The organism is Mycolicibacterium wolinskyi (assembly GCF_002101965.1).
Classification (GTDB): domain Bacteria; phylum Actinomycetota; class Actinomycetes; order Mycobacteriales; family Mycobacteriaceae; genus Mycobacterium; species Mycobacterium wolinskyi.
The window spans coordinates 167,904-278,089 of record NZ_LQQA01000031.1 but is presented as its reverse complement, the minus strand read 5'-3'; the positions used below and the strand labels follow the sequence as shown (position 1 = coordinate 278,089).

Genomic DNA, 110,186 nt, shown 5'->3' with positions numbered 1-110,186 from the left:
TTGCAGCCGGGCACGCATCTGGTGGAAACCGACCTGTCCGAGGCGTTGCAGATCAGCCGAGGCACATTGCGTGAGGCGATGCGCCAGCTGCAGCAGGAAGGCCTCATCTCGGCGGGGGCGCGCGGGCGGCTTTCGGTGCGCCATCTCGACACCAAGGAGATCAAGGACATCTTCGACGTGCGGGCGGCGCTGGAATCGTTGGCCGCAAGCGCGCTGGCCCGGCGCGAGGATCGCGCCGCGGCCGTCGCGGAGTTGCGCGTGGCGGTCGCCGACATGGAGCGCTGGGCCGCCTCCAACCTCGAGGACCGCATCGAGGCCGACCTCAAGTTCCACCGCACGATGTGTCATCTGTCGGGCAACGAGACGCTGCTGCACTCGTGGTCGTCGCTGGAGGGCAGTATCCGGATGTCGATCATGTACGCCGGGGTCGAGCGCGCCCTGAAGAACATGGACGCCAAACGTCACCTGGAGATCGTCGAGGCCATCGAGTCCGGTGACGAGGCGGCGGCGGCCGCGACCGTACGCGAGCACATGTGCACGGCCGCATCGGTTCTGGTGGACGGGCAGGACTGATTCAGCGCAGGGCGCGCACGCCGTAGATCGCCGCGCCCACCGCGACCACCGCCAGCCCCGTCAGCACCGACGACAGCGGCAGGGTGAACGCCAGCACCAGGCAGCCCACCAACCCGAGCGCGGGGATCACCCGGCGGCCGAGGGTCCAGGCCGAGGCGTTGGCGATCGCGTAGTACATCAGTACCGCGAACGACGAAAACCCGATGGCGCCACGCAGATCCGCGAACGCCGCGAGCACCGCCACCGCGACACCGACGACGATCTCGGCCCGGTGTGGGCTGCCGAACCGCGGATGCACGGCGGCCAACCGGTGCGGCAGGTGATGGTCGCGGGCCATCGCAAGCGTCGTACGGGACACCCCGAGGATCAACGCCAGCAGCGATCCCAGCGCGGCGACCGCGGCCCCGACCCGCACCACGGGCTGCCATTGCCCGGCACCCGCCGCGGCGACGGCGTCAGCCAAAGGTGCCGGTGCGGACGCCAGTTCGGCACTGCCGAGCACCGCGAGCGCCGCAACGGCGACGACGGCGTACACGACCAACGCGATGCCCAGCGCGATGGGGATGGCGCGGGGGATCGTGCGCGCCGGGTCGCGCACCTCCTCACCGAGGGTCGCGATACGCGCGTAGCCGGCGAACGCGAAGAACAACAGACCGGCCGCCTGCAGCACGCCGCCGGCCGTGACATCGCCTGCCAGTTCCAGCCGAGTGGTGTCGGCCGCGCCCGATCCGAGGACGATGACCACGACCGCCGCGAGGACCGCGAGCACGACGGCGACGATGATCCTGGTGAGCAGTGCTGATTTCTGGACGCCGGCGTAGTTGACCACCGTGAGCGCCACGACCGCTGCCACCGCGACGGCGTGCGCCTGATCCGGCCACACATAGAGGCCCACGGTCAACGCCATCGCCGCGCACGACGCGGTCTTGCCGACGATGAAACTCCAACCCGCGGTGTAGCCCCAGAATTCGCCGAGCCGTTCCCGGCCGTACACGTAGGTACCGCCTGACTGCGGATAGCGGGCCGCCAGCCGCGCCGACGATGTGGCGTTGCAGTACGCGACCACCGCCGCCACCGCAAGTCCGATGAGAAGGCCGGTTCCGGCGGCCGCCGCTGCAGGGGCCAGCGCGGCGAATATGCCCGCGCCGATCATCGAGCCCAAGCCGATGGTCACTGCGTCGACGGTGCCGAGCCTGCGCTGCAGACCCTCTGGCGTGGTCACGCCAGCGATACTAGATCAGTGCGTGTCGCGGTTCGGCATGAGCGATTCGTGAGCCGACGTCGTCGCGGCCCGAAACAACACGGCGAGCAGGGCGAGGCCACCGATCACCACGACCGGGATGGTCCACAGCCGGCGCGTCAGCAATGCGGAACCGCACTTGTCGACGTACTCACCGCCGGCCGCGGCGGCTTGGTCCAGGTGAGCCGAAAAACCCGTGCCGCAAGGAATCTGCATACCATACTGGTCGAAATCGTCCAGGTAGACCGACATGCTCATCAGATAGAGGCCGATGGCGACGATGATGGCACCGGCGATCCCGATGTAGACAGCGCGATAACTCATGCCTCCCTCTCAGGTCATACAGACGTCGGTGAACAACAGCACCGGCCACGACACGATCGAGCCGAGGAACGACACTGTCGCGGCCAGCGGCGCCATCTGCTCGAGATGGTCGGTGTGGGTGCTCGACCAGATCGCGCCGATCAGCAGGTAAGGCGCTCCGAGAATGATGCCGGCCACGAGTAGTTCGCCGACCGCGATACGGTACGCCAGCAATCGCCGCAATCTGACAAGCACATGACCCCCGTCCGGCCTCAACCCCGATTATGTTAATTGCCATTCTGCGTGGCGCTACCATTTTGACCGGATCGGTAGGTCCGTTTATCGTGTCGACATGGCGCGCACCACGCCCGGCCCGAGCGACAGTGGCGCATCTGGTGTGCGACGCCGTCCCAAGGACCGTAAAGCCCAGATCGCGCGGGCTTCCGCCGAGGCATTCAGTTCCCTCGGTTACCACGGCGTCAGCATGGAGTCCATCGCCTCGCGCGTCGGGATCTCGGCGGCCGCGTTGTACCGGCACTATTCGAGCAAGTACGAGTTGTTTCGCGATGCGGTACTCAATCTCGGTCAGCAACTGGTCGACAACACCGCGTTCGCGGACGGGGACTCCGCAGTCGGCACTGTCGACCCGCGCGAGCAGCTCCGCCGTCTCGTCTCCGCGCTGACCGACACCTCCCTCGCCAACCGCGAATCCGGTGGCCTGTACCGCTGGGAGGCGCGGTTTCTGACCGGAGACGATCAGACCACGCTCGACGCCCAGGTCCGCACGGTGCATCAGCGCATTCACCGGCCCCTGCAGGAGCTGCGGCCGGACCTCGATTCGCACGAGCGCTGGACGCTGTCCACCGCGGTGTTGAGCGTCGTCGGCAGCATCGTCGATCATCGGGCGAAGCTGCCCGCCGGCCAGATCCGCGAAGTGCTGGCCGAGATCGCCGAAACCGTGCTCGCCGCCGAACTGCCGGAGCTTCCCGATCCCGACGACGCCGAACCGGCCCCGGCGCCGCCCGGTGTGGGCGCAACCAAATACGAAGCGCTGCTGACCGAATCGATGCGGCTGTTCAACCAGAACGGCTACCGCGACACCACCATGGAGCACATCGCCGCGGCTGTCGGCATGCCGGCCTCCGGTATCTACCGGTACTTCTCGGGCAAGACCGACATCCTGGCCGCGGGATTCCGCCGCGCGGCCGATCGGCTCTCGGCGGACATGGCCGAATTGCTCAGCTCCATCGAGGATCCCGAGCAGGCACTCGTGGCGTTGATCGACAAGTACGTGGCCCGCTCGTTCGAGCGTCCGGAACTCGATTACGTCTACTACACCGAACGCCTCAACATGGCCCCGGCCGACCAGAAGATCCTGCGCGACCTGCAACGGTCGGCCGTCGAGTCGTGGGTCGACTTGGTGACGCCGGTGCGTCCGCAGTGGTCTGCCGGTCAGGCGCGGTTCGCGGTTCATGCTGCGATGGCTTTGGTGATCGACCTGGGCCGGCTGATGGAATACCAGAATTCGGTGCAGGCCCGGGCCGTTGTCGCGGCCATGGTCGATCTGACGTTGTTGGGCCGCTACCGGTTACGGACGGCGTTGCCGGCCAGGTAGGCGAGGTAGCCGAGGGTTCCGACTGCGGCCAGCTTGCGGGTCTTGGGCAGCAGGAGACCCAGTCCGATCGCGGTTTCGATCCCGCCGTTGGTGTAGATGTGCTTTTGAGTGTCCTTGGGGAACGCCGACTTGGTGATCGACTCGAACAGCTGCGGCTTCACGAAGTGCGAAACACCGGTGCCCGCGACACCGAGGCCGACGAGCTTGACCAGCTTGGAATTGTTGCCCTCTGCCATGTGTGATCCTCTCTGATCAGGCAAACGTGTAGTCACTCAACGGAAATCGTGACGCTTCCGCGACGGCCCGGCGGGTCGTCATCGGTCTGAGCAGCGTTGCCTCGCCACTCGGATTGAAATAGTACGACCGTGCCGATGCGCAATTTCCGAGGGTGAACAAGGAGTCGCCGAGCGCCTCGGTCATCCGGTCCAGGTATCGGCTGTTCGCCTCCTCGGTGACCTCGAATGTGGTGGCGCCGCGGCGCTTCACCTCGGCGAACAACCGGTCCATGAGCCGCATCTGGTACTCCATGGTGTTGAAGAAGTTGAGCCCGAGGAACGCGTACGGGCTGGCCAGGCTCAGGTAGTTCGGGAAGTACGGCATCGAGACGCCTTGGTAGGCCTGGAATCGCGTTTCCCGCCACCACTTTCCGAGGTTGCGGCCGTCCCGGCCGATCACTTCGATCGCCGGGAAGTTGGCCTCCCACAGGTCGAATCCCGTCGCGAGCACCAATGTGTCGATCGTGGTCTTGGTGCCGTCGGCGTTGACGATGCCGTCGGATTCGATGCGCTCGATGCCGTCGGCCTGCAGGTGTACGTGCGGCTTGGTGAACGCACGGTAGTAGCCGTTGGAGAATGTCGGGCGCTTGCAACCGAAGTCGTAGTCCGGGGTCAGTTTCCGGCGCAATTCGGGGTCGCGGATCGACGCGAACCGGTGCAGCTTCGCGAGGTCGGCCGCCGCGATGTTGAGCCGCCGGAAATACCGGTGCTTGAGCACCGCGGTGTCGACCATGAACGCGTACAGGCTGTCGGTGACGGCGCGAACGACCCGCTGCGTCAGCGGCACACGCGCGAACAGCGCTTTGGCGCGCGGCGAGAACCTCAGGTCGACCTTCGGCACCACCCAGATGGGTGTGCGCTGGTAGACGGTCAGATCGGCGACCCGCTTGGCGAGTTCGGGGATGAGCTGGACCGCCGTCGCGCCGGTACCGATGATCGCGACCCGCCTGCCGTTGAGGTCGTAGCCGTCTTCCCAGTCGGTTGTGTGGATGACCTTGCCCGCGAAGTCGTTGATGCCGGGGATGTCGGGGGTGTGGGGCTGGGACAGGAATCCGGTTGCGGTGAACAGGAATCGCGTGTTCAGCGTCTCGCCACCCGCGACAGCGACCCGCCAGAGACCCGATTCCTCATCCCAGCGAGCGCCCTCGACCGTGGTGTTGAAGCGCATGTGGCGGCGCATGCCGTACTTGTCGGCCACGTCGTCGGCATACTTCTTGATCTCGGCACCGGTGGAGAACAGACGCGACCAGTTGGGGTTCGGTTCGAAGAAGTACGAGTACGTGGTGGTGGGCACGTCGACGGCCAGGCCGGGATAGTGGTTGACGTACCAGGTTCCGCCGAGATCGTCCTCGCGATCGACGATGACGAAATTGTCGATACCCATCCGCTTGAGCTGGATGCCGGCGCCGAGCCCGGCGAAACCCGCCCCGACGATGACCGCGTCGTACCTACCCGGACTCATGCGGCAAACAGTACCGCAGGTACCGGGTACTTTGTCGAGAGGTCGATCAGTACAGCTTGGCGAGGATCTCGCCGGCCTCGGCGTCCTCGACTGCGGGCGTGATCTCCATCGTCAAGAACTCGCCCCACTCCGCCGCGGATTCGAACATGGCCTTGGCGTCATCGGTCTCCACAATGGCGAAGCCCTGACCGTTCATGCCCCACCAGCGGCCGAGCATCGTGACGCCGTCAGGCACCTGCGCGCCGGTCTTCTTGAACTTGTCGACCGCCTCGCGGTAATTGGCCTGGGTCTGCGTCCAGTGCACGATGAACTTCATGGTGACCTCCTCCTGGTGGTGGCTCACATCGATGAGTCGAGTGTGTCCCCGGGCAGGTCACCTGCTTAGAGTATGGCGTTACCCTATTTCCCCGATGCGGCGGTTTTCGCTGGCAGGCCCTACGTGACAAGGTGGCTGGTCGATTGCCGCGAGCCACGGGTTCACGTCGACTCGACCGTGTAATGGATGGTCTGTGCGACGATCCAGCCATCCTCGATCAGAAACGAGTCCGCCCCGTCGCGTACGCCCGCATGGTCGGCTTCGGCGGTCCATTCCAGAAACGCCACTCGTCCGTCGACCAGTCGGTTCGTGTACGTGTACGGCGCGTCGGGAAGCTCCTGCGCCAACAGTTCAGCGAGCCGCCGCACACCGTCGCGGCCACGGAAGATGCCGCGACGCTCGAGCACGACGCACTCGGGCGAGACGTTGCGCTCGATATCGTCGTCGAAGCGATGTTCGCCAGCGAGTCGCAGGTGGTCATCGAAAACCTCCTGGGTCGACCGCTTGCGCAGATCGTCAGTCATCGTCTTGGTCCCAGCGTCGTGGATCGTCCTCCAGACTCGCCCGATCCCAGCCGGCGAGGTCGGCCGCGGCGGCGTAGGTCGTCTGCAGAAACTCCAACAGGGCACGGTCAGGGTCGGCGGATGTCCGAACCGCCTCGTACGGCAACAGGAATTGCCTGAAGTCGGAACTGTAGAAGGCGGCGTCGGGGCCTACTCGAAAGTCGGCGAAGCCCTTCGGCTCCGGGTAGGCGTAGGCGTAGAACGCGCCCTCCTCGCCGCCACCCGGCCAGAACCCGCAGCTGCTCAACTCGTGCGAATACCCTTCCACCATCACCCAATCCGCGCAGTTGGGAGCTCCGCCGGGGTGCTCGGGCGCCGGGCGGCCCGAGAACCGCGTGCAGGCCATGTCGAACGAGCCCCAGAAGAAATGCACCGGGCTGACCTTGCCGACGAAATGCGAACGGAATTCGTTGATCACCCGGTGTGCCTGCACGAGTTGGCGCCAGAACAGATGTGCAGCCTGCGGGTCGTAGGACGCGTGTTCGTGATCTTCGGCGAACGGGATGGCCGGTTCGACTTCGTTGGGCCGAGCCGAGATTCGCGCTTCGATGCCCAATTGGTCCAGGGCAGCGAGTGTTTCGGCATAGAACTCGGCAACCGATTTCGGCGCCAACGCGACGGTGCGTGACTCGCCGTCGCTCGTGCGGATCAGCAGCACGTGGTCGATGAAGTCGAACTCCATGTCGAACAAACGGTTTCGGTACGGAATCGACGATGTGGTCAGGCCACGCGGACTCACGTACAACGTGACCTGCCACCAGTGGTTGAGCAGTGGCGAATGCGTGAGCCGGATCTTGCCGACGATCTGTGTCCACATGTGCAGCGTGTCGCGGGTCGGCCCCCAATCCGCGACACGCAGCGCCGGCCAGCCGTTATCGGCAGAAGTCATATGTCGAAGCCTAGCCGCGCGCCGATCCGCGCACCCGTCGAAGGACGGGATCGCCTGCTAGCCGAGCTTTCCGGTACGTGGGCTCTCGGTGGTGGCGATGCAGGTGACCACCCGGTCGCCGCGTTGCCAGGAGTCCGCGGTCGGGTAGAGCACGAACAGTTTGATCGCGGAATCCTCCGCCGTCGCCGGCGAGTACTCCGCAAGCGCCGGGGCGCACTTGTCGGTGTACTTGATCACCTCTGCCTCACCGGGGAAGTCGCCATCGGGCATCGGCAACACCGCAAAGACCTCACCTTTGTGCGGCTGATCGCACGGCACGGTCTGCACGTAGAGCACGCGGCTGCTGTCGGGAATCTCGGCAAGGCAGTCGCCGCTCTTCACCTCGGATGCCTCGGTCGAGTCGCGTTGGGTGAAGACATAGAGCGCCACGCCGGCGGCGACGACCAGTGCGATCACGGCAACCACTGCGATCAGCACCCACTGGAGTGCCGAGGACTTCTTGGGCGGTACCGGGAACTGGCCGGACTCCGACGAGTACGGCTGCGGCGGGGGCGGCGGATAGCCGTGGCCAGGCGGCGGACCGTACGGCGGAGGGCCGGGGGGAGTGCTCATGATCCGACGATATCGAGCCGCCGCAACGCCGCGTCGACCGCAAGGGCCGGGACGTCGAGGGTCTTGGACCCCAGATCGTGCCGCGCGCCGGTGATCGCGACCACCTCGGCGGGGCCGGTGATCAACGCCGCGGCCGCATCGATCTCGTCGAGCGTGCCGAATGGGTCGGCACTGCCGTGCGTGAACACGGTCGGCACCGTGATGCGGGGCAGGTGCTCGGTGCGGGCCTGCTCGGGCTTGCCGGGTGGATGCAGCGGATACGAGAAGAGGGTCAAGACGTCGACGACGACGCCTTCGTCGGCGACCGCCATCGACGTCTGCCTGCCCCCGTACGAGTGCCCGCCCGCGAGCACCGGACCGTCACCGAGGCTGCGCGCCAACGTGACTGCCTCCGCGATCCCTTCGCGGTCGCCGGCCGCCGAACCCGACGGCGGTCCCTTGGGCCTGCGCCGCCGGTAGGGCAGGTTGTAGCGGATCGCCAGCCAGCCGCGGGAAGCCCATTCGTCACAGATCCTGATCAGCAGCGGCGACTCGCGACTGCCGCCTGCGCCGTGGGTGAGCACGACTGTTCCTTTCGGGCTGCCCGGGGGCCGGTGCTCGATGCCTGCGATGTCGTCGAGGCTCATGATTGCAGGCGGAACAGTGCGTTCACCGGGCCGTGGCCGTGCCCCAGCGGATAGGCCGCACGGATGCATTCGGTCACCCAGGCCTTGCCGAACTCGACCGCGTCGGGAACCGAATAGCCATGGGCCAGAGCGCATGCCGTGGCCGCGGCCAGCGTGTCACCCGCGCCGTGGTCATGGCCGGTGTCCACGCGCGGCGCGTCGAACTCGTAGAAGTCACTGCCGTTGAACAGGATGTCGGGGCTTGCCGCCGACGAACGCAGATGCCCGCCCTTGACCAAGGCCCACTGCGGTCCCAGCGCGTGCAGCGCGCGGGCCGCCTCCTTCTGCGAGGCCGGATCGACCACCTCGATGTCGACGAGCAGGCGTACCTCGTCGAGGTTGGGCGTCACCAGCGTCGCCAGCGGGAACAGGTCAGTGCGCAGCGCGTCCAGGGCGCTGGGATGCAGCAGCGGATCGCCGTGCATCGACGCGCACACCGGGTCGACCACAAGCGGCACCTGCCCGGCGAGCCCCTCGCCGCGCCACGTCTCGGCGATCGTGGAGATGATGTCCGAGGACGCGAGCATGCCGGTCTTGGCGGCCTGGATGCCGATGTCAGAGGTCACCGCCGAGATCTGCCCCGCGACGACGTCGAGCGGGATCTCGTGGAAACCCTTGACGCCCACGGAGTTCTGCACCGTCACCGCGGTCAGCGCGACGCAACCGTGCAGCCCCAGCATCGCGAAGGTCCGCATGTCGGCCTGGATGCCGGCACCGCCGCCGGAATCGGACCCGGCGATGGTCATCACCCGCAGCGGTGTGTGGCCGGCGGGGGGCAAGGACAAGTAGTTCACTTCGACGATTCTGCCAAGGGCAAATACACGCGGTTACCATGTTCGGCGAACTCCACCGACTTGTCTTGCATGGCGTCGCGAATGTCCTGCGTGATGCGCATCGAACAGAACTTCGGGCCGCACATCGAGCAGAAGTGTGCGGTTTTGGCCGGTTCGGCGGGCAGCGTCTCGTCGTGGAACTCGCGTGCGGTGTCCGGGTCCAGCGACAGCGCGAACTGGTCGTGCCACCGGAACTCGAAGCGGGCCTTGGACAGCGCATCGTCGCGCTCCTGGGCGCGGGGATGACCCTTGGCCAGGTCGGCGGCGTGCGCGGCGATCTTGTATGCGATCACGCCGTCCTTGACGTCCTTGCGGTCGGGCAGGCCCAGGTGTTCCTTCGGGGTGACGTAGCACAGCATCGCCGTGCCGGCCTGGGCGATGATCGCCGCGCCGATCGCCGAGGTGATGTGGTCGTAGGCGGGTGCGATGTCGGTGGCGAGTGGCCCGAGCGTGTAGAACGGAGCCTCCTCGCAGAGCTCTTCTTCGAGCTTGACGTTCTCGACGATCTTGTGCATCGGCACGTGACCGGGCCCTTCGATCATCACTTGCACGCCATGGGATTTGGCGATCTTCGTCAGTTCGCCCAGGGTGCGCAACTCGGCGAACTGTGCCTCGTCGTTGGCGTCGGCGATCGAGCCCGGCCGCAGACCGTCGCCCAGCGAGAACGTCACGTCGTAGCGGGCCAGGATCTCGCAGAGTTCCTCGAAGTTGGTGTAGAGGAACGACTCCGTGTGATGTGCCAGGCACCAGGCGGCCATGATCGAGCCGCCACGGGACACGATCCCGGTGACCCGGTTGACCGTCAGCGGGATGTAGCGCAGCAGCACCCCGGCATGCACCGTCATGTAGTCGACGCCCTGCTCGCACTGCTCGATCACGGTGTCGCGGTAGATCTCCCACGTCAGCTTGGTGGGATCGCCGTTGACCTTCTCCAGCGCCTGGTACATCGGCACGGTGCCGACCGGGACGGGGGAGTTGCGCAGGATCCATTCACGGGTGAGGTGGATGTCGCGGCCGGTGGACAGGTCCATGATGGTGTCCGCACCCCAGCGGGTGGCCCACACCATCTTGTCGACCTCTTCGCCGATCGACGACGTGACGGCCGAATTGCCGATATTGGCATTGACTTTCACCGCGAACGCCTTGCCGATGATCATCGGCTCGCTCTCGGGGTGGTTGTGGTTGGCCGGGATGACCGCCCGCCCACGTGCGACCTCGTCGCGCACCAGCTCGGCCGAAACACCTTCGCGCGCAGCGATGAACGCCATCTCGGCGGTGATCTCGCCGGCTCTGGCGCGCTGCAGCTGCGTGCCCCGGTCGCGCACCACGCCCGGGCGGGGCGGCAACCCGGCATTCAGATCGATCGCGGCCTCGGGGTCGGTGTACGGGCCCGAGGTGTCGTACAGGTCGAGATGATCGCCGTCGGTCAACAGCACCCGACGGAACGGCACACGCATGGCGGCCCCATCATGGCCGACGTCACGGTAGGACTTGACGCTTCCGGTGATCGGACCGATCGTGACCGACGGGTCGACCGTGCCGTTGACAAAGACATCACTCATGAAAGATCTCCCTACGCCGGCATTACCCGGTCAGGTTCGTACGGTCGACGGGCCTACCCGTCCTCTCAGCGCGCTCGGTGCGCGCTCCCGCGTGGATTTGGTTGTGCGTGTCCCAACGTAGCGCAGTCGGTCGGCGATGGGGAACCGGGGCGCGACGGATTGCCCCTCGATGGTTTGTATAGCTAATATATGTGTTTTGAATGTATGGGCCGCCGCTGTCCCTGGATTGCGATACGTAAAGCGAAGACGGAATGACGACTGAGACGACGAAAGCTGCCGGGAGCGTTGACGCGGCCCAGGCCGTGACCGCGACCCGACGCATGCGCATGGACCGCGATCACCCCTTCTACAAGTGGATCGTGCTGTCCAACACCACACTGGGCACCCTTCTTGCGACCATCAACGCCTCCATCGTGTTGATCTCGCTGCCCGCGATCTTCCGCGGGATCGGGCTGAACCCGCTCGCTCCGGCCAACGTCAGCTATCTGCTGTGGATGCTGATGGGCTACCTCGTGGTGACGGCCGTGCTGGTGGTGCTGTTCGGCCGGCTCGGCGACATGTACGGCCGGGTCCGCATCTACAACCTCGGCTTCGTGGTGTTCACGGTCGCCGCGGTCGCACTGTCGGTGGACCCGTTCGACTTCGGGGGCGGCGCGGTGTGGCTGATCGCGTGGCGCGTGGTGCAGGGTGTCGGCGGGGCAATGCTGATGGCCTCGTCGTCGGCGATCCTCACCGACGCGTTCCCCGCCAACCAGCGCGGTATGGCGCTCGGCGTCAACATGGTGTCTGCGGTCGCCGGATCGTTCCTCGGCCTGTTGATCGGTGGCGTGCTCTCCGAATGGGACTGGCGTGCCATTTTCTGGGTGGGCGTGCCCGTCGGGGTCCTGGGCACCATCTGGAGTTACCGCTCGCTCAAGGAACTCGGCGTGCGCACCCCGGGACGGCTCGACTGGGCCGGAACCCTCACCTTCGGCGTCGGGTTGACCGTGCTGCTCACCGGCATCACCTATGGCATCCAGCCCTACGGTGATTCCACGACCGGTTGGACCAACCCGTGGGTGTTCGGGTCGATCGCGGCGGGGCTGGGCCTGCTGGTGCTGTTCTGTGCCATCGAACTTCGCGTGCCGAACCCGATGATGAACATCCGGCTGTTCCGGTCGACCGCGTTCGGCATGGGAAACCTCGCCGGGCTGATGTCCTCGGTGGGCCGCGGCGGATTGCAGTTCATGTTGATCATCTGGCTTCAGGGCATCTGGCTTCCGTTGCATGGCTACAGCTTTGAGTCCACACCGCTGTGGGCCGGGATCTACATGCTGCCCATGACGGTCGGGTTCCTGGTGTCGGGTCCGCTTGCCGGCACCCTGTCGGACCGGTACGGCGCACGGCCGTTCACCGTCGGCGGCATGCTGTTGATGGCGGTTACCTTCGTTGCGCTGGTGATGATCCCGGTCAACTTCGACTACTGGCTGTTCGCACTGCTGGTGTTCCTCAACGGCCTGGGTGGCGGCATCTTCACCGCACCCAACACTGCGTCGATCATGTCGGCGGTGCCGGCGGCCGAACGCGGGTCGGCCTCCGGCGTGCGGGCGACGTTCTTCAACGCCGGCTCGTCGCTTTCCATCGGCATCTTCTTCTCGCTGATGATCGTCGGGCTCGCCGGAAGCCTGCCCACCGCGATGAGTTCCGGCCTTGAACAACAGGGTGTTTCGTCCGCGGTCGCCCACGACGTGGCGAATATGCCACCCGTGGGCAGCCTGTTCGCGGCCTTCCTGGGCTACAACCCGATCGCCGAACTGCTGGCCCCGTCACACGCCCTTCAGCAGCCCGGCGTCAACGCCGAGGTGCTGACCGGTCAGCAGTTCTTCCCGCAGCTCATCACCGAGCCGTTCCATGCCGGGCTGACGGTGGTGTTCGTCGCGGCCGCGGTGATGATGGTGATCGGCGCGGTGGCGTCGTTGTTCAACGCGGGCCGCTATGGGACGGAGGCAGGAGCCGACAATCAGGCCTGAGAGGCAGGAGCCGACAATCAGGCCTGAGAGGCGGGAGCCGACAATCAGGCCTAGCTCGCCCCACCGATCGTGACGGCGCGCAGCAGGAATCCGTCGAGCCGGCGTCCGATCACCGACTCCGCCGGGAAATGCGCGGCGATCTCCAAGTTTTCGTCCGTGACGGCCTCGGCCCATTCGACCGGCCAACCGCCGTCGGACAGGCTGGTCTGAAAGGCGAGCACGACGTCGTCGCGCGTCCTCTCGGACTCCGTGACGAGCGCCGTCGTGGTGGCCCGGTGTGAGGCGGCACCCGCGAATGCGCGGCCGCAGCCACAGGACCCGCGAGCATCGTCGCGGTCGCGCGTACATGGTTCCTGTACCCACACGAGCTCGCCTTCCACGCAGTAGTGATAGTCGTCGGGCTCCATGCCTTGGGTGAACTCGGTTGCCACCAGAATCTTCACGGGTACCTCCACGGTCGGGATGGGGTGCACGCTACGGGGGTGCACCGACATCGAGCCGTGTCCGGGTTTGCAAGCGTCACCTACCATTTGCATGGTGCCGACGGGTGGCGGCACCGGGGTGCGACGGAGGTGCAGCGATGAGTACGTCCCCGCCGCCAGACCCGTGGCGGCCCGAGCCGATGTGGGATCAACTCTTCGAACTCGACGAGGCCCGGCGGGCCTCGGTACTGCCGCGGGGGCTGAAACGCAGGCGGTGGCTTAAGCCCGCGCTCATCGCGTCGGCGGCGTTGGTGGTCGTGGTCGCCGTGTTGGCACTCGTGGTGTGGCTGCTGCGTCCGGAACCGCCGAGTGAAACCACTTCTGGGGCAACCGAATCCACCGGGACGACCGATCCGCAAGCGCAGCGCCGCTTGGCGCAACTGCTGCCTGCCGGCTACTCGCCGGACGCGTGCACCCCCGCGGCGCCGTCCGCGCCGGATGCAATCGCGACGGTGACGTGTGGCGAGAACACCGACCCGAGCGGCCCACCGCGGGCGACGTACACGTTGTTGAGCGACAAGGCCGCTCTCAGTGACGCTTTCGATCAGGTCGTCGCATCATCGACCACCGTCGTGTGCCCGGGCCGCATCCAATCGCCTGGCCCGTGGCGTCGCAACGCGACACCCGATCAGGTCAGCGGCATCCTGTTCTGCGGTACGCAGCAGGGGCGCCCGATGGTGGCCTGGACCGATGAGGCCAGCATGGTGCTGAGCCAGGTCCACGCGGACGAGGCCGGCCCGACCTTCCCCGAGTTGTATGCGTGGTGGTCGTCGCACTCGTAGACGCATGAATGCCGGCGGCGCAGCGGCGCCACCGGCATTCAGCTCACATCGTCAGGGGGCCGGTGTGCCTTGAACTGCCGCAGGCACGAGCGTCGGGATTCCACCGGCCGTCAGCGGCGGTGCCTCGGTGCCGGCGGGAACCGGCGTCGTCGGCGCGGGAGCGCCAGGTGCCGGTGGTGCGGCTGGAGCGGGCGCGGGAGCCGGAGCGGCGGGTGCGCCCGGGGCAGGTGCGGCCGGAGCGGGCGCCGCTGGTGCGGGCGCCGCTGGTGCGGGTGCCGCCGGAGCGGGGGCGACCTGGACGCCTGCCGGCAACGGGGTGCCCTGGCTGCCTTCGGGTGCCGGCGCATCGGCGGGCAGCGGCGTGCCCGGTGCGTCTGCCGGCAGCGGTGTGCCCTGGCTGCCTTCCGGCAGCGGTGAGTCCACGGTGCTGCCCGGCAGGTCGGTCGCCCGGGTTCCGGCGCCCGGCGCCGTGGCGGCCGGCGCCGGAGTGTTCGCCGCGGGCACCGGAGCCGGGGCGGCCGGCGCGGGAGTCGAGGCGACGGGTGCGGCAGGTGCGGTCGCAACCGGTGCGGAGCGGATCGGAACCGATCGGGACCCGGACGGTGCCGGTGCCGACGGGGCAGGTGCCGTCCAGGTCGCGAGATCCTGGCCACCTGCGTTGTAGACGACGCTCGTCGGCTTGTCGCCGGTGACGTCGAAATAGACCTTGCCCGTGGTCTTTTGACCCTGGGCCAGGGTCGCCGGGTTGACGCCCTGCGGCGTGGCGACCTGGAACAGCACGCGGTAGTTCTCACCGTCTGCGGCCCGCGCGTTCAGGTTGGAGACGATCGGCGTCACGGAGCCCTGGATCGCCTCGTCGGTGGCGGTGGCCTCCCACAGCGTGCCGCGCACCGCGTAGGGAATCGTGTCGCTGCTCGGCTTGAGGTCGCTGATCGTCCAGGCCTGCACCACGGCACCGTTTTCCAACTTGGCCTGGCTGCCGAGCTGGCTGCTGGCTGTTGCGGCGGCGTCGGCGAATGCGGTTGCCATACCCGCGGTGCCTGCCGCTCCGGCTGTGGCCAGCGCTGCGGCGACGGCCGCGGTCAACGTCGAGATTTTCATGTTGCGGTCACTCCCTGAGTCGTCGGTTGACGGCTTCCCCCGAACTGGGCGGTCACCTGCCAGCGAAGCTAGCAGTCGAATTAATGGTACGAAACCTTTAACGCCGTATCGGACGCCAATTCCGGGCGGCGAATCGCCGGGCCGCGCGACGGCAAGATCACCGGGACCAAGGTTGCGGAAGTCCTTTTTCTCCAGATGGAAGGGGTACTGCGGCGTTGCCTGCTCTTCACGTCGACGCTCGTGAACAAGAGCTGCGGCAACGATGAACGAAAAGAATTCGATTGCGAACTATTGGCGAAACCTTCGCTTACTTTCTGTTTCGTTCGCGCGTCAGTTCAGGTCCACCAGAACGGGCGCATGATCACTGGGGGATTTGCCTTTACGTTCCTCGCGCACGATTTCGGCGTGCGTCACTCGTTGCGCCAATGCGGGCGACCCCAGGATGAAGTCGATCCGCATGCCCTGACGTTTCGGAAACCGCAGTTGGGTGTAGTCCCAATATGTGTAGACGCCCGGACCCGGCGTGAAAGGCCGCACCACGTCGGCGTATTGCGCCTCGACGATCGCGGTGAACGCCGACCGCTCCAACGCCGTGACATGGGTCGAGTGTTTGAAGACCTCGATGTCCCACACGTCCTCGTCGGTGGGCGCGATGTTCCAGTCGCCCACGAGCGCGATCTGTGCCTGCGGATCGTCGGCCAACCACTTCTGTGCGTTGTCGCGAAGTGCGGCAAGCCATTCCAGCTTGTACGCGTAGTGCGGGGAGCCGACGGTGCGGCCGTTGGGGATGTAGAGGCTCCACACCCGAACGCCGGCGCAGGTCGCGGCCAGTGCCCGGGCCTCGGCGGCGGCTTCCCACGCGGGTTGGCTGTCGAAGCCCAGTTGCACGTCCTCCAGGCCGACGCGGGACGCGATCGCGACACCGTTCCACTGGTTGTGCCCGTGGTGGACCACGTCGTAACCGAGCGCGGCGAACGGCATGGTGGGGAACTGGTCGTCGGCGCACTTGGTCTCTTGCATCGCCAGCACGTCCACGTCGGCGCGCGCCAACCAGTCGGTGACCCGGTCGACGCGGGCACGGATCGAGTTGACGTTCCAGGTGGCCAGCCGCATGGCCTTAGAGCGTACGGGCGGCGACCTGTCGCAGGAATGCGCGGGCGGGCGGGCCGGCGGTGGCCGGCGCCGCAAGCGCAAGGGTGCGGGTCGTGGCGGGCACCAGTGGGCGGGTGACGATTCCGGGCGCCGGGCCCGGCAGCTCAGGAAGGATGCTCAGCCCGAGACCCGAGCGCACCATGTCGATGACGGCGGTCATCTCGTGCGCTTCGAAGTCGGCACCGAGTGCGACGCCCACCTTCTCGGCGACCGGAGTGAACACCGCCGAGCAGCCGCCCGTCGACCGGATGAAGGGTTCGCCCGCGAGGTCGGCATAGGTGATCGCGTCGAGCCCGGCGAGCCGGTGGCCCGCCGGCAGGACCGCCACCATCTCGTTCACGCCGAGCAGCGCGGTCTCGAACTCGGGTGCCGGCAGACTCACGACGCCGACGTCGGCAGCGCCGCGATCCAGCCAGCTGCGGATCTCGGGTTCACTGCCTTCCAACAGGTGCACGGTGACTCGGGGGTGGGCATCGCGGAACACACGCAGCCACGGCGCGACCGCCGTCCCGGTCGCAAACGGCAGGCTGGCCACCCGCAGTGTGCCGGTGAGTTCACCGGCCAGGGCCGCGACCTCGAGGCGCATCGCCTCCATGTGCTGCACGGCGTGGCGGGCGTGGACCACGGCGCGATCACCCGCGGCGGTGAGCGACACGCCATCGCGATGGCGCCGCAGCAGCGGCAGACCCAGTTCGTTCTCGAGGCTTGCGACGGCCCGGCTGACCGCAGGTTGAGACAGGTTGAGCCGACGGCCGGCCGCGGTGAATCCACCGTCGTCGACGACCGCGAGGAACGCCTTGAGCTGAAGCAGGGTCGGCACAACAACCTCCGGTATGCGCAATCTACATGCAGCTATACCAGATATGACATGGAAGAAGCCGGGATGCAGAACGTTTACGTAATACGCATTGACCACATCGAAGGGAATGGGCATGACAGCACGACGAGTTCTGATCACCGGGGCATCGAAAGGCATCGGCCGAGCGGTGGCCGACCGGCTCGCAGCGGCCGGCCATGAACCGGTCGGATTTGCCCGATCGGCCTCGCCGGGCTTTCCCGGCAAGCTGATCGAGGTCGACCTGGGCGACCGTGCGGGCACCGACGTCGCGTTGGCCACCGTCATTGCCGACGGACCGGTCGACGCGGTGGTCAACAATGTCGGTCTGGCTACATTCGCCCGCATCGGCAGCATCGACCTCGACGACCTGTCCCTCAACTACGACGTGAACGTGCGGACCGCGGTGCAGGTTGTCCAGGCCGTGCTTCCGGGGATGCTGGCCAAAGGCTGGGGGCGCATCGTCAACGTGACGAGTCTGACCACGCTCGGCACAGCCGAGCGCACCCCGTACGCCGCATCGAAGGCCGCGCTCGAAGCGGCCACCCGCATATGGGCCGGCGAACTCGCGACCAAAGGCATCACCGTCAACGCCGTGGCGCCCGGGCCGACCGAGACCGAGATGTACCGGCAGCGCAGCCCCGAGGGATCCGAACGCGAGCAGCGTTTTCTGAACACGATCCCGATGCGCCGCGTCGGCAAACCCCGCGAGATCGCCCATGCCATCTGCGCCCTGCTCGACGAGGACGCGGGCTATCTCACCGGCCAGATCATCCGGGTCGACGGCGGCGGCAGCATCACTGCGGCGTGATCACGTCCTCGGCGGCCACGTAGCTGGTGTGGTGGTGCAGCCGGAAACCCAATGCGGTGTAGAGCGTGATGGCCGGCGCGTTGTCGGTTTCGACCTGGACATAGGCATGCTGAGCGCCGAGCTCGGCGCCCCAGTCCAGGAGCGTCGTGCACACCGCGCGGGCGTGCCCCTGTCGGCGGTAGTCCGGTGCGACCCGCACCGACGAAATGCCAAGCCACTTCGTGCCATCCGGTGCAGCCGTCACCGCGCCGCGCCCCACCGCGCGGTCGGCGGCCGAGGCGAACGTCAGCGTGCCGTCGACCACGGCGGTCAACACCTCGACGGGTACGTCGCGTTCGTAGATTCGCAGCCACTGCTCGTCCGGTTGCCACGCCAGCGTGACATTCGGCGTCAAGGGTTGCGCTGGCGTGACAGTGGCGGGGATGTCGCGCACCATCACGCGGGTCGGTTTGATGCCTACGGCCCGGATCGGCAGCAGCCGCTCCGGCAGCGCCAGCCAGGCCGGCAGATCGCGGGCGCGATACCAGTCGACGATCGCAGGCACATCGGCGATCTGTGCCGAAAGATCGAGTGGGACAGCAGAATTCGCACGGCTGGTGGCGCCGAGGCCCGCGCGCAGGAGCCAGCCGCGGTGCCACCGGTGTTCGGTACCCGGCCAGGCCAGTGCGGCCGCGTGTTCGAGGGCGCGGATCTCCGACGCGCGCACCGGGGCGTGGGAGAGCTCGCGCACGCTGAGGATGTCGGCGGGTGCGACGTCGACGAGTTCGCCGGACTTCGTGCGCACGCGCACCGTCGGTTCGGTTTGTTCGATGTGCCCGATGACGTCGGTGAGCGGTTTGGCCGAGCCGGCCGGTAGGCGATAACGCAGGCTCACCCGGCTGCCGACGGCAGGAAGGGCGGGCATCAGTGACCGAACGGGTCGGGATCCTCGCCTGGCATCCAGGACAGGCCGGGTACGCCCCAGCCGTTGCGCTTCACGGCCTTTTTCGCCGCGCGCGCATGTCGGCCGACGAGCCGGTCGATGTAGAGAAAACCGTCGAGGTGCCCGGTCTCGTGCTGAAGCATGCGGGCAAACAGATCGGTGCCCTCGAGCGTGATCTCCGAACCGTCGGCGTCGAGACCCGTCACGCGCGCCCAGTCGGCCCGGCCGGTCGGGAAGTTCTCGCCCGGCACCGACAGGCAGCCTTCCTCGTCGTCATCGGGATCGGGCATCGTCTCGGGAACTTCCGAGGTCTCCAGCACCGGGTTGATGATCACGCCGCGCTTGCGCGCCCGGCTGCCCCGGGTTTCGGCGCAGTCGTAGACGAACAACCGCTTGGCGACACCGATCTGGTTGGCGGCCAAGCCAACCCCGTTGGCGGCGTCCATGGTGTCGAACATCGTCTGGATGAGCTCGGGCAGGTCCGGCGGCAGCGAACCGTCCGCCCCGACCGGAACCGGCTCGGTCGGGGTGTGCAGAACGGGATCTCCGACAATGCGAATCGGTACGACGGGCACGGGGGAAGCTTAGGCGGAAATCCTTCACGTCCGACTCGCGGGCTCAGGTGTCACCTCAAGCCAGCAAGCCGTGGTTGAATACTGCCCGAACCACAGCGATGTAATTTTTCGAGTGTCGGAAGGGTCCAGGGAGCAATATGGACGGCGCCATGGCGCGGACTGAGCAATCCGGGGACGACTCTGATCTGACCGATGGGCTCACCCGGCGCGAACACGATATTTTGGCGTTCGAACGCCAATGGTGGAAGTACGCAGGTAGCAAGGAAGACGCGATCAAAGAGCTGTTTTCCATGTCGGCCACGCGCTACTACCAGGTGCTCAATGCACTCGTCGACCGGCCAGAGGCGTTGGCCGCCGATCCCATGCTGGTCAAGCGTCTGCGCCGGATGCGGGCCACGCGGCAGAAGGCGCGGGCCGCGCGGCGGCTCGGCTTCGATATCAACACCTGACGGTCGCTCCCGCACGCGAGGAGGACAGATGGCCGGTGTGACGGTTCGGGCCATGCGCTCGATACAGTGGACGCAATGAATCAGCGAGAGTCGTCCGGGCTACCCCTGCGCGCCATGGTGATGGTGCTGTTGTTCCTCGGGGTGGTGTTTCTCTTGGTCGGGTTCCAGGCGATCGGATCCGACGACGACTCCTCGGATCAGCAGTCGACCGTCGCGACCGCGACGACGACCACACCGCCGAAATCCTCGCCGAAAGCCGAGCCCGAACCCGCGGCCAAGGCCGAAGTGCGCGTCTACAACATCTCCGACGTCGCAGGCGCGGCCGAAGGCACCGCCACCCGGTTGCGCGACGCCCAGTGGAACGTCACCGAGACCGGCAACCTGACGATGGAGGGTGTCGCGGGTACGACCGTGTTCTTCGGCGAGGCGCCGGGTGAGCAGGCATCGGCCGAAGAAGTGGGCAAGCTGCTCGATGCTCCGGTCGAACCGCGGCGTCCCGAACTTGCCGAGCAACCACCGGGCGTCATCGTGGTGGTCACCGGTTAGGCTTTGGCCATGCTGAAGTCCGTCGGTGTCGCCGTCCTGTTCGCCGCCCCCGTTGTTGCGTTGAGTGCATGCGCCCCCAACGAACCGGTGGCCACCCAGCCCGGTACCACTCCTGCGATCTGGACCGGATCCCCCTCGCCCACGGCCCCGGCCGGGGAGCACGGCGGTGAGCACGGCTCGGGTGCGACGAGTGGTGGCGAGACGCTGACGGCCGACATCAAGACCGCTGACGGCACGTCCGTCGCAACCGCCGACTTCCAGTTCGCCGACGGCTTCGCCACCGTGACGGTCGAGACCACCGCGCCCGGTCTGCTGGCTCCCGGATTCCACGGTCTGCACATCCACTCGGTGGGCAAGTGTGAGGCCAACTCGGTGGCCCCGACCGGCGGTGCGCCTGCCGACTTCAACTCCGCAGGCGGGCATTTCCAGGTCCCCGGACACACCGCGCACCCGGCCAGTGGCGATCTCAGCTCGCTGCAGATCCGTCAGGACGGTTCGGGCAAGCTCGTGACCACCACCGACGCCTTCACCGCCGAGGATCTGCAGGCCGGCACCAAGACCGCGATCATCATCCACGAGAAGTCCGACAACTTCGCCAACATCCCGCCGGAGCGCTACCAGCAGGTCAACGGCACCCCGGGTCCCGATCAGACGACTATGGCCACCGGCGACGCCGGAAGTCGGGTGGCGTGCGGTGTTATCGGCGCCGGCTGACAGCCGCATCGATTTCGCCGGGTCGCCCCGGCCAACCGTCGGCGTCGAATGGGAGTTCGCTCTCGTCGACGCCGACACCCGTGAACTGAGCAATGAGGCCGCGGCGGTGATCGCCGAGATCGGCGAGAACCCGCACGTCCACAAAGAGCTGCTGCGCAACACCGTTGAGATCGTCACCGGGATCTGTGAGAACACCGGCGAGGCGATGGACGACCTGCGCGGCACGCTCGGCACCGTGCGCAATATCGTGCGCGGTCGCGGGATGGAATTGTTCTGCGCCGGAACGCATCCGTTCGCGAAATGGTCGGCACAACAGCTCACCGACGCGCCGCGCTATGCCGAGCTGATCAAGCGCACGCAGTGGTGGGGCCGGCAGATGCTGATCTGGGGTGTGCACGTGCACGTCGGCATTTCGTCGGCGCACAAGGTGATGCCGATCATCTCCTCACTGCTCAACCAGTACCCGCATCTGCTGGCGCTCTCGGCATCGTCGCCGTTCTGGGAGGGCGAAGACACCGGCTACGCCAGCAACCGGGCGATGATGTTCCAGCAACTGCCGACGGCGGGGTTGCCGTTCCAGTTCCAGACGTGGCCGGAGTTCGAGGGGTTCGTCCACGATCAGAAGAAGACCGGCATCATCGACCACCTCAACGAAATCCGTTGGGACATCCGGCCGTCCCCGCATCTGGGCACGGTCGAGGTGCGGATCTTCGACGGCGTGTCCAACGTCCGCGAACTGGGGGCGCTCGTGGCGCTGACCCACTGCCTGATCGTCGACTTGGACCGCAGGCTCGACGCCGGGGCGCAACTGCCGACCATGCCGCCGTGGCATGTGCAGGAAAACAAGTGGCGCGCCGCGCGTTACGGGTTGGACGCCGTGATCATCCTCGACGCCGAGAGCAACGAGCGGCTCGTCACCGAAGACCTCGACGAGCTGTTGAACCGCCTCGAGCCGGTGGCGGCGTCGCTGCACTGCAGCGACGAACTGGCGGCGGTGGCCGACATCTACCACTCCGGGGCCTCGTATCAACGGCAACGCCGCGTGGCCGAGGAAAACGATGGAGACCTCCGTGAAGTCGTTGACGCCTTGATCGGGGAACTTGAGCTATAGGGTGGGCGCATGCAGCGTTTGATGGTGGCCGGGCTCGCCGCCGCGGCGATCGGCCTGGCGGGCTGTAGCAACGTCACGGCCGGCACGCCGATGGCCGATCCCGATCAGACCGGCATATCCACGACGACCACAACGAAGCGAACCCCGACCCGCACCGCGTCGCCGTCGACACCGTTGTTGCCGCCACCATCGCCCGGCGGCGGCGGCCCGAGCGGGGCCAGCACACCGCCGCCGAACGGAATGTCGACCACCTGCACCGAATACGCGTCGCTCGACGAGGCGACCCAACGCGGCATGGTCGACCTCCTCAGCGAGAACGGCTACCCGGGAATGAAGAAGAACCCCTTCATCTGGGTCAGCTTCATCGGCGCGATGTGCGCACTCTCGGACCGCGACGCGACCGTGGTCGAAGCGATCAACAAGAAGGTTCCGGGCTGAGCTGTGCTTGTCACACCCATGTTCCCGCTCGAGGTGGCGATGCTGCCCGGTGAGGAACTGCCGCTGCGGATATTCGAACCCCGGTACGTGGCGATGGTCGGCGACTGCATGGCCATGCCGGAACCGGCTTTCGGGGTGGTGTTGATCGCCGCCGGCCGCGAGGTGGGCGGTGGCGATCAACGGTGCGACGTGGGGGCACTCGCCCGGATCGTGGACTGCCAGAACCTGGGAGCGGAGCGGTTTCGGCTCGCCTGCGTGATGGGTGAGCGAATTCGGGTCCTGCGCTGGCTCGACGACGACCCATACCCGCGGGCCGAATTCGAGCTCTGGCCCGACGAACCCGGCGACCCGGTCGATGCTGCGCAGATCGCGGGGATCGAGGACCGGATGGTCGCTCTGTTCGACCGGATCGGGGAGGCCAAGGGGATGAGCGTGCACAGCCGCGAGATCGTGGCCGCTGCCCGGCTCGACCCGGCGAATCACTTGTACGCCTTGGCTGCTCGCCTACCCATGGGGCAGGCCGACCGTTACTCCGTGCTGTCCGCGCCGACCGAGGCCGCGCGGCTGGCAGCCTTGAGCGAAGCGGTGGACACCGTCACCGCGATGGTGGAGTTCCAGCTTTCGGAATAGCTCGCGGTGGCGTGCCCGAGATCGACGCTGTGGTCGATCCTCGTCGCGGACATCGACCAAAGCGTCGGCCTGGGTGCAGAACGGTCAGTCCCGCCCCTCGAACTCCGCCATCTCGTCGCGGGTCAGCAGATCGTCGCGGATGTTCTGCTCGCGGTATGCCAATTGGCCGACGCGATTGGCGATCACGGGAGCGGTGATGAGGGTGAACAGTCCGGTCAGGATCACCATGCCGACGTCGGCGTGGCCGCGCAGCCGGATCGCGGCACCCGCCAACACCAGCAGCAGGCCGAGCACCTGGGGCTTGGTCGCGGCGTGCATGCGCGAAAGGGTGTCGGGGAACCGGACGATACCGATCGCGGCGGTGAGCGCGAGCGTCGAGCCGCTGAGAATCAGGATCGCGGTGATGATGTCGAGAACGTTCACAGCAGCCTCCGTTTCGGCCGCGGATTGTCGGTGTCCGGCACGCGGAAACGGGCCACGCTGACCGAACCGACGAAGCTGATCAAGGCCAGTGCGGTCAGGCTGTAGGTGACCGTGGTGTCCAGGCTGAACGCGGCCCATGTGCCGATCGCACACAACGTGACCGCGACGAGGGTGTCGAGGGCGACCAGTCGGTCGAGCGTGCTCGGGCCGGCCAACAACCGGAACATCGTGACGGCCGCGGCCGCGGTGAGCATGATCCCCGCGATGATCCATACCCAGCTCATGAGGCGTCGACCTCCTTGTCGGACGATGGCTGCCAATCGGATTCGCGTTCGAACGCCGCGACGAGCAGCCGCTGGAATTGATCGACCTGGCGGTAGAACCGGTTCACCGAGCGTTCGGAACCGACATCGAGAACGTGGACGTACAGCATCCGCCTGGACTGGTCGATCTCCAGGACGATGTTGCCCGGCGTCAGATTCATGATGTTGACCGCAAGCGCCAGCACCAGATCCGACTTGAGCGGCATGTGCGCGCGCAGCACCGCGGTGAGCGGCGGCGGGCCCGGCCGCACCGCCAACCACGCCACCTGAATCGACGACAGCACCAGGTAATAACCGACCAAGGCGACCAGTTTGGCCAGCGACAGCGGATGCAGCTTGCCTTCCACCGGCACCGCGGGCAGCGGCAGCAACACCGTGATCAACAGCGCGACGGCCAGCCCGCTGATCAGATTCGCTGCAGAGACGTTGCCCCACAACAACGTCCACACCATGATCAGGAAGCACAGCACCCAGGCGCGCAGCACGAGTCTTCTCATCGAGACTCTCCCAACACCGCCGTGACGTACTGCCCGCGATCGATCACCTCGGCGGCCGAGCGCTCGCTGTAGGCGAAGATCGGGCCTGCCGCCACCGTCAGCACGAGCCCGACCGCGATCAGGGCGCCGGTGGGCACCAGCATGCCGACGGGCATGCGTCCCACGTTGTCGCGGTCGGCGAATTCGATGTCCTCGGAGTCGTCGAGCAGCACCGCGGGCGCCGCCGCGGCCAGATGTCCTTCCGGAGCGTCGGCCCGGGCCCGCCAGAACGCCTTCGTCCAGACCCGGGCCACCACGTACAGCGTCAACAAGCTCGTGACGACGCCGCCTGCCACCAACGTCCAGGCCAATGCCGAGCCGTTCTCGGCACCGGCCTCCAGCAGCGCGACCTTGCCGATGAATCCCGAGAACGGGGGAATCCCACCGAGATTGAGGGCCGGAACCACGAACACGAATGCCAGGACCGGGCTGGCCGCGGCGAGCCCGCCCAGCCGCTGCAGCGTCGACGCACCCGCCTGGCGTTCGATCAGCCCGACCACAAGGAACAGTGTCGTCTGCACCACGATGTGGTGCGCGACGTAGTAGATTGCGCCCGACATCCCGAGCTCATTGGCCAGCGCGATGCCGAACACCATGTAGCCGATGTGGCTGACGAGCGTGAACGACAACAGTCGCTTGATATCACTTTGCGCGATGGCGCCGAGGATGCCGATCACCATCGTCAGCAGCCCGGCCACCAGCAGGACAGCGTCGAGCCCGCCGCCGGGGAACAGCAGCGAATGGGCGCGGATGATCGCGTACACACCGACTTTCGTCAGCAGACCGGCGAACACCGCGGTGACGGGGGCAGGCGCGGTGGGGTAGGAGTCGGGCAGCCACGTCGACAGCGGGAACACGGCGGCCTTGATGCCGAATGCCACGAGCAGCACCGCGAACAACGCCGAACGCGTGCCCTCGGGCACATCGTCGAGACGCACGGCGAGCTCGGCCATGTTCAACGTGCCGGTGGCCGCATAGACCAGTGCGATGCCGATCAGGAAGATCAGCGACGACACCATCGACACCATCACGTAGGCGATGCCGGCCCGCACGCGTTCCTCGCTGGCCCCGATCGTCAACAGGACGAAGCTCGCGGCGAGCAGCACCTCGAACCCCACGAAGAGGTTGAACAGGTCACCGGCGAGGAACGCCGTGCACACGCCCGCGGAGAGCACGAGGTAGGTGGGCAGGAAGATCGACACGGGCTGGCGTTCGTCTCCGTCGCGGATACCCTGGCCGATCGCGTAGACGACCACGGCCAGCAGCACGATCGACGACACCACCAGCATCAGTGCGGTGAGGCGGTCGACGACGAGGGTGATGCCGAGCGGACCCATGCCAGGAACGCTCTGACTCCAGCCGCCGACATGCAGCGCCAGGGTCCCGTCGCGGTCGGCGAGGTACAGCAGCGCCGCGCACACGCCGACCACCGCCGTCAGCGCCACCTGAGTGATGATGCGCTGCAGGTGCGGCCGCCGCCCGGCGACGAGCGTGATCGCGGCGGCGATCGCGGGGATCAGCACCGGCAGCGGAATGAGCGTCTGTGCGGTCACTTCGAGCCCTCGAATCCGGGCAGCGCGTCGAGTTCGTCCGGCGCGTCGGTGTCGCGGCTCGCGTCGGGCAGCGGAATGACGTCCTCCTCGGCAGCCGACAGCTGCGAAACTCGGGTGTCCTCGGGGTCGTTGGTGACCTCCTCGGCGGTGGTCAACCGGTAGGACCGGTACGCGAGCGCGAGCACGAACGCCGCGATGCCCATGCTGATGACGATCGCGGTGAGGATCATGCCCTGGGCCAGCGGATCGGCGGTGGTGGTGGCGCCGTTGCTGCCGCGGTCACGGATCGGCGGATTGCCGCCAGGGCCGCCGGCCGTCAGGATCAGCAGATTCACCGCGTTGCCGATCAACAACAGCCCCAACAGCATTCGCGTGAGGTTGCGTTCGAGCAACAGATACACCCCGGCGCTGGTGAGGCCGCCGATGAGGATCAGGGGAACCAGAAACGTCGTCATCGTGCCACCGCCTTCGCCGGTGCGGGCGTCTCCGCCAGGTCCAAGTCCACCCGCGCGCCGAGGCTGCGCAGCACGTCGAGTACGAGCCCGACCACGATCAGATAGACCCCGAGGTCGAAGAACAGGGCGGTCACGAACTTGACCGAACCCAGCACCGGCAGTTCGAACTGCACCAGCGCCGACGACAGGGCAGGCGCGCCGACCAGCAGTGAGGCGACCGCGGTTCCGGCCGACAACGCGAGCCCGGTCCCGAGGATCTTGCCGGCGTCCAGCGGCAGCGTCTCACCCAGCTCGTAGCGGCCACCGGCCAGGTAGCGCAGCACGAGTGCCAGGCCCGCGGTGAGGCCGCCGGCGAAGCCGCCGCCCGGGGTGTTGTGCCCGGCGAAGAAGAAGTACGCCGACAGCACCATGATGAGCGGGAAGATGACGCGCGTCGCGACCTCCAGCACAAGTGAGCGGTGCCGCGGGTCGCGCAGCTCGCTGCCGCGCAGCCACGTGACGTCACCGACCGCGGGGCTGTACGCGCCGACCGGGCCGATGTCGGGCTGGCCGACGGCCGTGCTGACGCGCGGTGCCGAGCCGAACCTGCGGTGCCGGAACACAAGTGAGGCGACGCCGGTCGCCGCGACGAGCAGCACCATGACCTCGCCCATGGTGTCCCAGGCGCGGATGTCGACCAGCAGCACGTTGACGGTGTTGGCGCCGTGCCCGCGGTAATAGGCGGCGTCCGGCAGCAATTCGGCGATGCCCGCCCCGGTGCGCGCGGCCATCGCGTACACCGCGAGCGATGTGACGGCCGCACCGACGGCAAGCGCCAGCAACGCGCGCGGGAGGCGGTTCTTGTTGATCTTGGTCGCGTCGGCCTCGGCGGGCAGCGTCCGCAGCACCAGGACGAAAATCACCAAAACCAGTGTCTCGACGAGGAATTGGGTCAACGCCAGGTCCGGTGCGCCGTGGAAGGCGAAGATCGCGCCGCAGCCGTAGCCGGTGACCCCGACCAGCAGCACCGCGGCCAGGCGGTTGCGCATCACCGCGGCACCCAGCGCCGCGGCCAGCATGAGTAAGCCGACCACCACCTGCAGCGGCGAATCCCACAGCGCGAAGTCGGGATGGTTGCGGGCACCGCCGAGCACGAGCGTCACGACGGGCAGGAAGACCAGGGTCAGCAGGATCACCGACTGCGTCTGCGGTAGCGAGCCGCGCTGTGTCTGCGCGGTGAGCCGCACCGACACGACGTCGAGGCCGCGGATCACGGCGTCGTAGATGCGGTCGGCGTTGCCCAGCGGCTGGTAGGCCCAGCGGGTGCGGGGAAGCCGGCGCCGGCCCACGAACAGCGCGGTGCCGACCGCGAGCACCACAACCGACAGCAGCAACGGCAGACCGAAACCGTGCCACAACGCCAGGTGGTAGCCCGATCCGCCCGGGACGGTGTCGGCGTATTCGTCGAGCACTGCGTCCAATCCGGCCGGCCACAGCCCGAACAGCAGGCCGGCCGCCGACAGGACGGCCGGTGGGGCCAGGAAAGTGATTGGGGGCCGGTGCATCTCGGCGACGCGAACGCTCGGCTTCGGTGATCCTTTGCCGGCGAACGCACCCCAGAGGAACCGCAGGCTGTACACCGTGGTGAAGACCGAGCCGAGCACGATGCCGGTGAGCACGTACGGCGCGGCCGTGCCGAGCGCCGCGCTGTGCAGCACCGTCTCCAGATCGGCTTCCTTGGCGACGAAGCCGAAGAACGGCGGGAGCGCGGCCATGCTGGCGGTGGCGCCGCACGCGATGATCAGCAGTGGGCGGTTCTGCCTGCCCAGACCGGCCAGCCTGCGGATGTCGCGCGTGCCGGTGGCGTGGTCGATGACGCCGACGACCATGAACAGCGAGGCTTTGAACATCGCGTGCGCGCACAGCATGGCCAGGCCGGCCAGCATCATGTCCGAGCCGCCCGCGCCGACCATCACCGTGATCAGGCCCAACTGGCTGACCGTGCCGAACGCCAGGATCAGCTTCAAGTCGTATTCGCGGACCGCGCGCCAGCCGGCCAGCAACATGGTGAGCAGGCCGAGCCCGATCACCATCGGCCGCCAGAGCGGGGTGTCGGCAAACCCGGGCGTCATGCGGGCCACCAGGTACACACCGGCCTTCACCATGGCGGCGGCGTGCAGGTAGGCGCTGACCGGGGTCGGTGCGGCCATCGCGCCGGGCAGCCAGAAGTGCATCGGCACGATCGCCGATTTCGACAGTGCGCCGATCAGGATGAGCGCGATGCCGATGGACGCCGCGACGCCGGTGGGCGGTGCCGCGATGAGTTCCGACAGCAGGTAGGTGCCGGCGAGGTTGCCGAGCACGATGATGCCGACCAGCATGGCCAGCCCGCCGAACGTCGTGACGAGCAGGGCCTGGGTGGCCGCACGGCGGCTCGTTGCGCGTTCGGCGTAGTGGCCGACCAGCAGGAACGACAGCACGGTCGTGGTTTCCCAGAACACGTACAGCACGAGCATGTTGTCGCTGATCACCAGGCCGAACATCGCCCCGGAGAACGCGACGAGCTCGGCGGCGAAGCTGGGCAGGCGTTTCTCGACTTTCCCGCCGTGGTGGTGGAAGTACTCGGCGCAGTAGAACAACACGAGTGCCCCGATGGCGAGCACCAGCACGCTCATGATGGCGGCGAGCGAGTCGAAGCGCAGCGTGATGTCCATCGACAGCTCGGGCACCCACGGCAGGTGCAGCGTCGGGACCCGGTCGTGGCTCGGCCAGTTCAGACCGACCCACACGAGCGAGCCGAGCGGCACGAGCGCAAGCGGATAGAACGCCAGCCGACCCCATTTGGCCACGAGAAGCGGCGCCACCGCGGTGGCGACCGCGTGGGCGAGAAGGACGGCGAGCATGGCACTCCGATCGGGTTGGGGTCGGGGTGTCGGCTACCGATGAGCGCTTGCGCGAAGAGCATCGGCATGAGTGGCTAATGACTTTTGTCCATTCTACGTGCGCAGTTGTGGCTAGCATCAGCGTGCAGAGCCGTCGCGCGGCGAAGGGGTGAATTCTCTTGGCAATTAACGAGGTTCTTGTGGTCGGGGCCGGGCCCACCGGTTTGATGCTGGCGTGCGAGCTCGCGCTGGGCGGCGCGAAGGTGACGGTGCTGGAGGAACGCACGTCGGCGCCCAACATCACGCGGGCTTTCGCCGTGCACGCGCGGACCCTCGAACTCCTCGACGGGCGCGGGCTGGCCGACGAACTGCTCAGCCGCGGGCTCCCGGTACGCGAGGTCGCCCCGCCGGGTGGGGCGACGCTGAACCTGAGCGAGTTGCCGACGCGGTTCGGGATGGTGCTGATCGTTCCGCAGAGCGGTACCGAGCATCTGCTGGAGGAGCGCGCCATCGAACTCGGCGTCGAGGTGCGGCGCGGGGCGGAAGTGGTGGGCCTGCGCCAGGACGCCGACTCGGTGACGGTCGACCTGGCCGGCGGGCAGAGCCTCGACGCCGCGTACGTGGTGGGTTGCGACGGCGCCCACAGCAAAGTGCGGCAGGCGGTGGGGATCGACTTCGTTGGCAAACAGTATGAGACGCACATCCTGCTCGCCGACGTCCGGTTGTCGTCCCCGCCGGAGGAGACGTTGTTCGCCCGCACCGACACGGAAGGTGTCGTGCTGTTCGTCCCGTTCGGCGACGGCTGGTTCCGTGCCATCGCGTGGGACCGGCTGCGCGAGCAGGCGCCGTTGAGCGAACCGGTGACGCTCGACGAGATACGCGATGCGTTTCAGCGCATCGCAGGCCAGGACTTCGGCATGAGCGAGATGCGATGGAGCTCGCGGTTCCTCAGCGAACGAAAGCAGGCTCGCCACTATCGATCGGGCCGGGTGTTTTTGGCCGGCGATGCGGCGCACGTGCACTCCCCGCTCGGCGGGCAGGGCATGAACACCGGGCTCGGCGACGCTATCAACCTGGGCTGGAAACTCGCGGCAGCGGTACGCGGGCAGGCGCCGCCGTGGCTGCTCGACAGTTACGAACGCGAGCGTCATCCGGTCGGGGCTGCAGTGTTGCGGCTCACCGATGCGTTCAATCAGGTGGTCTTGAGCTCGGCGGCCACGCGTCGGCTGCGGGTGCTGGTGCTCGGCACGGTGTTGCGCATCCCGCGGACGCGACACTTGCTGGCCGAGCGGCTCAGCGGTATCGGCATCGCGTACCCGCGGTCGAAGGACGAGGACTGGCTGGTGGGTCGCCGCATGGCCGACGTGGACTGTGGTGGCACGCGGCTCTACGAATTGCTGCGGGCGGGCAAGTTCGTGCTCGTCACCGCGGAGCCCGTCGATATCGGCGATGACGACGTCATCCACGCGATCGACAACCGGCCCGAACTGCCCGACGCGGTGCTGGTGCGGCCGGACGGCTATGTGGCGTGGGCCAGTGAACGGTTGCCGCACGTCGATGAGGTCCGTGCGGCGATCGCGCATTGGACTCAGAAGTAGCGCAGCCACACGTACCCCCACGCCAAGGCCGTGCTGAGCAGCGTCACGACGATGCCGTAGCGGGTGAACCGCCAGAAGCTGATCGGGTGGCCGGCGCGTTTCGCGATGCCGATGGCCACGACGTTCGCGCTCGCCGCGATCGCGGTCCCGTTTCCGGAGAAGCAGGCCCCCAATGCGAACGCCCACCACAGGGCCTGGCCGGTTCCGGCGTCGGGAGCCTGCGCGACCATCCCTTCCACCACGGGCGTCATCGTCGCGGTGTAGGGGATGTTGTCGACGAACGCGCCGAACACCGCCGAACCGAACAACAGTGCCGTCGCCGCGCCGAACCAGTTGTCCCCGAACCCGGACTCCGCGACCGAGCCCAGCGCACCGATCACGCCCGTATGCACAAGCCCGGCGACCATCACGAACAGACCCATGAAGAACACCAACGTCGGCCACTCGACCTCGGGCAGGATCTCGGCGACGTCGACATCGGTGACCAGCAGCATCGCGCCCGCACCCAGCAACGCCACGATCGACGGCGCCACATGCAGCACCGAATGCAGCGCGAACCCGATGATCACGACGTTGAGCACCACCAGGGACCGGACCAGCAGGCGGGTGTCCTTGATCGCCCGGCGCTCCTGCAGTGCCATCACGTCATCGATGTGGACGTCGTCGCCGCGCAGATCCTTGCGGAACAGCACCCGGGTGAACACCACGAACAACGCGAAGATGATGACGACCGCGGGGGCCATGTGGACGAGGAAGTCGTTGAAGGTCAGGCCCGCGCGGCTACCGATGATGATGTTGGGCGGATCACCGATGAGCGTGGCCGCGCCGCCGATGTTGGAGGCCAGCACCTCGGCGATCAGGTAGGGCTGCGGCGCGATCCGCAGCCGGTCGCAGATCACGAGCGTGACCGGCGCGATAAGCAGGATGATGGTGACGTTGTCGAGCACCGGCGAGGCGATCGCGGTGATCAGCATCAGCATGACCATGAGCCGGAACGGTTTGCCGCGCGAGCGTTTGGCCGCCCAGATGGCGAGAAAGTCGAACAGTCCGGTCTGTTTGATGACGCCGACGATGACCATCATCCCGAGCAGCAGGAAGATGACGTTCCAGTCGATGCCCTCGTGTTCGGAGTAGAACACCTTTTCGCCGGGAATGAGGCCGAGCAACGCCATCAGGCCGGCGGCGATGAGGACGGTTTTGACCTTGTCGGCCCGCTCGGTCGCGATGAACCAGAAGGCGACGACGAAGATCGTCAGCGCCAGTACCGGTGCGAGCACGGGCGGAGGCGATCAGTCGCTGGGGCCGGCCACCGCGAGACTGGTGAGCAGTCGTTCCAGCGTGACGGCTCCGGTGAGCCGGCCACTGCGGTCGACGACTGCGATGAGCGGGCTGCGTTTGTTGGCCATCACCGTCGCGACCTCCAGCAGCGTCGCGTCGGGAGCCACGGTCGCCGGTTTGGCGACCGGGGTGGGCAGGCAGTCACCGACGGTGAGCTTGCCGGGCCCGTGCCAGAAGAGGTCGGCGTGGATCTCGTCCACCGTGCGAACCAATGCCGGGTCGTCTCGGTAGGACTCGGGAATCGTCAGCCGGAGCACCTGCGTTCCCGGCAGCACCGCGACGGGCCGGTCGTCGTCGTCGACCACGACCAGACCGGGCAACCGGTTGACGACCATCAACTGCACGGCTTTGGACACGGGGTCGTCGATACGCACGGTCGGCGGGTGGACGGCGATCTCGTGAGCTTGCATGTCCTGGTTCCCTTGGGCAGGGGCGGTGATTGTCATCGTCCTCGTTCTCCGATCAGTTCGGGACGGCTGTGCAGAATCTCGGCAGCGCGCCGGTCGATGCGCATCGCGGCTACCTCCAAAACAGGTGCAGCCAGTGTGTGAGCCAGACAGGTCAGGGACCATCGGGGCTGACACCCATTCCGCGGGGGCTGTTGCCTGTATGGACAAACGCTGTCGTCGCAGGCCACGCTGGTGTGGTGAAACCGGCGCGCACCCCGGCGGCCGCGCTGTTCCGGCGGGTGTTCCTGATCAACGGCCTGATTTTCACGCTGGGCACATTGATCTTGGCGCTCTCACCGGCGAGCGTGAGTTCACGGATAAAACTCACCGAAATCCCAGTTTTGGTCGTGGGTTTGGCGATTATCTTGACGGCGAACGCGTTGCTTCTGCGATCGAGTCTTGCCCCACTGGATCGGCTCGCCGCTTCCATGCGGCGAGTCGATCCGCCCAAGCGCAGCGACCGGGTCGACGACCGCGGCACGGGCGACCTGCACCACCTCATCGCGTCGTTCAACACCATGCTGGACCGGCTCGAGACCGAGCGCACCACCGCGAGCGCGTCGGCACTGGCCGCGCAGGAGAACGAACGCCAGCGCATCGCGCGGGAACTGCACGACGAGATCGGCCAGACGTTGACCGTCGCATTGCTGACCCTCAAGCGTGCCGTCGACCGGGCGCCGGAGTCGATCCGCGGCGAGTTGGCCGACGCCCAGGAAATCGTGCGTGCGAGCCTCGACGAGGTGCGCGGCATCGCCCGCCGGTTGCGGCCCGATGCTCTGGAGGATCTCGGCCTGCACAGTGCGCTCAACGCGCTCTGCACCGACTTCGCGCAAGCCTCCGGCATCGCCGTGGTGAAACACATTGCACCGCAACTAGATCGGCTGAAGCCGGATATCGAGTTGGTGTGCTACCGGATCGCGCAGGAGAGCCTGACGAACGTCGCACGGCACGCCGGTGCCCGCAAGGTGTGGTTGGACCTGCACACGTCGGCGAACGAACTCACGCTGCGGATCGCCGACGACGGTCGTGGCGGCGTCGCGGTGGAAGGGGCAGGCATCAACGGCATGCGGGAACGGGCGCTGCTCGTGAACGCCGAGCTCGCGATCACCTCACCCGAGGGCGGCGGCACCGAGGTGCGCCTCGTGATCCCGCTGCGGGGTGGCTGAATGTCGGCAAAGATCCTGCTCGCGGATGACCACGCGCTCGTGCGCGCCGGGCTGCGGATGATCATCGACGCCGAACCCGATCTGCACGTCGTCGCCGAGGCGGCCGACGGGTATGAGGCATTGTCGGCGCTGGACCGGACGCCCGCAGACCTGGCGATCCTCGACATCGCGATGCCGAGGATGACCGGTCTGCAGGCCGCACGTGAGATCAACCGGTCGCATCCGCACGTGCGCATCCTCATCCTGTCGATGTACGACAACGAGCAGTACTTCTTCGAGGCACTCAAAGCGGGCGCCTCGGGTTACGTGTTGAAATCAGTGGCGGACCGGGACCTGCTGGAGGCGTGCCGGGCGACGCTGCGCGGTGAACCGTTCCTGTATGCGGGCGCCATCACGGCGCTGATCCGCGACTACCTGCACCGGGCGCGGCAGGGCGGGGAGATGCCCGACAACATCCTGACGCCACGCGAGGAAGAGGTGCTCAAGCTCATCGCCGAGGGTTATTCGACGCGCGAGATCGCCGCGACGCTGACCATCAGCGCGAAAACCGTCGACCGGCACCGCACCAACATCCTGTCGAAGTTGGGTCTGCGGGACCGATTGGCGTTGACCCGCTACGCGATTCGGGCGGGTTTGATCGAGCCGTGAGTCCAGATCGGAATGGCATGGGAGGCAACACCGATGCCCCAGCCCATGATCGGCCAGACCGGCCAGAAGTACCAGCCGCCACCGCCGAGGCCGACGGCGAGCCAGATGCCGATCATCAGCACCGAGACCGCGAGATAGATGCCGGCGTGGATGCGGACGCTCAGGCGCGCGGCTCGGAGTTGGGCTTCGCGGCGGCGCGGGTCGTTGCGGCGCAATTGCGCGACGGGCAGATCGGCCAGGAGCTGCTGTAGTTCGCCGCTGGTCTGAGCGTGGAAGGCGGCGTCCAGTCGGACCTCGTACTCGGCCATCGTCAGGTACCCCTGCGTGAGCGCTTGACCCAGTGCGTTGGCGGTCTTCTCACGTTCGGGATCGCCGACGCGAGTGGTCTCAACGGTGGCAGGCATCTCGACTCCCTTTAACTAGGCAGTGACAAGTTCACTATCGCACCCGAACTTGTCACCGTCAAGATCCGATTGTCGCGGCCTCGTGTTCCGCGAGTTCACGCAGCGTGAGCAGCTGTTTGCGCATCATCACCAGATCGCCGACGGCAAGTGCCCAGCCGATCGGTCGGGGACCGTCGAACAGCACGCGAACGTGCAGGCGGCTTCCGGCGTCGACCGCGCGCACCGCATATGTGACGGCGACCCGGCCTGCTCGCAGGGTGATGTGCTGATCGACGGCGAACGTGTGCAGCTCGAATGTGCCCATGAACCGCTGGCCGGCCGCGAGTCGGGTCAGTTCCGGATCGCGTGTGCGCGGACTGCGCCGACCGAAGTTGTCGAGCAGGTCGTAGCTGTAGGGCGCGGCCCTTAGTTGGCACAGCCAGGCGAACACGATGGATGTAGGTGCGTGAACGGTGATCGCCCGGTCCGCGCGGGTGCGCGCGGTGGGGGCGAGCGCGTCGCACGGCAGGGGGGCGGCCCGCTCGTCCGCTGTCGCGCCCCAGTTCATGATCACGCCATCACCTCCGGACGTGGACGCAGCTGTCCCGCAATGCGTTTGAGTGTCCAGTGCACCGCCACACGATGGCCGCCCGAGCTGATCACCAGCGCGCGGTAGACCTTGCCGTGCAAACCCGGGAATGCCGCCCAGGTCTGCGAGCGCACGCGGGTGCGGTGCGGGCCGAGGGCGTCGAGTTCGAACACCCACTTGTAGACCGAGAACGGATGGCGCCCCCTCAGTGCGAGACGCTCGCGCGGGCGGCATTCGCCGATCGCGAAGCCGTACGGGGGACGGGGATCGGCCGGGTCATCGCACAACGTGCGGAGGACGGCGGCCCATGTCGTGGCGACGTCGGCCTCGACGGTTATGGCATGCTCATCGATATAGGGTAAACGCTCCATATAGAAGGACCGTACTAGATCGTGGCACCTCCGCGGAAGCATGAAACCGATGTGATCCTCGACGCGGCGCGCGCGCTGGTACTCGCCGACGGCCCGCGCGCCGCGAGCGTCGCGGCGATCGCCAAGGTCAGCGGCGCCCCGGCGGGGACGCTGTACCACCGATTCGGCAATCGCAACGGAATCCTGACGGCCGCCTGGCTGCGGTCGCTCGAGCGGTTCCAGTCGCGGGCCATGGCAGGCGCATCGGAGCCTGCGCTGGAATCGGCGGTGTCTATGGCGGTCGCCGCCGTGCGGTTCGCCCGCGACGTGCCCGACGATGCGCGGCTGCTGCTCACCATCCGGCCCGCCGATCTGCTCGACGGCGAACCCGACGCCGACTTCCAGGCCAGGCTCGCGGCGATGAACGCGCCACTCATCGAGCGGTTACGCGAGCTGGCCCGGGGCATATACGGCGACGACGGGCCGCGGACCATGGACGCCATGGCGCGCGCGGTCGTCGACCTGCCGTATGCCGTCGTACGCAGGCACGCTCACGACGCCGAACTGCCGGCCTGGTTGGAAGAGGATCTGGCCGACGCGGTCCGTAAGCTCTTGAGCGTGAACACAATCGTCACCGCAAGCCGTGAGATCGCCGCCCCCGCCGGCGCCATCTTCGAGTTGATCGCCGATCCGGCGCAGCAGCCGCGCTGGGACGGCAACGACAACCTGGCCGATGCGCCGGCCGGGCAGCGCGTACATGCGGTCGGTGACGTCTTCACCATGAACATCACGCAGGGCAGCGCGAGAGAGAACCATGTCGTGGAATTCGAGGAGGGCCGCCGGATCGCCTGGCGCCCATCCGAACCGGGCGCTGAGCCGCCGGGGCATCTGTGGCGGTGGGAGCTCGCGCCGCTCGACGCCGGGCGCACCTTGGTCACCCACACCTACGACTGGTCGCAGCTGACCGATGAGAAGCGCCTGGTGCGGGCTCGCGCCACCACGGCTGAGAAATTGCAGAGCTCGATCGACCGGCTGGCCGCGATAGCAGAGGGACGTTGACTGTCGCGCGGGTGAAAACCGCGTCGAAGCCGACGAAATGGTCGATTCACCAACGATTTCTCGACCCATTCGTCGGTTTGGGCGGAAGAACCTAGCGCCCGGCCGCGAACTCCCGCAGTGAATCCACCTGTACGGGATCCAGCGACGGGCGGACGGTTTCGCGGGCCTTCGCGACATCGGCCGCGGTGACGTCGGCCGCGTCGATCGAGCGGCGCATGGCCGTCAAGGCCGCTTCGCGCAACAGTGCCACGCAATCGGCGGCGCTGTAGCCGTCCAATTCGCCGGCCAAGCTGTCGAGGTCGACGTCGTCGGCCAGGGGTATGGATTTGCCTGCCGTGCGCAGGATCTCGCGACGAGCCTCGGCGTCGGGCGGTTCGACGAACACCAGGCGTTCCAGCCGGCCGGGCCGCAGCAGTGCCGGATCGATGAGGTCGGGCCGGTTGGTGGCGCCGAGGACGACGACGTCGCGCAGCGGTTCGATGCCGTCGAGCTCGGTCAGCAGCGCGGCCACCACGCGATCGGTCGCCCCGGAGTCGAAACTCTGCCCGCGCCGGGGCGCCAGCGCGTCGATCTCGTCGAGGAACACCAGCGACGGCGCCGAATCCCGGGCCCGCCCAAACAGTTCACGGACGGCCTTCTCCGACGAGCCGACCCATTTGTCCATCAGCTCAGCGCCTTTGACCGCATGCACCGAGAGCCGGCCCGAACTGGCCAAGGCCCGCACCACAAAGGTCTTGCCGCAGCCGGGCGGGCCGTACAACAGCACGCCGCGGGGCGGCTGTATGCCCAGCCGGGCGAACGTGTCGGGGTGCTGCAGCGGCCAGAGCACGGCCTCGGTGAGCGCCTGCTTGGTCTCCACCATGTCACCGACATCGTCGAGCGTCACCGAACCGACCGAGACCTCTTCGGACGCCGAACGCGACAGCGGCCGGATGACTGTGAGGGCTCCGGTCAGATCCTCCTGACGCAGCACCGGCTCGGCACCGTCGGCGCTGGCCCGCGCGGCGGCCCGAAGCGCGCCTTCGCGAACCACCGCACACAGGTCGGCCACCACGAATCCGGGTGTGCGGTCGGCGATTTCGTCGAGATTCAGATCGGTGGTCGGAACGTCGCGCAGCAGCACCTCCAGCAGCGCCTTGCGCGTCGCGCCGTCGGGCAGGCTCAACCCGAGTTCGCGGTCGCACAGGTCGGGGTTGCGCAGCCGGGGGTCGACCCCCTCCGGCACCGCGGAGGTCGCGATGAACGCGACGCCGGGAGTCGCGACCGCATCACGCAGCTCGGCGAGGATCAGCGTCGCGACCGGATCGGGCTGGCGATCGCCGGCACCGGCAGGCAGCAACGCGTCGACATCGGTGATCAGCAGAACGCCGCCACCGTTCTTGACGGTCTGCACGGCGGCCGACACCTTGCCGAGGCGGTCCTCGACATGCAGTGCGCCGACTTCGGGGCCGTCGAGCTCGACGAGGCGGCGCGACGCGCACACCGCGCGCACCATGGTGGCCTTGCCGACTCCGGCCGGGCCGGAGACCAGGACGCCGAGACTGGCGGTCGCACCGAGGGTTCTGAGCAGTTCAGGTTCATCGAGGGAGAGCTTGAGCCATTCGGTGAGCTTGCCCGCCTGGGTGTGCATGCCCTTGAGGTCGTCGAAGCTCACGGCGGGTTCGTCGCGTGTGGCGCTGACCGTGTGCTGGGTGCCCGGCACCGGTTCGGCCGGTTCGACGCCCGAGCCCCACGACACCACCGAATTGGGTTGCACGCTCACCGGCCCGGCGGGATCGACCCCGGTCACGGTCAGCAACTCCGACGTCCACGTGATGCCCACCGACGACGCCAGTGCACTGGTCGCAGCGGAGGTCGACGTTCCCGGGCCGAGATCGCGCGGCAGCAGCGATACGGTGTCGCCGACCGTCATGACCTTGCCGAGCAGCGCCTGGCGCAGGGTGGCCGACGAGATCGAATCGGTGGCCAGTCTCGACCCCGACACGGTGACGGCGCGGGCGCCGTACACCGTCACCGGTGCGACGATCACCGTGGCGTTCTCGCGCAATCCCGCGTTGGACAACGTGACATCGTCGAGCAGGGCCGTACCGGCCGGTGTGCCGGCGGGTGCGATGCCGACGACGGCCGCGGTGGTGCGCGAGCCGGTCAGCGACACCGCGTCCCATTCCCGGATGCCCAGCGCGGCAAGGACTTCGGGGTGCAGCCGGACGACGCCACGGCGCGAGTCGAGCGCGGAGGTGTTGAGCCGTGCGGTCAGTCGCAGGTGGCTCAGGGCCACGTCGCCACCCGCGTCTTCCATCTGCGTCACGTCAGCGACCCGGCTTGCGCAGTCCAAGGCGGGCTACCGAACGCCGGTGCGGTTGCGCGCGGCGGATCGCGCGGCGCGCGGCGCGGCGCTGGCGCGGCTGCTCATCCCAGGATTCCGGATGGTTGGCCACCCAGTGCTTCGTGCGGACCGCGAACGGTATGTGGATCACGTAGGCCACGATGATCACCATGATCACGATGTAGCCGTAGAACACCGAGGCCGCGACGCCGATGGCCACCAGGACCAGCAGCGGAGCGACCATGTTCGGCGGCACCGCGAACGTATGGATCTTGCGCATCGGGATTCGGCTGACCACCAAGAGCGATACGCCGATCATCCAGAGCGAGACCGCCCATTCCGAGGTCCACCAGCCGTCGCCGAACTGCATCTTGGCCGCCAGCGGTCCGATCGCCCCGATCGCACCGGCCGGTGCCGGCATGCCGACGAAGTACTCCTTCTCGTACGCGGGCTGATCCACGTCGAGCAGCGCGTTGAATCGGGCCAACCGCAACACGATGCACACCGCGTAGAGCAGCACCACGATCCAGCCGACCCGCGATTGCGACAGCAAAGTCCCGTAGATGATGAATGCCGGTGCCACACCGAAATTCACCGCGTCGGCCAGCGAGTCGATCTCCTCGCCCATCTTGGACGTGGCCTTGAGCATGCGGGCCACGCGGCCGTCGAGCGCATCGAGGATCGCCGCGATGGCGAGGAACGCCATGGCTTCCGTCGGCCGGTCGTCGAGCGCCATCTTCACCGCGGTGAGTCCGAGGCAGATGGCGGCGACCGTCATCGCGCTCGGCAGCATCCGCACCGTGAAGGACGGGGGCCGGATCCGCGCTTTGATCATGACAACCCCGCGCTCACGCCAACTCCGCCAGCACGGTTTCGCCGGCGAGCGCCCGCTGGCCCCGCGAGACCATCAGCCGCGAACCGGCGGGCAGGTAAGTGTCGAGGCGCGAGCCGTACCGGATGAGTCCGTAGGTCTGGCCGATGTCGAGCTTGTCGCCGACGTGCGCGTCGCACACGATGCGGCGCGCGACGAGCCCGGCGATCTGCACCGCGATCACGTGCACGCCTTCCGGGGTGCGGATGACGACGCTGTTGCGCTCGTTGTCCTCGCTGGCCGCCTCCAACTCGGCCGAGTGGAACCGGCCGGGCCGATGCTGGACGGCGACCACCTCACCGCCGATCGGCGCACGCTGCACGTGCGCGTCGAGCACCGACAGGAAGATGCTGACCCGCTGCATGGGCGTGTCGGGCAGCCCCAGTTCGGCGGGCGGGACGGCGTCCTGGATGAGGCACACCAGGCCGTCGGCCGGCGCCACCACCACACCCGGGCGGGTCGGTGGCACGCGCGGCGGGTGCCGGAAGAACGCGGCGTTGGCGCCCGCGGCGAGCAGTCCCGCGCGTCGCACCCAGCGGCGGTTACGGCCGAGGGCGGCGACGGCGAGGCTCGCGCCGACGAAGGGCAGGCCCGCGGAGTGCATCGGCGGAATGCTGGAGCGCACCAGCGCCGCGAGGCGTTCTGGACCGGATTGGAGGTCGGGGCGTCTGGCCATCGGCTGGATTCTACGTGCGTGCCGGGTCGGATTCGCTAGCTCAGGTCCCACACCGCGACGGGCGACCCGGCCGCCAGTTCGGTGACGTCCTCGTCAATCTCCAGCAGACAGTTCGCCGACGCCAACCACCGCAGATGATGTGAGGCAGGTGGGCCGTAGCTGGTCACGGTGTCGCCGGACAGCACACCGCGGCGGAACTGCCGTTTACCGCGCGGCGAGGTCAGGTTCTCGGTCAGCACCGCGGTACGCCGCGGCCGGCCCGGCCCCCGGTGTCCCATCGCGGCCCGCAACGGTTCCCGGACGAACACCTCGAAGGACACGAGCGCACTCACCGGGTTGCCGGGCAACGTCACGATCGGGACGCCGTCGACCGTGCCCGACCCTTGCGGCATGCCGGGCTGCATCGCGACCTTGACGAACTCGACCTGATCGGCCAGTGAATCCTTGACCACCTCATAGGCGCCCGCACTCACACCGCCGGTGGTGATGATCAGATCGGCGTCGCGGGCATGCTCGGCCAGGATGGCGCGGAACGTGTCCACGTCGTCACCCGACATCGGGGCGGCCAGCACCTCCGCCCCGGCGTCGCGGATCGCCGCTGACAGCATCACCGCATTCGACTCGTAGATCTGCCCCGGCTGCAGCGGCGAACCGGGCGCCACCAGCTCGGTGCCGGTCGACATCACGAGCACGCGTTGGCGCGGAAGCACGGTCAGCTCCGCCAGCCCGAGTGCGGCGGCCAGTCCCAGCGCGGCCGGGGTGACGACCTGGCCGGTGTGCAGCACGGCGGTGCCCGCGGTGACGTCCTCGCCGGCCCGCCGGATGTGCTGGCCGGGCTTGGCCGCCGCGCGGATGGCCACGGTGTCGGTGGCTGCGTCGGTGGCCTCGACCGGCACCACCGCGGTGGCGCCCGTCGGTAGTGGCGCGCCCGTCATGATGCGGTGCGCGGTACCGGGTTTCAGCGTCAACGGGTCCGTGCGTCCGGCCGGGATGTCCTCGGCGACCGGCAATCGCACCGGGGCGTCTGCGGTCGCACCTGCCACATCCTCGGCGACGACGGCATAGCCGTCCATCGCGGAGTTGTCGAAGCCGGGTAGCGACAACGGCGCGACGACATCGGCGGCCAACACGAGGCCCAGGGTGTCGGATAGTGGCAACTGTTGTGGCGCACGGGATTTGATCAGCCCGGCCACGACGGTCTGGTGTTCTTCGACGGTCCGCATGGCTACACCGGGTAAGTGACGCCGGTCAGTTCCTCCGACACCGACCACAGCCGCCGCTGGAGGTCCGAATCATGGGACTGACTACTGGAATTCACGAGTTTGGGATAGCCGCGCAATTCGCGGAAGCCATCCGGGCCGTAGTACTGGCCGCCCCGCACGCCGGGCTCGGTCGCCGCCCGCAGTGTGGCGAGTGCACCCATCGCGGGGCTGTTGGTCACCAGGCCCGCCAGCTGGTTGAACCCGGGCAGTGTCGAACCGGGGATGTGGCGCATCAGTTCGGTGTTCGAGATGCCCGGGTGGGCGGCCACCGCGATCGTCGGTTTGCCGGCCGCGGCGAGGCGGCGCTGCAACTCGTAGGTGAACAGCAGGTTGGACAGTTTGGACTGCCCGTAGGCGGCGACGCGGTTATAACCGCGTTCCCACTGCAGATCGTCGAAGTGGATCTTGGCCTGGATGCGGTGGGCGATGCTGGCGACCGCCACGACGCGTGACCCCTCGACCGGCAGCAGATGATCGAGGAGCAGCCCGGTGAGCGTGAACGGTCCGAGGTGATTGGTGCCGAACTGGAGCTCGAAGCCGTCGACCGTGGTCTGCTTGGGCGGGTACATCACGCCGGCGTTGTTGATCAGCAGGTCGATGCGCGGGTAGGCGCTCCGCAGTTCATCGGCCGCGGTGCGGACCGAATCCAGCGAGCCCACGTCGAGCGCCTGCAATTTCAGGTCGGCCTTCGGTGCGGCGACACGCATGCGATCGACGGCTTCGCGGCCTTTGTCCAGGTTGCGCACCGCGATGACCACGTGTGCACCCTTGGCGGCCAGTGCCCGGGCCGTCTCATAACCCAGCCCGGTGTTGGATCCGGTGACGATGGCGATCCGGCCGGTTTGATCGGGGACGTCGGCCTCGGTCCATTTCGTGTCGGCGCTCATGGTTCGAACTCTACGGTTCGTCGGGCATGCTCGAATCATGGACGGCGGACGTGAGGAGCTTTCAGGTGGCACCGCTTCGGGATTGACCCTTCTCGATCCCGCGCATCCACCGAGCCGTAAGGCGCCGTTGGTGTGGGCGCTAGGCGCGGCCATCCCATGGGCGCTGCTGGTGCTCGCACAACTCGTGTGGGTCGTCGTCGACCGGCGGATGCTGTGGCTGCACGCACTCGCCGCGGCCGTCACGGTGCTGGGCATCGTGCTGTTCGTCGTGGTGGTCCCGATGTGGCGGTACCGCGTGCACCGGTGGGATATCAGCGTCGGCAGCGCGACACCTGCGGTGTACACCCGCACCGGCTGGCTCGTGCAGGAGCGGCGCATCGCCCCGATCTCACGCGTGCAGACCGTCGACACCTATCGCGGTCCGCTGGACCGGCTGTTCGGTCTGGCCAACGTGACGGTGACGACGGCATCGTCGGCCGGTGCGGTCCGCATCGTCGCGCTGGATGCCGACGTCGCCGACCGCGTGGTGGCACAGCTGACCGACATCGCCGCGATCGGTGAACAGGACGCGACGTGACCGAGGTGCCTGCTGTTTCGCCGCAATGGCAGCGGCTGAGCCCGCGCATGCTGTTCGTGCACCCGGTCCACGAGGTGCTGCAACAGATCCCGCTGCTGGTCGGGTCGGTGGTGCTCGGCTCGGCGACCGGCAATCCGTTGTGGACGGTCGCCGCGATCGCATTGACCGTCGCGTTCGGGTTGGCGCGGTGGTTCACCACCACGTACCGCATCGAGCCCACCGAGGTTCAGCTACGCACCGGGGTGTTGCAACGCAAGGTTCTGTCGGTGCCGCGCAACCGGATTCGATCGGTGTCGACCGATGCGCGGTTGCTGCACCGGGCGCTCGGGTTGACGGTGTTGCGGATCAGCACCGGCCAGGAAGCCAAGGGGGATGCCGAATTCGCACTCGACGCGGTCCAGGCCGAGCAGGTGCCGCGATTGCGGGCGATTCTGCTGGCCGACGCGGTGCCGGTCGCGGACACCCCGCCCGGCCGGGTGCTGGCGCGCTGGCAGCCGGCCTGGTTGCGCTACAGCCCGCTGAGTTTCACCGGGCTCGCGATGATCGCCGCCGCCGTCGGCTTGGTGTACCAAGCCGGAGCCGGTGCGCTGCTGGGCAATTCGCAGCTCGCCCGGTCCGGGCTGGCCTTCGCCGAGCGGATGGGCGTGTTCGTCAGCGTGACGTTCATCGTGCTCGCCGTGCTGGTCCTGTCCGTCGTGCTGTCGGTGCTGCGGTCGCTGGTCACGTACGGAAACCTGGTCCTACGAAGAGATTCCGACGTGCTCCATCTGCAGCACGGGCTCCTTCGGGTTCGCGAACACACCTACGACATGCGGCGGCTGCGGGGCGGCTCCCTGCGTGAGCCGCTGCTCGTACGGTTGTTCGGCGGGGCCCGGCTGGACGCGGTGATGACCGGGGTCGGCGGCGAGGGCGAGGCGTCACTGCTGCTTCCGCCATGTCCGTCCGCCACCGCAACGACGGTGCTCGCCGACCTCATTGAGCAGCCCGACGCCGTGACCGGCCCGCTCCGCACGCACGGGCCCGCGGCCACACGGCGGCGGTGGACCAGGGCGCTCATGTGGCCTGCGTTCGCGCTCGTGCCGCTCGCGGTGGTGAGAGCGCCCGTGTGGGCGTGGGTGCTGTGGGCCGTGGTCGCGCTTGCGGCCGCACTGCTGGCCGCGGACCGGGCCCGGTCGCTGGGGCACCGCGTCGACGCCGGCTGGCTCGTGGCCCGCAACGGCAGCCTCGAACGCCGCCGCGACTGCCTGCAAACCGCGGGCATCATCGGCTGGACGGTGCGCCAGACGCTGCTACAGCGGCGCGCCGGCGTGGCCACGCTCATCGCGGCGACCGCGGCGGGGGACAAGCACTACCAGGTGATCGACGTGCCTGCCGCCCAGGCCTGGTCGATCGTCGCTGCCGCGTCCCCGTGGGTCGCCGACAACCAGTGGGCCGATGGGGTGGGGTCCGAGTTGCGCTGAACCTTCAGGCGTTTACTGTCGCTGCATGGCTATCGGTGGGGTGCTGTTCGACATCGATGGTGTGCTGGTGACCTCCTGGCAGCCCATCGACGGTGCGGCTGAAACGCTGCGAGTGCTGGAAGACAACCAGATTGCCCGGTCCTACCTGACCAACACGACGACTCGCACGCGCGCACAGATCGCCGAGTTGCTCACGGCGGCGGGTATGGCGGTGGCGGCCGATGAGGTCATCACCGCCGCGGTGCTCACGGCCGAATATGTGCGCGACCGCTATCCGGATGCGCGGTGCTTCCTCGTCAACAGCGGGCAGATCGGCGAGGACATGCCCGGCGTCGACGTCGTGTATTCGAGCGATTTCACCGGACCGCGAGCCCCGGACACACCCGACGTCGTGCTGCTCGGCGGGGCCGGACCCGAGTACAGCCACCTCACATTGAGTTGGGTGTACGACTGGATGGCACAAGGTGTCCCGGTGGTGGCGATGCACCGCAGTACGGCGTGGAACACCACCGACGGGCTTCGGGTCGACACCGGCATGTACCTCATCGGCATGGAGGAAACCTCGGGTCGCAAGGCGACCGCCGTCGGCAAACCGGCGCCCGAAGGCTTCGTCGCGGCCGCCAACCGTCTCGGCGTCGACCCGGACGAGATGTACATGATCGGCGACGATCTCAACAACGACGTGCTCGCCGCTCAGGTGGTCGGCATGACCGGTGTGCTGGTGCGGACCGGCAAGTTCCGTCAGAGCACGCTGGACCGTTGGGCCGCAGATGAATTCGCGATGCAGCCCAACTTCGTCATCGACTCGGTCGCCGATCTTCCCGAGCTGTTGGGCCTTTAGGCCTGCAGGGTCCGGACCGCTTGGATGCGGTCCTTGAGTTGGTCGGTCGTCGCCGCAGCCACCGGCGGGCCGCCGCAGATACGCCGCAACTCGTTGTGGATCCAGCCGTGCGGCTTGCCCGTGCGGTGGTGGGCGATGGTCACCAAAGCGTTGAGCTCGCGGCGCAGTTCGCGCAGCTGCCCGTGCGTCGTGCGCGGCGGCGGCGGGCCACCCGAGGCCGCCGCTTCGGCCGAGCGCTTGGTGAGTTGCTCATCTTGCCTGCGGCGCAACAGGTCTCGCATCTGCTCGGCATCGAGCAGGCCCGGGATGCCGAGGTAGTCGGCCTCCTCGTCGCTGCCTGCCGGGGTTGCGGTGCCGAACGAGGCGCCGTCGAAGATGACCTGGTCGAGTTCGGCGTCCGCGCCGAGGTACTCGAAACCGTTCTCGAGTTCGCTCTTCTCGTCCTTGCGCTTCTCGGCGGCTTCGAGCGCCTCGTCGTCGAGTCCGTTGGATTCGCGGTGCGGCTTGCCGAGCACGTGGTTGCGCTGCGCCTCCATCTCACTGGCGAGCAGCAGCAGGTTGGGCACCGACGGCAGGAAGATGCTGGCGGTCTCGCCGGGGCGGCGCGAGCGCACGAACCGGCCGATGGCCTGCGCGAAAAACAGCGGCGTCGAAGCACTCGTCGCGTACACCCCGACCGAGAGCCGAGGGACGTCGACGCCCTCGGACACCATGCGCACCGCGACCAGCCACCGGCTCGTCGACGCCGAGTACTGGCTGATGCGGTCCGATGCGCTCGGATCGTCGGAGAGCACCACGGTGGGCACCTCGCCGGTGATCTTGGTGAGCAGATCGGCGTAGGCCCGCGCGGTGGTCTGGTTGGTCGCGATGATCATGCCGCCGGCGTCGGGCACGTGCTGGCGCTTCTGCTGCAACCGCTTGTCGGCGGCCGCGATCACCGCGGGCATCCACTCGCCTGCCGGGTTGAGCGCGGTGCGCCACGCGCGGGCGGTCTGCTCGGCCGTCAGTGGTTCGCCGAGCCGCGCCGCGTGCTCCTCGCCGGCGCTGTCGCGCCAGCGGGCCTCGCCGGAGTAGGCCAGGAACACCACGGGCCGGACCACGCCGTCGGCCAGCGCATCGGAGTAGCCGTACACGTGATCGGCCTGCGAACGCTGGAATCCGCTCTCGTCGGGCTCGTACTTGACGAACGGGATCGGGCTGTCGTCGCTGCGGAACGGCGTACCCGTCAGGGCGAGGCGCCGCGTCGCGTCGTCGTACGCCTCGCGCATCGCCTCGCCCCAGCTCTTCGAGTCACCGCCGTGGTGGATCTCGTCGAAGATCACGAGGGTCCTGCGGTTCTCCGTGCGCACCCGGTGCCGGGTGGGGTGGCTGGCCACCTGGGCGTAGGTGACGACGACGCCGTGGTACTCCGACGACGTCTGGGAATCGGAGTTGCTGAACTTCGGGTCGAGCGCGATACCGTTGCGCGCCGCCGATTGCGCCCACTGGATCTTGAGGTGCTCGGTGGGCACCACCACGGTGATCGCGTCGACCGTACGGTCGGCCAGCAGCTCTGCGGCGATGCGCAGCGCAAACGTCGTCTTACCCGCGCCAGGGGTAGCGACCAGCAGATAATCACGAGGCTTGGTGGTCAAATACTTCACCAGCGCCTTGCGCTGCCAGCCCCGCAATGCCTGGGTGCTGGGCGCTGCGTCAGCCCGCACCCGAGGACTCCTCTCAGTCGAGATGCAGTCTAGGCCAGCGCGTTACGTCGGCGCATCTTCCCGCGAGTGGGCCGGGCGTGTCGCTCGGGTGCGTTCGGTCCGACGTTCATCGACGGCACAACGGGCCGCGTGTGTCAACTTCCGGATGGCGGGTGTCTTCGTGATCCTCGGCAAACACGCGGCGGTCGGTCCGCCGCTGTGAAATTGCTGCGGTTCACCGCCGAACCGGCTGATTAGGCTCGGACGATGAGCTGGAACGCCACGAGCAGATCCAACGGGTTACGGGTGTTGCTCATCGTGTTTGGCGCCATGCTCGCGGCCGGCGTCGTGCTCATCGCAACAGGGTTCGTCGTCTTCAAGTACGCGCTGGATCGCGCTTTCGACAGCGACGATCTCGGCCTGCACCCCATCGACGAAACGGCAGCGGCCGCGGCGATGCGGGACCGCGGGATCGCGATACCCGACGGCTTCGACTTCATCGAGATGACCGAGCTGAATCAGTTCGTCGGCGCCGACGACTACGCGGGCAGGTATTCGATCGACGTGCCGTTCGCGGATGCCGTGAAGCTGCTCGCCGAAGCGAATCCCGACTTTCCGAAGTTGCGTACCGCGGCGTGCACCGATGAGATCGTGCGTGCGGATTTCCTTGAGGCGCCTGTCTTCACGTGCGGTGCGGGCACCGAACTCGCAGTGACCACCCGGACACTCGACGGTGTCGACGTGTTGGCCGACCACTACCACGGGACGCCGCCGGACACCGAGACCGTCCTGGTGGTGCAAAGCGGCGGGCAGGTCGAGTTGTTCGTGTTGTCCCGCGGGCACTAGGCCGTCACACGAAGTAGTTGTCGTGCTTGATGAACCACTCGGCGCGTTCTTCGTCGGTGAGATCGGCGAGCTGGGCGAAACCCTCGAAGTAGGCCTCGCGCGGGGCGCCCGGAGCAAACAGCATCAACAGCGACGTCGGCGCGTCGGCCTCGTTGCGGAACCCGTGGATGCCGCCGGGCGGGACATAGAGGAAATCGCCTTGGTTGCCGTCCATCCAGTCATTGCCGTCGTATAGCTTCACCGTGCCGGACAGCACGAAGAACGCCTCCGACATGGCCCGGTGGAAATGGGGCCCGGGGCCGCCGCCCTGCGGGCTGATGTCGACGCGGTACAAGCCGTAATCGCCATCGGTCTGCTGTTGGTTGGCCAGGTAGTGGTACTTCACGAGGCCGAACGAGTCGTAGTCGGCGGGCTCGTCGGCGCGCCGCAACCGGGCGCTGACCTCCGGCTCGTCTTTGGTGTAGCGAGCGGGGGGATAGGGCGGCACATTCCTGGGGTCCCAGAGTGACACGCCGCCCAGCCTATCCCGCTGTTCTCGACACCAGGGTCAAGCAGTCGCGCCCTGCAGCACCGGGAACGTGACGCCGGTCAGCTCCTCGGACACCGTCCACAGCCGCCGCTGCATGTCGAGGTCATAGGACCGCTGGTTGGACAGCACGAGCTTGGGGTAGCCGCGCTGCTCGGCGAATCCGTCGGGCCCGTAGTACTGACCGCCGAGCGCGCCCGGGTCGGTCGCCGCGCGCAGTGTCGGCAGGGCGCCCATGGCCGCGTCCTGGAACAGCACGCGCGCTGCGGGCAACGCGACCTGGAAGGCGCGCGGCAGGTGCCGCGCCAGTTCGGTGTCGGATCCGCCGGGATGTGCGGCCAGCGCGGTGGTCTGGTGCCCGGTCAGGCGGCGCTGCAGCTCATAGGTGAACAGCAGGTTAGCGAGCTTGGACTGGCCGTAAGCCTGCAGCCGGTTGTAGCTGCGTTCCCACTGCAGATCGTCGAAGCGGATGCCGGGGGCGAAGCGGTGCCCGGTGCTGCTGACGGTCACGATGCGCGAGCCCGTCACCGGGAGCAGGCGGTCGAGCAGCAGGCCCGTGAGAGCGAAGTGGCCGAGATGGTTGGTGCCGAACTGCAGCTCGAAGCCGTCGGCGGTGGTCTGCTTGGGCGGGGTCATGACGCCGGCGTTGTTGATCAGCAGATCGATGCGGTCGTGCTTGTCCTTGATCTCAGCCGCGGCGGTGCGCACCGACTCGAGCGAGCCCAGGTCGAGCTGCTGCAACTCGAGATCGGATTCGCTGACGGTCCTGGCGATCCAGTCGATGGCGGCCTTGCCCTTGTCGAGGTTGCGCACGGCGAGTACGACGTGTGCGCCCTTGGCGGCGAGGGCCTTCGCGGTCTCCAGCCCGAGCCCGGTGTTGGCTCCGGTGACGACGGCGATGCGGCCGGTTTGGTCGGGAATGCTGGCGGTGGTCCATTTCGTCATGAGAGACTCCTGGTGAGGGTTAAACGGAGTGTGCGCTCCGGTTGCTTCCGAATATACGGAACGCGCGCCCCGTTTTGTCAATCCCCGATTTGTGAGGTGGTGTCGATGCGCGCGGATGCGGCCCGCAACCGTGCCCGGGTGCTGGAGGTTGCCTACGAAACGTTCGCGGCCGAGGGGCTCGCGGTGCCGATCGATGAGATCGCGCGTCGGGCCGGGGTGGGTGCCGGAACCGTGTACCGGCATTTCCCGGCCAAGGAAGACCTGTTTCGTGCGGTGATCGCCGATCGCATCAACGCGATCGTCGACGAGGGCCGCACGCTGTTGGCCGAAGCGGATCCGGCCGACGCGCTGTTCGAGTTCCTGCGGTCGATGGTGCGGTGGAGTGCAGAAGACCGCGGCCTGGTCGACGCGTTCGCCGGCGCCGGGATCGACATCAAAACCGTGGTGCCCGAGGCCGAGGATGAGTACATGGCGGTGCTTGGCGAATTGCTGCGGGTCGGGCAGGAAGCGGGCGCGGTACGAGGCGACATCGACGCTGCGGGCGTCAAAGCGCTCATGGTCGGCTGCCAGGCCATGCAGAGCTACAACGCCGACCTGGCCGGCCACACGACCGACGTCGTCTTCGACGGGTTGCGCGCGCCGGGGGTAGCGTCAGCTGGGTGAAGTTCGGGATCTCGACGTTCGTCGACGACGACACCATTGACCCGGCAACGCTGGCGCGCGCGATCGAGGAACGTGGCTTCGTCTCGCTCGTCGTCGCCGAGCACAGCCACATCCCGGTGAGCCGGGAATCCCCGTATCCCAGCGGTGGCGATCTGCCGTCGTACTACTACAACACCCTCGATCCCTTCGTGACCCTCGCCGCGGCGGCCGCGGTGACGTCCGAGATCGAACTCTTCACCGGCGTCACCCTGCTCATCCAGCGCGATCCCATCCACACGGCCAAGGAAGCCGCCAGCATCGACCTGATCTCCGGCGGCCGGTTCGTGTTCGGTGTAGGCGCGGGCTGGAACCTCGAGGAGATGCGCGACCACGGCACCGACCCGAAAACCCGCGGCGCACGGTTGGACGAGAGCATCGAGGCGATCAAGGCGCTGTGGACCGCCGAACCCGCCGAGTACCACGGCAAGCACGTCGACTTCGAACTGTCTTACTGCCGCCCCAAGCCGGTCCAGAAACCGCATCCGCCCATCTATATCGGCGGCAACTCGGATGCCACGGTCAAGCGCGTGATCCGCCACGGCGCCGGCTGGATCTCCAATCCGCTGCCGCGGGACGTGCTGGCTCAACGCGTCGGGCAGATGCGTGACGGCGCAGGCCACGATGTACCGCTCGCGATGTTCGGGACGCCCATCGACGCCGACTACTGGCGGGCCGCCGAGGATCTCGGCTTCGGTCAGCTCGGCTTGTTCCTGCCGTCGGTCGGCACGGATGAGTCACTGCGGCTGCTCGACGAATTCGCCGCGCGCGTCGAGCAGTACCAATCCGGTGCGTAACAACCTTGCACTCGCCCTGGTCGAGTGCTAAGAATGCAGTTGGCACTCTCGATTCGTGAGTGCTAGGTCGGGACGGTGAGACCGGGGCCGCACCTGCGGGAGCACACCCTGGTCGTCCGTCGCGGGCACTGAACCCGGCCAACGAACGTGCGATCCCCTATCCGGAGGAATCACTTCGCAATGGCTAAGACAATTGCGTATGACGAAGAGGCCCGTCGCGGCCTTGAGCGGGGCCTGAACAGCCTCGCCGACGCGGTAAAGGTGACGCTGGGCCCCAAGGGTCGCAACGTCGTCCTGGAGAAGAAGTGGGGCGCCCCCACGATCACCAACGATGGTGTGTCCATCGCCAAGGAGATCGAGCTGGAGGACCCGTACGAGAAGATCGGCGCTGAGCTGGTCAAAGAGGTCGCCAAGAAGACCGACGACGTCGCCGGCGACGGCACCACCACCGCCACCGTTTTGGCCCAGGCTCTGGTTCGCGAAGGTCTGCGCAACGTCGCGGCCGGCGCCAACCCGCTCGGCCTGAAGCGCGGCATCGAGAAGGCCGTCGAGAAGGTCACCGAGACGCTGCTGAAGAGCGCCAAGGAGGTGGAGACCAAGGAGCAGATCGCTGCCACCGCCGGTATCTCCGCCGGTGACCAGTCCATCGGCGACCTGATCGCCGAGGCCATGGACAAGGTCGGCAACGAGGGTGTCATCACCGTCGAGGAGAGCAACACCTTCGGCCTGCAGCTGGAGCTCACCGAGGGTATGCGCTTCGACAAGGGCTACATCTCGGGTTACTTCGTGACCGACGCCGAGCGTCAGGAAGCCGTCCTCGAGGATCCCTACATCCTGCTGGTCAGCTCGAAGGTCTCGACCGTCAAGGACCTGCTGCCGCTGCTGGAGAAGGTCATCCAGTCCGGCAAGCCGCTGCTGATCATCGCCGAGGACGTCGAGGGCGAGGCCCTGTCGACCCTGGTGGTCAACAAGATCCGTGGCACCTTCAAGTCCGTCGCCGTCAAGGCCCCTGGCTTCGGTGACCGCCGCAAGGCGATGCTGCAGGACATGGCGATCCTCACCGGTGGCCAGGTCATCAGCGAAGAGGTCGGCCTGTCCCTCGAGACCGCCGACGTCGCGCTGCTGGGCAAGGCCCGCAAGGTCGTCGTGACCAAGGACGAGACCACCATCGTCGAGGGTGCAGGCGACAGCGACGCCATCTCCGGCCGGGTGGCTCAGATCCGCGCCGAGATCGAGAACAGCGACTCCGACTACGACCGCGAGAAGCTGCAGGAGCGCCTGGCCAAGCTGGCCGGCGGTGTTGCGGTCATCAAGGCCGGCGCTGCCACCGAGGTGGAGCTCAAGGAGCGCAAGCACCGCATCGAGGACGCCGTCCGCAACGCGAAGGCTGCCGTCGAAGAGGGCATCGTCGCCGGTGGCGGCGTGGCCCTGCTGCAGTCGGCTCCGGCTCTCGACGAGCTGAAGCTCACCGGCGATGAGGCCACTGGCGCCAACATCGTCAAGGTCGCGCTGTCGGCTCCGCTGAAGCAGATCGCCTTCAACGGTGGTCTGGAGCCCGGCGTCGTCGCCGAGAAGGTCACCAACTCGCCCGCCGGCACCGGCCTCAACGCCGCCACCGGTGAGTACGAGGACCTGCTCAAGGCCGGCGTTGCCGACCCGGTGAAGGTCACCCGCTCGGCGCTGCAGAACGCAGCCTCGATCGCGGCGCTGTTCCTCACCACCGAGGCCGTCGTCGCCGACAAGCCGGAGAAGGCCGCCGCACCCGCCGGCGACCCGACCGGTGGCATGGGCGGTATGGACTTCTAAGTCCCGCTTTCGAAAAAGCAGCCCTGGTGCGCTCCGCGCGCCAGGGCTGTTTTTCGTTTATCCCCAACGTGGGCTTTATGCACAGGATTCGGTGGATTGCCGTGCACAGGGCCCACTTTCGTCGGTGGCTTCGCCGAACGTGCCGGGCATGGAACCTTTTCTCGGAAGTGCCGCTATTCAACGCGGAGAGTTCACCCGACGCTCGCTGGCCCGCGGGCATCGAGCGATCTACCGCGATGTATATGTCCGGCGCGATGTCGAACTGACTGCTCGAATCCGGGCACAGGCGGCGTGGCTGAGCACGGGCGCCACGCTCGCCGGGATGTCGGCCGCGGCGGTGCATGGCACGAAGTGGTTGAACCCGGCGATGCCTGCCGAGATCATTCGTGCCGACCGGCACGCGTCGACCGGGATAGTGGTGCGCTCTTGGACCCTCGACCCAGGGGAGACATGCCGTGTCGCCGGCACAGAAGCTACGAGTGCCTCCCGCACAGCGTTTGATCTCGGCCGGCTCCACCGGTTCGACGACGCAGTCCCCATGGTGGATGCGCTGCTCAATGCCACAAGAATCAAGCCGGCCGATGTGCTTGCGGTGGCTGACGCCCATCCCGGTGCACGTGGTGTCGCACAGCTGCGCTTGCTGTTGCCCATGATCGACGCCGGTGCCGAGTCTCCGCAGGAAAGCAGGTTGAGACTGCTCATCGTCCGGGGAGGGTTACCTGCTCCAGAGACGCAGATCGAGTTCCGCGAACTGCGCATTCGCGTCGATATGGGATGGCGGGAATGGAAGGTCGCAGTGGAATATGACGGCGTTCAGCACTGGACTGATCGGCGGCAGCGAGCGTGGGATATCGATCGCATCGCGCTGCTTGAGGAGGCTGACTGGGTGGTCGTGCGCGTCAGCGCGGAGATGATGTCGCGACCGCAAGTCATCGTCGAACGCGTGCGGGCCAAATTGCGCGCCGCCGGCTGCCCGGTCTGATACCGAGCGTGGGCATTGCGTACGGTTTTCGCCGCAATCGCGTGCACAAACCCCACACTCGACGGGCACTCAGTTCTCGGAAAGCACCACACAGTCGTTGGTGCCGGGGTTCGCTGAGTGCCTCGACCGTTTGCGGTGCAGGACCGCGCGGCTCGGCACGATCTGCTGGGTGTCGTCGTCGGTGGCGGCGGGTTGACCGCGGCCGTCGACGATCAGCGAGAAACCGCCGGGCTGGCGTGGTGGCCAGATGAGGGTCACGCCGTCGTGGGAGGCCAGGTTTCTGCGGGTGTGCCCGCCGACCGGGCCCACGTCGATGACGCCGTCGACGAGTTGGGGTTCGACCGCCACGGTGTGTGCGTGGTAGTTGTCGTCGACGGTGACGAGATAGGCGAACGTGTAGTCCGTCAGCTTGGCGGCCAGCTGGTTGAGATCCACTTTCACGCTCATGACGCGAGGATAGTGCGGTTTGCCCGCCGTCGGGCCGGACCGGTCAGACCGGTGCAGATTGGCGGCCGCGGACCAGCCGGCCGGGCCGCGCGGAGGTCGGCGCGCCGTGCTCGGCGATGACCTCACCCGACACGACGGTCGCGACGTAACCGTCGGCGGTCTGGTCGAGCCGCCGCCCGCCGGCAGGCAGGTCGTAGGTGATGACGGGCTTGTGCAGCCGCAGCGCGGAATGGTCGATGACGTTGAGGTCGGCCTTGTAGCCGACGGCGATGCGCCCGCGGTCCGAGAGGCCGGCCACCCGTGCCGGCACCGACGTCAGCTCACGCACGGCTTGTGCCACCGACAGTCTGCCGGTCGCGCGGTCACGCGCCCAATACGCCAGCAGATACGTGGGAAAGCTTGAATCACAGATCATTCCGTAATGCGCGCCGCCGTCGCCGAGGCCGAGGACGACGTCTTCGCGACGGATCAGATCGCCGACCGTGTCCAGTGAGTTGTTCTCGAAGTTGGCCATCGCGCCGAGCAGGATCGCGTGGCCGTCGTCGTCGAGCAGCCGGTCGTAGGCCTCCGCCATGGGGCTGACGCCGCGGGCCTTCGCCCTGGCCGCGATGCTCTGGGACCGGTCGGGTTCGTAGTTCGCGTCCTCGCCGAGCGGGAAGATCCAATCCCAGGCCTGGGCCAGGTACACCAGCGGATTGGCCGGCGCACCGCCCGGCTTGTCGGACAGGATGCGCTCCCGCACTTCCGGTTTGCGCATCTGTGCGACCCGCTCGGCCAGCGGCAGCCCCGCGATCTCCTGGTAGCTGGGATACAGCACGAAGGGGTTGGCCGTCAGTTCCAGGCCGATCATCAACCCGATCGGCCGCGGGAACACCTGCGCGGTGATCATCGGGACACCGGCTGCGCTTTCCCGGTTGGCCTTCTCCACCATCGTCATGGCCTCGACCCACAGCGGGTCGCCCGCGTTGAGCACGAGCAGCGTGAACGTGACCGGCAGGCCGGTGTCGGTCGCCGCGTCGAAAACCTGTTGCAGCACCGGCTGATAGCCGCCGGCCGGGATGTCGGGCACGAACTGGATCAGGCCGCCGCCGCCATCGGCGACGCCACGCGCGATCTCCAGGATCTCCTCGTCGCCGGCTTCGAAGCTGGGGATCTGCTGCCCACCCTCGGTGCGGTGGGTGGCCAGTCGCGAGGACGCGAAACCGAGCGCGCCTGCCTCGATCGCCTCCTTGGCCAATGCCCGCATCCGGGCCAGATCCTCGGCCGTCGCCGGTTCGCGGTCGGCGCCTCGTTGCCCCATGACATACACACGCAGCGGTGAGTGCGGTAGGTATGCGGCCACGTCGATGTCGAGGCGGCGCGCCGCCAACGCGTCGAGGTACTCGGGAAACGTCTCCCAGTGCCACGGCAGACCGTCGACCATCACGACTCCGGGAATGTCCTCCACGCCCGCCATCACGTCGAGGAGCACGTCATGATCGGCGGGCCGGCACGGCGCGAAACCCACTCCGCAGTTGCCCATCACGGCGGTTGTGACGCCGTGCGCCGAAGAAGGATTGAGCCGATCGGACCAGATCGCCTGCCCGTCGTAATGGGTGTGCAGATCGACGAAACCCGGCGTCACCAACAGTCCGGTCGCGTCGATCTCGCGGGCACCGCGCTGCGGCACCGATCCGACCGCGACGATGACACCGTCGCGCACGGCGACGTCACCGGCATATGGTTCGCCGCCCAACCCGTCGACGATCAGACCGCCACGAATGACAAGATCGAACGTCGTCGTTGCCGCGCTTTCGGGGTCGTGGGTCATCTGACAAACGTACGACGAAGTGTCGGTGCGACGTGCCAGGATCGAGCGCGTGATCGATCATTTCGGAATCAACTGCGCAGACTTCGCCAAAGCGAAGGAGTTTTACGACGCGGTCCTGGGCGTCCTGGGCTACACGCGTCAGATGGACTTCGGCGTGGCCATCGGCTACGGCAAGGACGGGCATCCCGCCTTCTGGATCGCCGATGCCAGTGCCGGTGACGCTGCCGGGCCCAACCGCGAGATCCATGTGGCGTTCCACGCGTCCGGCGTCGACGCGGTCACCGAGTTCTACGAGACCGCACTGAAGCTGGGTGTCGAGTCGCTGCATGCACCTCGCCTGTGGCCGGAGTATCACCCGGGGTATTTCGGCGCGTTCGTCCGCGACCCCGACGGCAACAACGTCGAGGCCGTGTTTCACGGAGCCCCGCCGCAGTAGCGCTCACAACGTGTTGATCGCGGTGATCAGCCACGCACCGTTGATCTGCGCGAGCTCGACCCGGATGGCGAGCTGCGCCTCCGTCCGGGTCTTGTTGCCCGTCGATTCGACGATCTGGTCGACGAACGTGAGCACCTGAGCCTTGTCGGCCGACAACGTCTCGATGGCGGCGTTCCGTACGTTCGAGGTCTGCGTGACGCCGTTGGACCTCGCGATGGCCGTCTTGGAGCGCATCTGTTCGCGGTAGTTGTTGACGGCTTCGCCGGTCAACAGCGCAGCGAGGTTGTCGACGTCGTCGTCGTCGGTCCTCGGCGTGTAGCTCAGCAGCTTTTCGAGGTTCGCCGTCGTCAGCTCAACCACCTCGTCGCGGGCGGCGGTCTGGTCGGCCACCAGGGCCGGTGCGGGTCGGTTCTTCTCGGTCATCTGCCACGTGCCGAGCCCGAGCGCGACCGCTGTGCCCACGACGAGTCCGACAACCAGAACCACCCACCCCGTCCTTCGCATCAGTCCACGAACTCCATCTTCGAGGCCTTGTACTCGTCACCGACCTTGACCATGGTGATCGCGAGCCGCTGAACCGCGTCCTCCCGCGGGGCGTTGGTGTTGTACGTAGTTTTCGTGGTGACACTGACCAACACCACGGCCTCATCGGAGGTGAACGACTCGACACCGGCGCCGGTCACGTCGGCCTCGGTCTCCTTGCCCTCGTCGACCGTGCCCTGCTTCATCTTCGCCGAACCACTGCGCAGCCGGTCCTGGAATTCGCCGGTCGTCGCGTCGATCACCCGCTCGATGTCGGCATCGACGGTGTCGGCATTCACGGTGACGAGATCAACCGCGAGAGTCTTCGCCGCGTCGACGTAGGGCTGCCATTGCGGGGTAGTGCTCGTCGTCGGAGCGCTGCGCATGAACTGGGTTGCCGCGAAACCGATCGCACACACCAGCAGCACCGCGAGCGTGGCGGGAACAAGAACGCGTGCGGCACTGCGCTTCTGGCGTGGACGGGGTTGCAATACGGGTGGTGTGAACGACCAGGCCGCCGGCGGGGGCGGCGTGCTGATCGACGGGCTGCTGATGTGCAGTGCGGGCGGTTGCGGTTGCGGCGCAGGTTTTGGCGGCGGTGGTGGCGATACGACCGGCCGGGTCACGGTGGGCGGACGCGGCGCGGGCTTGGGGGCCGCGCTCCCGAGTGCATTGGCGAAATCACTGCACTGGGCGTAGCGCGCGGCGGGGTCCTTGGCGAGACCTTTGGCCATCACGTCGTCGAGATGGGCGAGTTCGGGACGAGATGCGCTCAGGCGCGGTGGCGGTTCGCTGAGATGCTTGCTGATGACGACGGCCGCATTCGAGTGATGGAACGGTGAGCGCCCGGTGAGCAGATGAAATGCGCTGGCGGCCAGAGCATATTGATCGGCCCGTCCGTCCATGTCCTGTCCCAGCAGCTGTTCGGGCGCGGAATAGGCCATCGAACCGACGGCCATGTTCGTGGCGGTCAGCCCGCTGATGTCGTCGACACGGCGCGCAACGCCGAAGTCCGCGAGGAGGATTCGCCGTTTCGTGCGCACCCGGGGAGCCGGATCGGCAACATCTCCGGATCCGGTCAGCAATATGTTGGCCGGCTTGACATCCCGGTGCAGCAGGTTGCGGGTGTGCGCGTAATCGAGCGCGTCGGCGATCGCCGTGACGATCTCGATCGCATCGGCCAGCGGCATGCCCTTCGGATGGTGTTCGCGGACGAACCGGGACGCGTCGGTGCCGTCGACGTAATCCATGGCGATCCACAGCTGGCCGTCGCTCTCGCCGCGATCATGCAGACCGACGATATGGGGATGCCACAACAGGGCGGCGATGTCGGCTTCCCGATTGAACCGCTGCCGGTACTGCGTGTCGCCGGTCAGCGAGATCGGCAGGATCTTCAGCGCGTCCTGACGGGGCAGCCGCGGATGCTGCGCCAGGTAGACCTCGCCCATGCCGCCGGAGCCGAGCAAACGTTGAATCGTGTACCCGGCGAACACGTCACCGGTGTTCAGCGGCATGGCCGTGATAGTAGCGGTGACCGGCGACCTTTCCACCGCGAGTAGCGTCGGGATCATGACCGCCGCCGATTCCGAAGCCGTCCGGGAACTGTTGCGTGACGCGTTCACCCGGCTGATCGAGCATGTCGACGACCTCACCGAGGGCCTGACCGAGGAAGTCTCCAGTTATCGGCCGACTCCGCAGGCCAACAGCATCGCCTGGTTGATCTGGCACAGCGCGCGGTGTCAGGACCTGCAGCTGTGCGACATCGCGGGTGTCGAGCAGGTGTGGACCCGCGATGGCTGGGTGGACCGGTTCGGCCTCGACTTGCCGCGCAACGACATCGGATACGGCCACCGGCCCGACGACGTCGCCAAGGTGCAGGCGCCCGCTGACCTGCTCGCGGGTTACTACCGAGCGGTCCACAAGGTCACGCTCGAGTACATCGCCACGGTCACGGCGGACGAGTTGGCGCGAGTCGTCGACACCAACTGGGACCCGCCCGTGACAGCGAGCGCGCGGCTGGTCAGCATCGTCGACGACTGCGCACAGCATCTCGGCCAGGCGGCCTACCTGCGAGGAATCATCGGGAAATGACGCGCTGGTGGCCACCGGTCGCGATGGCCGCCATGTTGGTGCTCGGCTTGGCGGTACGCCACGGGCCGACCCCCGTCGACAGTTGGTTTCAAGCGCTCGGCCGCGAGCTGGGTCCATATCGCCGGATGTTCCTGTTGTTCACCGACTGGCGATGGCTGACACCGGTGCTTCTGGTCGCGATCGTTGTGGTGCTGTGGCGCAGACAGTGGTGGCTGGCCGCCGCGATGGCGGTGAGCCCGCCACTCGCAATTGCCGTCGCGCGGCTGTGCAAACACCTCTTCGGCCGGGAAAAGGGCGGTGCGCTGGCCTATCCCAGCGGCCACGCGACTTTCGTCGTCGTGGTGATGGGGATGGTGTTGATCGCGGCGGGCTTCGCCGCATGGGCCGTCGTCGTGGCGGTCACCATCAGCGTCCTGGGCATGTTCGGGCAGGCGATCACCCACCACTACTTCACCGACACGGTCGGCGCGGCGCTGCTGGCGACGTCGGTGGTGTGTGTGGCGTACGTCCTGACTCGTCCCACATTTGACAGGTGTCAACCCCGGTGCGACGTGGGTCACAAACGGTGGTTAACATAGGCCCATGACAGCGACGCCTGAAGTTGAACTGCCGGAGACCGGCACTATTCACAACCCTGCGACCGGCGCCGTCGCCGGCCAGGTGCGTTGGACCGATCCCGCCGACGTGCCGCGGATCGCGGCAGGTCTGCGCACGGCGCAGAAGGAATGGGAGGCCCGCGGCGCGAAGGGCCGGGCCAAGGTGCTGGCCCGCTACGCCGTGTGGCTCGGCGATCACCGCGACGAGATCGAGAAACTGCTGATCGCCGAGACCGGCAAGTCGGCAGTGGACGCGGCCCAGGAGGTCCCGCTGCTGCTGATGATCTTGTCGTACTACATCAAGACCGTCGAGAAGGCGATGGAGCCGGAGACCCGGCCCGCTCCGCTGCCGTTCCTGTCGATCAAGAAGATCGCCGTGCACTACCGTCCGCGTGCGGTCGTCGGCATCATCGCCCCGTGGAACTACCCCGTCGCCAACGCGATGATGGACGCCATCGGCGCGCTCGCGGCAGGGTGCTCGGTGCTGCTCAAGCCGTCCGAGCGGACCCCGCTGACGGCCGAGGTGCTGCTGCGCGGCTGGTTGGATTCCGGCGCTCCAGAGGTGTTCGCGCTCGCGCAGGGTGCCCGTGAAGTCTCCGAGGCCGTCATCGACAACTCGGACTACATCCAGTTCACCGGGTCCTGCGCGACCGGCGCCAAGGTGATGGAGCGCGCCGCGCGCCGGCTCACCCCCGTCAGCCTCGAGCTCGGCGGCAAGGATCCGATGATCGTGCTCGAGGACGCCGACGTCGAGCTCGCCGCGAACGCCGCGGTGTGGGGCGCGATGTTCAACGCCGGGCAGACGTGTGTGTCGGTCGAGCGGGTCTACGTCCTCGAGCCCGTGTACGACCAATTCGTCTCGGCTGTCGTGAAAGCCGTGAACAACCTCAAGATGGGTGCGGGCGAGGGCTACGACTTCGGCGCACAGATCGACGAGAACCAGGTGGCGATCACCGAGCGGCACGTCAAGGAGGCGATCGCGGCTGGGGCCAAGGCGTTGACGGGCGGCAAGCGCCCCGAGGGCCCGGGCAGCTTCTATCCGCCCACGGTTCTCGTCGACGTCGACCACTCGATGACCTGCATGACCGAAGAGACGTTCGGGCCGACCTTGCCGATCATGAAGGTGTCCTCGGTCGAGGAGGCCGTGCGGCTGGCCAACGACAGCCAATACGGCTTGAGCGCGTCGGTGTTCTCGAAGGACGTCGATCGGGCGAAAGCCGTTGCCTTGCAACTCGATTGCGGTGCGGTCAACGTCAACGACGTGATCTCGAACCTCATGTGCACCACCGCACCCATGGGCGGCTGGAAGACCTCGGGCATCGGCGCGCGGTTCGGCGGCATCGACGGTGTGCGCAAGTTCTGCAAGCAGGAGACCGTCGTGGTGCCACGCACCAATGTCGGTGCCGGCGGCAACTACTACAACAACTCCCACAAAGCGTTGGCGCGGATGAACAAGCTCATGACCAAGATGGCATTGGCCCGGCCGCGGCGGAAGGCCAAGTAGGGGTTCGCCACCGGCCGTTCACTGCGGCGTCACCTTGGATTTTGCCGGGGCCGATACCTTCGGCCGGTGACTCTGGACTCCACTGGCTACGCCGTCCGCGACGACGATGACGACGACCCTGAGCTGCTGCTTCTCCCGAGCGGCGACGTCGTCGACACTTGGCGTGAGGGCTATCCGTACGACGAGCGGATGAAGCGCAACGACTACGAGGAGCAGAAGCGACTGCTCCAGATCGAGTTGCTGAAGCTGCAGAAGTGGAGTCAGGCGAACGGCCACCGGCACGTCATCGTGTTCGAGGGCCGCGACGCCGCGGGCAAGGGCGGCACCATCAAGCGGTTCATGGAGCACCTCAACCCGCGCGGTGCGCGCGTCGTCGCGCTGGAGAAACCCACCGAGAAGGAACGCACTCAGTGGTACTTCCAGCGCTACGTCGGCCATCTGCCCGCCGCCGGCGAGATCGTGTTGTTCGACCGGTCCTGGTACAACCGCGCCGGTGTCGAGCGCGTGATGGGCTACTGCACGCCCAAGCAGCACGCCGAGTTCATCCGCCAGGCCCCGCTGTTCGAGCAGATGCTGGTCAACGACGGCATCAGCCTCACCAAGCTGTGGTTTTCGGTGACGCAGTCCGAGCAGCGCACACGCTTCACGATCCGCCAGGTTGATCCCGTGCGGCAGTGGAAACTGTCGCCCACCGACCTTGCGTCGCTGGACAAATGGGACGACTACACCGCGGCCAAGGAAGACATGTTCGCCTGGACCGACACCGAGATCGCGCCGTGGACTGTGGTGAAGAGCAACGACAAGAAACGCGCCCGTATCAACGCCATGCGCTACGTGCTCGGTAAGTTCGACTACGACAACAAAGACCATGAGGTGGTCGGCCATGCCGATCCACTGATCGTGGGGCGTGCGCTGTCGGATTGATCTCCGGTGCCGTCCCGGCTAGGAGGACGGCGTGCGGTTTGTGACGACGCTGTTCCTGTGGGTGCTGACAACGGCTCTGCTCGCGATCGCGGTACCGAGCGCATGGGCGCAGAAGAACGTCATCGACCGAAACGGTTACTCGGCGTTCGCCGCCACGGCCGCCAAAGACCCACAGCTTCAGCAGGCGGTCGCGGGTGAGCTCACCACGCAGGTGACCGCGCTCGCCGCGCAGCGCGGCGCCGACGTCAACGCCGGCATGGTGCGCGGGGTGGCCAACGCCTACACCGCGGGGGAGGCGTTTCCCGGACAGTTCGCCAGGGCCAACGAGATCGCCCACACCTGGATGTTCACCGACCGGGTGGCCCGCGACGCGGACGGCGGCTGGGTGATCGATCTGGCCCCGATGCTGTCTGACACGTCGTTTCAGCAGACCTTGGCGAATTTCGATGTCGAAGTGCCGCAGACGCTTACGGTGCCGATCACGGCATCGCCACCGGCGGGTCTGGAACCGGGGAAACTACGCTTGCTGGCGGTGTGGGGGCCGTGGGTCAGTGTGGCGGCGGCCGTCCTCACCGGAGTCTTTGCCCTGCTGACGCTGGCCGCTGCCCGCTCGCGCGGTAAAACCCTTGCCGCGTTGGGTGTTTCGGCACTTCTCGTCGGCGCGGCCGGGTGGGCCGGGCTGGAGGCAGCGCGTCGGTACATCAACGATGCGCTCAATCACACCAGCGGTGACATCCGCCAGATCGCCGACTCGATGGTCGGCCACGCCATCGGCAGCTTGCACCAGTGGCTCAATCTCACGCTCGCGGCCGGTGGCGTGTTGGTGGTGTTCGGCGTGATCGTGGCGATGTTGGGTGGGCTGCGCCGGCGGGACTAGATGTGCGCCGCTGCGCTACCGCCAGGCTCGGCGCGACGACCGCCTCCTACTGTTTCTGGCGTCAGGCAGGAGTCACGAATCGCAGCCACGCCGACTGACAGGATTTTCTGGTCCGGTCCAGTTCATGCGCCGAGATCCTGGAGGCCTGGTAGAAGCTGCGTTCGACCATCCAACACAGCACGCGTGCCAGCGCACGAGCATCGTCGGGCCCGTCACCGAGCGGTACCCCACCTCGGACCAGCAGTGCGGTAACAGCTTCCGAGATCGCATACGCGGTGTCGGTCCACAAGCGGTCCACCTCGGGGATGGTGGACGCGAAGTCGACAGCCGCGCGCATCACCACACCGTGCTCGCGCCACTGTCGGGCAGTATGTTCCAGCGCGGCCTCGATCACCTCGTGGATGGGCGCGGCGCGGCTGAGTGCTGACACTGAATCCTGTTGCAGCGCAGAGACGGTCCGAGCCACCAGGGCGATCAAGATGTCCTGCTTGGAGGCGAAATAGAAGTACAACGTGCTGCGGGTTATACCGGCCGCCTCCGCGATGTCGCCGACCGTCATGTGTACGTAGCCGCGGGTCGTGAGCAGGGTTTCGGCAGCATCGAGTATCTGCTGCTCGCGGAGGTCCCCCTTGCGCACCGTGGGTGGTGTTCCCCGGCGGGAAGGCCACGACTTGCTCATCGCCACCACGTCTGGCTCTCGCAGGTGCTAGTCGGATGCAAGCTGCGCTCCGTCGGCGAAATCGGTGCTGCGGGAAAGGCTCTCCCACCGCCGGATGTCGTCGGCCACCGCGCTGCGGGCAGCGGCGATCAATCGGAGAGCGTCGGAGCCCAACACCAGGTGTGCGGGTGGTTTGTCGGTATCAAGGATCGACAGCACCGCCTGAGCGGCTTTCGCCGGGTTGCCCAACTGGTTACCGCTCGCGTTGACGCGGGCAGTTCGGATCGGATCGAACAACGCGTCGTAGTCGGCGATGGAACGTTCGGCGCGCGTCATCGAGCGGCCGGCCCAATCGGTGCGGAAGGAACCCGGCTCGATCGCGGTGACGTGAATGCCGAATCCCGCGACCTCCTTGCGCAAACTCTCCAGCAGACCTTCCACCGCGAACTTGCTTGCGCAGTACGCAGACATCCCGGGGACCGCCATCAGGCCACCCATGGAGGTGACTGCCATCAGGTGGCCGGCGCGGCGTCGCCGCATGTAGGGGAGTGCCGCCTGCAACGTCGCGGCGACTCCGAACACGTTGGTGGCGAACTGGGCGCGGACCGCCGACAGAGGCGTCTCCTCGAAGATGCCCTCCAGGCCATACCCCGCATTGGCGATGACGACATCGATGGGGCCGATCTCCGATTCGATGTCGGCCACTGTGCGGAACACCGCCGCATCGTCCGTCACGTCCAGTAAGCGGGCATGTGCGCGTCCCGGCGCCAGTGCCTCGAAAGCCGCGACCTCGGCCGGTTTTCGCAGAGTGCCGACCACCCGGTCACCGGATTGCAGGGCGGCTGTCGCGAAGGCGCGCCCCAAGCCGGTACTCACTCCGGTGATGAAGATGGTTCGCACTGCGCCTCCCCGCCGATCGAGAAATTTGTTTCGAACTACTCGACATAGTGTCAAGTATAAATCGACGTATCGTCAACTCGGACTGCTCGGCGTTTTCTGTCACCGACCCGAGTGATCGCTCGTAATCCGCTGAAAGACAGGCTATTAAACGATTGATATGCGTGGCAGAAGTCGGCTTCGGTCACGACAAGATGTCACCATTTGCACGCCTACCTACCAATAGGTAGTCTCAGGGTATGGCTGCTGCCTCATCGACTTCGGAAGCGATTCTCCGTTGCGCACGCGCGTCCATCGTCGCCGGCGGCTACAACGGCTTCAGTTACGCCGATATCGCCGCGGTTGTCGGCATCCGCAAGGCGAGCATCCACCATCACTTCCCAACCAAGGTCGATCTGGTGCGGACGCTGGTGAGGCAGTACCGCGCGGAAGCCGAAGCGGGTATCGCCGAGATCGAGCGGCACGTCCCGGATCCGCTCGACCAGCTCCGTAGTTATGCCGGGTATTGGGAGTCCTGCATCGGCGATCCCGAAACCAGTTACTGCCTATGCGCATTGCTGGCCACGCAGATTCCGATGCTGCCCGATGAGATTGTCTTGGAGCTGCGGGCGTATTTCCGGACCTTGTCGGCCTGGCTGACATCTGTACTGGAGCGCGGCGTGCGCCTGGGCAGTATCACCTTGACCGATGAGGCCCATTCCGAAGCCGAGACGCTGATGGCCGCCGTCCACGGCGCGATGTTGTCCGCGCGGGCCTACGGCGATCCGCAGGCCTTCGCTGCCATTACTCGACCGGTGATCGACCGACTCCGATCACGTACTTCACCGGACGAAAGCGGCACCTGAAACGACCATCCCGCAGGTAACAAGCTTTCGAGCCCGGAGCCGTGGTGGCCCGTGCCCTCATTAGAAACGACAGGAACAGATATGACGACGACGCGCGAACTTCGAGATACCACTGTCGGGGGCGACACGTGGCTCAAACGGTATTACTTCACCCGAGCGGCCTTCTCCGTTGCGTGGGTCGGTGCCGCCTTCGGCTTCGGCGACGGCCCGACGGCCGTTGTCGCTGCGCTGTTGCTGATCTATCCGGCGTGGGACGCCGTCGCCAATCTTGTTGATGCGCAGCGCAACGGCGGGCTGCGGCGTAATCGCACCCAGGCTTTCAACACCGCCGTGAGCCTCCTGACAACGGTCGCGGTGGCCATCGCCCTGACCCAGAGCATGAACGCGGTACTGGGTGTGTTCGGAGTGTGGGCCGCCCTGTCGGGCATCCTGCAGCTTGCGACCGGTGTGCGGCGCTGGAAGAGCGTCGGTGCGCAGTGGCCCATGATTCTCAGCGGTGCCCAATCCACCTGCGCGGGAGTGATGTTCCTCATCACGTCGAATGCGCCAGAGCCACCGCACATCACCGCCATCGCCCCTTATGCCGCCTTCGGCGCGTTCTATTTCCTGATCTCGGCGGTGTGGTTGGCCGTCAGCGATGCTCGTCGTCGCCGTGTGTCGCGGTGAAATGCACGACCGCGCCGGAGCGGTCGAGCCGTTCGACGCGTAACCCCGCGTCCGTGAGCCAGCCCCGCAGGTCATCGGCCGTGCCGCCGGGCCCGAACGCCCCGGCGCGTTGGAAAGCGGCGATCAGCAGATCTTGGCGGATGCCGGCGCCGCGAACCACGGCGTCACCGACGATCTGGCCACCGGGTTTCAGGCAGCGGGCCATCTCACGCACGGCTGCCGCGGGATTGGGTAGGCAGTGCAACCCGTTGAAGCTCAGGCATCGGTCGAACTCGCCGTCGGCGAAGGGGAGATGCTCGATGTCGGCTTCGGCGAACTCGATGTCGGAACGTCCCAATGCGGTTGCCCTGACGCGGGCCCGGGCCAGCATGTCCGGTGAGATGTCGGCCGCGACATAGCGCAGCCGCTGATCCGGGCGCAGCCCGCGTAGTGCCAAACCACCCCCACACGGGATATCCAAAACCGCTGTGCCGTCGGGCAGTTCGCCAAGCGTGGCGATGCTTTCGAACAGCAGCCGAGTGTCGGTGCCCCACAGCGCAAGCCCGGCCGGCCGGGCCAGCCACTCCCGCTCGACGCCGCTGTCGTACACCGCTCCGCCGAACCTGCCGATGGGGCCCGCCCAGTTCTTGGCCAGATCAGCCATGACTCCACCTTCCCGCCGTCCGGGGTGGGCCGTCAAGGGGGCAGGCCGGTACATCAACGCGTCGCCGGGGCTGATGTCGCGGAGCACAGATGCCGGTTACGGCTCGATGATGTGCGACGGGTCCGGCCTGCGCTCCGGCGGGGCCTGGCTGTAGTCGCCCCACGGTCCGTCGCGGCGCTCGATCGCCGCGCGCACACCCTGGTGGGCGGCGGTGTCGATGAAACTCAGCGCGTCGGGCGTGTTGCGCATCAAGCCGTCGAGGATGCCGCCGAGCGTCTGGGTCGATGCCAGACCCATGTTCTCGTAGGCCTGATTGACGATGAGCTTCTGGGCCTGCAACTGCGACAACGGGATTCGCGCCAGCTTGCCGGCGATCTCGGCAACGCGGGCCTCAAGGTGCTCGAACGGAACGGACTCGTTGATGAGTTCGACTGCGGCGGCTTCTTTTCCGGTGAGCGGCTCACCGGTCAGCGAATGCCACTTCACCTTCGCCAGGCTCAGGCGGTACAGCCACATGCCGGTGAGGTAGGCACCCCACATGCGCGCATACGGGGTCCCGATGACCGCGTCGTCACTGGCGATCACGATGTCGGCGCACAGCGCATAGTCACTCGCACCGCCCACGCACCAGCCGTGCACCTGCGCGATCACGGGCTTGGATGCGCGCCAGATGGCCATGAACTTCTGGGTCGGCCCGGTTTCGCGGGCACTGACCATCGCGAAGTCCTTACCGGGATCCCAGCGGCCGTCGGTGTTCATCGCTTCGCCCCAGTGCTGGAAGCCGCCGCCGAAGTCGTATCCGCCGGAAAACGAGCGGCCGGCGCCTCGCAGGACGATCACTTTGATCTCCGGGTCGCGTTCCGCCCGGCCGATGGCCTTCTCGATTTCGTCGGGCATGGGCGGCACGATCGTGTTGAGCTGATCGGGCCGGTTCAGCGTGATGGTCGCGACCGGCGCGGCGGTGCGGTAGAGCAGGGTTTCGAACTCGTGGGCCATGGCAGCAGTCGAGTCACTTCGGACCGCGAAGTCAAGAGTCGTCGTGGCGCCGGCGAAAGTTCTGGAACGCGACCGCGAGGCGGACATCGGTCGGTGTGCGGTCCTCTTTGAGGCTCGATTCGGTGACGGCCAAGGCGATGAGGACGTCTGCCGCGGTGATGAACAAGCCGAACCAGTACATCCATTTGAGGCCCGGTTCCGGTTGGACGGCGAAGTACACCACGAGGAAGATCGGCCCTACGATGCCGAATATCAGGGTCATTCCCTGGATCGCGAGATAACGCCGGAATGCGTGCATCGGCGTCAGCATAACGTCGACGGCATGTCGCGGCGTCTTGTTCGGCGCCGGTTATCCGCCGAGCATCCGCCACAGGAACTCGTAGGTCAGCGCTGCCTTGAACGCGGCCTGCTTGTTGTCTGCGGCGCCGCCGTGCCCACCTTCGATGTTCTCGTAGTAGTACACGCGATGACCGGCCGCCTCGAGCGCCGCGGTCATTTTCCTGGCATGGCCCGGATGCACCCTGTCGTCGCGGGTCGACGTGGTGATCAGGATGGGCGGGTACCGGCGGTCGCTCGAAATATTCTGGTATGGCGAGTATTTCGCCATGAACTCCCAGTCGGCCGGGTTGTCCGGGTCGCCGTACTCGGCCATCCAGGAGGCGCCAGCGAGCAGCAGGTGGTAGCGCTTCATGTCTAGCAGCGGCACGCTGCAGACGAGCGCGCCGAACAACTCCGGGTACTGCGTGAGCATTACTCCCATGAGGAGCCCGCCGTTGCTGCCGCCCGACGCGCCGAGCTGCTCGACCGTCGTGATGCCTCGTCGCACCAGATCGGCGGCGACGGCGGCGAAGTCCTCGTACACCAGGTGCCGGTTCTCCCGCATCGCCTGGGTATGCCACCGTGGCCCGTACTCGCCTCCGCCGCGGATATTGGCCATCACGTAGGTGCCGCCGCGCGTCAGCCATGCCCGGCCGAGACCACCGGCATAGCTCGGTGTCAGCGAGTTCTGGAATCCGCCATACCCGTAGAGCCACGTCGGTGAAGGCTCCGCGCGTTGCCCGACCACGAAATACGGGATGGCGGTGCCGTCGGCCGACGTCGCGAAGTACTGGGCGACGTCGATTCCGTCGGCGTCGAAGAACGACGGCGCGGACTTGAGCTGTTCCAGTGCGCCGCCCGCGGTTCCGTGCAGGAGCCGCGACGGCGTCGTGAATCCGCTTGTGTCGTAGAAGACTTCGTCGCCGAATGGGTCGGTGTCCACCACAACGGTCTCGTCGGACGGCGGGATGCCAGGGGCATCCACGCGTTCCCAGCTTCCCGGTGTGACGATCTCGATGTGGCTCGCGACGTCGCGCCGCGTGACGAGCACCAACTTGTCTTTCGTCCAGCTGGCGCCCGACAGGCAGCTGTGCTCATCGGGTTCGTACACGACGGTGAGATCACGTGCACCGGAGAGGAAATCATCGAACTTGGTGGCCAACAGGCTTCCCGCGGTGTAGGTGACATCGCCGACCTGCCAGTCCGTCCGCAACGAGATCAGCATCCACTCGCGATGTGTCGCGGTCGTCGCGTCGCTCGGGACATCGATGAGGATCAGTTCGCCGTCGCGGAGCTCGTAGCGGATGCGGTTGTAGAAGTCGGTGTACCGGCCCAGCCGGGTGTGTTCAAAGCCGGGGGTGCGGTCCACGCCGGCGATGACGCGTACGTCCGTCGGCTCGGCCTCAAACGCCGTTTCGGCATTCTCCAGCGGCTCGCCGCGGCGCCAGCGCTTGGCGATGCGCGGATAACCGGACTCGGTCATCGAGCCCTCACCGAAATCGGTGCACACCAAGACGGTGTCCTCGTCCTCCCAGGACACCGACGACTTCGCCTCTGGTAGCTCGAAGCCGCCTTCGACGAACTGTTTTGTCCGCATATCGAATTCACGGACCACCGTGGCGTCGGCGCCGCCGCGGGACAGGCTGATCAACGCGAGCGTGTGTTCGGGTTCGATCACCTCCGGGCTCGACCACACCCAGTTCTCGTCCTCGGCGCGGGCGAGTTCGTCGACGTCGATGAGCACCTCCCACACCGGATCGTCGGTGCGGTAACTGTCCAGCGTGGTGCGTCGCCACAGACCACGTGGATTGGCCTCGTCGCGCCAGAAGTTGTACAGATAGTCCCCGCGCCTACCCACATAGGGAATGCGGGCGTCGGTGTCGAGCACCTCGAGCACTTCGGCGCGCAGCTCCTCGAAACGCTCGCCGCCGAGCTCCGCGAGCGTCGCGTCGTTGTGGGCGCGCGCCCATTCCAGCGCGTCCTCGCCGGTGATGTCCTCGAGCCACAGATACGGGTCGTCTGCCATCACCCCATTGTGGCCGTGGGCGTAGTGTGAGCTGCGTAACACCGCTGACGAGGAGTCGACAATGACCGTCTTTTCCCGGCCGGGTGCGGCCGATGCCCTGATGTCGTTCGAGGCCCGTTATGACAATTACATCGGTGGTGAGTGGGTGGCTCCTGCCGAGGGCCGGTATTTCGAGAATCCGACGCCGGTGACGGGTCAGGTGTTCTGTGAGGTGGCCAGGTCCAGCGAGGCCGATGTCGAGAAGGCGTTGGATGCCGCGCATGCGGCGGCGCCGGCGTGGGGCAAGACCTCGCCTGCCGAGCGGGCGGTGATCCTCAACAAGATCGCCGATCGTATCGAGGAGAATCTGGAGTCGATCGCGCTGGCGGAGTCGTGGGACAACGGCAAGCCGATCCGTGAGACGCTCAACGCAGATATCCCGTTGGCGGTCGATCATTTCCGTTACTTCGCCGGAGCCATCCGCGCGCAGGAGGGGAGTCTGAGCCAGGTCGACGAGGACACGGTCGCCTATCACTTCCATGAGCCGTTGGGTGTGGTCGGTCAGATCATTCCGTGGAACTTCCCGATTCTGATGGCGGTCTGGAAGTTGGCCCCCGCGCTGGCCGCTGGTAATGCGGTGGTGCTCAAGCCCGCTGAGCAGACCCCGGCTTCGGTGTTGTATCTGATTTCGTTGATCGGTGATCTGTTGCCCGCGGGTGTGGTGAACATCGTCAACGGGTTCGGGGTGGAGGCGGGCAAGCCGCTGGCATCGTCGAATCGGATCGCCAAGATCGCGTTCACCGGTGAGACCACGACGGGCCGGTTGATCATGCAGTACGCGAGCCAGAACCTGATCCCGGTGACCTTGGAGTTGGGTGGCAAGAGCCCCAACATCTTCTTCTCGGACGTGATGGCGGCCGGCGACGACTTCCAGGACAAGGCCCTTGAGGGCTTCACGATGTTCGCCCTGAACCAGGGTGAGGTGTGCACGTGCCCGTCGCGGTCGCTGATCCAGGCCGACATCTATGACGAGTTCCTGGAGCTGGCCGCGATCCGCACCAAGGCGGTGCGCCAGGGCGATCCGCTCGACACCGAGACCATGATCGGATCGCAAGCGTCCAACGACCAGTTCGAAAAGGTCCTGTCCTACATCGAGATCGGCAAGAGCGAGGGTGCCCGCGTCGTCACCGGTGGCGAGCGTGCCGACCTCGGGGGTGACCTGTCCGGCGGCTACTACGTGCAGCCGACGGTGTTCGAGGGCAACAACAAGATGCGGATCTTCCAGGAGGAGATCTTCGGCCCGGTCGTGGCCGTGACGTCGTTCAAGGATTATGACGACGCGATCGCGATCGCCAACGACACCCTCTACGGTCTTGGCGCCGGGGTGTGGAGCCGTGATGGCAACACCGCCTACCGCGCGGGTCGCGACATCAAGGCCGGCCGGGTGTGGACCAACTGCTACCACGCCTACCCGGCACATGCGGCGTTCGGTGGGTACAAGCAGTCGGGCATCGGCCGCGAGAACCACAAGATGATGCTCGACCACTACCAGCAGACCAAGAACCTGCTCGTCAGCTACAGCAACAAGGCCCAGGGCTTCTTCTAAAGTGCCCAGCGTCGGCTTGTGTGCGAGAAATCGCGGAGAACTCGCACACAAGCCAACGTTCGAAAGGAAAACATGACCAGTCGAGCTCTGATCACCGCGGCCGCTGCCGACCTCCTCGCCAAACTGCAGGATCGCCACGGCGCGTTGATGTTTCACCAGTCCGGCGGGTGCTGCGATGGGTCGTCGCCCATGTGCTACCCCGACGGCGACTTCATCGTCGGCGACCGCGACATCCTGCTCGCGGTGCTCGACGTCGGTGACGGCGTGCCGGTGTGGATCTCGGGTCCGCAGTTCGAGGCGTGGAAGCACACCCAACTCGTCATCGACGTGGTTCCCGGCCGCGGCGGTGGCTTCAGTCTGGAAGCTCCCGAGGGCATGCGCTTCCTGTCGCGAGGCCGGGCATTCACCGAAGCCGAAAATCAGGAGTTGGCCGGGCAGCCACCCATCACCGGGGCGCAGTATGCCGATGGCGCGCGCCCGGTGCGGGAGGGCAGCTTAATCGTCGCCGAAGCCGAGGAGGCGTGCCCGATTCCGGGACGCTGACGCGCTCACGGAACCTTCTGCAGCGTGAACTGGACGACGTCCACCTGGCGTCGCCGGAAGAGTTTCGCGCACCCGGTCAGGTACTTCATGTACCGCTCGTAGACCTCTTCGGACTGGATCGCGACGGCCTGCTCCCAGTTGGCCTCCAGGTTGGCCGCCCAGATGTCGAGCGTCTTGGCGTAGTGCGGCTGCAGCGACTGCTTGCGGGTCACCGTGAACCCGGCCTTGGTGGCGAGTTCGTCGACCATCGGCACCGACGGTAGCTGCCCGCCGGGGAAGATCTCGGTGAGGATGAACTTGATGAACCGGGCCAGCTCGAAGGTGACCGGGATGCCGAGCTCCTGTGCGTCCTTCGGATGGATCCCGCAGATGGAGTGCAGCAACATCACTCCGTCCGGCGGCAGGGCCTGGAAGGTCTTGGCGAAGAACGCGTCATAGCGGTCGCGGCCGAAGTGCTCGAACGCGCCGATGGAGACGATGCGGTCGACCGGCTCGTCGAACTGCTCCCATCCCTCCAGCAGGACGCGCCTTTTGCGCTCGGTGTCCATGCCCTCGAACATCTGCTTGACGTGCGCGGCTTGGTTTTTCGACAACGTGAGCCCCACGACGTCGACGTCGTAGCGTTCGATCGCGCGGCGCATGGTGGCTCCCCAGCCGCAGCCGATGTCGAGCAGCTTCATACCCGGCTCGAGGCCGAGCTTGCCGAGCGCCAGGTCGATCTTGGCGAGCTGCGCCTCCTCCAACGTCATGTCGTCGCGTTCGAAGTATGCGCAGCTGTAGGTCTGGGTGGGGTCCAGGAACAGGCGGAAGAAGTCGTCGGAGAGGTCGTAGTGGGCTTGGACGTCGGCGAAGTGGGGGGTCAGCTCCGGCATGTTGACACCTTTCTGCTGGGTCGATCGTCTGCGGGCAGGGGAGAGCCACCCGGCGACCGCGGAGAAGGGATACCCGGGTCGTCGCCGCCCACACATCGGATTCGTAGCCGGCGGTGCCGTGGATGGGTACGAATCGATCGGCCGGATAGTTCAACGCTGCGCAACTCCCGTTCATGTGTTCAGATAGACAGATGTTGCTGCGGTGTGGCGCTCCCCGGCTGTTCCGGTTGACGACGACGGCCTGCGCCGCGGCTGTGTTGGTGCTCGCCGGTTGTGCGACGGCTTCCGGACCTGGCGAACCCGACCAGATCGTCCTGGCCGACGGGCAGGAACTCGGGAATTACAACCCGGTCTCCGGATACGGCGAGCTCGGCGTATCACCCCTCTACGAGGGGCTGTACCGCCCGCGCAGCACAACCGACGCGGCGGTACCCGACCTGGTGCCCGCCTTGGCGATCGCGCGTCCGGAACCGGTCGGGCCGCGGCGATGGAGAGTAGCGCTGCGCGACGGTGTCAGGTTCTCCGACGGCAGCGCCTTCGATTCCGCCGACGTCGTCGCGACCTACGCCGCGGTCAAGGACCCCGCCGTGGCTTCGGAAATCTCGACACATATCGCACCCATCGTCAACCTCACGGCTGACGGTTCGAACGCCGTCGTCGTGGAGGCGACGACGGCCGCCGACGTGACGCCCTTTCTCCTGCTGGGAATCCTGCCTTCCGAGAAGATCGAGTCGAAGCCCGCGGCCGAGTGGAGCGTGAACACCCAGCCAGTCGGTACCGGCCCCTACCGGCTGGACAGCCTGCGCCCCGACCAGGCGGTCATGGTGGCCCGCGACGATTACTGGGGCACCCCGGCCCAGGTCCGGCGCATCGTCTACACCTACACCCCCGACGACAACGTGCGTGCACAACGCATCGTGGCCGGGGAAGTCGACGGTGTGAACCTGCCGCCCAAGCTGATCGACTCGATCGACAGTGACACCGTGCGCACGGTGGCCGCCCAGTCGGCCGACTGGCGTGGCGTCGCCCTGCCGGCCGGAAATCCGTTCACCGCCGACCCGCGAGCACGCGTGGCGATGAACTTCGGTGTGGACCGCGACGCGGCGGTTCGCGACGTGCTGGCGGGGCATGGCCGTCCCGCGAGTACTCCGATCGCCGCCGTATACGGGTCCGCATTCAATCCCGATGCGCAGTTCGACTTCGACCTGACGAAGGCGGGTACGATCCTCGATCGGGCCGGCTGGCGCCCGGGTCCCCAGGGTGTGCGCGAAAAGGACGGTGCAAAAGCATCTTTCGAGCTTCTCTACAACGCGCAGGATAGCCTGCGGCGCGACCTCTCGGTCGCATTCGCCGCGGCGATGAAACCGCTCGGGGTCGAAGTGCGTCCACGCGGCACAAGCTGGGACGAGATCGACACCCGCTTCGGTGACTCCGCGGTTCTCCTTGGTGGCGGATCGACTCCCTACAGCATCGATTCGCAGGTGTACGACACCCTGCACACCCGCGTCCCCGATTCGTCCCCGTACTCCAATCCCGGTGACTTCACGGCACGCAACCTCGACGGGCTCCTTGAGCGAGCACGCGATTCCGCACCGGGAGCAGAGAAAGACAAGCTGTACCGCGATATTCAAGCGGCATACGTCGCTGAGCCGTCGTATGTCTTCCTGGCTTTCCTGCACCACACATACGGATACCGTGACCTCAGCTGGAAACAGGCCCAGCCCATTCTCGAACCGCATTCCCACGGAGTCTCCTGGGGCCCGTGGTGGGACGTCGCCGCATGGACACGCTGACGCTTGCACGGCCGGACGTCAACCGTCGAGTCCGGACCGCGGTGCGACTGTTGGGTGTGCGGGCCGCGATCGCCGTGCCTGTGACCGTTGCGGTTTCGGCCGCGATGTTCGCGGTGGCGTCGCTGTCTCCGTTCGATCCACTGGTCGCCCACCTCGGTGCCAACTACCAGACGGCCACCCAGTCGCAGCGCGAAGCGGTCCGCGCCGCCTACGACACCGAACAACCGTGGTGGCAGGCGTGGATCGACTGGATATCGGGCGTGCTCCGCGGTGATCTGGGTTGGTCATCGACTCAGTCGCAGGCGGTCACCACGGTACTGACGGAGCGTATGCCGTTCACGCTGGCGCTGTCCGGACTGGCGCTGATAACAGCGGCGATCTCGGCAATTCTCTTGGGCTGCATAGCCGGTATGCGACGCGGCGGGGTACTCGACCGGCTCTGCACGAGCCTTGCCGTCATCTGCGCCGCGGTACCGCCCTTCGTCATATCGCTGGCATTGGTCGCGGTGGTCGCGGTCGGGCTCAGATGGCTGCCTGCCTCGGGAGCCAGCGATCCCGGGGACGACTACACAGTCGGCGGTGTGCTCACACACGGTGTGCTGCCGTTGATTGCGCTTACGGTGTCACAGATTCCCTGGCTGCTGCTGACCATGCGGACAGCGGTGGTGCAGGCTTGTGGTTCCGATGCGGTGCGTGCCGCCCGAGCGCGCGGTGTCCACGGCTGGGCACTGTTGCGTGGTCACATCGCCCCGGTTTCGGTGTTGCCGACATTGGCGTTGCTCGGCACGCGGTTGCCTGAGCTGATCGCCGGGGCGGCCATCGTGGAAACCGTGTTCGGCTGGCCGGGAATGGCCGCGGTACTCGTGGAATCGGCTGCGGCGCTGGACTTCCCGCTGCTGGCGGCGTTGACGGTGGGTTCGGCGCTGGCAGTCTTGGCCGGGTCGGCGCTCTCGGACGCGGCAGCCGTTGCGCTCGACCCTCGGATCGGGCTGACGGCATGACCGTGCTGCAGGATGCGCGAGACCGGGTGGGCCGGCCCTGGCTTGTGATCGGGGCGATCGTCGCCGCCGCTGTGATCATTCCGGTGCTCGCCGGGGAGCAGGTCGCCGATTTCGGTGCGGCGCTTCGTCCGCCGGGCGCGGACCATCTGGCGGGGACCGACCACTCGGGCTATGACCTGCTGGTGCGATCGGCCGAGGGATTGCGGATCTCCTTGGTGATCGCCGCGGTGTGCGCGCTGGCTGCGACGGTGCTCGGTCTGGTGATCGGCGTGGGTTCGGCCCTGGCCGGCGGGTGGATCGACGCGACCGTGATGCGCGTGGTCGACGGCTTCAATGCGCTGCCGCATCTGGTCGTGGGCATCGTCATCGCCGCGATGTGGCGCGGCGCTCCGTTGGCGATCATCGCGTCGATCGCGCTGACGCATTGGCCCGCGGTCGCGCGCGTCGTCCGTGCCGAGTTGCTGTCGCTGGCCGACGCCGGCTGGGTGCAGTCGGCACGGCTGGCCGGCGCGTCGCACTGGTTCATCGCGCGCCACCACTTGGTTCCGGCCGTCACCGGGCAGGCACTCGTCGCGATGGTCATGTTGCTGCCGCACGCCGTGTGGCACGAATCGACGCTGTCTTTTCTCGGGGTGGGGCTGTCACCGGACCGGGCCAGCCTCGGCACCATGCTGGGTCAGGCCCGCGGCGACGTGCTGACCGGAGCATGGTGGACGCTCGCGGTGCCGGCTTTCGCGCTGATGGTCACGGCGTTGGCATTCGCCTCGGCGGGCGCGGCGGTGCGCCGACGAAACGCCCCGCCGGCCGGGCAGGTGTGGTGATGGCACCTCCGGCGGCACAGTTGCGCGAACTGACCGTCGACATCGCCACCCGCCGGGGTCGCGATGCGCGCGCGGTACGCGTGCTCGACGAAGTCGACCTGGTGGTCGAGCAGGGTCGGGTGACCGCGCTGATCGGCGAGTCTGGGTGCGGAAAGTCGCTGGTGGCCGGTGCGCTGTGTGGGCTGCTGCCGCCGGCGGCGCGGGTTTCCGGCGGCATCCTGGTCAGCGGCCAGGACATGACCCTCGCCGGAGAGTCCGGCTGGCGTCCGCTCAGGGGCCGCCACGTCGGGTTCGTGCCGCAGTCGGCGGCCACGTCGTTCACACCGGTGCGCACGATCGGATCGCAGCTCGCCGAGGTGTGCGAACTCCTCGATTCCGAACGCACACCCGGGCAACTGATCAACGCGGTGGGGCTGGCCGCCGACGTCGCTGATCGCTATCCGCATGAACTGTCCGGCGGCATGGCGCAGCGGATGGCCATTGCCGCCGCGCTGTCGGGACGACCACGGCTGCTCATCGCCGACGAGCCGACATCGGCACTCGATCCCGACAACGCGGCCATGGTGTGGCGGCTGCTGGCAGACGCGGCGGCCGACGGCGCGGGCGTGCTCGTCGTCACCCACGATCTGCCGTCGCTGCTACGTGCGGCAGCCTGCGACGACATCGCGTTGATGCGAGCCGGAACCGTCCTGCGGCAGGCGGCAGCCGCCGAGTTGCTCGATGATGCGGACGACTATGTGCGGCGGTTCTTCGCGGCGGTCGCGCTGTGAGCGCTCGCTTGGAGGCGCGCGGCGTCACCGTCTCGTTTGGTGGGCGGAGAGTTCTCGACGCTGTCGGACTCGCCGTCGGTGGCGGCGAGATCGTCGGTGTCACCGGACCGTCCGGGTGCGGCAAGACCACACTGCTGCGAGTCCTCGCCGGATTGCGGCGACCGGACGAAGGTGAGGTGCGCTACCACGGGAGCCTCGCCCCGCCCCGGCAGGCAGCGGTCGCGTTGGTGGCCCAGCATCCCCGGCTGGTGTGCAATCCACGCTGGACACTCGGCCGCATCATCGCCGAACCGGCGACCATCCGGCGGGAGACCGTGACCGTCGCCGCCGTCGCGCGTCGGGTCGGGCTCGACGAATCGTTGCTGGAACGCTATCCCGGGCAGGTGAGTGACGGTCAGTTGCAGCGGGCCTGCCTGGGCAGGGTTGTCGTGCAGCGGCCCGAGTTCTTGCTGTGCGACGAGCCGTCGGCGATGCTCGATCCGATCGCGACCGACGACGTTGCCAAGCTGTTGCACGACATCGCCAGGGAAGGCGCCAGCCTGGTGTTGGTCAGCCATGACGCGGAACTGGTCAGTGCGTTGAGCACCCGCACACACGTGTTGCCTGTCGCATGAGCGGCCCAGTTCGCACCGGACCGTGTGGGCGGACAACTCCGCCCACTAGGGTGGGAGCGTGACCCACTTTGACGTCGTCGTTCTCGGAGCCGGCCCCGGTGGATACGTCGCGGCCATTCGTGCCGCCCAGCTGGGGCTGAATACCGCCATTGTCGAACCCAAGTACTGGGGCGGCGTGTGCCTCAACGTCGGGTGTATCCCGTCGAAGGCGCTGCTGCGCAACGCGGAGATCGCCCACATCTTCAACAAGGAAGCCAAGACCTTCGGCATCGGTGGTGAAGCCACGTTCGACTACGGCGCGGCATTCGACCGCAGCCGCAAGGTCGCCGACGGCCGCGTCGCCGGTGTGCACTTCCTGATGAAGAAGAACAAGATCACCGAGATCCACGGGTACGGGAAGTTCACCGGGCCCAACAGCCTTGAGGTCGATCTGAACGACGGCGGGACCGAGAAGGTCGAGTTCGACAACGCGATCATCGCGACCGGATCGTCGACTCGGCTCGTACCGGGCACGTCGCTGAGCGACAACGTGGTCACCTACGAGACCCAGATCCTGTCGCGCGAGCTGCCCGGCTCGATCATCATCGCCGGGGCCGGCGCGATCGGCATGGAGTTCGCCTACGTCCTGAAGAACTACGGCGTCGACGTCACGATCGTCGAGTTCCTGCCGCGCGCGCTGCCCAACGAGGACGCCGAGGTCTCCAAGGAGATCGAGAAGCAGTACAAGAAGCTCGGCGTGAAGATCCTCACCGGCACCAAGGTCGAGGCCATCGACGATCAGGGCTCGAGCGTCAAGGTCACCGTGAGCAAGGACGGCAAGTCCGAAGAGCTCAAGGCCGACAAGGTGCTGCAGGCCATCGGCTTCGCACCCAATGTCGAGGGCTTCGGCCTGGACAAGGCGGGCGTCGCGCTCACCGATCGCAAGGCCATCGGGATCGACGACTACATGCGCACCAACGTGCCGCACATCTACGCGATCGGCGATGTCACCGGCAAGCTGCAGCTCGCCCACGTGGCCGAGGCGCAGGGTGTCGTCGCCGCCGAAACCATCGGCGGCGCAGAGACTTTGCCGCTCGGCGACTACCGGATGATGCCGCGCGCCACGTTCTGCCAGCCGCAGGTGGCCAGCTTCGGTCTCACCGAGGAACAGGCCAGGGAAGAGGGCTACGACGTTAGAGTCGCCAAGTTCCCGTTCACCGCGAACGGCAAGGCGCACGGTCTGGCCGACCCGACGGGCTTCGTCAAGCTGATCGCCGACAGCAAGTACGGTGAGCTGCTCGGCGGACACTTGATCGGGCCGGACGTCTCCGAGCTGCTGCCCGAGCTGACGCTGGCCCAGAAGTGGGACCTGACGGTCAACGAGCTGACCCGCAACGTGCACACCCACCCGACACTGTCGGAGGCGTTGCAGGAGTGCTTCCACGGCCTGGCCGGCCACATGATCAACTTTTGAGAAACGAAATCGTCGCCGGCATAGCCGGGTTGGTGGTCGGCCACATCCTGTGGCTGGCCGCCATCACGTTGGCGACCGACAGCTCGAGAGTCACCCGGTGGGTGTTGGTGGTCGCCGGGCTGTCGTTCGCCGGTGCGCTGGCGGCCGCGTGGTTCGGCTGGCGCAAATATCAGAACAAGTCACTTGTGTGGGCGGCGTTCCTGTGGTGCCTGCCCGTCTCGCCCGTGCTGTTCTCACTCGCCGTGCTCGGGGTGACCTACCTCTAGTCCGGCGACTTGTGCACCCGCGGTAACGCCCACCGTTACGGCAGGTGCACAAATCACTCGTCAGTCCGGGAAGTCCAGCGGCATCCGCAGCGTGGCCATCGTGGCGGCCAGGCCGTCGTATTGCGCTGCCAGCATGCAGAATTCGATGAGCTGCTGCTTGTTGAGGTGCTTGGACAGCGTGGCCCAGGTTTCCGACGACATCGAGCGCGTCACGACGAATTCGTCTGTCGCGGTGATGAGTACGCGCTGACGGTCGGTCAGGCCCGCGGCGTCGGGCCCCTCGAAGATTTTGGCCTGGGTTTCGGCGTCCACGCCGCGGCTACGGGCCAGCCTGCGGTGCTGCTGGAGTTCGTACTCACAATCCCGCAGATGCCCGACCCGCAGGATGATCAACTCGGCATCCTTGCGGGGCAGCTTGCCGAGCCTGCCGAGTAGCACGCCCGAATACGGCAGCCAAGCCAGGAACAGCAGCTTGTGCTGTCCGAGCACATTGAACAGCGTGAACCTCGGGGCCCGGATGGCCCGCGCGCCAAGTTTGGCGATGGCCCAGTTGATCGGTCCCAGCTCCCGAAATCCGCCCGGTGCGATACGGGCAGGCTCTAATGCGCTCACTCAACCGAGTTTGGCACAGCGAGGCCGTCAGGACTGCTTCACCAGATATGGCGACACGGTCGATCGGTGCTCGTCGAGATCGAGGGCCCGGCCCAGGGCGGGGAACGCGCGTTGTGGGCAGTTGTCGCGTTCGCAGACCCGGCAACCCGACCCGATGGGGGTCGCGACCTCTCCGGACAGGTCGAGGCCTTCCGAGTAGACGAGTCGGTGGGCGTGGCGCAGTTCGCAGCCCAGCCCGATCGCGAAGGTCTTGCCCGGCTGCCCGTATCGCGACGCGCGACGCTCCACGGTGCGCGCGACCCACATGTAGTTGCGGCCGTCGGGCATCTGGGCGATCTGCACGCCGATCTTGCCCGGGTTGCTGAACGTCTCGTACACATTCCACAGCGGACACGTACCGCCCGAGGATGAGAAGTGAAAACCGGTGGCGGACTGGCGCTTTGACATGTTGCCCGCGCGGTCCACGCGCACGAAGGAGAACGGCACGCCCCGCATCGACGGGCGTTGCAGCGTGGAGAGCCGGTGCGCGATGGTCTCGTAGCTCACCGAGTAGAACGCCGAGAGCCGCTCGACGTCGTAGCGGAAGTTCTCGGCCACGTCGTGGAACTGGCGGTACGGCAGCACCGTTGCCGCGGCGAAGTAGTTGGCCAGGCCGAGCCGTGCCAGTGTGCGTGACTCGTCGCTGGTGAACATGCCTTCGTCGACCAGCTGGTCGATGAGGTCGCCGAACTCCAGGTAGGCCAGCTCGGCGGCCATCTTGAACACCTGCTGGCCGCGGGAGAGGTGATTGCCCATCTCCAGCGTCTTGGTGGCCGGGTCATAGCGGTGCAGGACGGTGTCGCCCAGATCGATGCGCCGCACGATGCGAACGTTGTGCACGGTGGTCAGCCGATTCGACAGCTCGCCGGCCAGATCACCGCGGTGCATCCGGATACGGGCGGTCAGGTCCTCGGCCGCGGTGTCGAGCTCGTGCAGGTAGTTCTGCCGTTGGTAGAAGTAGTCGCGCACCTCTTCGTGCGGCATGGTGATCGATCCGCTGCCACTGCCGTCGGAGTACCGGTCCTCGGTGGCCGCCGCGAGTTGGGTCGTGGTCAGGCGGTAGCGCCGGTGCAGGTTGACCATCGCGCGGGCGAGATTCGGATGCGCGGAAACCATGTCGGCGATTTCGCTGAGCTCGACGTCAACGCCGAAGTCGCGGTCCATCGTCACCTCGCGCAGTTCGGCGACCAGCCTGGTGTCGTCCTGGGATGCGAAAAAGGTCGCGTCCACACCGAACACCTCGGTGATGCGCAGCAGCACCGCGACCGTCAGCGGCCGGACATCGTGTTCGATCTGGTTGAGGTAGCTGGGGGAGATCTCGAGCATCTGCGCCAGCGCCGCCTGGCTGAATCCACGCTCGCTTCGCAGCTGTCGCACTCGTGAGCCGACGAAGGTTTTTGCCACGTCAAACAGGCTAACAACGTTGCAAAGAGTTGACTTCGCATTCTTGGCAGATTGGTACTTAGGGCTGCGTAGAGACGCCTGGCATGATCGCCCTAGGCCACCGATTGGGGAGATTTAGATGACGGGCACCGCAGGCAAACCGACGACCGGACTGGGCAAGACGATGATGCCGGTGCCCGATCCCCATCCCGACGTCTTCGACCGGCAATGGCCACTGCGGGTGGGCGATATCAACCGGGTCGGCCGGCTGCGATTCGACGCCGCGTGCCGTCACATCCAGGACATCGGCTCTGATCAGTTGCGGGAGATGGGGTTCGAGGAGACCCACCCGTTGTGGATCGTCCGGCGGACGATGATCGACCTGATCCGGCCCATCGAGTTTCAGGACATGCTGCGGATGCGCCGGTGGTGTTCGGGTACGTCGAACCGGTGGTGTGAGATGCGTGTGCGCATCGACGGCCGCAAGGGCGGATTGATGGAGTCCGAGGCGTTCTGGATCAACATCAACCGCGAGACGCAGGGGCCTGCCCGCATCTCCGACGACTTCCTCGAGGGCCTGCGACGGACGACCGACGAGGCCCGGCTGCGATGGAAGGCCTACCTGAAGGCCGGCAGTCGTGACGACGCCGACGAGATCCGCGAATACCCGGTCCGGGTGTCCGATATCGACCTGTTCGACCACATGAACAACTCCGTCTACTGGACGGTGATCGAGGACTACCTGCACACCCATCCCGAGCTCCTTGAGGAGCCGTTGCGGGTGACGATCGAACACGACGCTCCGGTCGCGCTTGGCGACAAACTCGAGATCATCTCGCACACGCACCCGCCCGGTTCGACCGACAAGTTCGGGCCGGAGCTCACGGATCGGACTGTTACAACGCTCACATATGCGGTCAGCGAGGAGACGAAAGCCGTCGCAGCTCTCTTCTCGATCTGAATCAATCAGGTTTAACAGTACGAGCGTACTGACCAGCGAAAACTGGTTACTCGGCGGTAGCTTCTGAACCGGTACAGCCATCATATTTCTTCGCAAACTTTGCAAGTTAACGCGGCGGTTTGGCGAAAGTTGGCAACTGAAACGGGTGGACCTGCGGATATGTGCTGTGCCATGGTCGGATTAGCACAACAGTGAAGCTGCTGCGGCGTTAACAACCAACGACGCGTACGGCGCCGCAGCGTCTTAACAACCGAAGGAGAAGTCCTATGTCGACCGTGGGCACCCCGAAATCACCGGAACAGATCCAGCACGACTGGGATCACAACCCCCGCTGGAAGGGCATCACCCGCACCTACACCCCGGCCGACGTCGTCGCACTGCAGGGCTCCGTCGTCGAGGAGGCCACGCTGGCCCGCCGCGGCGCCGAGGTGCTCTGGGAGCAGCTCCACGACATGGACTTCGTCAACGCGCTCGGCGCGCTGACCGGCAACATGGCCGTCCAGCAGGTCCGCGCCGGCCTGAAGGCCATCTACCTGTCGGGTTGGCAGGTCGCCGGTGACGCGAACCTGTCCGGCCACACCTACCCCGACCAGAGCCTGTACCCGGCCAACTCGGTGCCGCAGGTGGTCCGCCGCATCAACAACGCGCTGCTGCGCGCCGACGAGATCGCCAAGGTCGAGGGCGACACGTCGGTGGAGAACTGGCTCGCCCCGATCGTCGCCGACGGTGAGGCCGGCTTCGGTGGCGCGCTGAACGTCTACGAGCTGCAGAAGGCGATGATCGCCGCCGGTGTCGCCGGTTCGCACTGGGAGGACCAGCTGGCGTCGGAGAAGAAGTGCGGCCACCTCGGTGGCAAGGTGCTGATCCCGACCCAGCAGCACATCCGCACCCTGACCTCGGCCCGTCTCGCGGCCGACGTCGCCGACGTGCCGACCGTCGTCATCGCCCGCACCGACGCCGAGGCCGCCACGCTCATCACCTCCGATGTGGACGAGCGCGATCAGCCGTTCATCACCGGTGAGCGCACCGCCGAGGGCTTCTACCGGGTCAAGAACGGCCTGGAACCCTGCATCGCCCGCGCCAAGGCCTACGCGCCGTACTCCGACCTGATCTGGATGGAGACCGGCACCCCGGACCTGGAGCTGGCCAAGAAGTTCGCCGAGGGCGTCAAGAGCGAGTTCCCGGACCAGATGCTGGCCTACAACTGCTCGCCGTCGTTCAACTGGAAGAAGCACCTCGACGACGCGACCATCGCGAAGTTCCAGAAGGAGCTGGGCGCGATGGGCTTCAAGTTCCAGTTCATCACGCTGGCCGGCTTCCACGCGCTCAACTACTCGATGTTCGATCTGGCTTACGGCTACGCCCGCAACCAGATGAGCGCCTACGTCGAGCTGCAGGAGCGCGAGTTCGCCGCCGAGGAGCGTGGCTACACCGCGACGAAGCACCAGCGCGAGGTCGGCGCCGGCTACTTCGACCGGATCGCCACCACGGTCGACCCGACCAGCTCGACCACCGCGCTCGCGGGCTCGACCGAAGAGGGCCAGTTCCACTGACGATGCGCGGCCCCCAGGGCCGCGAGGAGGAAGTGGAACGATAGGCCGGAGCCACTAGGCCGCATCCGCCGAGCGTGGGCCCTGTGTACGGATATCGCCGATAGTCCGCGCACAGCCCCCACGGTCGCGGTTGTCAGGAGTTGACAGCGCAGGCCCCGCTCAGAATTCTTGGGCGGGGCCTGTCGCCGTGTTGAAGGGGAGTACCGAGCAAGTGAGCAATCCAATCGAACGAGTAGGCGTTATCGGCGCCGGGCAGATGGGTGCGGGCATCGCCGAGGTGTCCGCCCGTGCCGGCGTCGACGTCCTCGTCTTCGAGACCACCGACGCGCTCGTGACGGCCGGGCGCAACCGCATCACCAAGTCGCTCGAGCGCGGTGTCAGCGCGGGCAAGGTCACCGAGCGCGAGAAGGACGCCGCACTGGCCAAGCTGACGTTCACCACCAAGGTCGCCGACCTGGCCGATCGTCAGCTCGTGATCGAGGCGGTCATCGAGGACGAGGCCGTCAAGAGCAAGATCTTCGCCGAGCTCGACGAGGTCATCGCCGACCCGGACGCCGTGCTCGCGTCGAACACGTCGAGCATCCCCATCATGAAGCTGGCCGCGGCCACGAAGAACCCCAGCAGGGTGCTCGGTCTGCACTTCTTCAACCCGGTCCCGGTGCTGCCGCTGGTCGAACTGGTCACCACGCTCGTCACCACCGATTCCGCCGCGGCCCGTGTCGAGGAGTTCGCCAGCACGGTCCTCGGAAAGCAGGTCGTCCGTTGTGCCGACCGGTCCGGCTTCGTGGTCAACGCGTTGCTGGTTCCGTACCTGCTCGCAGCGATCCGGATGGTCGAAGGCGGCTTCGCCACGCTCGAAGATGTCGACAAGGCCGTTGTGGCGGGGCTCTCACATCCGATGGGCCCGCTGCGGCTGTCGGACCTCGTCGGACTCGACACGCTAAAGCTCATCGCGGACAAGATGTTTGAGGAGTTCAAGGAGCCGCTGTACGCCGCGCCGCCGCTGCTGCTGCGCATGGTCGAGGCGGGGCAGCTCGGTAAGAAGTCGGGTCAGGGCTTCTACAAGTACTGAACCCACCCAAGCTGGCACTTGACGCTTGTCTTAGCTAGTCTACCCACCGAAGGGCCTGCTGGCTGGGTCGTTGAGTCTGCGCGGATACGCGTCGGCCCAACCGTTGGGCGTCAGCAGAAGAGAAACGCAAAGGGTTACTAGTCGCATGTCACAAGTCGAGTCCGAACTCGCGCCGTACTACGAAGAGTCGCAGTCGATCTACGACATCTCAAACGATTTCTTCGCGCTGTTCCTCGGACCCACCATGGGTTACACCTGCGGCTACTACGAGCGCGATGACATGACGCTCGACGAGTCGCAGAACGCGAAGTTCGACCTCGCGTTGGGCAAGCTCGACCTCAAGCCGGGTATGACGCTGCTCGACATCGGTTGTGGTTGGGGCGGTGCGCTGGAGCGCGCACTCATCAACTACGACGTGAACGTGATCGGAATCACGTTGAGCAAGGCGCAGTCTGATTACGCGCGCGAGCGGCTGGCCAAGATCGACACCCAGCGCCATGTCGAGGTGCGGCTGCAGGGCTGGGAAGAGTTCAACGAGCCCGTCGACCGCATCGTGTCGATCGGCGCGTTCGAGGCCTTCAAGGCCGAGCGTTACCCGGTGTTCTTCGAGCGGGCCTACAGCATCCTGCCGGAGAACGGCGGGCGGATGCTGCTGCACACGATCCTGGCCCACACCCAGAAGTTCTTCCGGGAAAACGGGATCAAGCTGACCATCAGCGACCTGAAGTTCATGAAGTTCATCGGCGAGGAGATCTTCCCCGGCGGGCAGCTGCCCGCGGTCGAGGACATCGAGAAGCTCGCCGACGACTCGGGCTTCAAGCTGGAGCGCATTCACCTGCTGCAGCCGCACTACGCGCGCACGCTGGACATGTGGGCGGCCAACCTCGAGGCCAAGAAGGCCGAGGCCATCGCGATGCAGGGTGAAGAGGTCTACGAGCGGTATATGAAGTACCTCACCGGTTGCGCGGACTTCTTCCGCCGCGGCATCACCAACATCGGCCAGTTCACGCTGGTCAAGTAACGCCGACAGTACGGTTTATGACGGAATTCAAGCGAATTCCGTCATAAACCGTATTCTCGCTGCGGATAACCCGCCTGATACAGGGCATTCCATACGCGCGTCACTATCTCGGGTGCGCGATACCGCAGTTGACGGGAGCTCACCCGCACGATCGTCCAACCACGTGCGGCCAGGAATTCCAGCCGCACGATGTCGCCATCGTGGATATCCGGGTTGAGCCAGTGTTGTTGTCCGTCGTATTCGACGCCGACCGTCCACTCGGGCCACCCCATATCGATACGCCGACGCGTCCGGCCCCACTCGTCGGTGACCGGTATCTGTGTGGCAGGACGGGGGAGCCCGCCGCGGACCAACATCAGCCGTAGCCGGGTTTCCTGCGGAGATTCGGCCCCGGCATCGGCCAGGTCGAGTGCACTGCGTAGCCGGCGGATACCGCGGGCCCCGGGGTAACGCTCAGCGATACGCAGCACATCGGCCACCTGCCCGCGAGCGCTGTTGAGCAGCGCATCGATCTGGATGATCGCGGTGTCGAGCGGTTGACGCCGCCCTATGTCGTAGCAGGTACGCGCGACGTTGGTGCATGTCATACCGTCGACGACGCATAGTTCGTCCTGCGCGATGACGCCGGTGTGGATCAGGATGCCGGGCGGCGAGGGCTGGCGGACACGAGCGAGTTCAGCCGGTGCGTCATCGGGCAGCCATTTGCTACCCAATACCGCGGCAGCGGAGTATCCGGCCAGCGTTGCCGACCGTCCGGACCACAGCCAGGCGGCGAACGCCCGCGAACGTGCCGTGAGTGCCAAACCCTTTGGCGCATAGACATTCTGGTGCACCATGGTGTATTTCGCCCGCAGAGTCTGCCGGGTCACGGTCCCGGCCGCCATTGCCTCGCTTCCGACGATGATCCCCACATCGATGTTCGACGCACAAGCGAGGCGTCCGGTTCCGTCACCCGCCGAGGCTACGATTTATGACGGATTTGCGGCGATACTCGTCAGAAAGCGTAGTCTCGGCACACCTAGGCGGAAGCCAACCGCTTCTTCTCCGCTTCGATGTCGAAATCGGCTGGCGGCCAGGTCATGTCGAGACCTTTGAGCGCTTCGATGAGAAGTTCGGTGATGGCCAGCCTGCTGTACCACTTCTTGTCGCTGGGCACGATGTGCCATGGCGCGTAGTCGGTCGAGGTGCGGTCCAGCATGGCCTGGTAGGCCTCCTGGTACTTGGGCCACAGCAGGCGTTCGTCGATGTCGGCCGGGTTGTACTTCCAGTACTTGTCGGGTCGTTCGAGGCGTTCGGCCAGGCGCGCCTTCTGCTCGTCGAGTGAGACGAACATCGCCACTTTGACCAAAGTCGTGCCTGCGTCGACGAGTTCGCGCTCGAACGTGTTGATCTCGTCGTAGCGCGCGCCCCACACGTCGGGTGGTACGAGGTCGTGTACGCGGACGATGAGGACGTCCTCGTAGTGCGAACGGTCGAACACGCCGATGTGGCCCGCGGGCGGCAGGGCGTTGCGGATCCGCCACAGGTAGTGGTGGGCGCGTTCCTCCTCGGTGGGTTTGCCGAAGCTCGTGTACCGAATGCCCTGCGGGTTGGCCGCTCCCACAACATGTTTGACGATCCCGCCTTTGCCTGCGGTGTCCATGCCCTGCAACACCAGCAGCACCGAGCGGTTGTCGTCGCCGCTCTTGTTGCGGGCATAGAGCATCTCCTGCAGCTCGGCGAAGCGGTCGTTGCGCTCGGCCTGGAGCTCGGGGGCGTCGGATTTGGAGCCGCTGAAGCCGGGCGTGTGGCCGGTCTTGATGTCGGCGACCTTGTCGCCGGGCTGGAACGCCAGGTGGATGTGCGGCTCGTGCGTCCAGAGCTCAGGCAGGTCGGAGTCGGAGTCTTTACTCACGCGCCCTAGTCAAGCAGGCGTCGCGGCGGAACCGGCGACGGATGTGGCTGCGAGTTGAACTTCTCCAGCGATCCGCCGACCTCGACGATGCCGCACAGGGCATACCAGGACAGCATGGTCAGGTAGTCGATCAGCTCGTCGGTGGTCATCCGCGGGTTCGACATCCACGAGTGCGTCGCGAGCTGCACGCCGCCGACGGTGTGGAACGCCCACGCCTCGGCACCCGCGGTGTCCATGCCGGCCTCGGCCATGCGTCTGCGCAGCATGACCGCGAGCATGCGCGCGATGATCTGCTCGGAATCGGCGACGGCCTTGCTTTTGCTGGCCGAGTTGTTGGCCATCACGAACCGGTACGGCTCCGGCTCGGCGGCCACGGTCTCGACGTACACCCGGATGATCTCGCGGGTCAGGTCGAACCCGTCGAGATTCGACGACAGCGCCGCGGCCATGTTCGGGATCAGCGTCGTCTGTGCGAACCGCATCATGACGGCGGTGGTGAGGTCGTTCTTGTCGACGAAATAGCGATACAGGACGGTCTTCGACACGCCGATCTCGGCTGCGATCTCGTCCATGCTGACGTTGCTGCCCCGGTGCCGGATGGCTTCCAGGGTGCCGTCTACCAGCTCGTTACGACGCTCCACCTTGTGCTGGTGCCAGCGCCGCTTACGTCCATCGGTTTTCACCGCCGCCTGCGGAGTCTGCTGTGCCACTTTTCGCAGTAATTCCAATCCCTAGGTCCACTTGATACTACGGCGGATCGGCGCCCATCGGCTTCGCGGATCGGCCCGCCACTCGTGGGATAGCGGATGATGGACGTGTGGCACATCGATTCGATGCGGAGAACCGCGCGTTGCCGGCGCCGCGGGCGAGTTTCGCCGAGACGCTGGCCGGTGCGGACAGCGCTGCCGACGCCGAACGCCGACGGGGTTTGCGGCGGATGAAGCTGGTGGCGCTGAGTTTTCTCGTCGGCGCCACCATCGTCTTTCTGGTGTGCACGTGGGCGCAGTCGAACGGGGCCCCGGGATGGGTGGGTTATGTGCGCGCGGCTGCCGAGGCCGGGATGGTCGGCGCGCTGGCCGATTGGTTCGCTGTCACCGCGCTGTTCAAGCATCCGCTGGGCATTCCGATCCCGCACACCGCGATCATCAAGCGCAAGAAGGATCAGCTGGGCGAGGGGCTCGGCACCTTTGTTCGCGAGAATTTCATGTCGCCCGAGGTGGTCGAGACCAAGCTGCGCGACGCGGAGGTCGCGGGCCGGGTGGGCAAGTGGCTTTCGGACCGGTCCCATGCCGAGCGGGTGGCGGCCGAGACGTCGACGGTGCTGCGCGTCGGGGTGGAGATGCTGCGCGACGAAGACGTGCAGCACGTGCTCGACCGCATGATCGTCAAGCGCATCGCCGAGCCGCAGTGGGGGCCGCCGATCGGGCGGGTGCTGGCCTCGCTGCTGGCCGAGGGGCGCCAGGAGGCGCTGATCCAGCTGTTGTGCGATCGCGCGTTCCAGTGGTCGCTCAATGCGGGCGAGGTCATCGAGCGCGTGATCGAGCGGGACTCACCGACCTGGTCGCCGCGCTGGGTCGACCATCTGGTCGGGGATCGCATCCACCGCGAGCTCATGGATTTCACTGACAAGGTGCGGCGCAACCCCGATCATGAGCTGCGCCGTTCGGCGACGCGGTTCATGTTCGAGTTCGCCGACGACCTCCAGAACGACGAGGCCACGATCCAGCGCGCCGAGAACGTCAAGGAACAGATCATGGCGCGCGACGAGGTGGCCAGGGCTGCCGAGACCGCGTGGACGGCGGCCAAGCGGATCATCCTGGAATCGGTCGACGATCCGTCGTCGGCCCTGCGCACGCGTATCGCCGACTCGGTCATGCACATCGGCGAATCGATGCGCGACGACGCCGAGCTCCGCGACAAGGTCGACAACTGGATCGTCCGCGCGGCCCAGCACCTGGTGTCCGAATACGGCGTCGAGATCACCGCGATCATCACCGAAACCATCGAACGTTGGGATGCCGACGAGGCGAGCCGGCGCATCGAGCTCCATGTCGGCCGTGACCTGCAATTCATCCGGATCAACGGCACCGTCGTGGGCGCGCTTGCCGGCCTCGTGATCTATTCGATAGCTCAACTACTCTTCTGACCTGCGCTAACTAGTGCTTGCAAAAGTTAGCACTCCGTCGTAGCGTGGTATTCGTCGATAACGGATACCCGACCTACGAGGGGGCCACGCATGGCGCAAGATGAGAATCTCGCGGCTGTTGTGTCCAACGCCGCGCAGGACATCGGAAGCTTCATCCGGTCCCAGCGCGAGGCGGCACAGGTATCGGTGCGGCAGCTGGCCGAGAAGGCCGGCGTCAGCAATCCCTACCTCAGCCAGATCGAGCGGGGTTTGCGTAAACCGTCTGCCGACGTGCTCAACCAGATCGCGAAGGCATTGCGGGTGTCTGCGGAAGTGCTCTACGTCCGCGCCGGGATCCTGGAACCCAGCGAACCCAGCGAGGTCCGCGACGCCATCGTCAACGACGTCGGGATCACCGAGCGGCAGAAACAGGTGCTGCTCGACATCTACACGTCGTTTCGCCAACAGAACGAAGCCGCTGCAGGTGAGGAGCCGACGTCTGACTCAACTGACTAACACCCTTCGCACTGTCCGATGACAACCAGAACTTCATCCCTGGAAAGGAATTCAACAATGGCCGACAAGACCACCGCCAAGAACCAGCCGACCATCGAAGACCTCAAGGCCCCGCTGCTCGCCGCCGTCGGCGCCGCCGACCTGGCCCTGGCCACCGTCAACGAGATCGTCGCCAGCCTGCGTGAGCGCGCCGAAGAGGCCCGCACCGACGCCGAGACGCGCGTCGAGGAGAGCCGTGCCCGCCTGAACCGGCTGCAGGAGGACCTGCCGGTTCAGTTCGGTGAGCTGCGCGAGAAGCTGAGCTCCGACGAGCTGCGCCGGGCGGCCGAGAGTTACGCCGACCAGGCCACCGCGACCTACAACAAGCTCGTCGAGCGCGGCGAGGCCGCCCTGGAGCGCCTGCGCAACCAGCCGGCTCTCGAAGAGGCCGCCACACGCGTCGAGGGCTACACCGATCAGGCCGTCGAGCTGACCCAGGAGGCTCTGGGCACCGTGGCCAGCCAGACCCGCGCCGTCGGTGAACGCGCCGCCAAGCTGGTGGGCGTCGAGTTGCCGAAGAAGGCCGAGAAGGCCGGCGAGAAGGCCACCGCACCGGCGAAGAAGGCCGCTCCGGCCAAGAAGACCACCCCGGCTGCGAAGAAGGCCGCTCCGGCCAAGAAGGCCACCCCGGCTGCGACCAAGGCCGCTCCGGCCAAGAAGGTCACCCAGAAGTAATCCCGAGGACGGGTATCTCAGCCCGTCATTCGACGTCGACGATGGCGCCCGCATAGGCTGGTGAGGTGATACTTGCCAACCTTGCGGGCGTCATTGTTGCGGTACTCGTCGTCCTGGTCCTCATCGTGGGCGTCTACGCCTTCGTGCATGCGGCTATGCAGCGTCCCGACGCCTACACGGCCACGGGCAAGCTCACCAAACCGGTATGGCTCGCCATCATCGGCGTGGGGCTGCTGCTGGCGCTGCTGTTGCGCGACGCGTTCGGCGCAGCGATCTCGGCTTGCGCGACGGGTGTCTACCTCGTCGACGTCCGACCGAAACTGCTTGAGATCCAAGGAAAGTCGCGCTGAGTAGATGCGCCTGTCAACGGCCGCGCTCGGCGCGGTGTGTTTCGCCGCGGCTCTGACGTGCGTGTCGCCGGTGACACCGGCTGCGTGGGCCGAGCCCGCCACGCCCTATGTCGACCACGTCGAATGGGCCAAATGGGGTGACCTGTCGAGCCTGCGGGTCTATCCCACCGACACCGCGCGCCGGCTGGCCGCCCAGCCCGGCACCTCAGCGGAGGCCGACGAGGCCTGGGCGCAGGTCCTGGCGCTCTCACCCGACGCCGACATCGCGGGCATGCGCGAGCAGTTCCTGTGCCACTGGACGTTCGCCGAACTCGCCGAACCGGGCAAGACCAGCTGGAATCTCGAGCCGTGGCGCCCTGAGGTGCCGCCGGAGATGATGCTGGCCGCGGGCTGCAACCCCGGCGGCACGGAGGAACCGTTCTGATGAGCCGCTACACGCGCGGACAGGTCGCCGCGCTCGTCGATCACACGCTGCTCAAACCCGAGGCGACCGCGGCCGATGTCGCCGCCCTCGTCGCCGAAGCCGCCGACCTCGCGGTGTTCTCGGTGTGCGTGTCGCCGCCGATGGTCGCGGGCGCGGCGAAGGAGTGCCCGGCCGGGCTCGCGGTGGCCGCGGTGGCCGGCTTCCCGTCCGGCAAGCACCTGCCCGAGATCAAAGCCGCCGAGGCACGGTCGGCCGTCGCCGCGGGCGCATCCGAGATCGACATGGTGATCGACGTGGGTGCCGCGCTCTCCGGCGATCTCGCCGCCGTGGCGGCCGACGTGGCCGCCGTGCGGGCGGCGGTTGCAGACGCGACGCTCAAGGTCATCGTGGAATCGGCGGCGCTACTGGAGTTCTCCGGGCAGGCACTGCTGGTCGACGTGTGCCGCGCGGCGGAGCAGGCGGGCGCCGACTTCGTGAAGACCTCCACCGGATTTCACCCGAGCGGCGGCGCTTCGGTGCAGGCCGTCGAGATCATGGCCCGCACCGTGGGGGAGCGGCTGGGTGTGAAGGCCAGCGGCGGCATCCGCACCGCCGAGCAGGCCGTCGCGATGCTCGACGCCGGCGCGACCCGGCTCGGGCTGTCGGGCACCCGAGCCGTGCTCGACGGTTTCAGCTAGCGCGGCTCACAGCGCCGCGAAGCACGGATCCTCGGCAGCCTTCGGCATCGAGGCGTTCTGCGTCGAGAACTGCGCCACCACACCGCTGTCGGTCACCTGCACGCTGTCGGCGTGGATGCCCATCGGATAGTTCTCGGTGAGCTGCGAGGTGAACTGGTCGAGAATCGGCTGCAGCGTCTCGCGCGGCCAGGACAGGCCGATCGCGTTCAGTTCGGTGATCTGTAGCGAGATGCCCTTGTTGACCACGCGCGGCTTGGCGATGATCGTGCCGACCAGGCCCTTGAGCTCGATCGTGCCTGCCGACGGATTGGTCGAGACGTCCGAGATGGCCGAGCCGATGAACGGCAGCTGGACCATGTCGGCGACCGTCTGGCGGATGCCGTCGGTGGACCACGTGATGTTGGCGACCAGCGAACCGACCGAACCGCCCGAGTCCGCGGTGTCCTCCAGCCGGACGTCCTTGACGTGCAGCGCGACCTTCATGCCCTTGGCATCGCGGATCTGATTGCCCGCGGTCTCGATGTTGATGTTGGTGTAGTGCCCGGACATGTGCTGCAGCAGGAATGGCGGCAGCGGGTCGAACGACGCCGTCGCACTGTCCTCCACGATGCACTCGACGACCCCGGCCACCACGGTGTCGGCACGGTTGCGGGCATACAGTTCGCCGCCCAGCAGGCCCGCCGCGACCAGGGCCAGCACGATCACGACCACCAGGACGATCGACAGCGGATCGGACAGCAGCTTCTTGATCTTCGCCATCGGCGACAAATCCTTCTGCGCGGGTGCGGCTGGGGGCGGCGCGGCCGGGTAGTCAGGCGCAGGTCCCTGCGGAGGCAACTGCTGGGGCGATGCAGGCGGTGCTGGTGGGGCCTGGTCGGTGGGGCGGGCCCAGGGATCGGTCACCCCAGCGATTGTGCCTTACCGGACTGGGCAAAATGTGAGCGACCGAGCTCGGCGAGCGACGACCGGTTGCTCAGCACCGCGATGGCGTCGCGGGCCCCGCTCGCCGCGTCGAGGTCGATGTCGGCCAGCAGCAACTGCGGATCCGCGCCGGCCGTGGTGAGCACCTCGCCGGTGGGTGAGGCCACCAGGCTGCCGCCGACGCCCGTCGGCCCCGACTTCGCGATCTCCTCGCCCGGGTAGGCCTGATCCACCGCCGCGACGAACCCGGTGGTGTCCAAGGCCCTGGCCCGGGCCAGCAGCGTCCACTGCTCAAGCTTGCCCGGTCCCGAACCCCACGACGCGTGCACGGTGATCAGCTGGGCGCCGCGTTGCGCCAGCGCGACGTAGAGCTCGGGGAACCGGATGTCGTAACACGTGGTCAGGCCGACCGGCACGCCGTCGACGGTGATGGTCACGGGTTCGAAACCTGGTGCGACGGTGCGTGATTCGGCGAATCCGAACGCGTCGTAGAGATGGATCTTGTGATAGTGGGCTTCGACGCCCGGGCCGGTGGCCAGCAACGTGTTGGTGACCCGGCCGTCGTGGCTTGGCGCGAACATCCCGGCCACCACGACGACGCCGGCGCGGGCGGCGATCGCACGGACGGCCGACGCCCACGGACCGTCGAGTTCTTCTGCGACCGGGCCCAGCGGAACCCCGAACCGGCACATCGTGGCCTCGGGGAACAACACCAGCTGTGCGCCGTCGTCAGCGGCGCGCCGCGTGTAATCCTCGACGAGTTCGAGGTTCGACGACGGTTCGGTGCCGGTCGCGATCTGCGCCAGGGCAATTCGCATGGATCTCAGCCTACTGGCGCCACGGTCTGCCACGGGACCGTGAGGACCCCGTCGCGCATCCGGCGCCGTGGCGGTTCGACACTGAACCCCTTGGCGCGCAAAAGCTCCAGCATCGCCCGCCAGCGCACGCGCGGGCCGAACACCCCGTGACCGGCCACGCTGGCCCAGGCCCGGTCGGCCGCGGCCAGGAGCCGGTGGATGGGCTGGCCCGCGACGTTGTCGTGAATCAGCACCTTGGGCAGACGCTCGGCCAGATCCGACGGCCGCTCGATCGCGAACGGATCGCACGCGAGCGTCAGGCTCACCGGGCCCGACGCGTCCAACAACACCCAGCAGCACCGGCGGCCCAGCTCGTCACATGTGCCGTCGACGATCAGCCCGCCCGGCGCGAGCTGGCGCTGCATCGTCGCCCAGGCGTCGGGCACCGCCTCGACCGGATACTGACGTAGCACGTTGAACGCCCGCACCAGCACCGGCCGCCGACCCGCCAACTCGAACCCGCCGAGCGCGAACTCCACACCGTTGGCACCCGCGAGTTGGCGTGCCGTCGCGACCCGCTCGGGGTGGATCTCCACGCCGACGACGCGGACGTCGGCGCGCACCACCTGCAGCCGCGCGGCCAGCTCAAGCGTCGTCACCGGTAGTGCGCCGTAGCCGAGGTCGACCACGAGCGGGTCGGCCGCGGTGCGCAGCGCGCTGCGGACCCGCGCCGAGTGCACGAGCCAGCGGTCGCTGCGGCGCAGTCGGTTGTACCCGGTGGTGCCCCGGGTGACCGCCCCGACGGGCTTACCGGCCGGGCTCATAGCTTTCGACGCTACGTCACCGATCAGGAGTTACCGCTGATCCACACCGTGGTGAACCGCTGTTCGGCGATCAACAGGTCGACGAGCTGCGAGCCGATGAAGTTCTCGATCTTGCCGCCCACCAACGGGATCTTGACCTCGACGGTGATGTGCACCGCGAGTTTTGCCCCGGCACCCGACGGCGCCAATACCGCGGTCCCCGCGAGCGACACCGGCGCGCCGTGGATCACGCCGCTGACGGTCCCGTCGGCCTGACCGTCGCGGATCGGTTGCCAGGTCTCCTCGCGCCGGATGTTCAGATCGCCTTGGTGGAACTGCGACACCAGGCCGGGCAGCCGGTCCGACCGCAGAACCTGGGTGGTGACGACGTCGATGCCGCCGTCATCGGTGATGGTCAGCCGGTCCAGGCTCGCGTCGTCGGCGCCCGAATCGGCGAGGCGGGCCAGCCAGTACCGTTCGTCGGCGAATGCGCGGTGGACCTGTTCGACGCTGCCGTCGTATTCGGTGGCCATGTCGAATGATCGCGGCATAGCTGGCCAGGCTACCGTTACCGGCCGTGGTCAGTTCGCATGTCGCAGGCGTGGAAGTCGCCGAGTCGGTTCCCCTGGCTCCGCTGACCACGCTGCGCGTCGGCCCTGTCGCTCGCCGGGTGCTGACCTGCACCAGCACCGAACAACTCGTCGGTGTGCTGCGTGCGCTCGATCTGGACGACGAATCGGTCCTGGTGCTGGCGGGCGGGTCCAACGTGGTCCTCGCCGACGACGCCACCGATCTGACGGTCGTGCGCGTGGCCAACACCGAGATCACCGTCGATGGCAACCTGGTCCGGGCCGAGGCGGGCGCGGTGTTCGACGACGTCGTGGTCACCGCCCTGGCGCACGGCCTCGGCGGGCTCGAATGTCTTTCGGGCATACCGGGTTCGGCCGGGGCGACCCCGGTGCAGAACGTGGGCGCATACGGGGCCGAGGTCGCCGACACCATCAGCCGGGTCCGGCTGTTGGACCGCCGCACCGGCGAGGACCGTTGGGCGCGGCCCGAAGAACTGCGGTTCGGCTACCGCACGAGTGTGCTCAAACACTCCGACGCGGTGATCGTCCTCGAGGTGGAGTTCGCGCTCGACCCGGATGGCCGCAGCGCGCCGCTGCGATACCGGGAACTGGCCACCGCGCTCGGCGCCGAGCCCGGCGAACGAGCCGACCCGCTCGCGGTGCGCGGGGCGGTGCTGCGGTTGCGGGGCAGCAAAGGCATGGTGCTCGACGCCGAGGACCACGACACCTGGAGCGTCGGATCGTTCTTCACCAACCCGGTCGTGTCGCAGCCGGAGTTCGACCGCCTGCGTGCCGCGGTCGACGGGCCGGTGCCCAACTATCCCGCCCCGGACGGCGTCAAGCTCGCGGCAGGTTGGCTCGTCGAGCACGCCGGCTTCGGAAAAGGATTTCCGGGTGATGGCGCTGCCGCGCGGTTGTCGACGAAGCACGCACTAGCTCTCACGAACCGGGGCCAGGCGACGACCGCGGACGTGATTGCGCTGGCCAGGACGGTGCAGGCCGGGGTGCGCGAGGCGTTCGGGATCGAACTCACACCCGAACCGATTCTGATTGGATGCTCGCTGTCGGTACCCTAGATCCACGTGAGCCCAGCCGGTGATAATCAGGCCTCTGCGCCGCTGATCAACCGGCGGCGCGCCCTGACGGCGCTTGCCGTCGGAGTGGGCGCCGGTGCCCTGGCTGCGTGCTCGGGTAAGACGCCCGGCCAGGCCGAACCCGAGGCGGCCCCGGCCGCGCCGTCCTTGACCTTCGAGCCCGTCGCCGACAGCGCCGACGTGCTCCCCACGGCACCGGTTGAAGTGAAGGTCAGCGACGGTTGGTTCCAGCGCATCAGCCTCACCAATCCGGACGGCAGAGTCGTCGCAGGCAAGCTCAACCAGGACCGCACGGCGTTCAGCGTCACCGAACCGCTCGGCTACGACTCCACCTACACGTGGGCCGGCACGGTCGTCGGCCATGACGGCAAATCCGTTCCCGTCGAGGGCAAGTTCACGACCGTCGCGCCGCAAACTCAGGTCAGCGGTCAGTTCCAGCTCGCCGACGGCCAGGTGGTCGGGGTGGCCGCGCCGGTCATCCTGCAGTTCGACGCGTCGATCGACGACGAGCACAAGGCGATCGTCGAGAAGGCCCTGAAAGTCACCACGGAGCCGTCGGTGGAGGGCAGCTGGGCATGGCTGCCCGACGAGGTCGGCGGTTCGCGCGTGCACTGGCGCAGCCGCGAGTACTTCCCGCCGGGAACCAAGGTCAGCGTCAAGGCCCCGCTGTACGGCGTGGATTTCGGCGACGGAGCCTACGGCGCCGCCGATTCCACGCTCGATTTCGAGATCGGCCGCCGCCAGGTCGTCAAGGCCGAGGCGTCGTCGCACCGCATCCAGGTGCTCGACGGGTCCGGCGCGGTGATCATGGACTTCCCGTGCAGCTACGGCGAAGGTGACCTCGACCGCAACGTCACGCGCAGCGGCATACACGTCGTCACCGAGAAGTACGAGGACTTCTACATGACCAACCCCGCGGCGGGTTACGCCAACGTGCGGGAGCGGTTCGCGGTGCGCATCTCCAACAACGGCGAGTTCATCCACGCCAATCCCGCCAGCTCGGGCGCGCAGGGCAACAGCAACGTGACCAACGGTTGCATCAACCTGTCGATCGAGGATGCGCAGCAGTACTTCAACACCGCGATGTACGGCGATCCGGTCGAGGTCACCGGCACCCGCATCCAGTTGTCCTACGCCGACGGCGACATCTGGGACTGGGCGGTGGACTGGGACGAGTGGACGGCCATGTCGGCGATCTCGGACAAGAAGCCGCCCGCCGACATCCCCGCCTCGGCCCCGGCGACACCGACCGACGCCCCGACGCTGTCGGGGACGCCGACCACCACGACGCCTGCGCCCAGCCCCGCGCCGGGCGGTTAGCGTCAGTCGACCCTTCGGTTGAACCGGGACCCGCTGGCCCCGGTGACCTGGTCCCGCGGCCTCACGACGATCAGGTCCAGGTCGACGTGTGAGGGCCGGCTCGCGACGAACCCGACGACCTCGGCGATGTCCTCGGCCACGAGCGGAGTCACACCTTCGTAGACCTTGGCGGCACGTTCCTCGTCGCCGTCGAACCGGTTCAGCGAGAAATCGGTCTTGACCATGCCGGGTGCAACTTCGGTGAGCCGCACCGGTTTTCCGAGCAGCTCGCTGCGCAGCGTGCGGTGCAGTACCCCCTGGGCGTGCTTGGCCGAGGTGTAGCCGCCGCCGTTGTCGTAGATCTCGACCGCGGCGATCGAGGTGATCGTGACGATCAGGCCGTCGCCGGAGTCGATCAGCTTGGGTAGCAGCGCCCGCGTCACCAGCAGCGTGCCGAGAACGTTGGCTTCCCACATCCAGCGCCAGTGGTCCAGGTCGGCATCGGCCACCGGTTCCAGGCCCTTGGCCCCGCCGGCGTTGTTGACCAGCACATCGACCCGGTCCAGACCGGCCGCCAGGGCCGCCACGGAATGGGGATCAGTGACGTCCGCCACAACGGCGGTCCCGCCGATCTCATCGGCCAGTGCCTGGACGCGGTCCGCCCGGCGGGCCGCGCAGACTACGTGAAAGCCAAGGGATGCAAGGGTTTTGGCGGTCGCGGCGCCGATTCCGGCGCTGGCGCCGGTGACCACCGCGACCCGACGGTCGGACTGTGGTGTCGTCATCTGCCCAACTTTAGTTGGCGTGCTAAGTTCGTCGTGTGTCCCAGAGCTCTCAGTCCCGCCTCGTGCGGCGTGCGTGTTGTTGTTGCGCACACCGCCGCGCCTGACTGCACCCGGACATAAATTCGCTGTCCTGCTGAGTCGCCAGGTGTGGCCTCGACCCACCCACCGACCACCAGTAAGGACAATTCACGTGACCACCGCCACCGCCGCTCCCATCCGTCGCCCCGGCAAGACCGCCCCCCGCGCCAATCGGTCACTGACCTCGACCAGCGCGCGCTACCCGCAGTCGCGGCTGCTGCACATCGTCGCGCCGTCGCTCAAGGTTCCCGACGCCGCGCCCGCCGCGGTGTTCAGCGCGGTGCGGATGCGTGGCCCGATCGCGCGTGACGCGGTCGCCCAACACACCCAGCTGAGCATCGCGACGGTGAACCGGCAGGTCACGGCCCTGCTGGAGGCCGGAATCCTGCGTGAGCGCGCCGATCTCGCCGTATCGGGCGCGATCGGGCGGCCCCGCGTTCCGGTCGAGGTGAACCACGAGCCGTTCCTGACGCTCGGCATCCACATCGGCGCCCGCACCACGAGCATCGTGGCCACCGATCTGTTCGGCCGCACGCTCGACGTCGTCGAGACCCCGACGCCGTCCGGACCGCAGGCCGCGGCGCTCGCGACGTTGGCCTCCAGCGCACGCCGCTACCTGAGCCGCTGGCACCGGCGCAGGCCGCTGTGGGTGGGCGTAGCGGCAGGCGGCGTGGTCGACAGCGCCACCGGATATCTCGACCATCCGCGGCTGGGCTGGAGCGATGCCCCGGTGGGCCCCGTGCTGGCCGAGGCGCTCGGCCTGCCGGTGTCGCTGGCCTCGCACGTGGACGCGATGGCGGGCGCCGAACTACTGCTGAGCGGCAGGCGGTCCGACGCGGGCGGTGCCCAGGCCAGGACCAGCCTCTACGTCTACGCCCGCGAAACCGTGGGCTACGCGCTGTCGATCGACGGCCGGGTGCACACGCCGGCCAGTGGCCCCGGCACGATCGCGGGTCTGCCCGCGCAGTCCGAACTGCTCGGTGGCACAGGGCAATTGGAGTCGACGGTCAGCGACGAGGCGGTGCTGACGGCGGCCCGCAAGCTGCGGATCATCCCGGCGGAAGGTCCGGCGTCGACGCTGCCTGCGGTCCTGCGCGCCGCCCGGCAGGGCAACGAAAAGGCCCGCGAGTTGCTCGCCGACCGTGCCCGCGTGCTGGGCGAGGCCGTCGCGCTGCTGCGCGACCTGCTCAACCCCGACGACCTCGTGGTCGGCGGCCAGGCGTTCACCGAGTATCCCGAGAGCATGCCGTCGGTCGAGTCCGCGTTCGCGCAGCGCACCGTGCTCGGCCCGCGTGATCTGCGCGTCGCGGCGTTCGGCAATCGTGTGCAGGAAGCCGGTGCGGGCATCGTCTCGCTCGGCGGGCTCTACGCCGATCCGATCGGCGCCATGCGCCGCGCTCAAACCCGCCGATCGGCAGCGGTGTAGACATGTCTGTGTGCGCCTAGCAACAGACGGGTCCGACGTCTCATCGAACAGGCACCGGCCCGAGGCTCCTCGCCGTGTCGCAGTGCTGTCCGTGCACACCTCACCATTGGCGCAGCCGGGCACCGGTGACGCCGGCGGCATGAACGTCTACGTGCTCCAGACCGCGCTGCAGCTGGCCCGGCGCGGCGTCGAGGTCGAGGTGTTCACCAGGGCGACCTCGTCGGCCGACGCGCCCGTGGTGCCGGTCGCCCCCGGGGTGTTGGTGCGCAACGTGGTGGCAGGCCCGTTCGAGGGTCTCGACAAATACGATCTGCCCACGCAGCTGTGCGCGTTCACCGCGGGCGTGCTGCGTGCCGAGGCGACCCATGAGCCCGGCTACTACGACATCGTCCACTCGCACTACTGGCTGTCCGGCCAGGTCGGCTGGTTGGCCAGGGACCGCTGGGCCGTGCCGCTCGTGCACACCGCCCACACGCTGGCGGCGGTCAAGAACGCCGCGCTCGCCGAAGGCGACTCGCCGGAACCGCCGCTGCGTGCGGTGGGGGAGCAGCAGGTGATCGACGAAGCCGACCGGTTGATCGTCAACACCGAACACGAAGCGCACCAACTTGTTTCGCTGCACAGCGCCGATCCCGCCCGCATCGACGTCGTGCACCCGGGCGTGGATCTCGACATGTTCACCCCCGGTTCGCGCGAGGCCGCGCGGGCAGTACTGGGACTGGCCGCCGACGAGAAGGTGGTGGCCTTCGTCGGCCGCATCCAGCCGCTCAAGGCGCCTGACATCCTGTTGCGAGCGGCGGCCAAGCTGCCCGGGGTGCGGGTCCTGGTGGCCGGTGGGCCGTCGGGTTCGGGGCTGGCCGAGCCCGACACCCTGGTTCGGCTCGCCGACGAGTTGGGTATCACCGATCGCGTGACGTTCCTACCTCCGCAATCGCGCGAGCAGTTGGTCAACGTGTACCGCGCCGCCGACCTGGTCGCGGTGCCGAGCTACTCGGAATCGTTCGGGCTGGTCGCCGTCGAGGCCCAGGCCTGCGGCACCCCGGTCGTGGCCGCCGCGGTCGGCGGTCTGCCCGTCGCGGTGGCCGACGGCGTCAGCGGCGCCCTGGTGAACGGCCACGACGTCGGCGACTGGGCGGCCGCGATCGATTCCGTGCTGCAAGCCGACCCTGGCGCGATGAGCCGTGCCGCCGTCGAACACGCCGCCGGATTCTCGTGGGCCCACACCGTCGACGCCCTGCTCGCGAGCTACTCGCGTGCGATGACCGACTACCGGTCCCGCCACCGCAGACCGGCCCGCCGCGCCGGGCGGCGTTTCTCGATGCGGCGAGGTGTGCGCACGTGACGGCCATCGGAGACATCCGCGACGTCATCGTCGCCACGCTCGACGAGCACGAGCTGGTCTACCACCACCACGAGGGCGCCCACGGCGGCTTGCCCGGCATCGTCGTCGAACTGCCCGGCGAGCGCCGCCTGGTGACCAACACCATCCTGAGCATCGGCGAACATTCGGTGCGTGTCGAGGCGTTCGTGTGCCGCAAGCCCGACGAGAATTTCGAGGGCGTCTACCGGTTCCTGCTCAAGCGCAACCGCCGGCTCTACGGCGTCGCCTACACGCTCGACAACGTCGGTGACATCTATCTCGTGGGCCGCATGGCGTTGAGCGCCGTCACCCCCGACGAGATCGACCGCGTGCTCGGGCAGGTGCTCGAAGCCGTCGACTCCGACTTCAACACGTTGTTGGAGTTGGGTTTTCGTTCGTCGATCCAGAAGGAATGGGAGTGGCGGGTGTCGCGCGGCGAGTCGTTGAAGAACCTCAAGGCGTTCGAGCACCTCATCGAGGACTGACGACTCATGAGAGGATCGCTGACATGCCGACCCTGATCCTGCTTCGCCATGGCGAGTCCCAGTGGAACGAGAAGAACCTGTTCACCGGGTGGGTCGATGTCGACCTCACCGACAAGGGCCGTGCCGAGGCCGTGCGCGGCGGCCAGTTGATGGCCGAGCTGGGGTTGCTGCCCGACGTCGTATACACCTCGCTGCTGCGCCGCGCCATCAACACCGCGAACCTCGCGTTGGACAAGGCCGACCGGCACTGGATCCCGGTGCACCGCGACTGGCGGCTCAACGAGCGCCACTACGGCGCCCTGCAGGGCCTGGACAAGGCCGAGACCAAGGCCAAGTACGGCGACGAGCAGTTCATGGCGTGGCGGCGCAGCTATGACACGCCGCCGCCGCCCATCGAGAAGGGCAGCGAGTTCAGCCAGGACGCCGATCCGCGCTATGCCGACATCGACGGCGGCCCGCTGACCGAATGCCTCAAGGACGTCGTCGAGCGGTTCGTGCCGTACTACGAGGGCACGATCATCCCCGATCTGCAGGCCGGCAAGACCGTGCTGATCGCCGCGCACGGCAATTCGTTGCGCGCGCTCGTCAAATACCTCGACGAGATGTCGGACCAGGACGTGGTGGGCCTCAACATCCCGACCGGCATCCCCCTGCGCTACGACCTGGACGACAACCTCAAGCCGCTGGTCGTCGGCGGTCAGTACCTCGATCCGGAGGCCGCCGCCGCGGGTGCGGCCGCGGTAGCTGCACAGGGCGCGAAGTAGCCGGCCGCCGTCACCCGGGCCATTCGGCGAACGCAGGGTTACACGGGGTTAACAGCAACCAAACTCCTGTCTTTGACCGTGTGACATGTCCCGATTTGGCCGCACGCTGCTGGGATGACGTTCACCGGATGCGTACGATTTTCGCGTGAGCTTGGTGTCGGCGTTACTGCTGACGGCGGTCGTGGCGTTGCTCGCGCTGATCGTCGGTGCGGGTGTCGGCGCCGCAGTGGCCCCCCGCATCGTCGCCAGACGGCAGCGCCGCGCCGCGGACGAAGCGGGGATGACCGTTTCCCAGATGCTGCAGCTCGTGGTGTCGCTGTCGCCGACGGGCATCGTGGTGGTCGACACCTTCAACGACGTGGTCTACGCGAACGACCGCGCCGGTGAGTTGGGAGTGGTGAAAGACCGGCTGCTCGACGACCGGGCCTGGCGCGCCGCCGAGCAAGTCTTTGCCACCGGACAGAACATCGAGGTGGACCTGTCGCCGCGCAAGGTGGCCAACCCGGGTCGGTCGGGCATCTCGGTTCGCGGCGAGGTGCGGCTGCTGACCGACGACGACCGCCGCTTTGCCGTCGTCTACGCCGACGACCAGTCCGAGCACGCGCGCATGGAGGCGACCCGCCGTGACTTCGTCGCCAACGTCAGCCACGAGCTGAAGACACCCGTCGGCGCCATGGGCGTCCTGGCCGAAGCCCTGCTGGCCTCGGCCGACGATCCCGAAACCGTGCGCCGCTTCGCCGAGAAGATGGTCGCCGAATCGCATCGGCTGGCCGACATGGTCGGTGAGCTCATCGAACTCTCGCGTCTGCAAGGCGGCGAACGGTTGCCCGATCTGGAGGCGGTCGACGTCGACACCGTTGTCGCCGAGGCGCTCTCGCGGCACAAGGTGGCCGCCGACAACGCCGAGATCGGGATCACCACCGACGCCCCGACCGGTTACCGCGTCCTCGGCGACGAGGCACTGCTCGTGACGGCCATCGCCAACCTGGTGTCGAACGCGATCGCTTACTCGCCCAACGGATCCGGCATCTCCATCAGCCGGCGTAGGCGCGGCGGCAGCGTCGAGATCGCCGTCACCGACCGCGGCATCGGGATCGCCAAGGCCGACCAGGAACGGGTCTTCGAGCGGTTCTTCCGGGTCGACAAGGCCCGCTCGCGTGCCACCGGCGGCACGGGGCTGGGCCTGGCGATCGTCAAACACGTGGCCGCCAACCACAACGGAACCATCCGGCTGTGGAGTCAGCCGGGAACGGGGTCGACGTTCACACTGTCGATCCCGGCCTATCCCTATCCCGACGACCCCTCAAAAGACCCAGACGAACGAGAGGATTAGCGAGACCTATGACCAGCGTGTTGATCGTTGAAGACGAGGAGTCGCTGGCCGATCCTTTGGCATTCCTGCTCCGCAAGGAGGGCTTCGAGGCCACCGTGGTGGGCGACGGCCCGTCCGCGCTTGCGGAGTTCGAGCGTTCGGGTGCCGACATCGTGCTGTTGGACCTGATGCTGCCGGGGATGAGCGGAACCGACGTCTGCAAGCAGCTGCGAGCCCGCTCCAGCGTGCCGGTGATCATGGTCACCGCCCGTGACAGCGAGATCGACAAGGTCGTCGGGCTCGAGCTCGGCGCCGACGACTACGTCACCAAGCCGTACTCGGCCCGTGAACTCATCGCCCGTATCCGTGCGGTCTTGCGGCGGGGTGCCGACACCGACGAGACCGGGCTCAGCGACGGCGTGCTCGAGGCAGGCCCGGTGCGGATGGACGTCGAACGCCATGTCGTGAGCGTCAACGGCGAGCAGATCACCTTGCCGCTCAAGGAGTTCGACCTCCTGGAGTACCTGATGCGCAACAGCGGGCGCGTCCTCACGCGCGGCCAGCTCATCGACCGGGTATGGGGTGCGGACTACGTCGGCGACACCAAGACGCTCGACGTGCACGTCAAGCGGCTGCGGTCCAAGATCGAAGCCGACCCGGCCAATCCGGTGCACCTCGTCACCGTGCGCGGGCTGGGCTACAAGCTGGAAGGCTGACCGGGGCTCACTCGGCCGCGCGGGTCGCCGGATGAACGGCGATCAGCCCTAAGCTGCTGCGCCGCTTGCACATCGCGGCCAGTTCGGCATAGGCCTTCTCGCCGAGCACCGCGGTCAGTTCCGGTGCATAGGACTCCCACACCTGCTTCGCGCCGACGTGGGCGGCCGGATCGCCGGTGCAGTACCAGTGCAGGTCCGCACCGCCCTCGCCCCAGCCGCGCCGGTCGTACTCGGTGATGACGGTCTTAAGTATCTGTGTGCCGTCGGGCCGCGTCACCCAATCCTGGCTGCGCCGGATCGGCAACTGCCAGCACACGTCGGGCTTCATCGTCAGCGGTTCGACGCCGAGCTTGAGCGCCTTGCTGTGCAGTGCGCAGCCGATGCCGGAACGGAACCCGGGCCGGTTCAGAAAGATGCACGCGCCCTTGTACTTTCGCGTGCGCAGGTTGGGCTTGCCGTCGTACTCGTCGTCCTCGAGGTAGCCCTTGCGGCCGAGGCCCTTCTCGCGGAACTGCCAGTCGTCGTCGGTGAGCTGTTTGACCGCGTCGTCGAGCCGCGCCCGGTCGTCGTCGTCGGAGAGAAACGCGCCGTGCGAGCAACATCCGTCGTCGGGCCTGCCCTCCACCGTGCCCTGGCAGGCCGGCGTGCCGAACACGCAGGTCCAGCGCGACAGCAGCCACGTCATATCCGCGGCGATCAGATGTTCCGCGTCATCGGGGTCATAGAACTCCACCCACTCGCGGGCGAAGTCGAGTTCCACTTCACCTGACTTCATGGTCTGCTCTTCGCGCAAGCGCTCAATCGCGACACGTGTCACGCCGCAAACGGTACTCGCATCTGCCCTAAGGCATTTCCCAATCGTGCGGTGTGCCGCGCCACAGACCCCGGGTCCGGCCACGTTACCGACCGCGCGACCCGTTAGGTTGGGGACGTGCGGTTAGGCGTGCTCGACGTGGGCAGTAACACGGTGCATCTACTCGTGGTGGATGCCCGTCGGGGCGGCCATCCGACCCCGATGAGTTCGACCAAGGCCGCGCTGCGGTTGGCCGAGGCCATCGACAACTCCGGCAAGCTCACCCGCAAGGGCGCCGACAAGCTTGTCGAGACGGTCGACGAGTTCGCCAAGATCGCCACCAGCTCGGGCTGCGCCGAGCTCATGGCGTTTGCCACCTCGGCGGTGCGCGATGCCACTAACTCCGAGGACGTGCTGGCCAGGGTGCGGTCCGAAACCGGCGTTTCGCTGCAGGTGCTCAGCGGCGTCGACGAGTCGAGGCTGACGTTCCTCGCGGTTCGCCGCTGGTATGGCTGGAGCGCGGGCCGGATCATCAACATCGACATCGGCGGTGGTTCGCTGGAACTGTCGAACGGCGTCGACGAAGAACCCGAGGTGGCGCTGTCGCTACCGCTCGGTGCGGGACGGCTGACCCGCGAATGGCTGCCGGACGATCCGCCGGGCCGGCGCCGGGTCGCGATGCTGCGCGACTGGCTGTCGACCGAGCTGGCCGACGCCGGGGCGAAGATGCTCAAGCCCGGCCCACCGGACCTGGCCGTCGCGACCTCGAAGACCTTCCGGTCGCTGGCCCGGTTGACCGGCGCGGCGCCCTCCGGGGCAGGTCCACGCGTCAAACGGACGTTGACGGCCACTGGATTAAGACAGCTCATAGCTTTCATCTCTAGGATGACGGCGGCTGACCGTGCTGAACTGGAAGGGGTGAGTGCCGAGCGGGCCCCACAGATCGTCGCCGGTGCGTTGGTAGCTGAGGCTAGTATGCGAGCACTGGAGGTCGAATCTGTCGACATTTGCCCCTGGGCACTGCGGGAGGGGTTGATCCTGCGGAAACTCGACAGTGAGGCCGACGGAACCGCCCTGGTAGGAACAGCGGCACGGGATGGCCGACGATAAGAGATACCTAGCCCCAAAGGCAACACAGGATGACTGGACCAGAAGATAGCCACACCGGCACGCGCCCGATCTCGGTCGCGGAGTTGCTGGCAAAGAACGGAACGATCGGCGCACCGCCCGTCGGCGGCCGCCGTCGACGCCGGCGGGGCAACAGCGACTCGGTGACCGTCGCCGAACTCACCGGTGAGATCCCGATCGTCACCGACGAGGAACCGGCGCCGGAGACGCGAAGCGAGCCCGAGACCCGCCGCGAGCCGGACCCGGCCCTGGTCGACACCGCCATCGTGGCAGCCGTCGATGCCGAGCCGCCCGCGCGCAGCGGTCGCAACGGCGCCGCGACCCGCACCGAGGTCGAGCCGGAACCCGAGCCCGAGATCGACCCGGTGGAGGCCGATTACGACGCGCACCTGCAGGCGCGCGACGCCGACCCGGAGCCCGTGGAATTCCGTCCGCGCCCGCGCCGCCAGCAGTACTCCGGTCCGCGCGACTACACGCCGACGGGGTCCGGCGCGGAGCGGATGAGCCCGGATCCCCTCGACGATCTGGACGACGACGATGCGTCGACGTCCAAGGGCTCGGCCAAGCTCGTCGAGTCGACCGATGACGACGTCGACACCGACGACGATCGCGAGTCCTACCTCGGGTCCTCGATCGGCCCGCTGTTCGGCGGCCAAACGGTGGCCGACGATCTCGCCCGAAAAGGCCGTCCCGGTGTGGACGACGACGTCGACGACGATGCGAGCACCGTCGCCGCCGCGGCGGTCGACGACCGCGACGATCTGGACGAGCTCGACGAGGACGACGACGCCGAGGGTTCGCCGCTCGTGCGCGGCGCGTGGATCGTCGGGCAGTGCATCATCGCGGTCGCGTTCGGCGCAGGCCTGTTCATCGCGTTCGATCAGCTGTGGAAGTGGAACACGATCGTCGCGCTCATCCTGGGCGTGCTGGTCATCCTCGGCTTGGCCGGTGGTGTGCGCGTGGTGCGCAAGACCGAGGACATCGGCAGCACCCTGACCGCGGTCGCGGTCGGAGCCCTCGTCACGTTCGGACCTCTGGCGCTACTGCAGGCGAGTTAGTACACCGGTACACAATTAGAATCAACGCCCTGTGCGCCCTGCCATCAAGGTCGGCCTGTCCACGGCTTCGGTCTACCCACTGAGGACCGAGGCTGCCTTCGAATACGCGGCCCGGCTCGGCTACGACGGGGTCGAGCTCATGGTGTGGGCGGAATCGGTGAGCCAGGACGTAGAAGCGGTAGCCGCTATGTCCGCCCGTTATGGGGTTCCGGTGCTCTCGGTGCATGCGCCCTGCCTGCTGATCTCGCAGCGGGTCTGGGGCGCCAACCCGATCCCCAAGCTCGAGCGCAGCGTGCGGGCCGCCGAGCAGCTGGGCGCGCAGACCGTCGTCGTCCACCCGCCGTTCCGGTGGCAGCGCCGCTACGCCGAGGGCTTCACCGAACAGGTGGCTTCCCTCGAAGCGGACAGCGACGTGCTCGTCGCGGTGGAGAACATGTTTCCGTTCCGGGCCGACCGGTTCTACGGCGCCGGCCAGACGTCCATCGAGCGCATGCGCAAACGCGGCGGCAGGCCGGGGCCCGGCATTTCCGCGTTCGCGCCGTCCTACGACCCGCTGGACGGCAACCATGCCCACTACACGCTCGATCTGAGCCACACCGCGACGGCGGGCACCGACGCGCTGGACATGGCCCGCCGGATGGGCGACGGACTGGTGCATCTGCACCTGTGCGACGGCAACGGCGCGTCAACCGACGAGCACCTGGTGCCCGGTCGCGGCACGCAGCCCACCGCCGAGGTCTGCCAGATGCTGGCCACCGGCAACTTCGCCGGGCACGTGATCCTCGAGGTCACGACGTCCGGTGCGCGCACCGCCTCCGAGCGCGAAGCGCTGCTGACCGAATCTCTGCAGTTCGCCCGCAAGCACCTGCTGCGCTGAGCGCGGCTGCCACTGACCGGAGGACATACCCGCATGCCCGGATCCACCCTGTTCACCGACGCCATGGCGCTCACTGCGGCCGGCGACGGCGTCTATGACGGCCATCTCAACGAGCACTGGACGATCGGCCCCAAGGTGCACGGCGGGGCCATGCTGGCGCTGTGCGCGAACGCGGCCAGGACCGAGGCCGGGGGAGGAGCCCAGCCCATCGCGGTATCGGGCAATTT

121 protein-coding genes, 1 pseudogene and 1 riboswitch (2 of these 123 cut by a window edge) are annotated in these 110,186 nt (G+C 67.1%); of the genes and pseudogenes, 63 read left to right on the top strand and 59 right to left on the bottom strand.

Features of this window, described 5'->3' with window-relative positions:
• On the top strand, positions 1-573 hold the 3' portion of the coding sequence (locus AWC31_RS28955; RefSeq protein WP_085147845.1) for a GntR family transcriptional regulator. The gene continues 96 nt to the left of window position 1, outside the view; the window shows 573 of its 669 coding nt (coding positions 97-669); its start codon lies beyond the left edge, outside the window; it ends in the stop codon at positions 571-573.
• A gap of 1 nt (position 574) precedes the next feature.
• Here the strand turns inward: AWC31_RS28955 and AWC31_RS28950 are convergent, their stop codons facing one another.
• From AWC31_RS28950 to AWC31_RS28940, 3 genes are read right to left on the bottom strand one after another with little or no spacing between them, the layout of a single operon-like run.
• Positions 575-1,795: an APC family permease gene (locus AWC31_RS28950; protein ID WP_085147743.1), complete on the bottom strand. Its 1,221-nt coding sequence runs from the start codon at positions 1,793-1,795 to the stop codon at positions 575-577.
• 15 nt (positions 1,796-1,810) lie between these two features.
• On the bottom strand, positions 1,811-2,137 hold the full coding sequence (locus AWC31_RS28945; RefSeq protein ID WP_067849460.1) for a hypothetical protein: 327 nt from the start codon (positions 2,135-2,137) through the stop codon (positions 1,811-1,813).
• A gap of 9 nt (positions 2,138-2,146) precedes the next feature.
• Positions 2,147-2,371, bottom strand: a complete 225-nt coding sequence (locus AWC31_RS28940) for a hypothetical protein (protein ID WP_085147741.1) — start codon at positions 2,369-2,371, stop codon at positions 2,147-2,149.
• 97 nt (positions 2,372-2,468) lie between these two features.
• Between AWC31_RS28940 and AWC31_RS28935 the strand changes: the two genes are divergently transcribed.
• Entirely contained in the window at positions 2,469-3,731 is a 1,263-nt protein-coding gene (locus AWC31_RS28935) for a TetR/AcrR family transcriptional regulator (protein ID WP_085147740.1), read from the top strand.
• Here the strand turns inward: AWC31_RS28935 and AWC31_RS28930 are convergent.
• The 9 genes from AWC31_RS28930 to thiC form a co-directional block, all read right to left on the bottom strand.
• The gene (locus AWC31_RS28930) at positions 3,698-3,967 is read right to left on the bottom strand and encodes a DoxX-related protein (RefSeq protein ID WP_085147738.1); all 270 of its coding nucleotides are present in this window, start codon (positions 3,965-3,967) and stop codon (positions 3,698-3,700) included. The genes AWC31_RS28935 and AWC31_RS28930 overlap by 34 nt on opposite strands.
• 16 nt (positions 3,968-3,983) lie before the next feature.
• On the bottom strand, positions 3,984-5,468 hold the full coding sequence (locus AWC31_RS28925) for a flavin-containing monooxygenase (protein WP_085147737.1): 1,485 nt from the start codon (positions 5,466-5,468) through the stop codon (positions 3,984-3,986).
• A 46-nt stretch (positions 5,469-5,514) separates the two neighbouring features.
• The gene (locus tag AWC31_RS28920) at positions 5,515-5,811 is read right to left on the bottom strand and encodes a DUF3303 domain-containing protein (protein WP_234817029.1); all 297 of its coding nucleotides are present in this window, start codon (positions 5,809-5,811) and stop codon (positions 5,515-5,517) included.
• A 134-nt stretch (positions 5,812-5,945) separates the two neighbouring features.
• The gene (locus AWC31_RS28915; RefSeq protein ID WP_085147735.1) at positions 5,946-6,308 is read right to left on the bottom strand and encodes a nuclear transport factor 2 family protein; all 363 of its coding nucleotides are present in this window, start codon (positions 6,306-6,308) and stop codon (positions 5,946-5,948) included.
• Entirely contained in the window at positions 6,301-7,236 is a 936-nt protein-coding gene (locus AWC31_RS28910) for a DUF5996 family protein (protein ID WP_067849448.1), read from the bottom strand. The genes AWC31_RS28915 and AWC31_RS28910 overlap by 8 nt, the downstream gene beginning before the upstream one ends.
• A 57-nt stretch (positions 7,237-7,293) precedes the next feature.
• Complete coding sequence (locus AWC31_RS28905) at positions 7,294-7,848, bottom strand: septum formation family protein (RefSeq protein WP_085147733.1); 555 nt, start codon at positions 7,846-7,848, stop codon at positions 7,294-7,296.
• Positions 7,845-8,474 carry an alpha/beta hydrolase family protein gene (locus AWC31_RS28900; RefSeq protein WP_085147730.1) on the bottom strand — a complete coding sequence of 210 codons (630 nt, stop codon included), beginning with the start codon at positions 8,472-8,474 and terminating at the stop codon, positions 7,845-7,847. Before AWC31_RS28900 ends, AWC31_RS28905 begins: the two co-directional genes overlap by 4 nt.
• Positions 8,471-9,307 (bottom strand): bifunctional hydroxymethylpyrimidine kinase/phosphomethylpyrimidine kinase, encoded by an 837-nt coding sequence (thiD, locus tag AWC31_RS28895; protein ID WP_067849442.1) that lies wholly within the window; start codon positions 9,305-9,307, stop codon positions 8,471-8,473. The genes AWC31_RS28900 and thiD overlap by 4 nt, the downstream gene beginning before the upstream one ends.
• The gene (gene thiC / locus AWC31_RS28890) at positions 9,304-10,908 is read right to left on the bottom strand and encodes a phosphomethylpyrimidine synthase ThiC (RefSeq protein ID WP_085147728.1); all 1,605 of its coding nucleotides are present in this window, start codon (positions 10,906-10,908) and stop codon (positions 9,304-9,306) included. The genes thiD and thiC overlap by 4 nt, the downstream gene beginning before the upstream one ends.
• A riboswitch (TPP riboswitch) is annotated at positions 10,900-11,009 on the bottom strand. Its footprint overlaps the gene before it by 9 nt.
• Positions 11,010-11,159: 150 nt before the next feature.
• Here thiC and AWC31_RS28885 point away from each other — a divergent pair.
• On the top strand, positions 11,160-12,917 hold the full coding sequence (locus AWC31_RS28885) for an MFS transporter (protein ID WP_085147726.1): 1,758 nt from the start codon (positions 11,160-11,162) through the stop codon (positions 12,915-12,917).
• A 50-nt stretch (positions 12,918-12,967) separates the two neighbouring features.
• On the opposite strand, the gene AWC31_RS28880 is transcribed toward AWC31_RS28885, so the two are convergent.
• On the bottom strand, positions 12,968-13,360 hold the full coding sequence (locus tag AWC31_RS28880; RefSeq protein WP_085147841.1) for a DUF7715 family protein: 393 nt from the start codon (positions 13,358-13,360) through the stop codon (positions 12,968-12,970).
• A gap of 137 nt (positions 13,361-13,497) precedes the next feature.
• Between AWC31_RS28880 and AWC31_RS28875 the strand changes: the two genes are divergently transcribed.
• On the top strand, positions 13,498-14,181 hold the full coding sequence (locus tag AWC31_RS28875; RefSeq protein ID WP_234817028.1) for a hypothetical protein: 684 nt from the start codon (positions 13,498-13,500) through the stop codon (positions 14,179-14,181).
• 51 nt (positions 14,182-14,232) lie between these two features.
• On the opposite strand, the gene AWC31_RS28870 is transcribed toward AWC31_RS28875, so the two are convergent.
• From AWC31_RS28870 to AWC31_RS28860, 3 genes are all read right to left on the bottom strand, one after another.
• Positions 14,233-15,282, bottom strand: a complete 1,050-nt coding sequence (locus tag AWC31_RS28870; RefSeq protein WP_085147722.1) for an MPT63 family protein — start codon at positions 15,280-15,282, stop codon at positions 14,233-14,235.
• 330 nt (positions 15,283-15,612) lie between these two features.
• On the bottom strand, positions 15,613-16,395 hold the full coding sequence (locus AWC31_RS28865) for an exodeoxyribonuclease III (RefSeq protein WP_067849432.1): 783 nt from the start codon (positions 16,393-16,395) through the stop codon (positions 15,613-15,615).
• A 4-nt stretch (positions 16,396-16,399) separates the two neighbouring features.
• Positions 16,400-17,254, bottom strand: coding sequence for a LysR family transcriptional regulator (locus AWC31_RS28860; RefSeq protein ID WP_085147719.1), 855 nt, complete (start codon positions 17,252-17,254; stop codon positions 16,400-16,402).
• 112 nt (positions 17,255-17,366) lie between these two features.
• On the opposite strand from AWC31_RS28860, the gene AWC31_RS28855 reads away from it, so the two are divergent.
• On the top strand, positions 17,367-18,080 hold the full coding sequence (locus tag AWC31_RS28855; protein ID WP_085147840.1) for an SDR family oxidoreductase: 714 nt from the start codon (positions 17,367-17,369) through the stop codon (positions 18,078-18,080).
• Here the strand turns inward: AWC31_RS28855 and AWC31_RS28850 are convergent.
• Positions 18,067-18,984, bottom strand: coding sequence for an N-acetylglutamate synthase, CG3035 family (locus tag AWC31_RS28850; protein WP_085147717.1), 918 nt, complete (start codon positions 18,982-18,984; stop codon positions 18,067-18,069). The two genes, AWC31_RS28855 and AWC31_RS28850, sit on opposite strands and share 14 nt — an antisense overlap.
• A complete protein-coding gene (locus AWC31_RS28845) occupies positions 18,984-19,577 on the bottom strand; it encodes a peptide deformylase (RefSeq protein ID WP_067849425.1) in 594 nt (197 codons plus the stop codon). The genes AWC31_RS28850 and AWC31_RS28845 overlap by 1 nt, the downstream gene beginning before the upstream one ends.
• Before the next feature lie 137 nt (positions 19,578-19,714).
• On the opposite strand from AWC31_RS28845, the gene AWC31_RS28840 reads away from it, so the two are divergent.
• From AWC31_RS28840 to AWC31_RS28815, 6 genes are all read left to right on the top strand, one after another.
• Positions 19,715-20,026: a nucleoid-associated protein NapA gene (locus tag AWC31_RS28840; protein ID WP_067849423.1), complete on the top strand. Its 312-nt coding sequence runs from the start codon at positions 19,715-19,717 to the stop codon at positions 20,024-20,026.
• Between the two features lie 75 nt (positions 20,027-20,101).
• Positions 20,102-20,572 (top strand): LytR C-terminal domain-containing protein, encoded by a 471-nt coding sequence (locus AWC31_RS28835; RefSeq protein WP_207626449.1) that lies wholly within the window; start codon positions 20,102-20,104, stop codon positions 20,570-20,572.
• 9 nt (positions 20,573-20,581) lie between these two features.
• Complete coding sequence (sodC, locus tag AWC31_RS28830; protein ID WP_085147713.1) at positions 20,582-21,286, top strand: superoxide dismutase[Cu-Zn]; 705 nt, start codon at positions 20,582-20,584, stop codon at positions 21,284-21,286.
• Positions 21,267-22,397: a glutamate--cysteine ligase gene (locus AWC31_RS28825; protein ID WP_085147711.1), complete on the top strand. Its 1,131-nt coding sequence runs from the start codon at positions 21,267-21,269 to the stop codon at positions 22,395-22,397. The genes sodC and AWC31_RS28825 overlap by 20 nt, the downstream gene beginning before the upstream one ends.
• Positions 22,398-22,406: 9 nt before the next feature.
• Positions 22,407-22,835, top strand: a complete 429-nt coding sequence (locus tag AWC31_RS28820) for a hypothetical protein (RefSeq protein WP_085147709.1) — start codon at positions 22,407-22,409, stop codon at positions 22,833-22,835.
• Between the two features lie 3 nt (positions 22,836-22,838).
• Complete coding sequence (locus AWC31_RS28815; protein ID WP_110775313.1) at positions 22,839-23,465, top strand: LON peptidase substrate-binding domain-containing protein; 627 nt, start codon at positions 22,839-22,841, stop codon at positions 23,463-23,465.
• Positions 23,466-23,549: 84 nt separating this feature from the next.
• Here the strand turns inward: AWC31_RS28815 and mnhG are convergent, their stop codons facing one another.
• From mnhG to AWC31_RS28785, 6 genes are read right to left on the bottom strand one after another with little or no spacing between them, the layout of a single operon-like run.
• Positions 23,550-23,888 carry a monovalent cation/H(+) antiporter subunit G gene (gene mnhG / locus AWC31_RS28810; RefSeq protein ID WP_067849394.1) on the bottom strand — a complete coding sequence of 113 codons (339 nt, stop codon included), beginning with the start codon at positions 23,886-23,888 and terminating at the stop codon, positions 23,550-23,552.
• Positions 23,885-24,172, bottom strand: a complete 288-nt coding sequence (locus tag AWC31_RS28805) for a monovalent cation/H+ antiporter complex subunit F (protein WP_067849391.1) — start codon at positions 24,170-24,172, stop codon at positions 23,885-23,887. The genes mnhG and AWC31_RS28805 overlap by 4 nt, the downstream gene beginning before the upstream one ends.
• Entirely contained in the window at positions 24,169-24,708 is a 540-nt protein-coding gene (locus tag AWC31_RS28800) for a Na+/H+ antiporter subunit E (protein WP_085147707.1), read from the bottom strand. The genes AWC31_RS28805 and AWC31_RS28800 overlap by 4 nt, the downstream gene beginning before the upstream one ends.
• The gene (locus AWC31_RS28795; protein ID WP_085147705.1) at positions 24,705-26,300 is read right to left on the bottom strand and encodes a Na+/H+ antiporter subunit D; all 1,596 of its coding nucleotides are present in this window, start codon (positions 26,298-26,300) and stop codon (positions 24,705-24,707) included. The genes AWC31_RS28800 and AWC31_RS28795 overlap by 4 nt, the downstream gene beginning before the upstream one ends.
• Positions 26,297-26,755, bottom strand: coding sequence for a Na(+)/H(+) antiporter subunit C (locus tag AWC31_RS28790; protein WP_067849383.1), 459 nt, complete (start codon positions 26,753-26,755; stop codon positions 26,297-26,299). Before AWC31_RS28790 ends, AWC31_RS28795 begins: the two co-directional genes overlap by 4 nt.
• A complete protein-coding gene (locus AWC31_RS28785) occupies positions 26,752-29,637 on the bottom strand; it encodes a Na+/H+ antiporter subunit A (RefSeq protein ID WP_085147703.1) in 2,886 nt (961 codons plus the stop codon). The genes AWC31_RS28790 and AWC31_RS28785 overlap by 4 nt, the downstream gene beginning before the upstream one ends.
• 158 nt (positions 29,638-29,795) lie before the next feature.
• Here AWC31_RS28785 and AWC31_RS28780 point away from each other — a divergent pair, with 158 nt between their 5' ends.
• Positions 29,796-31,214: an FAD-dependent monooxygenase gene (locus AWC31_RS28780; protein WP_110775312.1), complete on the top strand. Its 1,419-nt coding sequence runs from the start codon at positions 29,796-29,798 to the stop codon at positions 31,212-31,214.
• On the opposite strand, the gene AWC31_RS28775 is transcribed toward AWC31_RS28780, so the two are convergent.
• Positions 31,205-32,491, bottom strand: coding sequence for an ArsB/NhaD family transporter (locus AWC31_RS28775; RefSeq protein ID WP_085147701.1), 1,287 nt, complete (start codon positions 32,489-32,491; stop codon positions 31,205-31,207). The two genes, AWC31_RS28780 and AWC31_RS28775, sit on opposite strands and share 10 nt — an antisense overlap.
• 12 nt (positions 32,492-32,503) lie before the next feature.
• Entirely contained in the window at positions 32,504-32,998 is a 495-nt protein-coding gene (locus AWC31_RS28770) for a CBS domain-containing protein (RefSeq protein WP_234817027.1), read from the bottom strand.
• A 200-nt stretch (positions 32,999-33,198) separates the two neighbouring features.
• Here AWC31_RS28770 and AWC31_RS28765 point away from each other — a divergent pair, with 200 nt between their 5' ends.
• Positions 33,199-34,167 carry a sensor histidine kinase gene (locus AWC31_RS28765; protein WP_085147835.1) on the top strand — a complete coding sequence of 323 codons (969 nt, stop codon included), beginning with the start codon at positions 33,199-33,201 and terminating at the stop codon, positions 34,165-34,167.
• On the top strand, positions 34,168-34,815 hold the full coding sequence (locus AWC31_RS28760; RefSeq protein ID WP_067849371.1) for a response regulator: 648 nt from the start codon (positions 34,168-34,170) through the stop codon (positions 34,813-34,815).
• Here AWC31_RS28760 and AWC31_RS28755 read toward each other — a convergent pair.
• From AWC31_RS28755 to AWC31_RS28745, 3 genes are read right to left on the bottom strand one after another with little or no spacing between them, the layout of a single operon-like run.
• The gene (locus AWC31_RS28755) at positions 34,782-35,219 is read right to left on the bottom strand and encodes a DUF1707 domain-containing protein (protein ID WP_085147697.1); all 438 of its coding nucleotides are present in this window, start codon (positions 35,217-35,219) and stop codon (positions 34,782-34,784) included. The genes AWC31_RS28760 and AWC31_RS28755 overlap by 34 nt on opposite strands.
• A 58-nt stretch (positions 35,220-35,277) precedes the next feature.
• Positions 35,278-35,766 carry a hypothetical protein gene (locus AWC31_RS28750; RefSeq protein ID WP_085147833.1) on the bottom strand — a complete coding sequence of 163 codons (489 nt, stop codon included), beginning with the start codon at positions 35,764-35,766 and terminating at the stop codon, positions 35,278-35,280.
• Positions 35,767-35,768: 2 nt separating this feature from the next.
• Positions 35,769-36,158 (bottom strand): hypothetical protein, encoded by a 390-nt coding sequence (locus tag AWC31_RS28745; RefSeq protein ID WP_085147695.1) that lies wholly within the window; start codon positions 36,156-36,158, stop codon positions 35,769-35,771.
• A 21-nt stretch (positions 36,159-36,179) separates the two neighbouring features.
• Here AWC31_RS28745 and AWC31_RS37995 point away from each other — a divergent pair.
• Both AWC31_RS37995 and AWC31_RS37990 read left to right on the top strand, forming a co-directional pair.
• A pseudogene (locus tag AWC31_RS37995) lies at positions 36,180-36,755 on the top strand (TetR/AcrR family transcriptional regulator); the annotation flags it as partial.
• A complete protein-coding gene (locus AWC31_RS37990; RefSeq protein ID WP_234817033.1) occupies positions 36,750-37,196 on the top strand; it encodes an SRPBCC family protein in 447 nt (148 codons plus the stop codon). The pseudogene AWC31_RS37995 and the gene AWC31_RS37990, both read left to right, overlap by 6 nt.
• A gap of 91 nt (positions 37,197-37,287) precedes the next feature.
• Here the strand turns inward: AWC31_RS37990 and AWC31_RS28735 are convergent, their stop codons facing one another.
• The 5 genes from AWC31_RS28735 to AWC31_RS28715 are packed head-to-tail and all read right to left on the bottom strand — an operon-like array spanning position 37,288 to position 43,218.
• A complete protein-coding gene (locus tag AWC31_RS28735) occupies positions 37,288-39,495 on the bottom strand; it encodes an AAA family ATPase (protein WP_085147832.1) in 2,208 nt (735 codons plus the stop codon).
• A gap of 10 nt (positions 39,496-39,505) precedes the next feature.
• Positions 39,506-40,357, bottom strand: a complete 852-nt coding sequence (gene pssA, locus AWC31_RS28730; protein ID WP_085147691.1) for a CDP-diacylglycerol--serine O-phosphatidyltransferase — start codon at positions 40,355-40,357, stop codon at positions 39,506-39,508.
• A 13-nt stretch (positions 40,358-40,370) separates the two neighbouring features.
• The gene (locus AWC31_RS28725) at positions 40,371-41,069 is read right to left on the bottom strand and encodes a phosphatidylserine decarboxylase (RefSeq protein WP_067849356.1); all 699 of its coding nucleotides are present in this window, start codon (positions 41,067-41,069) and stop codon (positions 40,371-40,373) included.
• 35 nt (positions 41,070-41,104) lie between these two features.
• Positions 41,105-42,292 carry a molybdopterin molybdotransferase MoeA gene (gene moeA / locus AWC31_RS28720; RefSeq protein ID WP_085147689.1) on the bottom strand — a complete coding sequence of 396 codons (1,188 nt, stop codon included), beginning with the start codon at positions 42,290-42,292 and terminating at the stop codon, positions 41,105-41,107.
• Between the two features lie 2 nt (positions 42,293-42,294).
• Positions 42,295-43,218, bottom strand: coding sequence for an SDR family NAD(P)-dependent oxidoreductase (locus AWC31_RS28715; RefSeq protein ID WP_085147688.1), 924 nt, complete (start codon positions 43,216-43,218; stop codon positions 42,295-42,297).
• Between the two features lie 37 nt (positions 43,219-43,255).
• Here AWC31_RS28715 and AWC31_RS28710 point away from each other — a divergent pair, with 37 nt between their 5' ends.
• From AWC31_RS28710 to AWC31_RS28700, 3 genes are read left to right on the top strand one after another with little or no spacing between them, the layout of a single operon-like run.
• Positions 43,256-43,795 (top strand): PH domain-containing protein, encoded by a 540-nt coding sequence (locus tag AWC31_RS28710; RefSeq protein WP_110775311.1) that lies wholly within the window; start codon positions 43,256-43,258, stop codon positions 43,793-43,795.
• Positions 43,796-43,842: 47 nt separating this feature from the next.
• Positions 43,843-45,255, top strand: coding sequence for a PH domain-containing protein (locus AWC31_RS28705; protein WP_085147829.1), 1,413 nt, complete (start codon positions 43,843-43,845; stop codon positions 45,253-45,255).
• Positions 45,256-45,280: 25 nt separating this feature from the next.
• Positions 45,281-46,096, top strand: a complete 816-nt coding sequence (locus AWC31_RS28700) for an HAD-IIA family hydrolase (protein ID WP_085147687.1) — start codon at positions 45,281-45,283, stop codon at positions 46,094-46,096.
• Here the strand turns inward: AWC31_RS28700 and AWC31_RS28695 are convergent.
• On the bottom strand, positions 46,093-47,799 hold the full coding sequence (locus AWC31_RS28695) for a DEAD/DEAH box helicase (RefSeq protein WP_067849343.1): 1,707 nt from the start codon (positions 47,797-47,799) through the stop codon (positions 46,093-46,095). The two genes, AWC31_RS28700 and AWC31_RS28695, sit on opposite strands and share 4 nt — an antisense overlap.
• 246 nt (positions 47,800-48,045) lie before the next feature.
• On the opposite strand from AWC31_RS28695, the gene AWC31_RS28690 reads away from it, so the two are divergent.
• Positions 48,046-48,624, top strand: coding sequence for a hypothetical protein (locus AWC31_RS28690; RefSeq protein WP_085147686.1), 579 nt, complete (start codon positions 48,046-48,048; stop codon positions 48,622-48,624).
• A 4-nt stretch (positions 48,625-48,628) separates the two neighbouring features.
• On the opposite strand, the gene AWC31_RS28685 is transcribed toward AWC31_RS28690, so the two are convergent.
• Together AWC31_RS28685 and AWC31_RS28680 are read right to left on the bottom strand one after the other, a co-directional pair.
• Positions 48,629-49,135 carry a cupin domain-containing protein gene (locus tag AWC31_RS28685; protein WP_084356601.1) on the bottom strand — a complete coding sequence of 169 codons (507 nt, stop codon included), beginning with the start codon at positions 49,133-49,135 and terminating at the stop codon, positions 48,629-48,631.
• 36 nt (positions 49,136-49,171) lie between these two features.
• Positions 49,172-50,095, bottom strand: a complete 924-nt coding sequence (locus AWC31_RS28680) for an SDR family NAD(P)-dependent oxidoreductase (RefSeq protein WP_085147684.1) — start codon at positions 50,093-50,095, stop codon at positions 49,172-49,174.
• 105 nt (positions 50,096-50,200) lie between these two features.
• Between AWC31_RS28680 and AWC31_RS28675 the strand changes: the two genes are divergently transcribed.
• From AWC31_RS28675 to AWC31_RS28660, 4 genes are all read left to right on the top strand, one after another.
• On the top strand, positions 50,201-50,758 hold the full coding sequence (locus tag AWC31_RS28675; RefSeq protein WP_085147827.1) for a TetR/AcrR family transcriptional regulator: 558 nt from the start codon (positions 50,201-50,203) through the stop codon (positions 50,756-50,758).
• The gene (locus AWC31_RS28670) at positions 50,755-51,591 is read left to right on the top strand and encodes an LLM class F420-dependent oxidoreductase (protein ID WP_085147682.1); all 837 of its coding nucleotides are present in this window, start codon (positions 50,755-50,757) and stop codon (positions 51,589-51,591) included. The genes AWC31_RS28675 and AWC31_RS28670 overlap by 4 nt, the downstream gene beginning before the upstream one ends.
• Before the next feature lie 180 nt (positions 51,592-51,771).
• Positions 51,772-53,397 carry a chaperonin GroEL gene (gene groL / locus AWC31_RS28665; protein ID WP_067849328.1) on the top strand — a complete coding sequence of 542 codons (1,626 nt, stop codon included), beginning with the start codon at positions 51,772-51,774 and terminating at the stop codon, positions 53,395-53,397.
• Positions 53,398-53,545: 148 nt separating this feature from the next.
• Positions 53,546-54,379: an endonuclease domain-containing protein gene (locus AWC31_RS28660; RefSeq protein WP_085147680.1), complete on the top strand. Its 834-nt coding sequence runs from the start codon at positions 53,546-53,548 to the stop codon at positions 54,377-54,379.
• A 69-nt stretch (positions 54,380-54,448) separates the two neighbouring features.
• Here the strand turns inward: AWC31_RS28660 and AWC31_RS28655 are convergent, their stop codons facing one another.
• On the bottom strand, positions 54,449-54,826 hold the full coding sequence (locus AWC31_RS28655; protein ID WP_085147678.1) for a hypothetical protein: 378 nt from the start codon (positions 54,824-54,826) through the stop codon (positions 54,449-54,451).
• Positions 54,827-54,869: 43 nt separating this feature from the next.
• Positions 54,870-56,636: an N-acyl-D-amino-acid deacylase family protein gene (locus AWC31_RS28650; protein WP_085147676.1), complete on the bottom strand. Its 1,767-nt coding sequence runs from the start codon at positions 56,634-56,636 to the stop codon at positions 54,870-54,872.
• A 49-nt stretch (positions 56,637-56,685) separates the two neighbouring features.
• On the opposite strand from AWC31_RS28650, the gene AWC31_RS28645 reads away from it, so the two are divergent.
• Positions 56,686-57,072, top strand: coding sequence for a VOC family protein (locus tag AWC31_RS28645; protein WP_067849603.1), 387 nt, complete (start codon positions 56,686-56,688; stop codon positions 57,070-57,072).
• A 3-nt stretch (positions 57,073-57,075) separates the two neighbouring features.
• On the opposite strand, the gene AWC31_RS28640 is transcribed toward AWC31_RS28645, so the two are convergent.
• Together AWC31_RS28640 and AWC31_RS28635 are read right to left on the bottom strand one after the other, a co-directional pair.
• Positions 57,076-57,558, bottom strand: a complete 483-nt coding sequence (locus AWC31_RS28640) for a hypothetical protein (protein ID WP_234817026.1) — start codon at positions 57,556-57,558, stop codon at positions 57,076-57,078.
• A 17-nt stretch (positions 57,559-57,575) separates the two neighbouring features.
• Positions 57,576-59,108 carry a serine/threonine-protein kinase gene (locus AWC31_RS28635; RefSeq protein ID WP_085147673.1) on the bottom strand — a complete coding sequence of 511 codons (1,533 nt, stop codon included), beginning with the start codon at positions 59,106-59,108 and terminating at the stop codon, positions 57,576-57,578.
• 55 nt (positions 59,109-59,163) lie between these two features.
• On the opposite strand from AWC31_RS28635, the gene AWC31_RS28630 reads away from it, so the two are divergent.
• From AWC31_RS28630 to AWC31_RS28610, 5 genes are all read left to right on the top strand, one after another.
• Complete coding sequence (locus AWC31_RS28630) at positions 59,164-59,685, top strand: mycothiol transferase (protein ID WP_085147825.1); 522 nt, start codon at positions 59,164-59,166, stop codon at positions 59,683-59,685.
• Positions 59,682-60,263, top strand: coding sequence for a phosphatase PAP2 family protein (locus AWC31_RS28625; protein ID WP_085147672.1), 582 nt, complete (start codon positions 59,682-59,684; stop codon positions 60,261-60,263). The genes AWC31_RS28630 and AWC31_RS28625 overlap by 4 nt, the downstream gene beginning before the upstream one ends.
• A gap of 4 nt (positions 60,264-60,267) precedes the next feature.
• On the top strand, positions 60,268-61,785 hold the full coding sequence (locus AWC31_RS28620; RefSeq protein WP_085147671.1) for an aldehyde dehydrogenase family protein: 1,518 nt from the start codon (positions 60,268-60,270) through the stop codon (positions 61,783-61,785).
• A gap of 66 nt (positions 61,786-61,851) precedes the next feature.
• Positions 61,852-62,709: a polyphosphate kinase 2 gene (gene ppk2 / locus AWC31_RS28615; RefSeq protein ID WP_067849304.1), complete on the top strand. Its 858-nt coding sequence runs from the start codon at positions 61,852-61,854 to the stop codon at positions 62,707-62,709.
• Positions 62,710-62,740: 31 nt separating this feature from the next.
• The gene (locus tag AWC31_RS28610) at positions 62,741-63,586 is read left to right on the top strand and encodes a hypothetical protein (protein WP_085147669.1); all 846 of its coding nucleotides are present in this window, start codon (positions 62,741-62,743) and stop codon (positions 63,584-63,586) included.
• Between the two features lie 61 nt (positions 63,587-63,647).
• On the opposite strand, the gene AWC31_RS28605 is transcribed toward AWC31_RS28610, so the two are convergent.
• Together AWC31_RS28605 and AWC31_RS28600 are read right to left on the bottom strand one after the other, a co-directional pair.
• Positions 63,648-64,265: a TetR/AcrR family transcriptional regulator gene (locus tag AWC31_RS28605; protein ID WP_085147823.1), complete on the bottom strand. Its 618-nt coding sequence runs from the start codon at positions 64,263-64,265 to the stop codon at positions 63,648-63,650.
• 27 nt (positions 64,266-64,292) lie between these two features.
• Positions 64,293-65,144 carry an oxidoreductase gene (locus AWC31_RS28600; protein ID WP_085147667.1) on the bottom strand — a complete coding sequence of 284 codons (852 nt, stop codon included), beginning with the start codon at positions 65,142-65,144 and terminating at the stop codon, positions 64,293-64,295.
• A gap of 236 nt (positions 65,145-65,380) precedes the next feature.
• Between AWC31_RS28600 and AWC31_RS28595 the strand changes: the two genes are divergently transcribed.
• Positions 65,381-65,986: a TetR/AcrR family transcriptional regulator gene (locus AWC31_RS28595; protein ID WP_085147666.1), complete on the top strand. Its 606-nt coding sequence runs from the start codon at positions 65,381-65,383 to the stop codon at positions 65,984-65,986.
• Between the two features lie 81 nt (positions 65,987-66,067).
• Positions 66,068-66,652 carry a DUF308 domain-containing protein gene (locus AWC31_RS28590; RefSeq protein ID WP_085147664.1) on the top strand — a complete coding sequence of 195 codons (585 nt, stop codon included), beginning with the start codon at positions 66,068-66,070 and terminating at the stop codon, positions 66,650-66,652.
• On the opposite strand, the gene AWC31_RS28585 is transcribed toward AWC31_RS28590, so the two are convergent.
• The 4 genes from AWC31_RS28585 to AWC31_RS28570 all read right to left on the bottom strand — a co-directional run bounded on the left by AWC31_RS28585 (position 66,618) and on the right by AWC31_RS28570 (position 70,635).
• Positions 66,618-67,295, bottom strand: a complete 678-nt coding sequence (locus tag AWC31_RS28585; RefSeq protein WP_085147661.1) for a class I SAM-dependent methyltransferase — start codon at positions 67,293-67,295, stop codon at positions 66,618-66,620. The genes AWC31_RS28590 and AWC31_RS28585 overlap by 35 nt on opposite strands.
• Before the next feature lie 96 nt (positions 67,296-67,391).
• On the bottom strand, positions 67,392-68,291 hold the full coding sequence (locus tag AWC31_RS28580) for a crotonase/enoyl-CoA hydratase family protein (RefSeq protein WP_085147659.1): 900 nt from the start codon (positions 68,289-68,291) through the stop codon (positions 67,392-67,394).
• A gap of 31 nt (positions 68,292-68,322) precedes the next feature.
• The gene (locus AWC31_RS28575) at positions 68,323-68,589 is read right to left on the bottom strand and encodes a hypothetical protein (RefSeq protein ID WP_067849597.1); all 267 of its coding nucleotides are present in this window, start codon (positions 68,587-68,589) and stop codon (positions 68,323-68,325) included.
• 51 nt (positions 68,590-68,640) lie between these two features.
• The gene (locus AWC31_RS28570) at positions 68,641-70,635 is read right to left on the bottom strand and encodes a prolyl oligopeptidase family serine peptidase (RefSeq protein WP_085147821.1); all 1,995 of its coding nucleotides are present in this window, start codon (positions 70,633-70,635) and stop codon (positions 68,641-68,643) included.
• Between the two features lie 61 nt (positions 70,636-70,696).
• On the opposite strand from AWC31_RS28570, the gene adh reads away from it, so the two are divergent.
• Positions 70,697-72,220 carry an aldehyde dehydrogenase gene (gene adh, locus AWC31_RS28565; RefSeq protein ID WP_085147657.1) on the top strand — a complete coding sequence of 508 codons (1,524 nt, stop codon included), beginning with the start codon at positions 70,697-70,699 and terminating at the stop codon, positions 72,218-72,220.
• A gap of 72 nt (positions 72,221-72,292) precedes the next feature.
• A complete protein-coding gene (locus AWC31_RS28560; protein ID WP_085147655.1) occupies positions 72,293-72,763 on the top strand; it encodes a DUF779 domain-containing protein in 471 nt (156 codons plus the stop codon).
• Between the two features lie 5 nt (positions 72,764-72,768).
• On the opposite strand, the gene AWC31_RS28555 is transcribed toward AWC31_RS28560, so the two are convergent.
• Complete coding sequence (locus AWC31_RS28555) at positions 72,769-73,635, bottom strand: cyclopropane mycolic acid synthase family methyltransferase (protein WP_085147653.1); 867 nt, start codon at positions 73,633-73,635, stop codon at positions 72,769-72,771.
• Positions 73,636-73,826: 191 nt separating this feature from the next.
• Here AWC31_RS28555 and AWC31_RS28550 point away from each other — a divergent pair, with 191 nt between their 5' ends.
• The 7 genes from AWC31_RS28550 to AWC31_RS28520 are packed head-to-tail and all read left to right on the top strand — an operon-like array spanning position 73,827 to position 80,353.
• On the top strand, positions 73,827-75,428 hold the full coding sequence (locus tag AWC31_RS28550; protein ID WP_110775310.1) for an ABC transporter substrate-binding protein: 1,602 nt from the start codon (positions 73,827-73,829) through the stop codon (positions 75,426-75,428).
• Entirely contained in the window at positions 75,416-76,429 is a 1,014-nt protein-coding gene (locus AWC31_RS28545) for an ABC transporter permease (protein WP_085147651.1), read from the top strand. Before AWC31_RS28550 ends, AWC31_RS28545 begins: the two co-directional genes overlap by 13 nt.
• The gene (locus AWC31_RS28540) at positions 76,426-77,250 is read left to right on the top strand and encodes an ABC transporter permease (RefSeq protein WP_085147649.1); all 825 of its coding nucleotides are present in this window, start codon (positions 76,426-76,428) and stop codon (positions 77,248-77,250) included. The genes AWC31_RS28545 and AWC31_RS28540 overlap by 4 nt, the downstream gene beginning before the upstream one ends.
• Positions 77,250-78,020 carry an ATP-binding cassette domain-containing protein gene (locus AWC31_RS28535; RefSeq protein WP_085147819.1) on the top strand — a complete coding sequence of 257 codons (771 nt, stop codon included), beginning with the start codon at positions 77,250-77,252 and terminating at the stop codon, positions 78,018-78,020. The genes AWC31_RS28540 and AWC31_RS28535 overlap by 1 nt, the downstream gene beginning before the upstream one ends.
• On the top strand, positions 78,017-78,634 hold the full coding sequence (locus AWC31_RS28530; RefSeq protein ID WP_085147647.1) for an ABC transporter ATP-binding protein: 618 nt from the start codon (positions 78,017-78,019) through the stop codon (positions 78,632-78,634). The genes AWC31_RS28535 and AWC31_RS28530 overlap by 4 nt, the downstream gene beginning before the upstream one ends.
• Before the next feature lie 58 nt (positions 78,635-78,692).
• Positions 78,693-80,087 carry a dihydrolipoyl dehydrogenase gene (gene lpdA / locus AWC31_RS28525; RefSeq protein ID WP_085147645.1) on the top strand — a complete coding sequence of 465 codons (1,395 nt, stop codon included), beginning with the start codon at positions 78,693-78,695 and terminating at the stop codon, positions 80,085-80,087.
• A complete protein-coding gene (locus AWC31_RS28520; protein ID WP_085147643.1) occupies positions 80,084-80,353 on the top strand; it encodes a hypothetical protein in 270 nt (89 codons plus the stop codon). The genes lpdA and AWC31_RS28520 overlap by 4 nt, the downstream gene beginning before the upstream one ends.
• A 60-nt stretch (positions 80,354-80,413) precedes the next feature.
• Here the strand turns inward: AWC31_RS28520 and AWC31_RS28515 are convergent, their stop codons facing one another.
• Entirely contained in the window at positions 80,414-80,965 is a 552-nt protein-coding gene (locus AWC31_RS28515) for a carboxymuconolactone decarboxylase family protein (RefSeq protein WP_067849265.1), read from the bottom strand.
• A gap of 27 nt (positions 80,966-80,992) precedes the next feature.
• Positions 80,993-82,408 carry an acetate metabolism transcriptional regulator RamB gene (gene ramB / locus AWC31_RS28510; protein ID WP_085147641.1) on the bottom strand — a complete coding sequence of 472 codons (1,416 nt, stop codon included), beginning with the start codon at positions 82,406-82,408 and terminating at the stop codon, positions 80,993-80,995.
• Between the two features lie 118 nt (positions 82,409-82,526).
• On the opposite strand from ramB, the gene AWC31_RS28505 reads away from it, so the two are divergent.
• The 4 genes from AWC31_RS28505 to AWC31_RS28490 all read left to right on the top strand — a co-directional run bounded on the left by AWC31_RS28505 (position 82,527) and on the right by AWC31_RS28490 (position 86,994).
• The gene (locus AWC31_RS28505; RefSeq protein ID WP_085147639.1) at positions 82,527-83,348 is read left to right on the top strand and encodes an acyl-[acyl-carrier-protein] thioesterase; all 822 of its coding nucleotides are present in this window, start codon (positions 82,527-82,529) and stop codon (positions 83,346-83,348) included.
• A gap of 266 nt (positions 83,349-83,614) precedes the next feature.
• Positions 83,615-84,901 carry an isocitrate lyase gene (gene aceA, locus AWC31_RS28500; protein ID WP_067849255.1) on the top strand — a complete coding sequence of 429 codons (1,287 nt, stop codon included), beginning with the start codon at positions 83,615-83,617 and terminating at the stop codon, positions 84,899-84,901.
• A gap of 211 nt (positions 84,902-85,112) precedes the next feature.
• On the top strand, positions 85,113-85,973 hold the full coding sequence (locus AWC31_RS28495; RefSeq protein ID WP_085147638.1) for a 3-hydroxybutyryl-CoA dehydrogenase: 861 nt from the start codon (positions 85,113-85,115) through the stop codon (positions 85,971-85,973).
• Between the two features lie 145 nt (positions 85,974-86,118).
• A complete protein-coding gene (locus tag AWC31_RS28490; RefSeq protein ID WP_067849249.1) occupies positions 86,119-86,994 on the top strand; it encodes a cyclopropane mycolic acid synthase family methyltransferase in 876 nt (291 codons plus the stop codon).
• Positions 86,995-87,035: 41 nt separating this feature from the next.
• Here AWC31_RS28490 and AWC31_RS28485 read toward each other — a convergent pair whose 3' ends face one another.
• From AWC31_RS28485 to AWC31_RS28475, 3 genes are all read right to left on the bottom strand, one after another.
• Positions 87,036-87,878: an endonuclease domain-containing protein gene (locus tag AWC31_RS28485; RefSeq protein WP_275082210.1), complete on the bottom strand. Its 843-nt coding sequence runs from the start codon at positions 87,876-87,878 to the stop codon at positions 87,036-87,038.
• 134 nt (positions 87,879-88,012) lie between these two features.
• The gene (locus AWC31_RS28480; protein ID WP_085147634.1) at positions 88,013-88,888 is read right to left on the bottom strand and encodes a polyphosphate kinase 2 family protein; all 876 of its coding nucleotides are present in this window, start codon (positions 88,886-88,888) and stop codon (positions 88,013-88,015) included.
• Positions 88,889-88,893: 5 nt separating this feature from the next.
• Positions 88,894-89,598, bottom strand: coding sequence for a TetR/AcrR family transcriptional regulator (locus tag AWC31_RS28475; RefSeq protein WP_067849241.1), 705 nt, complete (start codon positions 89,596-89,598; stop codon positions 88,894-88,896).
• A 107-nt stretch (positions 89,599-89,705) separates the two neighbouring features.
• On the opposite strand from AWC31_RS28475, the gene AWC31_RS28470 reads away from it, so the two are divergent.
• The 6 genes from AWC31_RS28470 to deoC all read left to right on the top strand — a co-directional run bounded on the left by AWC31_RS28470 (position 89,706) and on the right by deoC (position 93,694).
• Complete coding sequence (locus AWC31_RS28470) at positions 89,706-91,034, top strand: DUF445 domain-containing protein (RefSeq protein WP_067849586.1); 1,329 nt, start codon at positions 89,706-89,708, stop codon at positions 91,032-91,034.
• 90 nt (positions 91,035-91,124) lie between these two features.
• Positions 91,125-91,529, top strand: coding sequence for a helix-turn-helix domain-containing protein (locus AWC31_RS28465; RefSeq protein WP_067849238.1), 405 nt, complete (start codon positions 91,125-91,127; stop codon positions 91,527-91,529).
• A gap of 57 nt (positions 91,530-91,586) precedes the next feature.
• On the top strand, positions 91,587-92,243 hold the full coding sequence (locus tag AWC31_RS28460; RefSeq protein ID WP_067849235.1) for a heparin-binding hemagglutinin: 657 nt from the start codon (positions 91,587-91,589) through the stop codon (positions 92,241-92,243).
• A gap of 65 nt (positions 92,244-92,308) precedes the next feature.
• Positions 92,309-92,593, top strand: coding sequence for a DUF2516 family protein (locus tag AWC31_RS28455; RefSeq protein ID WP_067849232.1), 285 nt, complete (start codon positions 92,309-92,311; stop codon positions 92,591-92,593).
• Between the two features lie 4 nt (positions 92,594-92,597).
• Positions 92,598-93,017: a DUF2599 domain-containing protein gene (locus AWC31_RS28450; RefSeq protein ID WP_067849229.1), complete on the top strand. Its 420-nt coding sequence runs from the start codon at positions 92,598-92,600 to the stop codon at positions 93,015-93,017.
• Positions 93,017-93,694: a deoxyribose-phosphate aldolase gene (deoC, locus tag AWC31_RS28445; RefSeq protein WP_067849226.1), complete on the top strand. Its 678-nt coding sequence runs from the start codon at positions 93,017-93,019 to the stop codon at positions 93,692-93,694. Before AWC31_RS28450 ends, deoC begins: the two co-directional genes overlap by 1 nt.
• A 6-nt stretch (positions 93,695-93,700) precedes the next feature.
• Here the strand turns inward: deoC and AWC31_RS28440 are convergent, their stop codons facing one another.
• Genes AWC31_RS28440 through AWC31_RS28425 form a run of 4 tightly spaced genes read right to left on the bottom strand, consistent with a single transcriptional unit; the run spans position 93,701 to position 96,766 of the window.
• A complete protein-coding gene (locus AWC31_RS28440; protein ID WP_085147632.1) occupies positions 93,701-94,597 on the bottom strand; it encodes an LmeA family phospholipid-binding protein in 897 nt (298 codons plus the stop codon).
• Positions 94,594-95,433: a carbon-nitrogen hydrolase family protein gene (locus tag AWC31_RS28435; RefSeq protein ID WP_085147629.1), complete on the bottom strand. Its 840-nt coding sequence runs from the start codon at positions 95,431-95,433 to the stop codon at positions 94,594-94,596. The genes AWC31_RS28440 and AWC31_RS28435 overlap by 4 nt, the downstream gene beginning before the upstream one ends.
• Positions 95,434-95,438: 5 nt before the next feature.
• The gene (locus tag AWC31_RS28430) at positions 95,439-96,236 is read right to left on the bottom strand and encodes a class I SAM-dependent methyltransferase (RefSeq protein WP_085147627.1); all 798 of its coding nucleotides are present in this window, start codon (positions 96,234-96,236) and stop codon (positions 95,439-95,441) included.
• A gap of 23 nt (positions 96,237-96,259) precedes the next feature.
• On the bottom strand, positions 96,260-96,766 hold the full coding sequence (locus AWC31_RS28425) for a DUF2505 domain-containing protein (RefSeq protein ID WP_085147625.1): 507 nt from the start codon (positions 96,764-96,766) through the stop codon (positions 96,260-96,262).
• 26 nt (positions 96,767-96,792) lie between these two features.
• Here AWC31_RS28425 and AWC31_RS28420 point away from each other — a divergent pair, with 26 nt between their 5' ends.
• Together AWC31_RS28420 and AWC31_RS28415 are read left to right on the top strand one after the other, a co-directional pair.
• Complete coding sequence (locus AWC31_RS28420) at positions 96,793-97,860, top strand: UDP-N-acetylmuramate dehydrogenase (RefSeq protein WP_085147623.1); 1,068 nt, start codon at positions 96,793-96,795, stop codon at positions 97,858-97,860.
• Positions 97,861-97,866: 6 nt separating this feature from the next.
• Positions 97,867-99,198 carry a L,D-transpeptidase gene (locus AWC31_RS28415; protein ID WP_085147621.1) on the top strand — a complete coding sequence of 444 codons (1,332 nt, stop codon included), beginning with the start codon at positions 97,867-97,869 and terminating at the stop codon, positions 99,196-99,198.
• Positions 99,199-99,200: 2 nt separating this feature from the next.
• Here AWC31_RS28415 and AWC31_RS28410 read toward each other — a convergent pair whose 3' ends face one another.
• Entirely contained in the window at positions 99,201-99,962 is a 762-nt protein-coding gene (locus AWC31_RS28410; protein WP_085147619.1) for an SDR family oxidoreductase, read from the bottom strand.
• 190 nt (positions 99,963-100,152) lie between these two features.
• On the opposite strand from AWC31_RS28410, the gene AWC31_RS28405 reads away from it, so the two are divergent.
• The 6 genes from AWC31_RS28405 to regX all read left to right on the top strand — a co-directional run bounded on the left by AWC31_RS28405 (position 100,153) and on the right by regX (position 106,103).
• Positions 100,153-101,466 (top strand): ROK family protein, encoded by a 1,314-nt coding sequence (locus AWC31_RS28405; protein WP_084356598.1) that lies wholly within the window; start codon positions 100,153-100,155, stop codon positions 101,464-101,466.
• A gap of 10 nt (positions 101,467-101,476) precedes the next feature.
• The gene (mshA, locus tag AWC31_RS28400; protein WP_067849200.1) at positions 101,477-102,808 is read left to right on the top strand and encodes a D-inositol-3-phosphate glycosyltransferase; all 1,332 of its coding nucleotides are present in this window, start codon (positions 101,477-101,479) and stop codon (positions 102,806-102,808) included.
• A 5-nt stretch (positions 102,809-102,813) separates the two neighbouring features.
• On the top strand, positions 102,814-103,311 hold the full coding sequence (locus tag AWC31_RS28395; protein WP_374213955.1) for a type III secretion system chaperone family protein: 498 nt from the start codon (positions 102,814-102,816) through the stop codon (positions 103,309-103,311).
• Between the two features lie 23 nt (positions 103,312-103,334).
• On the top strand, positions 103,335-104,075 hold the full coding sequence (locus AWC31_RS28390) for a phosphoglyceromutase (RefSeq protein WP_110775308.1): 741 nt from the start codon (positions 103,335-103,337) through the stop codon (positions 104,073-104,075).
• A 145-nt stretch (positions 104,076-104,220) separates the two neighbouring features.
• Entirely contained in the window at positions 104,221-105,408 is a 1,188-nt protein-coding gene (locus AWC31_RS28385; RefSeq protein ID WP_085147617.1) for a sensor histidine kinase, read from the top strand.
• Positions 105,409-105,416: 8 nt separating this feature from the next.
• The gene (gene regX / locus AWC31_RS28380) at positions 105,417-106,103 is read left to right on the top strand and encodes a two-component sensory transduction protein RegX (RefSeq protein WP_067849191.1); all 687 of its coding nucleotides are present in this window, start codon (positions 105,417-105,419) and stop codon (positions 106,101-106,103) included.
• A gap of 7 nt (positions 106,104-106,110) precedes the next feature.
• Here the strand turns inward: regX and AWC31_RS28375 are convergent, their stop codons facing one another.
• Positions 106,111-106,878, bottom strand: coding sequence for a DUF3109 family protein (locus tag AWC31_RS28375; RefSeq protein ID WP_067849580.1), 768 nt, complete (start codon positions 106,876-106,878; stop codon positions 106,111-106,113).
• A gap of 156 nt (positions 106,879-107,034) precedes the next feature.
• Here AWC31_RS28375 and AWC31_RS28370 point away from each other — a divergent pair, with 156 nt between their 5' ends.
• The 4 genes in view from AWC31_RS28370 to AWC31_RS28355 are tightly spaced (at most 33 nt apart) and all read left to right on the top strand, a layout consistent with a single transcriptional unit that may run on beyond the window.
• Positions 107,035-108,006 carry a Ppx/GppA family phosphatase gene (locus AWC31_RS28370; protein ID WP_085147615.1) on the top strand — a complete coding sequence of 324 codons (972 nt, stop codon included), beginning with the start codon at positions 107,035-107,037 and terminating at the stop codon, positions 108,004-108,006.
• Positions 108,007-108,035: 29 nt separating this feature from the next.
• Positions 108,036-109,082 (top strand): Rv0497 family membrane protein, encoded by a 1,047-nt coding sequence (locus AWC31_RS28365; protein ID WP_085147613.1) that lies wholly within the window; start codon positions 108,036-108,038, stop codon positions 109,080-109,082.
• Positions 109,083-109,113: 31 nt separating this feature from the next.
• A complete protein-coding gene (locus AWC31_RS28360) occupies positions 109,114-109,959 on the top strand; it encodes a sugar phosphate isomerase/epimerase family protein (protein ID WP_067849183.1) in 846 nt (281 codons plus the stop codon).
• A 33-nt stretch (positions 109,960-109,992) separates the two neighbouring features.
• A protein-coding gene (locus AWC31_RS28355) for a thioesterase family protein (protein WP_085147611.1) crosses the window boundary here: on the top strand, positions 109,993-110,186 show its 5' end (the start). Its footprint extends 622 nt past the window's final position; the window shows 194 of its 816 coding nt (coding positions 1-194); it begins with the start codon at positions 109,993-109,995; its stop codon lies beyond the right edge, outside the window.

Excerpts from the sequence above, each read along its gene's own strand:
- AWC31_RS28790 (WP_067849383.1), bottom strand. The coding sequence starts at position 26,755 with ATGACGACGTTTCTGGTTCCCCTGATCCTCATCGGCGGCCTCACCAGC.
- AWC31_RS28550 (WP_110775310.1), top strand. The coding sequence starts at position 73,827 with ATGTTGCTGCGGTGTGGCGCTCCCCGGCTGTTCCGGTTGACGACGACG.
- AWC31_RS28465 (WP_067849238.1), top strand. The coding sequence starts at position 91,125 with ATGGCGCAAGATGAGAATCTCGCGGCTGTTGTGTCCAACGCCGCGCAG.
- AWC31_RS28770 (WP_234817027.1), bottom strand. The coding sequence starts at position 32,998 with ATGACAATCACCGCCCCTGCCCAAGGGAACCAGGACATGCAAGCTCAC.
- AWC31_RS28945 (WP_067849460.1), bottom strand. The coding sequence starts at position 2,137 with ATGAGTTATCGCGCTGTCTACATCGGGATCGCCGGTGCCATCATCGTC.
- AWC31_RS28630 (WP_085147825.1), top strand. The coding sequence starts at position 59,164 with ATGACCGCCGCCGATTCCGAAGCCGTCCGGGAACTGTTGCGTGACGCG.
- AWC31_RS28545 (WP_085147651.1), top strand. The coding sequence starts at position 75,416 with ATGGACACGCTGACGCTTGCACGGCCGGACGTCAACCGTCGAGTCCGG.
- AWC31_RS28585 (WP_085147661.1), bottom strand. The coding sequence starts at position 67,295 with ATGGCTGATCTGGCCAAGAACTGGGCGGGCCCCATCGGCAGGTTCGGC.
- AWC31_RS28590 (WP_085147664.1), top strand. The coding sequence starts at position 66,068 with ATGACGACGACGCGCGAACTTCGAGATACCACTGTCGGGGGCGACACG.
- AWC31_RS28885 (WP_085147726.1), top strand. The coding sequence starts at position 11,160 with ATGACGACTGAGACGACGAAAGCTGCCGGGAGCGTTGACGCGGCCCAG.
- AWC31_RS28675 (WP_085147827.1), top strand. The coding sequence starts at position 50,201 with ATGCGCGCGGATGCGGCCCGCAACCGTGCCCGGGTGCTGGAGGTTGCC.
- AWC31_RS28865 (WP_067849432.1), bottom strand. The coding sequence starts at position 16,395 with ATGCGGCTGGCCACCTGGAACGTCAACTCGATCCGTGCCCGCGTCGAC.
- AWC31_RS28900 (WP_085147730.1), bottom strand. The coding sequence starts at position 8,474 with ATGAGCCTCGACGACATCGCAGGCATCGAGCACCGGCCCCCGGGCAGC.
- AWC31_RS28560 (WP_085147655.1), top strand. The coding sequence starts at position 72,293 with ATGACCAGTCGAGCTCTGATCACCGCGGCCGCTGCCGACCTCCTCGCC.
- AWC31_RS28745 (WP_085147695.1), bottom strand. The coding sequence starts at position 36,158 with ATGGAGCGTTTACCCTATATCGATGAGCATGCCATAACCGTCGAGGCC.
- AWC31_RS28735 (WP_085147832.1), bottom strand. The coding sequence starts at position 39,495 with ATGGAAGACGCGGGTGGCGACGTGGCCCTGAGCCACCTGCGACTGACC.
- AWC31_RS28840 (WP_067849423.1), top strand. The coding sequence starts at position 19,715 with ATGGACGGCGCCATGGCGCGGACTGAGCAATCCGGGGACGACTCTGAT.
- AWC31_RS28835 (WP_207626449.1), top strand. The coding sequence starts at position 20,102 with ATGAATCAGCGAGAGTCGTCCGGGCTACCCCTGCGCGCCATGGTGATG.
- AWC31_RS28805 (WP_067849391.1), bottom strand. The coding sequence starts at position 24,172 with ATGAGCTGGGTATGGATCATCGCGGGGATCATGCTCACCGCGGCCGCG.
- adh (WP_085147657.1), top strand. The coding sequence starts at position 70,697 with ATGACCGTCTTTTCCCGGCCGGGTGCGGCCGATGCCCTGATGTCGTTC.
- AWC31_RS28540 (WP_085147649.1), top strand. The coding sequence starts at position 76,426 with ATGACCGTGCTGCAGGATGCGCGAGACCGGGTGGGCCGGCCCTGGCTT.
- AWC31_RS28855 (WP_085147840.1), top strand. The coding sequence starts at position 17,367 with ATGACAGCACGACGAGTTCTGATCACCGGGGCATCGAAAGGCATCGGC.
- AWC31_RS28935 (WP_085147740.1), top strand. The coding sequence starts at position 2,469 with ATGGCGCGCACCACGCCCGGCCCGAGCGACAGTGGCGCATCTGGTGTG.
- AWC31_RS28680 (WP_085147684.1), bottom strand. The coding sequence starts at position 50,095 with ATGACGAAATGGACCACCGCCAGCATTCCCGACCAAACCGGCCGCATC.
- AWC31_RS28575 (WP_067849597.1), bottom strand. The coding sequence starts at position 68,589 with ATGCACGCATTCCGGCGTTATCTCGCGATCCAGGGAATGACCCTGATA.
- aceA (WP_067849255.1), top strand. The coding sequence starts at position 83,615 with ATGTCGACCGTGGGCACCCCGAAATCACCGGAACAGATCCAGCACGAC.
- AWC31_RS28850 (WP_085147717.1), bottom strand. The coding sequence starts at position 18,984 with ATGCCCGCCCTTCCTGCCGTCGGCAGCCGGGTGAGCCTGCGTTATCGC.
- AWC31_RS28410 (WP_085147619.1), bottom strand. The coding sequence starts at position 99,962 with ATGACGACACCACAGTCCGACCGTCGGGTCGCGGTGGTCACCGGCGCC.
- sodC (WP_085147713.1), top strand. The coding sequence starts at position 20,582 with ATGCTGAAGTCCGTCGGTGTCGCCGTCCTGTTCGCCGCCCCCGTTGTT.
- groL (WP_067849328.1), top strand. The coding sequence starts at position 51,772 with ATGGCTAAGACAATTGCGTATGACGAAGAGGCCCGTCGCGGCCTTGAG.
- AWC31_RS28595 (WP_085147666.1), top strand. The coding sequence starts at position 65,381 with ATGGCTGCTGCCTCATCGACTTCGGAAGCGATTCTCCGTTGCGCACGC.
- AWC31_RS28490 (WP_067849249.1), top strand. The coding sequence starts at position 86,119 with ATGTCACAAGTCGAGTCCGAACTCGCGCCGTACTACGAAGAGTCGCAG.
- moeA (WP_085147689.1), bottom strand. The coding sequence starts at position 42,292 with ATGCGGACCGTCGAAGAACACCAGACCGTCGTGGCCGGGCTGATCAAA.
- AWC31_RS28925 (WP_085147737.1), bottom strand. The coding sequence starts at position 5,468 with ATGAGTCCGGGTAGGTACGACGCGGTCATCGTCGGGGCGGGTTTCGCC.
- thiC (WP_085147728.1), bottom strand. The coding sequence starts at position 10,908 with ATGAGTGATGTCTTTGTCAACGGCACGGTCGACCCGTCGGTCACGATC.
- AWC31_RS28450 (WP_067849229.1), top strand. The coding sequence starts at position 92,598 with ATGCGCCTGTCAACGGCCGCGCTCGGCGCGGTGTGTTTCGCCGCGGCT.
- AWC31_RS28875 (WP_234817028.1), top strand. The coding sequence starts at position 13,498 with ATGAGTACGTCCCCGCCGCCAGACCCGTGGCGGCCCGAGCCGATGTGG.
- AWC31_RS28715 (WP_085147688.1), bottom strand. The coding sequence starts at position 43,218 with ATGAGCGCCGACACGAAATGGACCGAGGCCGACGTCCCCGATCAAACC.
- deoC (WP_067849226.1), top strand. The coding sequence starts at position 93,017 with ATGAGCCGCTACACGCGCGGACAGGTCGCCGCGCTCGTCGATCACACG.
- AWC31_RS28725 (WP_067849356.1), bottom strand. The coding sequence starts at position 41,069 with ATGGCCAGACGCCCCGACCTCCAATCCGGTCCAGAACGCCTCGCGGCG.
- AWC31_RS28710 (WP_110775311.1), top strand. The coding sequence starts at position 43,256 with ATGGACGGCGGACGTGAGGAGCTTTCAGGTGGCACCGCTTCGGGATTG.
- AWC31_RS28505 (WP_085147639.1), top strand. The coding sequence starts at position 82,527 with ATGACGGGCACCGCAGGCAAACCGACGACCGGACTGGGCAAGACGATG.
- AWC31_RS28760 (WP_067849371.1), top strand. The coding sequence starts at position 34,168 with ATGTCGGCAAAGATCCTGCTCGCGGATGACCACGCGCTCGTGCGCGCC.
- AWC31_RS28635 (WP_085147673.1), bottom strand. The coding sequence starts at position 59,108 with ATGCCGCTGAACACCGGTGACGTGTTCGCCGGGTACACGATTCAACGT.
- AWC31_RS28820 (WP_085147709.1), top strand. The coding sequence starts at position 22,407 with ATGCAGCGTTTGATGGTGGCCGGGCTCGCCGCCGCGGCGATCGGCCTG.
- AWC31_RS28460 (WP_067849235.1), top strand. The coding sequence starts at position 91,587 with ATGGCCGACAAGACCACCGCCAAGAACCAGCCGACCATCGAAGACCTC.
- AWC31_RS28535 (WP_085147819.1), top strand. The coding sequence starts at position 77,250 with ATGGCACCTCCGGCGGCACAGTTGCGCGAACTGACCGTCGACATCGCC.
- AWC31_RS28390 (WP_110775308.1), top strand. The coding sequence starts at position 103,335 with ATGCCGACCCTGATCCTGCTTCGCCATGGCGAGTCCCAGTGGAACGAG.
- AWC31_RS28425 (WP_085147625.1), bottom strand. The coding sequence starts at position 96,766 with ATGCCGCGATCATTCGACATGGCCACCGAATACGACGGCAGCGTCGAA.
- AWC31_RS28430 (WP_085147627.1), bottom strand. The coding sequence starts at position 96,236 with ATGAGCCCGGCCGGTAAGCCCGTCGGGGCGGTCACCCGGGGCACCACC.
- AWC31_RS28375 (WP_067849580.1), bottom strand. The coding sequence starts at position 106,878 with ATGAAGTCAGGTGAAGTGGAACTCGACTTCGCCCGCGAGTGGGTGGAG.
- AWC31_RS28910 (WP_067849448.1), bottom strand. The coding sequence starts at position 7,236 with ATGACTTCTGCCGATAACGGCTGGCCGGCGCTGCGTGTCGCGGATTGG.
- AWC31_RS28700 (WP_085147687.1), top strand. The coding sequence starts at position 45,281 with ATGGCTATCGGTGGGGTGCTGTTCGACATCGATGGTGTGCTGGTGACC.
- AWC31_RS28905 (WP_085147733.1), bottom strand. The coding sequence starts at position 7,848 with ATGAGCACTCCCCCCGGCCCTCCGCCGTACGGTCCGCCGCCTGGCCAC.
- AWC31_RS28365 (WP_085147613.1), top strand. The coding sequence starts at position 108,036 with ATGACTGGACCAGAAGATAGCCACACCGGCACGCGCCCGATCTCGGTC.
- AWC31_RS28800 (WP_085147707.1), bottom strand. The coding sequence starts at position 24,708 with ATGAGAAGACTCGTGCTGCGCGCCTGGGTGCTGTGCTTCCTGATCATG.
- AWC31_RS28555 (WP_085147653.1), bottom strand. The coding sequence starts at position 73,635 with ATGCCGGAGCTGACCCCCCACTTCGCCGACGTCCAAGCCCACTACGAC.
- AWC31_RS28435 (WP_085147629.1), bottom strand. The coding sequence starts at position 95,433 with ATGCGAATTGCCCTGGCGCAGATCGCGACCGGCACCGAACCGTCGTCG.
- AWC31_RS28750 (WP_085147833.1), bottom strand. The coding sequence starts at position 35,766 with ATGAACTGGGGCGCGACAGCGGACGAGCGGGCCGCCCCCCTGCCGTGC.
- AWC31_RS28930 (WP_085147738.1), bottom strand. The coding sequence starts at position 3,967 with ATGGCAGAGGGCAACAATTCCAAGCTGGTCAAGCTCGTCGGCCTCGGT.
- AWC31_RS28625 (WP_085147672.1), top strand. The coding sequence starts at position 59,682 with ATGACGCGCTGGTGGCCACCGGTCGCGATGGCCGCCATGTTGGTGCTC.
- AWC31_RS28690 (WP_085147686.1), top strand. The coding sequence starts at position 48,046 with ATGAGCTGGAACGCCACGAGCAGATCCAACGGGTTACGGGTGTTGCTC.
- AWC31_RS28660 (WP_085147680.1), top strand. The coding sequence starts at position 53,546 with ATGGAACCTTTTCTCGGAAGTGCCGCTATTCAACGCGGAGAGTTCACC.
- AWC31_RS28570 (WP_085147821.1), bottom strand. The coding sequence starts at position 70,635 with ATGGCAGACGACCCGTATCTGTGGCTCGAGGACATCACCGGCGAGGAC.
- AWC31_RS28915 (WP_085147735.1), bottom strand. The coding sequence starts at position 6,308 with ATGACTGACGATCTGCGCAAGCGGTCGACCCAGGAGGTTTTCGATGAC.
- AWC31_RS28755 (WP_085147697.1), bottom strand. The coding sequence starts at position 35,219 with ATGCCTGCCACCGTTGAGACCACTCGCGTCGGCGATCCCGAACGTGAG.
- AWC31_RS28650 (WP_085147676.1), bottom strand. The coding sequence starts at position 56,636 with ATGACCCACGACCCCGAAAGCGCGGCAACGACGACGTTCGATCTTGTC.
- AWC31_RS28605 (WP_085147823.1), bottom strand. The coding sequence starts at position 64,265 with ATGAGCAAGTCGTGGCCTTCCCGCCGGGGAACACCACCCACGGTGCGC.
- AWC31_RS28655 (WP_085147678.1), bottom strand. The coding sequence starts at position 54,826 with ATGAGCGTGAAAGTGGATCTCAACCAGCTGGCCGCCAAGCTGACGGAC.
- AWC31_RS28785 (WP_085147703.1), bottom strand. The coding sequence starts at position 29,637 with ATGCTCGCCGTCCTTCTCGCCCACGCGGTCGCCACCGCGGTGGCGCCG.
- AWC31_RS28870 (WP_085147722.1), bottom strand. The coding sequence starts at position 15,282 with ATGAAAATCTCGACGTTGACCGCGGCCGTCGCCGCAGCGCTGGCCACA.
- pssA (WP_085147691.1), bottom strand. The coding sequence starts at position 40,357 with ATGATCAAAGCGCGGATCCGGCCCCCGTCCTTCACGGTGCGGATGCTG.
- regX (WP_067849191.1), top strand. The coding sequence starts at position 105,417 with ATGACCAGCGTGTTGATCGTTGAAGACGAGGAGTCGCTGGCCGATCCT.
- AWC31_RS28580 (WP_085147659.1), bottom strand. The coding sequence starts at position 68,291 with ATGGCCCACGAGTTCGAAACCCTGCTCTACCGCACCGCCGCGCCGGTC.
- AWC31_RS28485 (WP_275082210.1), bottom strand. The coding sequence starts at position 87,878 with ATGGCGGCCGGGACCGTGACCCGGCAGACTCTGCGGGCGAAATACACC.
- AWC31_RS28620 (WP_085147671.1), top strand. The coding sequence starts at position 60,268 with ATGACAGCGACGCCTGAAGTTGAACTGCCGGAGACCGGCACTATTCAC.
- AWC31_RS28705 (WP_085147829.1), top strand. The coding sequence starts at position 43,843 with ATGCTGTTCGTGCACCCGGTCCACGAGGTGCTGCAACAGATCCCGCTG.